The sequence below is a fragment of the Marinobacter salinexigens genome, assembly GCF_008370345.1.
Lineage (GTDB): Bacteria > Pseudomonadota > Gammaproteobacteria > Pseudomonadales > Oleiphilaceae > Marinobacter > Marinobacter salinexigens.
This window is the reverse complement of the sequence record NZ_VTUU01000001.1, coordinates 229,572-344,914: the sequence shown is the minus strand read 5'-3', so window position 1 is coordinate 344,914 and position 115,343 is coordinate 229,572. Positions and strand designations below refer to the sequence as shown.

The window sequence follows — 115,343 nt, the reverse complement described above, 5'->3', positions numbered from 1 at the left end:
CGATCCAGGTACCTTCTCCGGTTGTGCCACGTCCGATCAGCGCAGACAGGATAGAGGTCGCCGCATACATGCCGGTAAACAGATCCACCACAGCCACACCGACCTTCATCGGACCGCCACCCGGCGCTTGATCCGGATGGCCGGTAATGGACATCAGCCCGCCCATACCTTGCAGCAGAAAGTCATAACCGGCCCGCTTGGAATAAGGCCCGTTCTGGCCAAAACCGGTAATGGAGCAGTAAACCAGATCAGGCTTGATCTCTTTCAGGCTGTTGTAATCGAGCCCGTAGCGTTTGAGACCGCCTACTTTGAAGTTCTCAAGCACCACGTCGCAGGTGGCAACCAGTTCGCGAATCAGGGCTTGTCCTTCAGACTGCGCAATATCAACAGCTATCGACCTCTTTCCCCGGTTCGCACACAGGTAATAGGCCGCATCCTGGGTGTCGTTCAGGTAGGGAGGCCCCCAACCGCGGGTGTCGTCACCACGCTCCGGGTGCTCCACCTTGATGACGTCTGCGCCAAGATCCGCCAGGTGCTGACTGCACCAGGGACCTGCCAGGATGCGGGACAGATCAAGAACCCTGATACCACTTAGGGGTTTATCCATCTCATATCTCCAACGCGGGGCAATCATGCCCCGCTATCGTGGCAGGTTTCAGAAGAACGACTGAATGTCAGTCTGGGCACGGCCAAGGATCAACGCGTGAACGTCGTGGGTACCTTCATAGGTGTTAACGGTTTCAAGGTTAACCATGTGACGCATCACACCGAACTCGTCAGCAATACCGTTTCCGCCGTGCATGTCACGGGCTACACGGGCGATGTCCAGAGACTTGCCGCAGTTATTGCGCTTGATCAGGGAAACCATTTCAGGAGCCCAGTTACCGCTGTCCATCAGACGACCTACCTGCAGTGCAGCCTGGAGGCCCAGCGTGATTTCGGTCTGCATGTTGGCAAGCTTGAGCTGTACCAGCTGGTTAGCCGCGAGAGGACGACCGAATTGTTTACGGTCCAGGGTGTACTGACGCGCAGCGTGCCAGCAGAATTCCGCAGCACCCAGGCTACCCCAGGCAATACCGAAGCGAGCCTTGTTCAGGCAGCCAAACGGACCGGACAGGCCGCTGGCGTTAGGCAGCAGGTTTTCTTCCGGCACAAAGGCCTCGTCGAGCACGATTTCACCCGTGATGGAAGCGCGCAGGCTCAGCTTGCCTTCAATCTTCGGAGTGGAGAATCCTTTGGTGCCACGCTCTACGATGAAACCACGAATCTTGTTGTCATGGGCTTCGGATTTGGCCCAGACCACGGCCAGATCAGCGATCGGGCTGTTGGTGATCCACATTTTCTGGCCACTCAGCTGGTAACCACCATCCACTTTTTTGGCGCGGGTAATCATGGAGCCCGGGTCAGAACCGTGGTCCGGCTCGGTCAGGCCGAAGCAGCCAACCATCTCACCGCTTGCCAGCTTGGGCAGATACTTCTGCTTCTGCTCTTCAGAGCCATAGGCCTCAATCGGGTACATCACCAGGGAGGACTGAACGCTCATAGCGGAGCGATAGCCGGAATCCACACGCTCTACCTCACGGGCAATCAGGCCGTACGCAACGTGACCAAGACCAGCTCCGCCGTACTCTTCCGCTACGGTGGCACCCAGCAGACCCAGCTCGCCCATCTCGGTCATGATTTCGCGATCGAAACGCTCTTCACGGTAGGCGCTCAGTACACGGGGCTGAAGCTCCTGCTGGCAGTATGCCCGGGCCGCTTCGGCAATCTGGCGCTCTTCAGAGGTCAGCTGTTGTGACAGAAGAAGTGGATCTTCCCAGTTAAAGCTTGAATGTGCCATGTCTAGTCTCCTTCGAGTGTATTCACGTTGTCGGCAACAACGGCATTCGCCACTGTGCAAATTCTGTCTATACTATTTATACTAATAAATAGAATAATTCAACCAAGTCGTAAAAAAAGCCCCTCTGTGGCAGAATGCGACATCGACCCAGAACGGCAAAAAAACATGAATGACAGGAACCTACGTATTCCCAAGCGAGTGAAGCGCTCAGACCAGATTGTGGAATCGGTCAAACGCTGGATTGCCGTCAATCAGATGCAACCGGGCGACAAGCTGCCCAACGAACGAGAATTGATGGAGCAGTTCGAATGCTCAAAAGGTACGGTGAGGGAAGCCCTCAAATCCCTGGAAGTTCAGGGGCTGGTCTCAATCCGCACTGGCCCGAACGGTGGAGCCATTCTTGAGCGCGTGCCCTTCGAAAAGGCCAGCGAGTTGCTGCGCAACTACCTGCACTTCGAGCAACCGTCCGGCCCTGAGGTCTACGCACTGAGAACATTGATCGAGCCCGAGATCGCCGCCCTCGCCACGCCAAGGCTCACCGATGAGGACATCGAAACCCTGGCTGCGCTGGTCGAGCGCTGCGAAAACGATCCGGAGACGTTTGATGAACGGATTGCCCAGCGCATTGCTGAACTGGAGTTCCACGTGGTGCTGGCACAACGATGCGACAACGCCCTTCTGGCGTTTTTTGGCCGTTTCCTGAACGACATGATCCGGGATCTGGTCATTTTCAAGAAATCTGCGCTTCCGGAGCAGCGGGAGTTTTCCTGCTCCAACCACACCTATCACAAGAAATTGCTGGAAGCCTTTCGGGCAGGCAAGGCCGAAGAGGCACGCCAACTCATGCATGACCACATGAAAGAGGCGGAACACTTCAATAAAGAACTGGAAGGCCAGCTCAACCAACACTTCCTTGGCGCCAACCTCCTCAATGGCTGACTGATCAGCCCCGGACTCTCTGTCCGGGGCTTCCACCTGATCCGATCAAACCGGACTTAATTCAGGTAGGGCAACCAGGTCACGATGCTTGGGAACATGATCATCAGAACCACCAATACGAGCGAACAGATGATATAAGGAATCGACGCCAGGTAGATTTCCTTCATGGTCGTTCCCGGAGGCGCTACCCCCTTCATCACAAACAGGTTCAGGCCCAGCGGCGGCGTCGAGAAGCCAACTTCAAGCGCAATCAGAGTAATGATGGCAAACCAGACCATGTCAAAGCCGAGCGACTGAGCCAACGGGAAGAAGAACGGCACCGTGATCATCATGATCGAGATGGCTTCCATAAAGGTACCCAGCAACAGCAGAACGCCAAACATGGCAGCCAGCATCAGCAGAGGCGGAAGATCAAAACCGATGGCCCACTGAATGAGGCCATTGGAGGCCCCGGAAAATGCCAGCAACTGACTGAAGGTCGCCGAGCCAAAAACAATCAGGTAGGCCATCAGGGTAACTTTCAGTGCGCCAACCACCGATTGCTTGAAGGCTTCAAAACTCAAACCACGGAACAGCGCCGCGAGAATCAGTACCCCCAGAGCGCCAAACGCGGCGGACTCGGACGGTGTCGCAAACCCGGTGAGCATCATGATCACAATCAGGACGATCACGCTGAGCATCGGCACGATATCCCGGGCGAAAATCTTCAGCTTGGCCGCAAGTGGTACCGTCTCCACGTCATAGGCCGGTGCAGCGTTCGGATCCAGCCGGGTCTTCAGCCAGATGGTGAACATATAGAGCGTCGCCAGCACGATACCAGGCACAATACCGCCAATCAGTACATCACCGATATCAATCTTCGCCAGCGTAGCCAGCAGAACCGCAATGGCCGACGGCGGAATGATGATTGCCAGACCACCGGTGCCCAGGATAGGGCCAATCGACATGTATTTCTTGTAGCCCCGGCGTTCCATTTCCGGCACCAGCAGGGAGCCCAACAGTGCAGTGGAGCCCATGGATGAGCCACTCAGCGTGGAAAACGCCGTACCACCGACAACCGTCACATAAGACAACCGGCCGGGCACCCGGCCCATCAACTGGTCGATAGCGTTGAACATTCGCATGCCGAGACCGGTCCGGAAGAACAGCTCCCCCATCAGCAGAAACAGCGGGATGGGTACAAGACCAAAACTGGAGAGAGAGCCAAACCCGTTATTGAGCACCTGAGTCAGGCCGGCGTTGCCTCCCATGAAATACCAGGCACCGACGAGGTTGGCACCGATAAAGGCAAAAGCGACTGGTGCACCGATCAGCATCAGCACCAGAACGATAGATAACAGAAACAGTAAGGATTCGTGCCAGGCCATATTACAGTTGTCCGGTTTCGCTGTTGTGGAAGGAGTCCTTGGAGAACATGAAACGGGTGAACTCTAGCCCCATGAGCAAAAAGCTGACCGGGTAGGCAACCGTAAAGATCCACATCGGAATAAAGTAGGTCCTGACGTCGTAGTCATTGTTCTGGATATTGGACATAACCAGTTCCAGACCTTTCCAGGCAAGCACGAAGCTGATACCAGCGCACAGGAACATGACCAGTCGCGTTACTACATTCAGAACTTTCGGAGGCAGGTGGGTGATAGCTACTTCGATATACACATGCCCCTTTTCCCGGACCAGCCAGGGGGCACCCAGCAGGGTCAGGTAGAACATGGAATACTCAGTCGAGGAAAATAGCCATGCAGGAGGCTGCAGGCCCAGGTTCCGGATCACAACGGACGAGACAACCGCTACCATAAGCCAAAGCAACATGACCCCGGATAGGGCAGCCAGCGCATCCACCAGTCGGTTGTAGGCGCGAAATAACCAAGACATAGGACTACTCATTAAAAGTTGAGAGAAGGCCCGGCTCAGGCCGGGCCGACAAAGAACTATTCAGCGCTGGGCTTGTTGAATTTCTCAACCAGCTCGTCGTAGTTCTCCAGTCCGTGGGGTGAAGCTTCCATACGATCACGCATACGCTTGAGAGAGGCGTCTTTGGCCGCCTTCAGGTAACGGGCTGCCGCCTCGTCCTCAAGTACAACCGGAGTCATACCACCATCAACAAGCTCGGCTTGCTGGGTTTCTGACAACTCTGCAAATGCTTCGGCACTCTTGCGCTCATGCTCGATCGCAACACGCTGCAGAATGTCCTTGGCCTCATCACTCAGGCTGTTCCACTTCTTCAGGTTCACAATGACACCCATATCTGTGGAGTAGAAGGACGGCTCAATGCGGTAGTTCAGGAACTTGTCCCAGTTGAGGTCTTTCATACCGATCTGAGTCCAGCCGGTTGCGTCTACGATGCCACGCTCCAGCGCGGAATAAACATCGGTGGTCGGCAGGCTGATCGGCTGCGCTTTCAGATAATCGGTGAAGAACGCATCATAAACCGGGTTGCTGCGCAGACGGATTCCGGACATATCCAGGTTACCTTCGGCATCCAGCTTGGGCTCATTGATGGTGTATAGGTTGTAGTTTACACCGCTGTCGAACCAGCCCAGGTAATAAACCCCCATTTTCTCCTGGTGAACCTTGTTCAGCAGGTCCAGACCACCAGATTCACGGGCATAGATGGCATTGGTGTTGGAGGAGATCAGCACATCCCGCTCCGGAACCGTACCCGAATAGAAACTGGCAGCAGTATAGGCCATGTCCGCCACGCCGTTGCGAACTGCGTCCGGCTGCTGGGGCAGACCGATGACTTCAGGGCCACCAAGAACGCGGATGTGGACCACTCCCTCACCCTGTTTGTTCACTTCATCGACAAACTCGAGGAAGCTCTGGGTGTAAATCAGGGACTGCGGGAATGCGTGAACTGCCTTGATTTCCTGCTCTTCAGCAGACGCGCCCATCGTAAACAGCAACGACGCGCAGGCAGCAACAATAGAATTACGCTTGTTCATGGTGACCTCTCAGGTTCCTAGCTATGTGTTGGATTGCAATCCAATCAGTCTTGGTTGTTGGTGTTGGCTTTGTTATGCCAGCCACGAGAACTGGCTGATGTAACGATTTCTGAATTGTTCTATTTTTTCGGATTCTGCCAGGGTCAGGTCGATGTCGTCCCAGCCATTCAGAAGCTTGCGCTTCCAGGTCGGGTTGATATCGAACCGGATCTGACTGTCGCCAAAACCGATCACCTGCTCTTCCAGATTCAGGTGTATCTGTTCAGGTTTCTCGGCGAGATACGCCGAGAGGCGTTCGTAGTCTTCCACCGAAACAACAGCCGGCAGGAGCCCGTTGTTCACAGCGTTAGACGAAAAGATGTCGCCAAAACTTGGCGCGACCACGCAGCGAAAGCCGTAGTCAACCATGGCGTATACCGCAGCCTCACGGGAGGAGCCGGCACCGAAGTTACGGTTGGCCACCATGATTTGGGTGCCCTCCGCTTCCGGATGATTCAGGATGACATCTGTCGGCGCACCTTCTTCGGTAAAGCGCATGTCATGCAACAGGAATCCGCCATACCCGAGATCCCGGGACTCTTTCATAAAGCGCGCAGGAATGAGCTGGTCGGTATCAATGTTTTCCAGCGGAAGCGAACAGGCGATGGATGTAAGTTTGTTCAGCGGTTTCATAAAGCCTTACTCCTGCAGTTCGCGAATATCGGTGAGACGCCCGTTCAGGGCGGCAGCAGCGACCATGGCGGGCGACATCAGGTGAGTCCTCGCCCCCGGTCCCTGACGCCCCTTGAAGTTCCGGTTCGTGGTGGATGCACAGCGTTCGCCGCTGGCAACAAGATCGCCATTCATGCCCACGCACATGGAGCAGCCGGATTCCCGCCACTCGAGACCCGCGTCCAGGAAAATCCTGTCGAGGCCTTCTTCTTCCGCCTGGTGCTTCACGATCGTAGAACCTGGCGACACAATTCCGGGCACCTTGCATTTCTTGCCGTCAAGTACAGCGGCTGCTGCCCGCAAATCCTCGATTCGTGAGTTGGTGCAGGAACCGATAAACACGCGATCCACTTCCACATCGGTCAGCTTCTGCCCCGGCTTCAGCCCCATGTATTCAAGGCTGTCGGCAATCTGGCGTGCTTTGGAGGTGGTTTCCGCTTCTGCCGGATCGGGTACCGACGCATCGATCGGCAAGGCTTCTTCCGGCGAAACGCCCCAGGTCACCGTCGGAGCGATATCGCCGCCATCGAAGACAATCTCCTGGTCAAAGGTGGCATCAGCATCGCTGTATAGCGTTTGCCAGTATTCCGCTGCCTTATCGAAGTCCTCTCCCTGTGGCGCGTAGGGGCGGCCCTTGATGTAGTCAATCGTTTTGGCGTCAGGGGCGATCATTCCACAACGCCCACCACCTTCGATGGACAGGTTGCAGAGTGTAAGGCGGGCTTCAACACTCAGCTTCTGGATGACATCACCGGAATATTCAATGGCGTAACCTCGAGCACCATCAGCACCCAGACGGGAAATCCAGGCAAGGGCGATGTCTTTGGCCGTCACGCCAGGCGCGAGCTCACCATTAATGGTGATGCGCATTGTCTTCGGCTTGGTTTGCCAGAGCGTCTGGGTCGCCAGTACATGCGCCACTTCAGACGCGCCGATGCCGAACGCCAGTGCGCCCAGTGCGCCGTGGGTTGAGGTATGGCTATCACCACACACCATCAGCAGGCCCGGCTGGGTTACGCCCTGCTCCGGTCCGACCACATGCACAATACCCTGGCGCGGATCATCCAGACCGATCAGCGTAATGCCGTTGCGGCTGCAGTTGTCCACAAGCTGCTCGATAACATTACGGACCTTGGGCTGAACCGCGATCAGATTGCGGCTCACTGTCGGCACGTAATGGTCCGCTATACCGATGGTCTGCTCGGGATGGCGTACGGGGAGATTTCGTTCGCGCAACTTGTTGAAGGCATGAAAAGAGCCCTCGTGCGCCAGATGACGGTCAACCCACAGAAGGCTCTGACCTTCCTCGTTTTGGCAGATTTCATGAGCCTGCCAGATTTTGTCAAACAGTGTTTTCCCCGCCATGTTCCCCTGCTCTCAACGGTGGTATGTGGCTCAATATGAGGCGCCAGCAGGGCACCATCATATGTATTTTTCTTTATTTCTTAAATGTATTATTTACGATACATATGAAGGTATACCACCCGTTTTAGCGATGTCAACACTTGTAATGCTGACATCACCCTCGCTGAGGAGGCTGAGTCACCGGCTGCCAGTAGCGCTCCTTCTCAGTACCAGCGCGGTTGAGATCGATTTCTATGCGGTAACGATCCGGCCGATAAAGCGCATGCAAATATTCCACGCCTTGCCCGTCCTGATCGAAAACCACACGGGTCAGCGAGATGAGCGGCGACCCCACCGCCACGTCCAGAGCGTCAGCAACCTCCTTGGTTGCCAGAATGGCCGAAATACTCTGGGTTGCATGATCCACGTGCACACCACTGCGCTCCAGGAGCTCAAACAAGGGCGTAGTCGCCAGATCCGCTTCGCCATAATTCGACGCGATACGCTCGGGAACGTGGGTTGTGAGATAGGAAAATGGCTTGTCTTCTGCAAGACGTACCCGGACAGAGCGCTGAGTCCGCTCATCTTCCGCCATCTTGAGTCGTTCACGAATGGTGTCGGACGGGTAGCTATAACCGAACTCCATCAGCCGCACCCGGGAACGCTCACTCATCTTGAGCATGTTCGGCAAAAGACTGGAGACACTTGCTGTCATGACAGTGGCACCCACTGGCCTCTCGCAGACCAGAGTTCCCACCCCCGGCTGCCGGGAAATAAGACCTTCCTCGGTAAGTGCTTCAAGCGCTCGCCGTACCGTCACCCGGGACACCCGGTGCTCCTCCGCCAGCTTGAGCTCGCCCGGAATTTTGGTTCCCGGAGCCATCCGGCCGCTGACAATCGCATCTTTCAACAAAAGGAAGAGTTGTTGCGACTTGGTACCACCAGGTCCATTGGCGGAAACAGATGTAGCCATTAGGTTGCCTCTCAGTTAACGGAGCCACCACTACTTGACAGCCCACGGATATAGAACATATAAATGTATTATGAATAGTACAGATCAATAATCAAGCGGCAGCCAACAATCGCGCCCACAAGGAGAAGGATCCGTCATGCCGATGTTACAGGTCAATCTGTTGAAAGGTTATACCCCAGAGACCAAAAAGCGGCTGATGAGTTCGCTGACCGCTGTCATTCGTGGCATTACCCGGGCCAAACCCGACGCCATCTCCGTTTGGATCCGGGAAGCCGGAAATGACGAGTACAGCCGGGGCGGAGTTTCCCGCCAACCCGGTATCGCGGCCCAGGACCCCGAAATTCTGGTCAAAACCTATCTCGATGCCATGGAGCAACGGGATCTGGCAAGTGCCAAAAGCCATCTGGCCGATGGCTTTGTGATGACCTTTCCCGGTAGTGGCGAGCTGACATCACTTGAACAACTTGTAGCGTGGGCCAGTGGCCGCTACCGATTTGTAAACAAAACCATCTCTTCGACTGACGTCGCGTACGGAATGGACCGCATCGTTGTTGTTGTCAACGGCACCCTGTCCGGCGAGTGGCCGGATGGTCGTCCCTTTGAAGGTGTCCGGTTTATTGATCGGTTCGAGGTGGAGAATGACCGGCTCATCAGACAGGACGTCTGGAATGACCTGGCAAACGCCGGATTGGAATAGTCAGCCTGACAGTACTCACATACAGACACTAAACCCAAATAAAAGCAGTGCGACCCCGCCCTGCCAATTTCCGAAAATCGTAATGGATATCGCTATGACCGCAGCACCAAAAGCCAGCCTGAAAGACAGACTCCACAGTTCCAACATTGTGGTTGCCCCCGGAGTTTACGATGCGCTCAGCGCCTCCCTGGCCGAACAGGCCGGCTTCGATACCGTGTACCTGTCAGGAGCCAGTCTCGCCTACACCAAGCTCGGTCGTCCGGACATCGGGTTGATGAGTCTGACTGAAGTAACCGATTCATTGGCCCATATTCGTGAGCGCAGTGATATTTCGATCGTGGTGGATTGCGATACCGGTTTTGGTAATGCCATCAATGTGATGCGCAGTGTTCGACTGATGGAGCGTTCCGGCGCCAACGCGATTCAACTGGAAGACCAGACCTACCCGAAGCGTTGCGGCCACTTGCGCGGCAAAACACTGGTCAGCCAGGGTGAAATGGTCGGTAAACTGAAAGCAGCCCTGGATGCCCGGGACAGTGACGAAACACTGATAATCGGACGCACTGACGCCATCGCCAGCGAGGGTATCGACGGCGCCATGGAACGGGCAAACGCGTATTACGAGGCCGGCGCCGACATGCTATTTGTTGAGGGCATTCGCTCCGCTGATCAGGTAGAGCGGGTAATGAGCCAGTTCAAGGGCCGTATCCCTGTCATGGCCAACATGGTAGAAGGCGGCGATACCCCACTTCAGGACGCGGAAACCCTCAAGTCACTGGGTTTCTCCCTGGTCATTTTCCCCGGCGCACTGGTGCGGGCATTTACCTTCATGGCTTCCCAGTTCTTCGAGACACTGAAGGCAGACGGCACCACTGACAACTTCCGGGACCGGATGCTCGACTTCAAGCAGCTGAATGACTACCTGGGCACCCAGACAATGCTGGAACAGGGTCTACAGTACGAAGACAGCACCCGCTAAAACAACCGACACCGACTTTGAGAGGCACACGATGATTACCAGCGACAAAACTGCACGAGAAATCTTCCAGGACGTAATGGCCAACCCGCAACGCGTCCCTTTCGGCTTCGGTAAAAAGGCCGTATTGGTAAACGTTGATCCGCAGAAAGCCTATACCCGAACGGATCTGTACAAAACCGCCTACGAAACCGACCCGCGTCAGCTCGAATACACCAATGAGCTGGCCAAGCGTTTCCGCAAGCTGGGCTGGCCGGTTGTTTGGACCCACGTAGCGTTTCTGGACTCCGCAGAAGACGCCGGCGTCTGGGGCACCCGCACCGATACTCCGGACTCCCTGCAGAACATCAAATACGGCTCGGATCGGGCTGCTTTCGATGAGCGAGTGGAAATCGACGAAAGCCGCGACGTGATCTACACCAAGCGTATGCCTTCAGCATTCTTCGAAACCCCGCTGCAGTCCCTGCTGGTATGGCACCAGGTCGACACCGTCATCATTACCGGCGGTTCCACCTCCGGCTGCATCCGTGCAACAGCGGTAGAAAGCCTGTCACGCGGCTACCGGACCATTGTTCCGGAAGAATGTGTTTCCGACAAACACGAAAGCTACCACTACGCCAACCTGACCGACCTGCATCTGAAATACGCCGACGTACTAAAGGTCCAGAACGTTCTGGACTGGCTCGACGAGCAGGCCAAAGAACAGGCCTGAAGGCCAGATCAGCCCAATGGGAGGTGAGGGGCCCGGCCCCTCGCCAACACTCCCCGGACTCACCGAAAGGCGGAAGGTTATGAAAGAAAGTCTCGGCGTTTACGACTACTGGCCCTATAAGGACCGCCCCAAAATCGAATGGCCTAACGGCGCCAAAGTCGCCTTCTGGGTCGCCCCGAATATTGAGTACTACGAGCTGGATCCACCAGCGAACCCCCATCGCGCCGCCTGGCCGCAACCAAGCCCGGCTCTGCCCGGATATGGCATTCGCGACTATGGCAACCGGGTCGGTCATCGCCGTCAGATGGCTCTGCTCGACAAATATGGCATTCGCGGCTCTGTTTCGCTGTCTGTTGCCATGTGCGAACACCATCCCGAGATCATCGAGATGTGCCAGGAGCGGAACTGGGAACTGTTCAGCCACGGCATCTATAACACCCGTTACACCTATGGTCTGAGTGAAGAGCAGGAACGGGCGATGATCCGGGATTCCATCGAAACCATCTATCGCCATACCGGACAAAAGTGTGCCGGCTACCTGGCTCCGGCTCTTTCCCACTCTGAGCGCACTCTGGATCTGTTTGCAGAAGTCGGAACCGAGCTGTTTGGCGACGAAGCAGGCATCTATACGTGCGACCTGTTCCATGACGACCAGCCCACCCCGGTTTCCGTTCGTAGCGGCAAGCGGTTTATTTCTATTCCTTACTCACTGGAAATGAACGACACCATTGTCTACGCGGTGAACAAGGTAGAGCCCCGCCATTACGGCGAGATTCTCAAGCGCCACTTCGACCGCCTCTACGAAGAGGGTTCAGAATCCGGAACCGTGATGTGCATCCCGACCCACAACTACCAGGTCAGTTGCCCTCACCGTATCAAGGCCTATGAGGAAGTTCTGGAATATATCACCGGACACAGCGATGTCTGGGTGACAACCGGCCGGGAAATTGCCGACTACTACCTTGAGAACTACTACGACGCGGCCCTGGCTGACATCGAGAGCAAGAAGAGGAGCGCGAAATGAGCCTCGACAAAGAATTTCTGGAATACCCCTGGCGCTCCTACGGTTATGACCACGAACGCTACGACTGGTCGATGCTGGAAGACCGCGCGCCGGTAACCTGGCCTGACGGCAAGAAGCTTGCGGTATGGATCAACACCTCACTTGAGTTCTACCCACTGAACCAGAGGGGCGTTCCGTTCAAGGTACCCAACGGCATGAAGATGCCCTACCCAGACCTGCGTCACTTTACGCTGCGGGACTACGGAAACCGTGTCGGCATCTATCGCTGCCTCAAGGCGTTTGAGCGTTTCGGCGTTCGTCCCACGTTCGCCATCAACACGCAGTTGGCACAGGAAACACCTTACCTTCTTGAACAGCTGAAGGCCTTTGATGGCGAAATCCTTTGCCACGGCTGGAACATGGATCACCTCCACTACGGTGGTCAGGATGAGCAGGAAGAAGCCGAGTTGGTCAAACGCTCTGTGGATACCCTGCGTGAACTGAGCGGACAGCCGGTGCGCGGCTGGCTCAGCCCTGCCAAGAATCAGAGCTGGAATACGCCTGACCTGCTGGCAGCCAACGGCATCGAATACTGCTGTGACTGGGTCAACGACGATATGCCCTATGAGTTCAAAACCAGCAATGGCCCGTTGACCATCATGCCGCTGTCTACCGAACTGGAAGATCAGTTCATTATTGGCCAGAACCTGCATTCGGAAGACTCCTGGGTTGAGCAGGTGAAGGATGCCTTCGATTACCTGCTGGAAGAAGCCCGGGCTCAGGGCGGCCGCATGCTGGCTCTGAATATCCACCCCTGGCTGATTGGACAGCCACATCGTATCAGCAGCCTCGAAGCGGTACTGGATTACGTGACAGGCCACGACGATGTCTGGCAGGCCACAGCCTCCGAGATCCTCGACGTATTCGCCAAGCAGGCCGGGAAAGAGGTCTGAGACATGGCAACGGTCAGGAAAGACGGCAGCGCGATCACCTTTGACTACACCATTCCTCTGGTCATCATCGGTGGTGGTGCCTGCGGCCTGGTGGCGGGTCTTGCTGCCCGATCACTAGGCATTGATGCTGCGGTACTGGAACGGGATGCGACGCCTCGCGGCAGCACCTTCATGTCGTCCGGATTTGTCCCGGCCTCTGGCACCCGTTTTCAGAGGGCGGCCGGAGTCGAGGACTCTCCGGCCATCATGGCCCACGACATTCAGGGCAAGAACCATCAGGAGGCTGACCCCGCCATTGTTAAACGTCTGGCCGAGGCCTCCGGTGAGGTCATTGAATGGCTGGCCGATGAACACGCCATCCCGTTCGAACTGGTCGAGGGCTTCCTTTACCCCGGACACAGCCGGATGCGTATGCACTGCACTCCCCGGCGTACCGGCGAGGAGCTGATGTCCTGTTTACTCAATGCCGCCGAGCAGGCTGAACTGCCGGTGCTGACGGAGGCCGCGGTCACCACTCTCCATGTGGACGATGACGACCGCATTTGCGGGCTGTCCTATAAACGTCCGGATGGTGCCGAAGAACAGCTCGGCTGCGAGGCACTGATCCTTGCCTGCAACGGCTTCGGTGGCAACCCTGAGCTGCTTGAGCGCTTCATTCCCCACATGAAGGATGCGCTCTACTTCGGCCACGAAGGCAATCTGGGAGAGGCTGTACTCTGGGGTGAAGCTCTGGGCGCCAACCTCAGAGACATGGGTTCCTATCAGGGACACGGTTCTCTGGCCTGGCCACACCAGACCCTCATCTCCTGGGCGGTGATGATGCAGGGCGGAGTCCAGCTGAACCGCGACGGCCAGCGCTTTTCCAATGAGCATGGCGGCTACTCAGAGCAGGCGGCCAAGGTTCTGGAACAGCCCGAAGGTATCGCATTCAACATCTTCGACAAGCGCATCCATGACGACGCGCTGAAGTTTGAGGATTACCGGAATGCGTTCAACGCGGGCGCGGTGAAAACGTTCGACTCGCTGGAAGAACTTGCAGAGGGTCTGGGTATGCCACTGCAGAACCTTCAGGACACCTTCAGGGAAATCAACACCCTTCAGGAAAGTGGAGACAGCGACCGCTTTGGCCGCAGCTTTGCGCCGGAACTTCAACTGCAGGCGCCGCCGTACCACGTTATCCGAGTAACCGGTGCACTGTTTCATACTCAGGGAGGCCTGGAGATTTCTCCCGAGGGACAGGTACTGAACCTGGAAGGTAAACCACTCCCGAATCTCTACGCCGCGGGAGGCGCCGCCCGAGGCGTTTCTGGCGCAGGAGACAGTGGTTACATGTCAGGAAACGGGCTGCTCAGTGCGGTTGTAATGGGAGCCATCGCCGGCCGCACAGCTTCCGCCGCGGTTAGCAAAGCCAGCCAGTGACCCGAGGTCAGGAACGGGCGATCCCCAGATCCTGACCGACTTCTTTCCACATCTGACGGTACATTGCCGCTGCCGGGCTCCGCGGAGCCAGGACTTCCAGCGGCATCCCTTCTTCCCCCATCCGTTCAACAACACTGGCATAGGGTATCGCTGCCTCGATGGCGTTTTTCAGCAGCTCATCACGGCGATCCATAATTTCCTTGTGCAGATTCTTCCGGCGATCGACCATGGAAAAGAAAGGTCTCAGCTTTTTCGTGCCCAGCTTTTTATCCTTCATGAAATCCCAGAGTTGGTTCCAGCTGTTCAGTGAAAGCCAGGTAGGTACAACAGGAACGTAAACCCGGTCTGCAACCTCCAACACCTGTTCCGTCAAACGGGACAACGTCGGCGGACAATCAAGAACCACAAGCCCGGTATCCTCAGACAGGGGCGCCAGCATCTGCCGCAGAGTATTGGAACCTTCTTCCTGCTCCAGTTTGATATCAAAGTTCCGGAAGCTCGAATGGGCGGGGATAAAGTCCAGTCCGGGATAAACCTCCTCATGGATGAACTTCGCAATCGGTGCCTTGCCTTCCATCAGTTTCGACAGTTTTTTGCCCTTGACCACTTCGGCCCCGGACAGATAGAAGCTGGCCGCCCCTTGTGGGTCCAGATCCCACAACAGGGTTTTACACCGGCTCTGACTCGCCAGATACGCCGTGTTTACAGAAGCGGCGGTTTTTCCCACGCCACCTTTGGGACTGTAAAACGCGATGGTTCTCATACGATATAGGACTCCGGAGCAACAAGAGGACACGCACACAACATTGCCGGCAATCCTACCAGACCAATGTTACAGCTTGATGAACTGCCTTGAAAATCAACAGCTTTCACATATTCGTCACAGTCGGTCTGTAGGCTCTGCTTTCCATTCACCAGGAGAGCTGTACCCCATGTCTGGAGATTCCTCCCTACTCGTTGAGAAACTGTGGCGACTCAAACGCCGCATCGACAAAGGCGCATGCCCTGGCGTCGAATTTGTTCACCTTAATACACTGTTGCGCGAACCGGGATATCGGGCGGATGTTTTGCGACGCGTAGAGCAAAGTGGCACGGAAGAACTTAAAGCCCTGGCCAGGGAGATTCAGGCAAACGACACCGGCCAACCTCTGATGGCTGACAGTTCAACCACCCGGATAACCACACCCGCCGAAGATACCCGCAAAAAGTCAGGCTGGCTGCGCAGACGCGGCCTCATACTTGTGCCAGCACTCGCCATCGGCGCGGTCGCGGCAGGCTTTACGGCATTCGAAAACCGGGCCGTCCGGATCGATACGGATATCAGTCACGATACCATTTGGGAAACCGGCAGGCGCTATATCCTGGAAAAAACCGTCTACGTGGAGAATGCCAACCTGACCATCGAGCCCGGCGTCACGATTGAGGGAAAAAATGGTTCAGCGCTGGTCGTAACCTCTACCGCGAAACTCTTCGCCCGCGGCAAAGCGGACAGCCCCATTGTATTTACCAGCGCACTCAGCGAAGGCAAACGCGCCCGCGGTGACTGGGGAGGTGTTGTGTTGCTGGGCCGGGCCCCGGTCAACGAAGCGGAAGCCGCTATCGAAGGCCTGCCTCCCGGGGAAACCCGAGGAGTATTTGGCGGAAGCGACACTGACTATTCCTGCGGCGTGATCGAATACACACGTATCGAGTTCGCTGGTTTCGAAGTCTACAAAGACAACGAACTGAATGGACTGACCCTCGGTGGGTGCGGCAAAAACACCATTGTACGGAATGTGCAGGTACACCGTTCACTGGATGATGGTATCGAAATGTTCGGCGGCAATGTGGACCTCCAGAACATCGTTATCTCCGGCGCAGGCGATGACAGCATCGACTGGGACTGGGGCTGGACCGGGCGGGTTCAGTTTGCAGTTATCCAGCAACACCCGGATGCCGGCGACAACGCTTTTGAGGGCGACAACAACGGCGGCAATCACGAAGCGACACCTCGCTCAGAGCCTACGTTCTATAACATTACACTGGTAGGCGCCGGCAACTCCCAGAAGAAACATCGAGGTATGATCGTTCGCGAAGGCTCCGGTGGCCATTTCCACAACATGCTGATCGACAGTTATGGTATCGAGGCATTGGATACCCGGGACGATGCGTTGTCACTAGTCAACCGGAACCTGCTGACCTTCAGCAACAACCTCATGGCCAACCTTGGCCACCTGGGTCAGGTTGCATCTGAAACCAGCGAAAATGATGACGATTTCGGATTTGATGAACAGGCCTGGATGGCCGCCCCCGGAAACAACAACGTGTTCCGGGTCGATACCGCCTTGTTCCCGAACGCCAAGGATCTGGTCAACCCCAACTTCATGCCTCGCATCCAGCTTCGACAGATGAATGCTACCCGTCCGCCACAGAGCGAATTCTTTGATGAATCCGCGAACTTTGTTGGCGCTGTCAGCCCGGTTTCCGGCAGCAGTTGGCTGGATGGCTGGACCGACTTCCCGGAATCCTGATCCAGAGGCGTTCAATCCACCGTCACCGCCAGGGAAGGCGTGTGCAGTCAGTCCCGGGCATGGTAAATTACAGTTCTTCCCCGAACACATTCCATCGATAGAGCTGAGTCCATGTCCCTGACCCTCTGGCTGACTTTCCTCGTTGCTTCCGTACTTATCAGCGTGTCGCCCGGTGCCGGCGCCATTAACACCATGAGCAATGGTATGCGCTTCGGTGTGCGACGATCGCTGCCTGCCATCCTCGGCCTGCAACTGGGGTACGGTGCCCAGATTCTATTGGTTGGTGCAGGGCTCGGAGCCCTTGTCGCGTCGTCCTCAACCGCACTGACTCTGATCAAGTGGCTGGGCGTTGCCTACCTGATCTGGCTGGGCATTTCAAAATGGCGTGAGCCGGTGATGGAAACCATGGCAGAAGATCACTCGGCGGTGAGCAGCCACAAGCAGTTCTGGAACGCAGCCTTCGTGAACCTGACCAACCCGAAGGCTACGGTCTTTCTGGTCGCCCTGTTTCCGCAGTTCCTCGTGGCAGGCGCCCCACACACGCCTCAACTCGTCACCATGGGGTCAACGCTGATTGTGGTCGATTGCCTGGTAATGCTGGGGTATGCGTTGCTGGCCAGCCAGCTGTTCAGGTTCATGACCACTCCCGCCCGGCAAAGACAAATGAACCGGGTGTTCGGCAGCCTCTTTGTTGTTGCTGCCATGGTTCTGGCCAGCTTCAAACGGGCTTGATGAAACTCCGGGTTAGCCCAGAATACACTCCCTGCTCATTTTCTGGCTGACGACCCGGCGTCGCTGCCTCAGGGAATTTCCCCGATCATTACTGTATCCGCCACGTAACTGAGACTGAATGGTCTCCAGCTGCTGCCGGTAGCGATCGCAGGTTTTCTCATGTTTTGCCCTTTCCCTCGCCCGGGCCTTGGCAGATGTTTTGACCGGGCGATCAGAATTTGACAGAACATTCTGCACATCGTTTCTGATCTCAGACACTCGCCGCCCCTGCTTCAGGTTTTCTGACATAGGAACGGTGGCTACAGGCTGGATATCAACTTCGCGGTGAGGGGCTTTCGCAGGGGGATGATCAGAGAAGTGCGCTACCCCCTGATCATCAATCCAGGTATACACGCCGGCAAATACCGGAGAGGCACTCAACAGAATACAAAAAAACACTGCCAGACTCCTTGGCATAGACATCCACTCCCTGTGGTTTCAATAAGTTAGCCGGAAGTATACCTGAGTTCTTACCCCAATATTATTGATCCTGTCCCCAAAAGCCGCTCCCGCGACCCATTCCGCAAACAACGCTGAACACCGTCGCTGATAGCCTGAAGCTTACCAATCAGAGCAATCAGGGAACTTTTATGCAGAACACTCTCCGGGTGCCCAGCGGCGATACAACGCTCAACGTGATCACCTATGGCGATAATCGAAAAGTTCCCATCGTGTTGGTCCATGGCTATCCGGACAATCACACTGTTTGGCAACCCGTGGCCGAGCGCCTGGCCGAAAAGCACTTTGTCATTACCTACGACGTTCGTGGTGCAGGGGAATCCAGCGCGCCAAAAAAGCAGGCTGACTATCGCATACAACAGCTCTCTGATGACCTCCGCGCAGTGGTCGATGTGATAATTCCAGGCAAACCCTTTCACCTGGCTGGACACGACTGGGGCTCCATACAGAGCTGGGAGTCAGTGACAGCGGGCCCTTTGCAACAGCGTATTCTGTCCTACACCACCATTTCCGGCCCCTGCCTGGATCACATGGGTTACTGGTTACGAAACAAAACACTGAACCTGTCCGCCAGCGCCAAGGCCGAGGTGCTCAAACAACTCTTCAGCTCCTGGTACATCGGATTTTTCCATTTACCGGTTCTCGCACCAGTCGCCTGGCAGGGGGGACTGGACAAACTGTGGCCCCGTTATCTGAAGCTCCGCGAAAAGGTGGCGGAATCCACACCCAATCCAACCCAGGAGAAAGACGGCCGCAACGGTGTTCAGCTATACCGTGCAAACTTCCGCCACAAACTGCTGAACCCTGAGCCGCGCCCGGCGCATTGCCCTGTCCAGCTGATCGTGCCAACCCGGGACAACTATGTCGGCGCCCACCTGTTCGATGGATTGCATGAATGGGTTCCACAGTTGTATCGCCGTGACATCAATGCCAATCACTGGGTTCCACTGAGCCATCCGGATCGCATAGCCCATTGGATAGGAGAATTCGTCACCGGAGTCGACAGTGGCAATATGCCGTCAGCACTGCAGCATGCACGGGTCCGACCCGAGCGTTTCGGGCTGCCTCTGACCGGTAAAACCGCTGTAATCACCGGAGCCGGTTCTGGCATTGGTCGCGCCACCGCCCTCAGGCTCGCCGGCCTGGGTGCCGACCTGGTGTGCGTCGACATCAATGAAGATGCAGCCAAAGATACGGCACGGGATGTTCGCGCCCTTGGAGCGGTTGCCTGGAGCAAACAGGTGGACGTTGGGTCTGCGGCAGCCATGCAAAAACTGGCCAGGTGGGTGGAGAAAGAACTTGGCTGCGCAGAGATCGTAGTGAACAACGCCGGGATAGGAATGGCTGGCGGCGTGCTGGACACGTCGAACCAGGACTGGGAACGCATCCTCAAGGTAAATCTCTGGGGCGTTATCCACGGCAGCCGTTTATTTGGCCAGCAAATGGTCGACGCCCACTGCGCCGGCCACATCATCAACGTCGCCTCTGCAGCCGCTTTTGCCCCCAACCGAAAACTCGCAGCCTATGCCACCAGCAAAGCCGCCGTACATATGCTCAGCGAATGCCTGCGGGCGGAGTTGGCCGAGTACGACATCGGGGTGACCTCGGTATGCCCGGGCTTTGTCGCTACCGGTATAGCACAAAATACCGTCTATGCTGGCCTCAGCGACGAGGAACAGGCGGAAAAACGGGCCAAAGCCGACAGCCTGTACAAGCGTCACGCGACATTCACTCCCGAGGATGTCGCCGAACGAATCTGCCAATCGATACTCCATAACCCCGCGATCAGCCTGGTCGGCCCCGAAGCCCTCGCTACCCGTATCGTCAGCCGATTCGCGCCCACTGTATCGCGTATGGTCGCGCGTCTTGATATCACACCTTAAAGCTAAGGAGCTGTCCGATATGAACGGTACTAAACGCCCCCCGTTACGGGCTCGCCGGGTTCAGTTTGATCTCCAGAAGACTCCACTGCACTGGCTCAGGGACGATCCGTTTTCCACTCATGTTATCAATGGCATCCATTTGCTGTTGCCGGAGGGAGAACTCTGGTTCTGCAGGGTGTACAACAAGGCCCTTCCATTGGTTACGGATGAGGTGCTACGTGCGGACGTGGAAGGATTTATCCGTCAGGAGGCGACCCACTCCCGAGTACACAGCAAGGCCCAGATCTACCTGCAGGAGCACGGACTGGAACTGGATGACTTTCTCAGGCAAGTAGACTGGCTTTTCAAATCCCTGCTGGGAGAACAGCCATTCGGTATTCCGGCTCTGCACCGAAAATCGCTGGAAAAGCCCTGGTTAGTGCTTCGAGTCGGCGTGATCGCGGCGATCGAGCATTTCACCGGGGTACTTGGCCAGTGGGCGATGGACAATACCTCATGGGAGGAAGATGGAGATCCTGCCATGGTAGACCTGTTCAAGTGGCACCTGGCGGAAGAAGTCGAGCACCGCACCGTGGCCTACGACCTTTTTGAACACCTTTGCCAGACCCAACTGGGCTTCTATATCAGTCGGCAGGCTCTGATGGCCCTGGTCTTCCCTCTGATCGTCTATTACATCTCGGAAGGCGGCAGAACCCTGATGCGCCAAGACCCAACCCCGGAAGTACGGAAGATGGGGCGACAATGGCTACCGGCTATCTTGAACCAGTTGCAAGTGACCGGAAAGAGAACCCGAAATGTCCCCACGTTTACATTCCTGGTCGAAGCCACCTTGCGCTGGGCCTCTCCGGATTTCCACCCCATAAACGAGGGCAATACGGAACAGGCACTCGCCTACCTGGCTCAATCCCCCGCCGCGCGAGCTGCCAGCCAACTGCCAAGTTGACCGCAAAGAGGTTCAGTCACTGTCATAAAAAAGGGCCAGGGGGTAATACCCACCTGGCCCTTCTTTTTTCAGGATGCGCCGTTACTGGTCAAGCAATTCGATCCAGTGCTGGACCGGAACCGGAGACTTGGTTTCCAGGTGCATCTGGCAACCGATGTTTGCCGTTACGATGCGATCTGGTTTGTCCATGGTCAGCGCTTCAAGTTTGTTACTCAGAAGTTTCTGACTCAGCTCTGGCTGAAGCACGGAGTAGGTACCGGCGGAACCGCAGCACAGATGCTTGTCTTTGGTCTGGGCCAGATTGACGCCCGCCTTGGTCAGTACCTGCTCAACCACACCACTTTGTTTCATCGCGTGCTGCAGTGTGCACGGGCAGTGGAAAGCCACTTTGCCCTGCGTCTTGTTCAGGTTGAGCTTTTCCAGATCCTGCTTCAGCAGGAACGCACCAATGTCGGTACACAGCTCACTCACCTTCCGGGCCTTCTCTGCATAGACAGGATCGTCTTTAAGCAGGTGCCCATAATCCTGAACCATCGCGCCACAGCCTGACGCAGTCATGATGAGGGCCTCGGCACCGGCTTCAATGGCAGGCCACCAGGCATCAATATTCTGGCGCATCCGCTCCAGGCCTTTTTCATGCTCGGACAGATGATAGTTCACTGCACCACAACATCCGGCTTCCGGAGCTTCGACCATAGTGATGCCAAGTTTGTCCAGTACCCGGGCCGCTGCCGCATTGGTATTCGGCGTCGCAGATGGCTGAACGCAGCCAGCCAGTGCCAGCACAATGCGGTTGTGGCTGGCCGCAGGCCATGGACTGGCCTGTTTCCTGGGCGGTACTTTGGTACGGAGCTTGCCAGGCAGAACCGGACGGAAAAACTGCCCGAGGCGAAGCAGAAGTCCAAACAGCTGGCGGTTCGGCAGTACCCGGGCCAGAGCCCAGCGCATCCATTTGTCTTTCGGCTCGCGGGGCACTTCACGTTCAATCAGCTCACGGCTGATATCCACGAGACGCCCGTATTTCACACCGGAAGGGCAAGTGGTTTCGCAGCTGCGACACGTTAGGCAGCGATCCAGGTGTTCCCTGGTTTTCTCGGTGACTTCCTCACCTTCAAGGAACATTTTCATCAGGTAGATACGACCACGGGGACCGTCCCGCTCGTCGTTCAGCTCCTGATAGGTGGGACAGGTCGCGGTACAGAACCCACAGTGGACGCATGCCCGGAGGATGGACTCTGCCTCCTGCCCCTCAGGGGTATTGGCAAATTGTTGAACCAGATTCGTTTGCATAATTACAACCAACTATAAAGACGGCCAGGATTGAAAATGCCGTCGGGGTCGAACGAGTTTTTCACGCGACGCTGGATGGCCTTGAGTGCCTCCGGCTGACGATGCAGAACCTCTCCTGTGCGATCGCCACCACGGAACTGGCTGACCTGGCCTCCGGCATTACGGGCAAGAGGTTCAAGGTCTGACAGAGTCGCTTCGCCACGGAACCAGCGCTGGGAACCAACCCAGTCGATAAACCACTGACCATCAGCCCTGGGGGTCGGGGCGGTGGAATCGACCGAGAAGCGCCAGAGAGGTGCCTCATCGCCGGCAAAGAAGTCATGCTGCATATCGCGCACGCTCTTCCAGAAATCATCCCCACCTTCCATGACATCACCGGACCACTTCTCAGCAGTGGCCTCCACGGCTGAGCGGGCGCCAGACAAGCGCAGATACACCTTACCGTCAACCCAGCAAGCACCCGTGATCGGCTTTGATTCACCGGCACGGCGGTTCATGTATTCAATGACCTCGTCCATGCCCATCTCCTCCACCAGGGTTGCGGAGGCAGCAGGTTTCGGCATGACCTTCATGCTGATTTCAGTAATCACGCCCAGGGTACCCATGGCACCGGCCTGCAAGCGGGAAACGTCATAACCGGCCACGTTTTTCATAACCTGACCGCCAAAGCGAAGGTGTTCGCCCTTGCCATTGAGAAGACGGACACCCAGAACCTGGTCCCGAACCGAGCCCGCCCAGGGGCGCGCCGGCCCGGACAGGTTGCACGCCAGGGTACCGCCAATGGTAGACCCATCGCCAAAGCGGGGTGGTTCGAAGTGCAGGCACTGGCCCTCTTCAGCCAGGGTTGCTTCGATCTCACCGATGGGAGTTCCCGCTCTAACCGTCAGCACCAGCTCTACCGGATGGTATTCAACGACACCGGTGTGCTCAGCCAGGCTGAGGGTTCCGGCATCAGCGTCGGCGGCACGTCCCATAAAGGATTTTGTGCCACCGCCAATAATGTTGAGTTTCTGCCCGTTGCTACGGGCCTGGAGCACCTGCTCCTGTAACTGTTGGGTCAAATCAGCCATGAGCGCCATCCGTATGTTCGTGCTTGTGTTGCTTGTGTTCGATAGAACGGTATTCCTGGCAGAACTTCAGGGTAGGCACACCCTTGCCCGGGTTCAGCATACCGGTCGGATCGAAGGCAGCTTTGACGTCATGGAACTGCTGGAGTTCTTCGTCATTGAATTGCACGGCCATCTGGCGGATCTTCTCGACACCTACGCCGTGCTCACCGGTGATACAGCCACCGACTTCGACACACAGCTCAAGAATCTTGCTGCCGAACGCTTCGGTGGTCTCAAACTCACCCGGTACGTTCGCATCAAACAGGATCAACGGATGCAGGTTACCATCGCCGGCGTGAAACACGTTCGCCACACGCAGACCAAATTCCTCAGACATCTTGTCCATTTCCAGAAGGACACGAGCCAGATGGCGACGAGGAATTGTACCGTCCATGCAATAGTAGTCCGGAGATATCCGGCCCACTGCCGGGAAGGCAGATTTCCGGCCTTTCCACAACAACGCGCGCTCTTCTTCGCTCTGTGAGGTACGGATAGACGTTGCACCCAGCTTGCGGAAAACTTCCTCCGCCTCTGCAATGTGCTCATGGACTTCTTCTTCGGTGCCATCGACTTCGCACAGCAGCAAAGCCTTGGCATCCCGGGGGTAGCCAGCCTGGGCGAAATCGTCAGCAGCAACGATGGCATGACCATCCATCATTTCCAGTCCGCCCGGGATAATGCCGTGGGAGATAATGCCTCCCACCGCATCACCGCCTTTTTCTACACTATCAAATCCAGCCATGATGACCTGAGCCACTTCCGGTGTTGGCAACAACTTGACCTTCACTTCAGTGACTACACCAAGAAGTCCTTCGGAGCCGGTAATCAACGCCAGCAGATCCATGCCGCAGCTGTCGAGACCGTCACTGCCGATGTTGATCAGATCACCCTCAGCGGTCACCATTTCCACACTCAGGATGTTGTGCACAGTCAGGCCGTATTTGAGGCAGTGCACACCACCGGAGTTTTCCGCCACGTTACCGCCGATGGTACAGGCTATCTGTGACGAGGGGTCCGGGCCGTAATAGAGGCCGTACTGGGAAGCCGCTTCACTGATGGCCAGGTTACGTACACCCGGTTGCAGCCGTGCGGTTCGACCAATCGGATCAATCTTGATGATCTGATCAAACTTGGCCAGCGAGAGCACCACCCCTTCCTTGTGAGGCATGGCACCGGCACACAGGCCAGTGCCCGCGCCTCGGGCGACGACCGGAACATTGTTCTCATGACAGATACGCATTACACGCTGTACCTGATCCACGGTTTCCGGCAGAACCACCAGCATGGGCATTTCGCGATACATCGCGAGGCCATCACACTCGTAGGGCCTTAGGGTTTCGTCATCAGTGATGACGTATTCCGGATCAATAAAGCTCCGGAATTGCTCCGCCAGCTGTGCTTTGCTGGCTTTAGGCTTGGTAGTCATAGCTTTCTCTGATAATTACTGGCGTTGGGCTTCGAAATGGTCGAGGCCGGCCTGGGCACAATCCATGTCTTGCTGCGGAGTGCCGGAGCTCAGGCCGATACCACCCACAACTTCACCGTTGACGATCACCGGCAGGCCACCACCAACAGAGCTGATCCGGCCACCGACTTCAGTATGGATACCGAAAGCCAGGCTGCCCGGAGTGTTTACTTTGTTGTAGTCGTGAGTGGCTTTCTTGGCTGCCGCTGCAGTGAAGGCTTTGTCCTGAGCGATGGTTACGCTGGAAGTCTTGCCACCGTCCATACGTTCGAAGGCAATCAGGTTGCCGGACTCGTCAACAATGGCGATGCACATGGGAACACCAATCTCGCGGGCTTTTTCAGCAGCCCCTGCAATCAGAATTCGCGCTTCAGCAATATCCAGCCGGTTGATCGTCAACATATCGTTTTACTCCTTTTGGTTTAGCTATAAACAAGGCTCGGCAGCCAGGTTGTAATCGCCGGGAACAGAACACAGAGGAACAGCCCGAACGCCTGGACAGCCAGGAACACCAGGGAAGACTTGAAGATAGTTCCCATGGTGATTTCCGGCGGGCACACACCGCGGATGTAGAACAGCGCGTAGCCGAACGGAGGACTGAGGAAAGACATCTGCATGTTCACCAGGTACAGAACACCGAACCACAGGACGACGTCATCGCCCTGAACGCCCGGCAGCCCGAACAGTCCCGGGAACTCCAGCGCCTGTACAATCGGGATAAAGATGGGCACCGCCAGCAAGAGGATGCCGACCCAATCCAGGAACATGCCCAACAGCACCAGCAGTACCATCAACAGGAACAGGATGCCGTATGCCGACAGACCGGTACCGAGGATGGATTCGGTAATAAAGTCCTGCCCGCCCTGAAGGATGTAGAAACCAACAAACACCGACGCGCCAAACATAATCCACAACACCATGGCTGACGCCTTGGCAGTGGTAACGGATGCATCACGCAGGGTCGCGATGGAGAATACCTTGTGCTTCATGGCAACCAGAATGGCGCCGAAGGAACCAATACCGGCAGCCTCGACCGGTGTGGCGATACCGCCGAAAAGCAGGCCCAATACCAGGAACACAAGAATCAGCGGTGCGATCAGGTCTTTGAGGAGCAACAGCTTGTCCACAAACCCGATACGCTCTTCCTCAGGAATCGGAGGTCCCAGCTTCGGGTTGAGCTTGGCGCGGATCCACACGTAGAACACATACAGACTGGACAGCAAAATACCCGGAATAACAGAACCCAGGTACAGCTCGCCCACAGATTGCTGAGCAACAACGGCGTAGAGAATAGCGAGGATGGACGGTGGAATCAGGATACCCAGTGTACCCCCCGCCATAATGGAACCCAGGGCGATCTTGTGATCGTATCCCCGTTTGAGCATAGCCGGCAGGGCAATGATACCCATGGTCACAACCGCAGCACCGATAACACCCACCATCGCTGCCAGAATGGTAGAGGCCAGGATGGTCGCAATCGCCAGGCCACCACCGACACCGCCCATCCATTTGTAGACGACGTTGAACATCTCTTCGATCAGACCTGCCCGCTCAAGCATCGAGGCCATGAAGATGAACAGCGGAATCGCAGCGAGATCCGAGTTGGTCATCATCGGGAAAATCCGGCTCGGGATGATGTTCAACATCAGCGAATCCCCGACCAGATAGATAAAGGCCACACCGAGCCCACCCGTCACGAAGGCCAGGGGCAGGCCCATCATCAGCGCCACAAGAAGTGAGCCGAACATCAGGTACGTCAGCGGCCCGATTTCAACACCAGCCAGACTACCGGCCAGTTTGAACAGGAATTTTTCATCACTGAACGGATCGTAGAAAAGAATGTTGACGATCTCGACGAACATCACGAAGGCCAGCGCCACCGTGGCCAGAATCATCAACCAGGTGCCAAGCTTCCCCGTGAGGCCGCCGGACTTGGGGTTATTCATGGTACTGGAACTCATGCTTTCTGCTCCCGGCCAAACTTGATGAACAAGGCAATGTCCTTAATCAGCTTGGACAGTCCCGCCAACAAAATCAGAACTGCTCCCAACAGCATCATGGCCTTGACCGGCCAGTACTGGATGCCCCAGGTCTCTACGGTACGTTCGTCCATCGAGTAGGAGTTCTGGAAGAAAGTCCAGGAAGTAATGATTAACGCCAGGGCGAACATGAAAAAGAACATGGACGTGAAGATATCCATGCCAATCCGGCCACGCTCAGGCAGAAGGTTGTAGATTACGTCCACGCGAACATGGGCGCCGTGCAACAGGGCGAATCCGCCCGCCAGGAGGTATTGCATACCAAACAGCAGGAAGCTGGCCTCATGCACCCAGATAGTGGGCATATTGAAGATGTAACGCATAACCACTTCGAAGAAGTAGAAAACAACCGCATTCACCGTCCAGAACGCGATAAACACACCGGACTTATCACTGATCCAGTCGACGATCCGGGTAAACCAGTTCTCGTAGTCACCCTCGATGGTCTTCGACATTTCGGCTTCAATTTCTTGAAGCTTTTCATTGGCCAGTGCGTTCTTGTCCATTGCCTGGACACCGCGAGCGCTGGACCAACGATCCCACGCCATCATGATCAGCGGCATAATGGCCAGCCATCCCCAGTAGAACCAATGGGGTAGCACAAAGCCGAAATTACTCAGATCAGACATACTGCCATCACCTCAATCACAGCGCGGGGAAGGGCAGGAGGTGCCTGGCGCTTACGTCCTGGCACTCCCTGCCCTTCCCCGCATTTTCGTTATTGTTGAACCTGTCCGATTACATCTGCTTCTTGGCAGCCTCGAGGTCTTCCTCGGTGATGTAACCGACAGTGTCATTCATCATGTACTTGAGCTGCATATCGAAGATTTCTTTGGCATCTTCGTTCTTGTTAGCCCAGTTGTACCAGATGGGGATGGCAGCGCGACGGAACTCGCGGAGATCGTCCTGGCTCAGACGGGTAACCGTGTCACCGTCAGCCTTGAACTTCTCCATCGCTTCGATGTTGCGCTTCTGGATGGTCAGATAGTGCTTCTGAGAGTAGATACGTACTTCGTCTTCAACCAGTTGCTGCAGTTTCGGATCTAGAGCATTCCAGGCACGCAGGTTTACAGTCAGGTCCATCAGATCCACCGGCTGGTAGATGGACATAACGCCCGGAGGTCCGAACATGATGTAGTCGGTCACCTGGGAGAAGCCCAGTTCGTAGTTCACAGCAGGACCCACGTAGTCCGCTGCATCGATGGTGCCTTTTTCCAGGGCCGGGAAGATATCGGAACCCGGCAGACTAACGGTGGATACACCGAACTGCTGGAATACCTCGGCAACCATGCCACCCGGAACCCGCATCTTCATACCCTTGAGGTCTGCAAGGCTGTTAACCGGCTTCTTGGAGTGGATGATGTTGGCATCGTGCTGGATCGGGCCGACATAGAACAGGCCGTACTTCTTGTAGATTTCCCGGGTCTTTTCCAGCATGCCCAGAGAATAGAACATGGTATCCCACTGGTGCGGCTGGTCAGGACCGGCCGGGTAGGAAGACAGGAATACAGACGCTGGGATCTTGCCGGACCAGTACAAGGTGAACGGGTTCATACCCTGCAGTACGCCGTTACGAACCGCATCGAACAACGCATTGTTGTCCGCGGCAACCGCTTTGGCCGGATAGGGTTTGAAAATCAGCTCGCCGCCGGACTTCTCTTTAATGCTGTTGCACCAGTCTTCAAACAGGTCATAGCCTACGGTGCCGGCATCCCATACGGACTGGAGTTTCCAGGTAGTCGCAGCCTGAGCCTGGCCTGCACCAAACATCATGGTACCCGCCAGTGCAGCTCCCACTGCGGCGGTTTTCAGGAAACTGCGGCGAGGTCTTGCCTCACTGTTGTCATCATGTTTACGGATGTTCTTGTTGGAGTTCATCAACTCTTTCTCCGTTCGCGTTATTTTATTTGTCAGCCTCTAAAACTTGCCAAGAAAGCGGAAGGCGCAACTCGGCATCTGAAAGATATTCGTCATGAATCCCGGAATAGTCCAGAACACTGGACACTGGTCAGACCAGTTTTTAATTCAAGAAAAATGGACGAACCTGACGGAATCAGCCATATTTACGGGGCTCAGGAGCACTTCAGTTGACGGATCAACCACTCAGAATTAAAACAGCAACTGGTCAGACCAGAGGGCAGCAACAGGCAACTGAATGGCAATCTCCCAGGAAATCTCATACCGGCTGGAACGTCTCATCCTTGATGGTGGTCTGGCACCGGGACAGAAAATCCCCTCAGAACGGCAACTTGCGGCTCGCCTCAGTGTATCCCGGGCAGTCATCAGGGAAGCTTTGCACGAGCTTCAGGGACGTGGCGTTATTGAAACCCGTCATGGCAAAGGTTCATTCGTGGCCAGCATAGTTCCCAACACAGATGCGATGGGCGAGCCCGGACCACTCATGCATCTTTTCGAAGGCCACCCACGAACACTTTACGATCTGCTGGAAGTCCGGGAGCAGCTGGAAGGACAGGCTGCTTTCCTGGCGGCACAACGTGCCACCAGTATCGACAAGCACCGTATAACGAAGGCGTTCAAGGCACTGGAAGACACCGATCCCCTGAGTAACGCCCGACCAGATCATGGTTTTCATCTGGCGATCGTGGAGGCATCTCACAATCCGGTATTGGTCCACGTACTCAACAGCCTGAAAAACATGATGCTGATGACCGTCCAGGCATCGGTTGCCAACCTCAATCCCCGTGAGGAGATGCGCAAGAAGATCGTACGCCAGCACCGCCAGCTCTACGAAGCGGTCATGGAGGGCAAACCGGCAGTCGCCCAGAAAGTCGCAACGGCCCACGTCCGCTTTGTGAGCGAGGCCATGCGTAATATGGAAAAAGAAGGTAGTAAAGTGATCAGGATGCCAGTACCAGGAGATATTCCGGCACGGGATTCGCTTCAAAACCCTCACTAGTAGGTATTGATTTCCTGTTCCACAGTACGTAAAACATGCGCCTTTGAATGACAGCCCAGGAGCCACCCATGGCGGACCAAGCACCCTTGATCTGCAGGGATATTCACAAAACCTTTAATAAACTGGAAGTGCTCAAGGGCATTTCGCTGGAAACCCGAAAAGGGGATGTCGTCTCTCTGATCGGCAGCTCCGGCTCCGGAAAAAGTACTTTTCTACGCTGTATCAACCTGTTGGAAACGCCGACTTCTGGCGACATTATCGTGCACGGCGACCCAATACGGTTCAAAGACAACGGCAAAGGCGAGCGAATTCCCGCCGATAATCGACAGGTTGAACTTATCCGGGCCAAGCTGTCGATGGTGTTTCAGGGATTCAATCTGTGGTCACACATGACGGTGCTGGAAAACATCATTGAAGCACCCGTCCACGTGCTCAAGGTCCCCAAAAAGGAAGCTATTGAGCGCGCCGAAGCCTACCTCCAGAAAGTTGGCATCTACGAACGCAAGGATTATTACCCGGCCCAGATGTCTGGCGGTCAGCAACAACGGGCGGCCATTGCCCGGGCGCTCGCCATGGAGCCGGAAGTCATGCTGTTCGATGAGCCAACCTCCGCACTCGATCCTGAGCTGGTAGGCGAAGTTCTCAAGGTTATGCAGAGTCTGGCTGAGGAAGGCCGAACCATGATCGTGGTCACCCACGAAATGGCGTTTGCAAGGGATGTGTCAACTCAGGTCCTGTTTTTGCATCAGGGCGTGATCGAGGAACAGGGTACACCGGACAAAGTATTCGATCATCCGGAGTCGGAGCGTATGAAACAGTTCCTGGCTCCAAAGTTCTGATACCCGGTGCTATCTTGAATCGAAGTTGACATTAAAACGTCAGAAAAATAAGCCCAAAAGGCAATAACTGGAGAAGTGACACATGAAAAAACTGATCGTTGCAGCAAGCTGCGCCCTGGCAATGGCTGCCGGCACCGTCCAGGCTAAAGACTGGAAAGAAATCCGCATTGCATTCGACGTGCCCTACGAGCCGTTCGAATACAAAGATGAAAACGGCGAACTTACCGGCTTCGAAGTGGAACTGGCTGAAGCCATGTGTGCCGAAATGAAAGCCGACTGCGAATTCGTCATCCAGGCCTGGGACGGCATGATCCCCGGACTCGTAGCACGCAAGTTCGACGCTATCATGTCCTCCATGTCCATTACCCCGGAACGGGCCGAGCGCGTCCTGTTTTCCGAGCCGTACTACAACACCCCGGGTGGCTGGTTCGGACCGGACGATTTCAACACCGACGTCACCGACATGGAAGCCATGAAAGGCAAAACTGTGGGTGTTCAGCGCGGTACCACCATGGACACCTTCGTAACCGAGGAAATGGGCGGCGTAGTAACCATCAAGCGTTACACCACTGCGGATGACATGGTACTGGACCTTGAAGGCCAGCGACTGGATGTAGTCTTCGTCGATTACCCGGTAGGCGAGCAAACCGTTCTCTCCAAAGAAGGCTTCAAGGAAGTCGGTGAGCCGGTCAAGCTGGGCGACGGTGTTGGTGTTGCCATGCGCAAGCGTGACAAGGACCTGGCTGGCAAGGTTAACGCCACTCTGAAGAAGCTGAAGAATGACGGCACTTACGATGCCATCATGCAGAAATACTTCGCTTACGACGTCAAGATGTAAACGCTGTCAGGGGTGGCCGAGAGGCCACCCCTGCTGACCGGAACTATTCATGTTCGATCTCAAAGGCTACGGCCCGAGCCTGCTTGACGGTGCGGTAATCACCATCGAACTGGCCTTTCTTTCCCTCGCTCTGGCACTCGCTCTGGGGCTGATCGGTGCTTCCTCGAAACTGTCGGGAAACCGACTGGCCAAGGGTATCGCGACTGGCTACACCACCGTGATTCGAGGCATTCCTGACCTGGTGATGATGCTGCTGTTCTACTACGGCGGCCAGGTAGCCGTGAACAACCTGTCGGACTACCTCTATGAAGCCTACGAGATTGATTTTTTCTTTCAGTTCGATCCGTTTATCTCTGGCGTAGTGACCATCGGCCTGATTTTTGGTGCCTACATGACTGAAACCTTCCGGGGTGCGTTCCTGGCCGTTGAAACCGGTCAGGTCGAGGCGGCCAAGGCCTATGGTTTTACCCGCTGGCACACTTTCCGCCGTATCATTTTCCCGCAAATGCTGCGACACGCACTGCCAGGCATTGGCAACAACTGGCAGGTGCTGCTGAAAACAACGGCCCTGGTTTCTATCATCGGACTGACAGATATGGTCCGGGTGGCAGAGGAAGCGGCCAAGGCCGAGCGTATGCCGTTCCACTTTTTCATCCCTGTTGCAGCGGTCTACCTGGCCCTGACAGCAGGCTCTGAGCTGTTTATCAAATGGCTCGATAAGCGCGCCAACGTCGGCGTTGTCCACGGGGGATAAACGATGCCTGATTTTATCGCCCAATGGCTGGACCAGAACGACATCTTCACCGCCATGACCATCATGGAATACTGGGACGGTTTGGTGACGACCGTACAGCTGGTCTTCCTGTCCCTGATTGTAGGGCTTGTCTGTGCCGTTCCTCTGGCGTTGCTGCGAACCGTAAAAAATCCCTTCGTATCCGGGCCGGTCTGGGTCTATACCTACCTGTTCCGTGGTACCCCACTGTTGATTCAGTTGTACATCATCTACTACGGCATTGCCCAGATTCCGGGTATTCAGGAAACCTTCTGGTGGGAGATTTTCCGGGAGCCGTTTTACCCTGCCCTTCTGGCGTTTGCGCTGAATACCTGCGCCTATACCACTGAGATCATTCGCGGGGCGATTGTGTCTACACCCAACGGGGAGATTGAGGCCGCCAAGGCGTATGGTATGAGCTGGTGGTTGCGTACCCGTCGCATTGTCCTGCCGAGCGCGGCGCGGCGGGCGGTTCAGGCGTACTCCAATGAGGTTATTTTCATGCTGCATTCGAGTGCGATTGCCAGTGTGGTGACGATTGTGGATCTTACCGGGGCGGCGAGGAATATTTACTCACGGTTCTATGCGCCGTTTGATGCGTTTATCTTTGTGGCGTGTTGTTATCTGGTGCTGACGTTTATTCTCGTTTTTGCGTTTCGTAAGCTTGAAAGTCATCTTTTACGGCATCAGCGGCCGGTTCAGAACTAGGCTCTTTCCCCCTTTGGCTTTGGTGCCGGGCCAGCGGGTTTATGGCCGTCCGGGAACCGCTACGAGCACATCCATGTGCGCTTGTTTTCGGCCATCCGTGGCCTTCAACATTCCCGGACGGCCATAAACCCGCTGACCTTCTAATCTGTTCGGGGACGATGATATGCATACTTCTTCTGAACTTTTTGGATTGGCCACCAACTGGCTGACTCATACCCTCAGCCACAGTGATTCACAAATCCCAAACGCCGCCTCCACACTGACAGACGGCACTGGGGTGATCCGCCGCGATGTCGGCATTCTTGAACTGACACCACCTTCAACTACCCCCAATCCAAACCACGAAGCCCTCATCATTTCTGCCGGTGTCCACGGTAATGAAACGGCACCTATCGAAGTTCTGAATGAGCTGGTTTCAGATATCCTTCGCGGCGACCTGCCAATTACCTGCCCTCTGCTTCTGATTCTGGGCAATCCACCGGCCATGGTGGCCGGGGAGCGGTTTCTGGATGTGAATATGAATCGGCTGTTTGCCGGTGCGCATGCCAAAGCGGAATATCAGAACTTCCCAGAAGCACATCGGGCTGCGGAGCTTGAGAGGCTCTGCCGGGAATTTTCGGACCGGCATTCCGGGCTGGCTTTGAGTCATTACGATCTGCATACAGCCATTCGGCCCTCCTGCCGTGAGAAGTTCGCGCTTTATCCGTTTGTTGAAGGCCGTGAAGTGCCCGCCAGCCAGTGCCGTTTTTTGCTGGAGGCCGATGTGGAGACGCTGCTACTGCAGCACAAGGCGGGTACGACGTTTTCTTCGTTTACGTCGTCAAAACTCGGGGCGGAGAGTTTTACTATTGAACTGGGGAAGGTTCGGCCGTTCGGTGAGAACGACCACGGCCGTTTCTCCGGCATAAGGGAGGCCCTTCGGCGGCGGTTTTCAGGCGAGCCTTCCCCCGCCTCAGCAGAGAACCTTGGCCGGCTGACCGTGTATGAGGTGGTTCACGAGGTTTTGAATACGGGCCAGGGGTTCCGGTTTCATGTCGCGGATGATGCATCGAATTTTACTGAATACGCCCCCGGTACCGTCATCTGGGAAGACGAACGAACGTGTTACCGGGTGGGTGATCGGCCGGAGGCGATTGTGTTCCCGAATCGCCAGGTGCCGGTTGGACAGCGTGCGGGGCTGATGATCAGGCCCCAAAATTCATCGGGAGCCTGATCATAAGTTGTTTATGCCGGGGCGTTTTCCGGCTCCGGAACGGGCGTCCGGATCAACTGGGTGCATACGGCCGGGATAACCAGGAGGGTCAACACCGTGGATGCCAACAGGCCTGAGATGATTGCCCATGCCATAGGCGGCCACAGGGTGGAACTGGAAAACGCCAGCGGCAGCAGGCCCGCGACGGTGGTTGCGGTAGTCAGCAGGATCGGCCGGGTACGCTGTTCAACGGCTCTGCGTACGGCATTCCGGATATCTTCCCCAGCGGCCAGCTCCCTGTCCATGACGTCCAGCAAGACAATGGCGTTATTGACCACAATGCCTACCAGCGCAATGACGCCCAGCAGCGATTGAAAGCCGAAGGGCGAATCCGACAACACCAGGCCCGGGAAGATCCCAACGGTGGCCAGAGGCACCGTGAGCAGAATGATACCCACCCGTCGGAATGAGTTGAACTGAAGCAACAGGAAGAACAGCAACAGCAAAATGCCGATCGGAGCTGCTGTCAGCAAGGCCCCGTTAGCATCTCCGGAGCCCTCGGCATCGCCCCCGAGCTCCATACGGGTTCCGGGAGGTAACGGCGCTCCCTCCAGGCCCGCATACAGGCCATCCAGCGCCTGACTGAAACTGTAACCGGTCAGCAGGTTGGCCGTGATGGTATTCACCCGCACACCATCTCTCAGATATCGCGCTGCGGGTTCCCAATCGGTATCAACACTCGCAACGGCAGACAATGGAATGGCATCCCCTCGATCGTTGTAGATATTGACCGACAACAACCTCGACAGTGATAGTGACGTACCTTCCCGTGAACGTAAAACCAGCGGTATGGGGTCGTCTTCCTGCCTGTATTTCTCAGCGACCACACCAAAACTCTGGCCATAAAGACTTTGGGCAACATCTGCCCTGGTCAGCCCATAGCGCGCCGCAGTGGCATCGTCCACGTTGATCGAAATGCTCGGCACACCGATATCCAGGTCATGACGGACATCCACGGTACCCGCCGTTCCTCGCAGTATGGCGAAAATCTGTTCGACCGCGTCGGCACGGGTTTCGTCGTTAGCATGGTACACCCGAACTTCCACCGGGGCCGCTCTCGGCGGCCCTTGCCCAAGGATTCCAACGGTCACATCGAGCTCCGGCATCTCGTCTTTCACATGAGCCCGTACCCAACGGATCATGTCTGTCGTGTCCTCCAGGGTCGGCGTTCGGATAACAAGCCGGGCCCGATTGGGCGACTGGGGAGCACGCTGCAGGTTGTAGTAAAAGCTCGGGCCGGTGTACCCCACGAACCTGTGCACTTCCAGAGCATTCGACTGGGTGCGGATCATGGCTTCCAGATCCGCCGCAGCTTCGGAGGTCCGGCTCTGATCTGTGCCCTCGGGCATATACAGCTCCACCACCACCCGCGGACGGTCTGCATTGGGGAAAAACTGCTGAGCCATAAACGGGGTCATGCCCACGCTGATGACGACGAGCAAGGTACCGGCTGCAATCAGGCGCCCCGGGTATCGGGATACCAGGTGCCCCAGGTACTGGGCCAGACCGAGCAACCGGTCGCTGCCAGCATCGTGCCGGGGCTTGAGGAATTTCGCGGCGAGCAATGGAACCGCAGAAATGGCCAGAAGATAGCTCACGGAAAGCGTCAGCATGATCATGACCGGCACACCCCGGGTAAAATCTGCCGCTCCGCCCTTGGACAACAGCAGTGGCGCAAAGGCGGCCAAGGTTGTTCCTGTCGATGCTCCCAGGGGCCCGGCAAGCTCACCGACAGCCTGGCGCAGGGCATCCAGGCGTCGCATCCCTGCATCCAGATGCCCCTGGATGTTCTCGACAATGACGATCGCGTTATCAATCAGGATGCCGAGGGAAATCACCATGCCGATGACGGCGATCTGGTGCAATACTCCACCGCCAAGATCATAGAGGCCGATGCTGATCAGCGCCACCATTGGCAGGATAGAGGCAACCAGAAGCCCCATACGGATCCCCATACCAGTAAACACCACCGCCACGATGATCAGCACAGAAAGCACGAGGCTCCAGGCAAGGTTATCGAGGCGATCCTGGACTTTGTCCGGCTGAAAAAACATTTCCCGAATCTCGTACGGCTGGAAGTCATCGCGAATCATCTCGATCCGTTCGCGAATTCGCTGGCCAAAGCGAATGGCATCCGTACTGCCTTCTTCCATGATGATGGACACCAGCACCACCCGCTCGCCGTCATACCAGGTTTCAGGCTGCCTTGGCTCTGCTGGTCCACGCCAGACATCGGCAGCCGCAGCGAGCGGAACCTGGGAACCGTCCGGCAGCTCGATCGGCGTTGCGCGAATGGCATCAATGCTGGTGAACTCACTGTTCGGTAACACCGATAGCCGACGACCATCACTGACCACGAACCCTCCGGGGATGGTCTGGTTCCGGCGTGCCAAAGTGTCCATAACCCGGGCCGGCGAAATACCCAGCCGGAAAAGGGCCGCGTCGTCCAGCGCCAGGGTGACCTGTTCATCGGCATCCCCGTCCAGCTCGATACGGGAGACGCCGGGGATATCCGACAGGTTGTCTTTCAACCTCTCAGCGACCTGACTCAGTTCGGTCACTGATGGGGAGCCCGACACCGCCATTACGATGGCAGGGATATCGATCAACCGGTCATCCAGCGCCATCTGACTGACACCGTCCGGGAAATCCAACCTGGCACGATCCATCGCCTGCCGGACCCGGTCCCAGGCCGGATCGGTATCGTAGATGTCGTCGTCCAGACGCAATCGCATCAAAGCCACCCCGGTCCGGGCCGTACCCTGACTGAAATCCAGCTCCTCCACCTGGCGCAGCTCATCTGCGAGGGGCTGCAGCACCAGCCGCTCCACATCGTCGGCGCTGGCTCCAGGGTACTGAACGGTAATCATGCCGGCCCGGTAGGGGAACGAAGGGTCCTCCTGTCTCGGCATGGTACTGTATGCTGCCACCCCCAGCAGACAAAGCATGGTTACCACCATTCCCAACAGGCGTTGACAGTGAAGCAGGCGAGCAACCATCAGCGCACCTCCACGGCATCACCATCGGTCAGGCGAGTCATGCCCGCATAGACGACCTGATCGCCCGGGGACAAAGCCTCCGATCGCACAACAACCCGCTCTCCGATCACCCGATCAACATTCACCGGCACACGGCGTGCGACTCCGCCTTCGACCCGATAGACCCTGGTGCCTTCTGCACTGCGAATTACGGAAAGCAGCGGCACGGTCGTTGACTCGATCTGTACGGGCGTAATGCCAACTTCAACCGGCTCACCCGCTTCAAGCGTGCCCGCCGGCAAGCTGACCAGAACCGGGTGCAGTTCGCCCCTGATCGCACCAGCCTGGGCAATTTCAACAACTGCACCGGCCTGTACCGGCTGAGTCCGATCCTGAACGGACCAGACTGGAAGCTCCTGGTTGAGTGACACATGATCAAGCAAATAAGCAGGCACACGCACTTCGACCTCCCGCCCTTCCGGTGATGACAAACGGATCACTGGCTGTCCGGCTGCCACAAACTCATCGGCTTCCATAAGCAGCGCCTCAACCCGCCCCGAGAATGGAGCCCTGAGCTCGCTTTCCTGCAGCATACGAGAGGCTTCCGCCAGCGCCGCCTCTGCCGTTGCTACGCTGGCCTTGAGGCCATCACGGCGAGCTGCAATCTGCTCCAGCCCCTGTTCGGAAACCACACCCCGCTCATGCAGGCGACTGGAACGCTCCCATTCTCTCCTGGCCTGATCATATTGAGTGATCAGTTCATCAAGCCGTGCCCTGGCAGAATCTCGCGCAGGTGCCAGTGCGGGATTGTAAACCCGGGCCAGAACTTCACCCGCCTGTACTTCCTGCCCAAGCTCAACAGACCGTTCTTTCAGTGTGCCGCTCACCTGGAATGTCAGTGTTGCCCGCCGGGTCGCACGGACAATTCCCGAAAAGTGCAAAGGAATGTCGTGAGTCTCACCGCCAGTGACTTCGGCCACCCGGACCGAGACTCGCTCCGGCTGGGTTTCAGAGGCAACATCGCCAGCCCGACATCCAGCCAGCACGGTGACAGCAAGCGCCACAAAGATCGTTAGGGGGGATCTGAGGAGAGGTTTCATGATTCATCCTTTCATCCGTGTTGTGTTGGTGACCGGTTACCACTTCCTCAGGAATACCGGATGCCATTTCCGACATAATGTCATTCTTTGACATTTTGTCAATGATCAGGTTTTATGCAGATTCAGGTATGATGCGACAGCAGTAACAGATAACCGGAACCATCTATGAGTGAACCGCTGAAAACGCGCCGGGAAAGGGAAAAGCAGGCGCGCTACGATGCCATACTGGATGCAGCCGAGCTGGTATTCGCGGAAAAGGGCTATGAAAGGACGTCAATGGATGACATTGCCCGAACCGCAAGCCTTAGCCGGGCACTGCTCTATGTCTATTTCAAGGACAAAGCAGCCATCAAGCGGAGCATTATGCTCAGGGCGGGAAAAAGCCTGGCCGCCAGATTCGAAGCTGCAAAACTAACAGCCCAGACAGGACTGGCCCAGATCATCGCCATGGGCCGGGCTTACTATCGTTTCTATCAGGAAGAACCGGAATACTTCTCGGCCCTGACTCACGCCCCGACCGCCATGGTCGAAGCCGATGAAGGCCAGGCTGAAGAAATGCTGTGTTCGAAATCAGAGTTGATGGGCCTGATGCTCAGCGCTATCCGCCTTGGACTGGAAGATGGCACCATGAGCCGGGAACGGATCAGCAATCCGGAACAGACAGCTCTTTATCTGCGGGGCGCTCTGCATGGCGTGATACTGCTCTGCCAGTCCGAAACCGGACCGGCAGCGGGGTCAGAAAGCGGTGACTTTCCGGCGGATGCCCTGATTCGGCATACCATGGATATGCTCACTGCCTCTATTGCTTCCTAAAGCTGGAAATCGTAAATCGAGCCTAAACCCAGAATACCTGTGAGTTCGTCCAGCGCTTTGCGAACTTCGTCGAGCAACATGGGATCAGCAAGATCTGCCTGCGATAGCTGGTCCCGGTAGTGAGCCTCCACCCAGATGGTCAAACGCTCATACAGCTCATCCGTTAACAGCACACCCCGGTGCATCGCGGCCAGTTCGTCGTCATTCAGCACCACTCGAAGGCGCAGACATGCAGGACCACCACCATTGCGCATGGACTGTTTGACATCAAACACTTCCACCGAAGTAATCGGCCCGCCTGAACGCACCAACTCATCCAGATAGCGACGGACCGACGCCACTTCCCGGCATTCCCCCGGCACCGCCAGCAACATGCCATCCGGCGTATTCAGGAGCTGGCTATTGAACAGGTAAGACGCCACAGCGTCTTCAATCGGAACCTCTTCGCTGGACACACGCACGGCCTCCAGTTCAGCCCCCGTCAGACGAGAGCGGATATCCGACAACACCCGCGCCTCATCCAGAAACGCCATATCGTGGTAAAACAGAGTGTTACCGTTACCCACGGCAATAACATCGTTATGAAAAACACCGGCATCAATGGCCGGAGGATTCTGCTGGGCAAATACCCGGTGACGGTCGCTCAATCCATGCAGACGAGCAATGGCCTGAGAAGCTTCAAGAGTCTGACGTGCGGGGTATTTCCCAGGTGCTGGCGCCTGTTCATTGAAGGCCTCCTGCCCGTACACGAACAACTCCACCCCGGGATCGCCATAGCCGTTACACAAGCGCGTGTGATTGGCTGCTCCCTCATCACCGAACTGCGCGACCGATGGCAACGCCGGGTGATGGGCAAAGTAACCCTCGTCACTGAAAATCGCTTTCAGCGATCGGCCCGTTACCCGGTGCTCGATAGAACGGTGAAACTTGGCACTCAGGTTAGCCGGCGTGAAATGCACTCGGTGGTCTGCGGTATCCGCGCTGGGGGAAACCGTCGCCGCGTTGGCCGTCCACATGGCCGAAGCGGACGATACCGTTGCCAGCAGTGACGGGCTGGTTTTCAGCACATTTTCCAGTACCGCGGCATCCGTTCCTTCAAACCCCAGAGCCCGAAGGGTCTGCACGTGGGGGCGTTCATGGGGCGGCAGAACGCCCTGCACATACCCCCGGTCCGCCAGCCGTTTCATTTTCGCCAACCCTTGCAGCGCGGCTTCTCTCGGATTGGATACAGCATCCACATTGGACCTTGATGCTACGTTACCCCAGGATAAACCCGCGTAGTTGTGGGTAGGCCCGACCAGACCATCAAAATTAGCCTCTACCGCATGCTTCATTGCTATTGGTCCTGTCATTACTCACTGAAATCCAGCCCCGAAGCCAAAGACTCCGGCAGTACGCTTTTCCCGGCTTCCAGCGAAGCCATGGGCCAGGCACAGTAGTCCGCAGCGTAGTAGGCGCTCGGACGGTGGTTCCCGCTGGCACCCACCCCACCAAACGGAGCTGCACTGCTGGCACCGGTCAGGGGGCGGTTCCAGTTCACGATACCGGCCCGCACGTCTTCAACCAGTCGATCGTAGAGTTTACGGTCATCGCTCAGAATACCGGCGGACAGGCCATAGCGGGTATCGTTGGCCAATTCCAGGGCCTCGTCGAAACTCTTGTATCTGTACACCGTCAGTAGCGGGCCGAAGAATTCTTCATCCGTCAGATCGATACCCGTCGCATCGATAATACCCGGCGAAAGCAGCCCACTCCCCTCTCTGAGCCGTTTCATCTCGAGCAATGACGCCGCCCCCTTGTCCAGCATGCTTGCCTGAGCTTCCAGCAATTTGTCGGCCGCCTCAGCAGAGATCACAGACCCCATAAAGGGCTGCGGATCGGCATCATATTCGCCAACCCTGATCCGGGCGGCAACGCTCACCAACCGCTCAAGGAACTCATCGCCCTTCCTTCCTTTCGGAACCAGCAACCGGCGCGCGCAGGTGCATCGCTGGCCGGCCGATAGAAACGCAGACTGCAACGCGTGATGAACCGCGCCATCGACATCAGCCACATCCTGCACAATCAGAGGATTGTTCCCCCCCATTTCCAGAGCGAGGATTTTTTCAGGCTGACCGCCGAATTGCTTGTGCAGCAGATGACCTACCGTTGAACTGCCGGTAAAGAACAGACCGTCCACCATGGAGTGGCCAGCCAGAGAGATTCCGGCGTCTGATCCGCCCTGCACCAGATTGATCACCCCGTCAGGAATACCGGCCTTTTCCCAGAATTTGACCGTCAGTTCCGCAACGCCGGGGGTCAATTCACTGGGTTTGAACACAACGGTATTCCCCGCCAGTAATGCGGGTACGATATGGCCATTGGGCAAATGCCCCGGGAAGTTGTACGGCCCGAACACCGCAACCACACCATGAGGTCGATGACGCAGTACCGCGTGACCACCGGCAACATCTGATTCAGTGTGACCGGTGCGCTCATGGTAGGCGCTCACCGAGATGGCAATTTTGCCGATCATGGCCGCCACTTCAGTGCGGGATTCCCACAAAGGCTTGCCCGTTTCCACCCCGATCTGACGGGCCAGTTCCTCCTTGTTGCTTTCGAGTTGCTCGCGAAAAGCTTCCACGACTGCGAGGCGCTCTGCGAAACTCCTCCGACGCCAGGCAATAAAAGCCTTGCGGGCCTCCCGGACAGCCGCATCCACGTCCTCCAGGCTGGCACTCACCCCATCCCAGACCGTTTCACCTGTAACCGGTTGTACCGACTCAAAGGGCTGGCCATGGCCTTCGATCCACAATCCGTCGATAAACAGTTCGCCTGTCAGGTTTGTCATGTCAACGCACCTCCCGGTACTGAATATTCCGTTCTCTGTAGTGATGGCCGGCCCACGGTCCCGAATCTTTCAAGGGAGCCAACCGAACCGGGTCCCCGGACTCGATTCTGAGAGCTTCAGCCACCTCTGGTGGGAGTTTGACCGTATCCGGGTCAACACAGTTCATGGGAATGGTCGCCACCCGGAAATCCTGAAATGATCGGTTCGATACCATGGCCCGCTCCGACACCGGGACCTCAAGATCAATGGGTTTCCGGGTAACCATCGCGTGCCGATTCACCGATTCACGCACGGTTCGGATATTGTGGATAAAAGCCTCTACCACCGGGCCTCCGTCAAAGATATCTACCAGCCCGTTAAAGTTGAACCCTTCTGCCTGAAGCATTTTCAGCGCCGGCGCCGTGTTATTGTGAACCTTCCCCACGACAGCCCTGGCGGACTCGGGCAACATGGGAAGGTAAATGGGATACTTCGGCATCAGCTCGGCAATAAACGCCTTGTTTCCCAGACCAGAGAGCACATCCGCCTGACTGAACTCCATATCAAAGAATTTGCTGCCTAACGCGTCCCACAGCGGACTCTGACCGTTGCTGTCCGAGACGCCTCTCATCTCGGCAAACACCTTGTCTGAAAAGTGTTTTCGAAACTCATCCAGATACATAAAGCGACACCGGGACAGCAGTAACCCATTACCGCCGCCCTTGTAGTCATCGGACAACAGCAGCGAACAGATTTCGCTGGTATCAGTCATGTCATTGGACAGATGCAGTGTCGGTGTACGCACATGCACCCCAAGCTCCTTCGAGGCATTGACGGTGACACTCAACCGGTAATTGTAGAACACCTCATCCAGCCCGACCCGGGCCTGGATACCGCTGATTCCCACAGCTTTTCGGGTAGTAATATCTTCCAGCGCAAACAAATACAGACCTGCTTCCGGAGCACAGCGCTGGTTGAACGTATCCCGAGCCAGATGGATCTTGCGTTCCAGCAGGTCACGATCCGCAGGCAGGGTGGTAAGCCCTTTACCGGCGTTCTGCGCCATGGCGTACAGGTCATCGAGATCCCGGCTTTCCAACGGGCGGATTACCAGCATTCAGCTTCCTCCCTGTTGCTTCCTGTGTTACTCCCAACGATATTCTTGCAGCTCATAAGGGGGCAATCCTAACCGGATCACCGGCGGTTTTGCCCAGGATCTGCCAGGTTTTTACCGGCACTTTGAGCTGATCGTCCAGGGATTCGGCAACCGGGGTCAGTGTGCACCGGAACCCTTCCCCGTCTCCGGCAGAAATCAGACAGACATCGCCACTGTCTTCATGAGACGCGTGCAGGGTTTTCCGGCGACTGGTGACCACCGTGTGCAACGTATCGGTACGGGCCTCCAGAACCGGACCCGCATCGAAGATATCCAGATAGCTCCCGGCCTGAAATCCCTCACGTTTGAGCAATTCCAGGTTCGGCAGAGTCAGTTGGTGCGCCTGTCCCAACGCCTTCTGGGCCGCCAGGGACAACAAGGTCACGTAAACCGGGTTTGGCGGCATCAGTTCGGCGATGAAGGTCTTGCTGAGCATGCCGGAATACTGGTCCGCCGTTTCAAAATCCATGTTGAAAAAGTGGCGGCCAAGGCTGTCCCAGAATGGAACATTCCCTGTTTCCGTCTGAACCCCCTGAATCTCCACCACTACCCGGCTGCTGAACCACTCCCGGTGCTCCGCTATGAACAGCAGCCGCGAGCGGGAAAGCAGCTCGAATGCGTTTGTGTCACGGAGTTCATTACGGATGGAAAACGAACACAGCAGGGTGTGATCGGTCAGACCGTGGGACGGATACAGGACCTCAACCCGTCGCGATACACCCAGTTCATGGGAAGCATGGATGAGGGCGTCACGGCGATAGTTATAGAAGGGTTGGCCATTGCCAGCGCGGGCATCAATGGCTGCAGTGCCGTCGACACCACCGGTATCTGTGTTTTCCAGAACGAAAAGAAACCGGGGCGGTTCACCATCCAAGGTATCGCCGCGGAAGGACGCCAGCGAGTGCTCGATTTTCCGGGCCAACGCCTCGGACTGTCGGGGCAAGGTAGAAGACAGGCGGGCACACTGGGCACCCGCTATGTCAAGAATCTGGTCCAGATCATCCGGTCTGGCCGGACGTACCAGCCACATAGAGTCTCCTTACGCTGTCAGCTTTTTCACCGCCGCTTCAAACCGCGAAAGTGCATCATCGATGTCGGCTTCCGGGATGATGAGGGACGGCGCCAGACGAACCACGTCGGCTCCGGCAACCAGAACCATAACACCTTCTTCGAGACCAGCACTCAGAAAATCCTTGGCCCTGCCTTTCCATTGATCGCTCAGCACACAGCCAAGCAGCAGGCCTTCTCCACGAATCTCGCTGAACACATCGTGGCGCTCGCCGATATCCATCATACCTTTGCGCAACCGTTCGGAACGGGCGCGAACGCCTTTAAGAATGTCAGGCTGGCTGACCGTATCAATAACTTTCTGCGCCACCGCGCAGGCCAGAGCGTTACCGCCATAGGTACTGCCATGCGTACCTACGCCCAGGCTCGCAGCCACCTTCTCTCTCGTCAGCATGGCGGCAACCGGGAACCCGCCACCGAGCCCCTTGGCGCTGGAGAGAATATCCGGCACCACACCGTACATCTGATACGCATAAAGGTGGCCGGTCCTTCCAACCCCAGTCTGTACCTCATCGAAAACCAGTAACGCATCGTTTTCGTCACACAGATCCCGCAGACCTTGAAGGAATTCAGGATCTGCCGGCATCACGCCACCTTCACCCTGAATAGGCTCGACTACGATGGCACAGGTTTTGTCCCTGGACACCAGTTTTTTCACGGACTCAAGATCATTGAAGTCAGCATGGTGAATACCTCCCGGAGCCGGCTCAAACCCTTCCAGATACTTGGGCTGACCACCTACGCTGACAGTGAAGAGGGTTCGGCCATGGAAGGAGTTCCGGAACGAGATAATCTCATTTTTTTCCGGACCAAAATGTTCCCAGCAATACCGGCGCGCCAGCTTGAAGGCTGCTTCATTGGCTTCACCGCCGGAGTTGGCAAAAAACACGCGCTCGGCAAAAGTGAGATCACAAAGGGTCTTTGCCAGGCGCAGAGCCGGCTCATTGGTCATGACATTCGATATGTGCCAGATCTTCTCAGACTGTTCCTGTAATGCTCCGATCAGGCCAGGATGTGAATGACCCAGGCAGTTAACAGCAATCCCGCCCTGCAGATCCACAAACTCTCGCCCCTCCTGATCCCAGATTCGTGAACCTTCGCCGCGTACCGGAATAATCGCACCGGGGGCGTAGTTGGGGACCATGACTTCATCGAAGAGTTCGCGACTGACGGGTTCTCTGTTCATAAATATCTCTCGGGAAAGCGGCTAAACCAATAAAAATACCTGATCACCTCATCATAATACGCCACTCACGGGATAAGAAAACACAAGCCTACTTATCGTCCGAATTTCAGACTACCTCCGATAAAAAAGCCCGCAGATACCCATGGAAACATCAGGTTGTACTTTAGGAGGGCCCGGTTCACGTTCAACAGAGAAAGACAACCGCAGATGCCTGTATAAAAAAGAAAACCGGCTATAGACATTCGTCTAATTAACGAACGAATTTATTTGAATTGTCACACTTTCGTAACTACTTTGTTTGTGGGTCCAACAACAATAAACGTGTGGAGACAACAACGATGCAAAGCAACAATAAATTGAGAATGGCAATTCGAGCGACGGCAGCGGCGGCTATGCTTGGTGCAGCCAGCCAGGCTGGCGCTGTGAACTTCACGGCTGGCGATTACGACATGGCGGTATACGGCTATGCCCGCTTTAACGCCAGCTACGACATCGACGAAAACGTTTCTTCCTCAACTCGTTCCTTCAATTACAACGCCATCAATGTGGGCGCTGCTGAAGACAACGAAGCAACCGGTTACTTCGGTGCCGATGCGTTCCAGAGCCGGATCGGCGTAAAAGCCACCAGCCCTGAAGGTGTGATGGTTAACATCGAAGGTGACTTCCGTGGAGGCGGTGGCGGCACCTTACGTTTGCGTCATGCTTACGGTTCCTACAAGAGTGTTCTGGCAGGCCAGACATGGTCCAACTTCACAAGCTTTGTAGGCAACACCTCTACCCTGGACTTCGACTCCCTGCCCGGCCTTGCCGGATACCAGAGCCGTACCGCCCAGATTCGGTATACAGCCGGACCTCTGTCCATCTCAGCTGAAGATCCTCAGAACTCCATTACCAACGCTGGCGCCGCCGCTAAAGACGGCATGCCCGCGCTGACTGCCCGTATTGAAGATTCTGCAGGCGGTTTCTCTTACTCGGCTGCGGTTTTGGCTCAGATGCTGGGCTACGACACAGGCACCGATGACGAAAGCGAGTTCGGCTTTGCAACCTTCGTTGCAGGTAAAATGGCCATCACCGACATGATCACTGTTCAGGGCACCCTGAGCTACTCTGACGGCGCCAACAGCTACCTGTATCGCTCCAGCACAGCCAGTGCTTACGTTGACGGAACCGGCAGCATTGAAACCATCTCTGGCTACGGCGGAAGCATCGGTACCGGCATCAACCTCGGTGGCGGACGCAGCATCAACATCGGCTACGGTACCGTTATGGTCGATATCGACGACGCAGTAACTGATGGAGCCCTGACCGGTGGGGACACAGAATCCATCTCCGCTCTGATGGCCAACTACAAGTGGACCCCCGTCAAGAACGTGATGATGGGCGTGGAAGCACAGTACGGCCAGCGTGAAACCCAGAACGGTGACGACGGCGATGCAAGCCGCCTCCTGTTCGCGGCGCAGTACAACTTCTAATCTTCCTTAGAAGTAAAAGCGTTAACTCAGGGAAAACCCCGGCATCCGCCGGGGTTTTTCGTCTTCCCTGAGCAATCCCGGTGCACCAGGCACCACGCTGAATCACCCCGTAGACAGGCCTCAGCGGGGCATCCCCCCAACTCCCTGCACTTTCAACAAGATAGAATCCTGACGATTTTTGGCACGTCTGATGCAGAACCTTAAAGGCATAGTGCGTGGAACCTGACGGACCTCTCCGCCGGTTCGAACTTGTGACTAAACGAGGTGAATCATGAAAAAAGCCAAAAGCCAGAACCTGCTTTTTGAACTGACCCAGCCATCTGAAACCGCCATGATGGAAGATCTGCACAACTACTTCGACTGGATGTTCTTCGCCAACTGACCACTGGATCCCGCTGCGTGCCGGTGTTGCAACTTACTCCCCGGCACGCAGGCGAGTCCTGACACTTCGGCTCGTCATCACCCCCAATACCTCCATCAGCGACAACAGCCCGCGATCATGTTTCCGGGGAACTTTACCCCGCCCTATCCGGCCTAGCTGTCGGGTATACCAACTCACTTCCATCAAGGCCATATTATCGATCAACCGGATGCCGGTACGAATCGGACGAACCGCACTGGTAAACAACTCTCCAGCCATAATCCGATTCGGAAAATCCGGTTCCACCGCCAGCGGGCGAGCCAGGCCGACCAGATCCGTAGCGCCGGATTCAATGGCCTCAGCCATCCCCTGCCCACTCCGAAAGCCACCGGTCACCATCAACGGTACCGACACCCGGGCCCGGACTTTTTCCGCGAACTCCAGAAAATACGCTTCCCGTGTCCGCGTGCTTTCCTTCACACGGCCATCGCCTTTAGCCATCGCTGGGCTTTCATAGTTGCCCCCGGAAATCTCAACCAGATCAACTCCCTCATCCGCCAGAGCTTCAATAACCGCCAGCGACTCTTCCTCAGTAAAGCCACCACGCTGAAAATCCGCGGAGTTGAGCTTGATACCCACATTAAAGCCCCCACTGGTGGCACCACGAATGGCCCGGTAAACCTCCAACACAAACCGCATCCGCTTTTCCGGTGTACCGCCCCAGTCATCGGCGCGCTGGTTATGATGTGGCGATAAAAACTGACTCACCAGATACCCATGCGCCCCATGAATCTGAACCCCATCAAACCCGGCCTGCTCCGCCAGTGCAGCACTGCGCGCAAACCGGGCAACAATACCTTCAATCTCCGGCCCTGAGAGCGCACGGGGCGTCGCAAACATCCCCCGCAACTCCTTCCGGAACGGCACTGCACTGGGAGAAACCGGATCCCTGTTCAACATCTTCGGGCTTTGCTTTCCCGGATGATTCAACTGCATCCAGATCTGACCACCAGCCACCTTCCCCGAGGTCGCCCAGGCCCTGAGCAATTCCATATCACGCTCATCTTCCAAGACCACATTCTGGGGCTCACCAATGTGGCGGCGATCAATCATCACATTGCCCGTTATCGAGAGACCCGTGCCGCCGTTGGCCCAGGTACGGTAGAGCGTCACCAGCTCCTCTGTGACACGATTATCAATGGTGCCAAGCGTCTCGCTCATCGCGGACTTGGCAAAGCGATTGGGGAGTTCAGAGCCGTTAGGAAGTTTCAGTGGCTGGGAGAGCGTCTGAGCGGGGGTCATAGGTAGCCTCATTGATTGTTCTGTCGTTTCTCAGCAACCATATTGGATAGCCGACAGAACATGATCATTGGCTTTGGAGACGCGCTTCGAGGTATGAAAGGTGGCAGGAACAGCTAACTGGATACTGGAAAAGAGAGGCGGGGKTCAGCTTTCAGAACTGTTGAGGGCCAGGGACGGCCCGAAACAAGCGCACAGGGATGTGCTCGTAGCGTGTTCTGAAAGCTGAMCCCCGCCTCTCGTTACTCCCAGACCCTCGGGCCGGGAGTAACGATACTGCAGATCAAAGCAACAGGGTACGAATGTCCCCGAGACTCTGGGCAAGCGCCGACGTAAACCGGGCCGCATCTGCTCCGTTCACCGCACGGTGATCGTAGGACAGAGACAGTGGCAACATCAGACGAGGCTGGAACTCCTTGCCATCCCAAACCGGCTTCATCGCCGCTTTGGACACACCAAGAATCGCAACCTCCGGCGTGTTGACGATCGGAGTAAACGCCGTACCGCCAATACCACCGAGGCTGGTAATGGTGAAACACGCGCCCTGCATCTCAGCCGGCTTCAGTTGCTTGTCCCGGGCCTTCTGAGCGAGCTCTGCACTTTCCGCCGCCAGTTCCCAAAGCCCCTTCTTGTCCACATCCCGGATCACAGGAACCATCAGCCCGTGCGGTGTATCCACAGCGATACCGATATGGATGTACTTCTTGCGAATCACCTCTTTCTTCTCCATATCAATGGAGACATTGAACTGAGGCAGTTCCGCAAGCGCAGTCGCACAAGCCTTGAGCAGGAATGGCAGTGGCGTCATCTTCACGCCTCGCTTCTCGCCTGCCACCTTCTGGGCCTTGCGGAACGCTTCCATATCCGTGATGTCCGCATCCTCAAACTGAGTAACGTGAGGCACGTTCAGCCAACTGCGCTGCATGTTGGTGGCCGTAACCGCCATCATGCGAGACATGGACTCCTTCTCGATGTCACCAAACTGGCTGAAGTCCGGCAGTTTGACGCCTGGAATACCGGAACCGGTACCCACGCTGCCACCCTGCTGAACCTGCTGCAGCTGACTCTTCACATAGGCATGAACATCATCTTTGATGATACGGCCCTTGGGCCCGCTGCCCTTGACCCGTGCCAGATCAGCACCCAGCTCCCGTGCCAGCTTTCGCACAGCCGGACCAGCGTGCACCTTGGCGCCCGGAGCAGGCACTTCATAAGTACCGCCCTGAGGCTGCGGTGCAGCAGCTGGCTTCGGCGCCTCTTCAGACTTGGCCGATGGAGCTGCCGGGGTTGATTCCGGAGCCGGTGATTCCTCACCGCCTTCTTCCTCAATGGTCATTTCAACCAGGTCGTCGCCTTCAGAAAGCTTGTCGCCTTCCTTCACCAGGATCTTTTCGATCTTTCCGGCAAAGGGAGTAGGTACTTCCATCGTTGCTTTGTCAGACTCAACGGTTACAAGAGCCGACTCCGCATCGATGGTGTCGCCCTCTGAGACGTTGATTTCGATGACCGGCACATTGTCGAAACCGTCCAGTGACGGAACCTTGATGATTTCCCTGCGAGTACCACCGGCCTTTTTGGGGGCCGGCTCAGGTGCTTCATCAACGGCTTCGGCAGGCGCTTCCGCCTTTTCCTCAGCGGCGGGAGCCTCGGCAGCACCAGAGTCCCCGTCGGTTTCAATCATGCCGACCACGTCGCCTTCACGTACCTTGTCACCGACTTTCACGGTAATTCTGGTGATCTTGCCAGCACTGGGAGCGGGCAGTTCAACAGACGCCTTGTCGGATTCGACTGTCAGGATCGGATCTTCTTCCGCGACCGACTCGCCCTCACCCACGATGATTTCGATGACCTCGACCTCATCTGCGCCGCCGAGATCGGGAACCTTTATTTCCTGTTCACTCATGGCGATCTCCTTAGCTCTGCACCGGGTTCGTTTTGTTGCGATCGATTCCATACTTGCGCATGGCCTCAAGAACCTGGTCCTGCTTGATCTCGCCGTCCTTCGCCAGGGCAGCCAGAGCCGTTACGGCAACGTAGTAACGATCTACTTCGAAGAAGCTACGCAGCCTCTCGCGGGTGTCACTACGCCCGAAACCATCAGTACCCAATGTCATGAATGTCTTGGGAATGAACGCTCTGAGCTGCTCGGAGTGCAGCTTGATGTAATCCGTAGACGACACCACCGGGCCCTGCTGGTTTTCCAGCACCTGGGTCACATAGGCCTTCTTCGGATTGTCATCCGGATGCAGGTGGTTCCAGCGCTCTACGTGCTGACCATCGCGGGCCAATTCGTTGAAGCTGGTGACACTCCAGACATCCGATGCAACACCCCAGTCCTCTTTCAGCAGATCAGCCGCTGCCAGGACTTCATTCATGATGGCGCCGGAGCCCAGCAACTGAACCCGCGGGGACTTCTTACGCCCTTTGGTTTCAACAGAAGAGAACTTGTACATACCTTTGATGATGCCGTCTTCGCAGTCTTTCGGCATCGCAGGCTGTGCGTAGTTTTCGTTCTCAATGGTCAGGTAATAGAAAACGCTCTTGTTCTCTTCGAACATTTCCTTCATACCATGACGAATCACCACCGCCATTTCGTAGCCAAACGCAGGGTCATACGCCTTACAGTTCGGGATGGTGTTGGCCAGAATATGGCTATGACCATCCTGGTGCTGCAGACCTTCCCCATTCAGCGTTGTACGGCCAGCAGTACCACCTACCAGGAAACCACGCGCCTGCATATCGCCGGAGGCCCAGGCCAGGTCGCCCACACGCTGGAAACCGAACATGGAGTAGAACACGTAGAACGGGATCAGCGGGAACTTGTTCGTGCTGTACGAAGTAGCAGCCGCCATCCAGGTCGCCATGGCGCCATCTTCGTTAATACCTTCCTGCAGGATCTGGCCCTTCTTGTCCTCACGGTAGTACATGATCTGCTCACGATCCTGAGGCACATACTTCTGACCTTCGGATGTGTAGATACCGAGCTGACGGAACATGCCTTCCATACCAAAGGTACGGGCTTCGTCCGGAACAATCGGAACAACTCGCTTGCCAATACGCTTGTCTTTCACCAGCGCACTGAGGATACGCACGAACGCCATAGTCGTGGAGATTTCACGACCATCCGAGCCATCCAGAACCTGCTTGAAGATGTCCAGTTCCGGAATCTGCAGAGGCTGGCAATCCTTGTTACGTTTCGGATAGAAACCACCCAGATCCTGGCGGCGCTTCTTCATATACACCAGTTCAGGGCTGTCCGGAGCTGGCCGGTAGTAAGGAACCTCTTCCAGCTCTTCGTCTTTCAACGGCACCCCGAAACGGTCCCGGAACGACTTCAGGGTATCGATGTCGAGTTTCTTCAGTGAGTGCGCCGTGTTCTGGGCTTCACCGGCTGCACCGAAACCATAGCCTTTGATGGTATGGGCCAGGATGACCGTCGGCTTGCCGTTGGCCTGATTCACAGCCTTATGGTACGCCGCGTAAACCTTGTACGGATCGTGACCACCGCGGTTCAGTTTACTGACGTCATCATCGGACAGATTTTCCGCCAGCTTGGCCAGCTCCGGATACTTGCCAAAGAATTCCTTGCGGGTGTATGCCGGCCCTTTGAAAGTCAGGTTCTGCAATTCGCCGTCACAGATCTCGTCCATGGTGCGCTGCATGATGCCGTCTTCGTCTTTCTCGAACAGCGGATCCCACATGCGTCCCCAGACAACCTTGATCACGTTCCATCCGGCGCCACGGAAGACACCTTCCAGTTCCTGAACAATTTTACCGTTACCACGAACAGGGCCATCCAGGCGCTGAAGGTTACAGTTGACCACGAAAATCAGGTTATCCAGGTTCTCGCGGCCTGCCTTGGAAATGGAACCGAGGGTTTCAGGTTCGTCACACTCACCATCACCGACGAAACACCACACTTTGCGGTTGTCCATTTCGATCAGCTCACGGCTGTGCAGATACTTCATCACGTGAGCTTGGTAAATGGCCTGAATCGGACCAAGACCCATAGACACTGTCGGGAACTGCCAGTAATCCGGCATCAGCCAGGGGTGCGGGTAGGAAGACAGACCTTCGCCATCAACCTCTTCCCGGTACTTGTCCAGCTGCTTTTCGTTAAATCGGCCTTCCAGGAAGGAACGGGCGTAAATACCCGGCGCTGCGTGCCCCTGGAAATACACCAGATCGGATTCACGCTGGTCATCGCCACCATGGAAGAAGTAGTTGAAGCCCACATCGTACAGAGTGGCCGCAGAGGAGAAAGTGGAAATATGGCCACCCAGATCACCCGGACGCTTGTTAGCACGAACAACCATTGCCATCGCGTTCCAACGGATCAGCGAGCGAATGCGGCGTTCCATGAACAGGTCGCCCGGCATGCGCGCTTCGTTGGTAACAGGAATGGTATTCCGGAATGGAGTAGTAATGGAATATGGCAACTCGGTGCCATCACGGCTGGCTCGTTCGGAAAGCCGCTCCAGAATGTATTTGGCTCGCTCAACGCCTTCGTTCTCGATCAGAGATTCCAGCGCGTCAAGCCATTCACTGGTTTCAATGGGATCATCGTCCTGGTACATCAAACCCTCCCCTTGGCATCAAAAATTGCATCGCGGGCCACGATCAGCAGCCAGTCACGTTGCGGTGTCGATAAGCTGCGAGATTGCAGCGTGTTGTTATCGGTATGTCAGCCTGGCTGATCGCACGGTCACACAGTGCACAGAACCTCCACCAAGCATAGATCAGCATTCGCACATTGCCTGCTTACCATCAGAAACAGCAGCTTTTGGCTGCCCTTATAAAGGAAGCGGGAAACAGGCTGGCAATTGCTACTGAATCATCCAGCACATTTTCCGTAGTATTTTTACTACAGAACCTACAAAAAATTCAATCAAAGCCCCGAAAAACTACCTGAAGCACAGAGTCTTTTCGATTAGTTACGCAAGAATGACGTTTTTCGATGCTTTCAACAAGCTTTTTCAGACCAAGGTCGTAGTTTTCCTACCTACCGCACTTTCCTTTACACGCTAAACGCTTTCCGGCCTCGATTTAGAGCTCTTATCAGCGAAATTCGACCAAATTTGGCGCCATTAAAGGCACGATGCGCGAAAACGCCTTCCTGAAATCCCGCATTTTTAATTAGACCTGAAAATAAACGCCAATTTATGTATACTCGCCTGCCCGTTTTTTAACCAGCGGAGCAGCGGCGATCCCGCTCTCCCGACTTTTGGCTTCTGATAACCGAGGGCGATCTATGAACTCCATCGTCAGCTTCCCGAACCGGATTCCGACCACCGAATTCGAGGAACGCCGCTTCAAGGTCTATACCGACCGCCAGCTCGACAAGATCGAGATCATTCAGAACCTCCCGGAAGAGACCCTGTTTGAAATGAAGGTCGTCGCCAGCGTTCTTCCGTTTCGGGTCAATGAGTACGTCATCAACGAGCTCATCAACTGGGACAATGTACCGAACGATCCGATCTACCAACTTGTCTTCCCTCAAAAAGGGATGCTGAAGGATGAACATTTCGAGCGTATGGCAGCGCTGCACAGGGAAGGTGCCGACAAGAAAGAAATCCAGGAGGTTGCCAAAACCATCCGGGATGAACTGAACCCCCACCCCGCGGGCCAGATGGAAATGAACATGCCGGAACTGGACGGCGAAGTGCTGGACGGCATTCAGCACAAGTATCGCGAAACCGTGCTGTTCTTCCCGTCCCAGGGTCAGACCTGCCACTCCTACTGCACGTTCTGCTTCCGCTGGGCGCAGTTTGTCGGCGATAAAGACCTGAAAATGGCCAGCACCGACGCCGAGAAGCTTCACGGCTACCTGCGCAACCACACCGAAGTCACGGACCTGCTGGTAACTGGCGGCGATCCGATGGTGATGAAAACCAAGAACCTGGTTCAGTACCTGGAACCTTTACTGGAGCCGGAGTTCGATCACATTCAGACCATTCGCATCGGCACTAAAGCCCTCACCTTCTGGCCATACCGCTTTGTGACCGACAAGGATGCCGATGAGCTGATCGAACTGTTTGCCAAATTGGTCGACGCAGGCAAGCACGTGGCGATCATGGCGCACTACAACCACTGGCAGGAAATCACCACCGACATCGCCGAAGAAGCCATTCGCCGTATCCGCGCCACCGGCGCCGAAATCCGCGCGCAGGGCCCGCTGATCAAACACGTCAACGACGATGCAGACGCCTGGGCGAAGCTGTGGAAGAAGGAAGTGAAGCTGGGCATCATCCCCTACTACATGTTTGTAGAACGGGACACCGGCGCGAAGAACTACTTTGAAGTGCCGCTGGCTGAAGCCTACCAGATCTACCGCGAAGCCATGAAGCAGGTCTCCGGCCTGGCACGAACCGCCCGCGGCCCGTCAATGAGCGCAGGACCCGGCAAGGTCGAAATTCAGGGCATCACAGAGATCCACGGCGAGAAGGTCTTTGTTCTGCGTTTCCTGCAAGGCCGCAACCCGGACTGGGTACAGCGCCCGTTCTTCGCCAAGTACAGCAAAACAGCCACCTGGCTGCATGATCTGGAGCCCGCTTTCGGAGAGGAAAAATTCTTCTTTGAGGACGAGTACGCGGAGATGCAGAAAGGGAACGGTTAACCTCCCTTTCACTCATAAAAAAAACCGGGCATTTGCCCGGTTTTTTTTATGATCAAACGCATCTGCCGATCAGTGCATCAACGTATACAGCTTGCGCCGATAGGGCCGGACATCGGGATTATTGTTCCCGAGCTTGTCAAACAGTTCCAGCAACGTGGTTTTTGCCACTTCATCCTTATACTTGCTGTCAGCCCGCATCAGGCGAATCAATAGTTCCATGGCATCCGCATTATTTTCCTGAAGCACAAAGTGAAGGGCCAGCTGATGCAGAGCATCCGGGTTATTCGGATCCTGCGCCAGGGTTTCCTCCAGCTCAGCCTGCGGTGTCAGCTCGGCGGACTGCTTGAGAAATTTCACCCGGGCAGCGAGCTGCTTTGCCTGGTGCTGTAACTTCTCTTCCGGCGGCAGGCTGTTCAGCACCTGCTCAGCGGTTTCCAGGTCGCCCATTTCAGCCTTGAGCTGAGCAAGATCGATCAGCACTTTCAGGTTTTCCGGGTCTTTCTGGTTCATTTCTGACAGAACGGCCAACGCGCCCTCGGTATCGCCGGCTTCCCAGAGCCGATGCGCTTTTTCGTACGGGTCTTCCTCCGGCGCTTCAACATGCTTGTCGAGCACCTTACGGATTTCACTTTCCGGCAGGGCGCCATTAAAGCCATCCACAGCCTGGCCATCCTTCACCAGGATAACCGTCGGCAGGCTACGTACACCCAAACTCGCTGTCAGTTGCTGCTGCTCATCCGCGTTAACCTTCGCCAGCAAAAAGCCGCCCTGGTATTCATCGGCCAGCTTCTCAAGCAATGGCATCAACTGCTTGCAGGGGGCACACCAGTCCGCCCACACATCCACCAGAATCGGAGTGCTGGCAGACGCATCCATCACCTGCTGCTGGAAGTTTTCCATGGTGGCTTCAAAAATGTACGGGGAGCTGCTCATCTGTTACACCTGCGAATTTGGGCATGGATCGGAAACGATCAATGATTACGAATCTGAGCCAATGAATGGGGGCAGATCAAACAAAATCAACCATCTGCCGAATCCCACCACTGCCTTGAAAAAACCGGATGTGACGTTACATAGCCTATATCACACGACTCCGGAACGGTTTCCGGACCTTATCACAACTCTCGGTATGGGACGCTCCCGGCATGAATGACGAAAGCCAGAAGGATACGTTTGAGGAATTCGAAGAAGACGTAACCGAATACATCGGCAAGGACGAACATTCCAAAAGCCTCGCCCTGCCCCAGCAGATGATGCCCCGGCGCATGTACGTTCTTCCCGTGACCAACCGCCCGTTCTTCCCGGCCCAGGTCCAGCCTATCATGGTCAATCAGGACCCGTGGCAGGAAACTCTCAAGCGGGTTAGTGAAACGGACCACAAGGTGCTGGGTGTCTGCTATGTCGGAGAGCATGACGGTGAGCAAGGTATCCCGGACAGCGAAAGCCTCGAATCCGTGGGCTGTGCGGTTCGAGTGCACCATGCCCAGAATGAGGAAGGAAAGGTCCAGTTTATCGCTCAGGGCCTGCAACGCTTCCGGATCGTGCAATGGCTGCGCCGAAAGCCACCCTATCTGGTGGAAGTGGAATACCCGACAGAACCGGAAGAAGATGCCGACGAACTCAAGGCGTATACCCTGGCCATCATCAGCTCAATCAAAGAACTTCTAAGAACGAACCCGCTGTATGGGGAGGAAGTCAAACAGTACCTGTCGAGGTTTGGTCCCGATGACAGCTCGCCGCTGGCCGATTTCGGCGCATCCATGACCAGCGCCCCCGGAGCGGAACTTCAGGACGTACTCAACACCGTGCCACTGCTCCGCCGAATGGAGAAAGTACTTCTTCTGATGAGAAAGGAGCAGGAAGTCGCCCGCCTGCAATCGGAAATCAGTGAAGAAGTGAATGCCAAGGTTCAGAAGCACCAGCGTGAATTTTTCCTGAAGGAGCAACTGAAGGTCATTCAGCGAGAGCTGGGCATGGCGAAGGATGACAAGACCGCTGATATCGAGCGCTTTGAGGCCCGGATGGCTGAACTGAACCCACCGGAGCAGGTGACCGAGCGCTTTGCGGACGAAGTCCAGAAACTTCAGGTGCTCGAGCAGGGGTCGCCCGAGTACGGGGTTACCAGAAACTACCTGGACTGGCTGACTCAGGTGCCTTGGGGCATCCACTCAGAGGATCACTTCGACCTGCCTGAGGCTCGCCGCATCCTGGACCGGGACCACGACGGCCTGGACGACGTTAAGTCCCGGATTATTGAATTCCTGGCTGAAGGAAGCTACAAGGGCGAGGTTAGCGGTTCGATCCTGCTGCTGGTCGGCCCGCCCGGCGTGGGTAAAACGTCCATCGGACGCTCCGTCGCGGACGCTCTTGGTCGCGAGTTCTATCGGTTCAGCGTAGGCGGTATGAGGGATGAAGCCGAGATTAAAGGTCATCGGCGCACCTACATTGGCGCCATGCCGGGCAAGTTTGTTCAGGCACTGAAAGACAGCAAGGTATCCAACCCGGTCATTATGCTTGATGAGATCGACAAAATTGGCGCGTCCTACCAGGGGGACCCGGCATCCGCTCTGCTGGAGACGCTGGACCCCGAACAGAACCGCGAATTCCTCGACCACTATCTGGATGTACGTATGGATTTGTCCAAGGTTCTGTTTGTCTGCACCGCCAATCAGCTGGACACCATCCCCAGACCACTGCTTGACCGCATGGATGTGATCCGTTTATCTGGCTACATAGCGGAAGAAAAGCTGGCAATCGCCAAACACCACCTGCTTCCTCGCCTACTAAAGCGCGCTGGGTTATTGAAGAAGCAACTGAACATCACCGATGCAGCGCTGAAACAGGTGATCGACGGCTATGCCCGGGAAGCCGGCGTGCGGAACCTGGAAAAACTGCTGCACAAAGTGATCCGCAAAGGCATCGTGAAGTTATTGGACAATCCGGATACTCCGATCAAGGTTGGCGTCGCAGACCTGCCTGCGTATCTTGGTCAACCCGTGTTCCGTAAGGAAAAATCCCTGAAAGGTACCGGCGTGGTTACCGGCCTGGCGTGGACAGCCATGGGAGGCGCAACCCTGAGTATCGAAGCCTCAAGGATTCACAGCAGCCAGCGCGGCTTCAAGCTCACCGGTCAGCTTGGCGACGTCATGCGGGAATCTGCTGAAATCGCCTACAGCTACGTGTCCTCGAACCTCAAGCGCTTCAAGGCTGATCCGGCCTTCTTCGATAAATCCTTCGTACACCTCCATGTGCCCGAAGGAGCGACACCGAAAGACGGCCCCAGTGCGGGCGTCACGATGGCTACAGCACTGCTCTCCATCGCCCGCAAGGAAGCGCCACAGCAGAATATCGCCATGACCGGCGAACTGACCCTGACCGGCCAGGTACTGCCTGTGGGAGGCATCCGAGAAAAGGTGATCGCCGCACGACGACAAAAGATCAACAACCTGATTCTTCCGGAGGCGAACCGGGGAGACTATGAGGAACTCCCGGACTATCTGAAGGAAGGATTAACCGTCAACTTTGCAAAGCACTACAGCGATGTTTTCCAAGTGTGCTTCGGCAACAAACCCCGCAAGGGTTCGTCGGTACACTGAACGAAAAAGGGCACCCAACGGTGCCCTTCTTTCATCGATACGCCAGCGCCTATTGCGCCGTTTCTTTCCACCCGTCTTCGCGCAGAACCGGGCCAACATCCAGTACCGGGGAGGCGTCGATATCATCCGCATCCATCATGTTCGCCACACGCTGCAGGGACGCCAGAATCATGGTCTGCTCCCATTCCTGCAGGCTCTGGAATTTCTTGATGAAATCTTCCTGCAGCGGATTGGGCGCGCGTGCAAGGATCTCGGCGCCTTCATCAGTCAGATGCGCGTGAACCTTACGCTTATCCCGGGTGCTGCGCACTCTGTAGACCAGCTTGCGATGCTCCAGGCGATCGAGAATGGTCGTCACTGTTGCCTGGCTGAGGCTGACCTTTTCAGCGATGGTTCCTATGGTCACCTCGCCGAGATCCCGAATGCTGCGCATGATCAACAGCTGTGGCGCAGTCAGCCCGGCATTTTTGCTGAGGCGCTTCGAGTGGAGATCCGTCGCCCGGATGACGCGCCGGAGCGCCACAAGTACCTTTTCGTAATTATCGACTGAACTACTGCGATCCGGGGTCATAGATGTCTGAATTCCACGCGTCCAACTTTATTTATACCACTAAACTATTAGAGGTTTCCGTCTCTCAAAATGCAAGTGGTGAATATTACCTAGCCGATCCCTGAAAGGTGCATTTTTTTTCTGCAAGGCGCTATGCAAAGCACTATGGTAAGGTCACAGGTTTTGTTCAATCCCGACAACGGAAACCGTTCAATGATCGACAGACTACTCCCCTTATCAGGAGCACGCCGCCACCGCTCAACGAACAAAAGCCATCGTCTTTTTGCCCGACTATCGGCAAGCATGGTCGCAGCCCTGCTCCTGTTATCAGCATCGCATGCCAATGCTCAGGCCGAGGATGATACAGCTATAGAACGAAAGGATGTGACGGCCGACGATGTGGCCGCCGCGCTGTCCGACCTTGAAGAGCCGATGTACACACCGTTTATCGAACTCTACCTGCTCGAAGAGAGCAAAGCGCTGCGCAAGGAAATGCAAAACACCCGGGCCGAACTCATCGAGAAGGTGGTCGACAAGGAACTGTCCGTGGCCGATAAAACCATGGCATACGCCACCGACACCGTTACCTACTTCTTTTACCTGATTGCCGGCGCCACTTCGGTCCTCGTGGTGTTTGGCTGGAACTCCATTCGCGACATGCGCAACCAACTGACCAGCCTGGCCGAAAAGCGGGTTAACGAGCTGGTCGTCGAATACGAATCGCGCCTCAAGTCCATTGAGGAACAACTGCAGCAGAAATCCGACATCATCCATCAGAACCAGGCGGAGATCGAACGCACCAACGAAGTGCACTCGCTCTGGCTTAAAGCAAGCCAGGAGACTTCACAGCAAAACAAAATCGCCGCTTACGACCAGATCCTCGACCTTCGGCCGGACGATGTGGAAGCTCTCAGTTACAAAGCCGATGCAGTGCTTGAAATGCGCGAACCTCTCTGGGCGATCAGCCTTTGCCAACGGGCACTGAAGCTGGCCCCCGATAATGGCCACGCCCACTACCAGCTGGCCTGCGCCTACGCTGAGATCGGGCGCTGGGAGGACGCCATCACCACGTTACAAAAAGCCATCGACATATCAGAAGCTTACCGGGATGATGCATCCGTTGACGTCAGTTTTGAGCACCTGAGGGAGCATGAGAGCTTCCGTGCCCTGGTCTTTGTCGACCAGGATGAACAAGACGCAGACGCATAATGATTCCAGACCCGGCACAGGCCTTGCTAGCAGGCTACCTGACAAGAGCCGGAAGCCCCATTTGGCTTCTTTAAAGTGCGGCACTGTGTTCCGGAGCAAACTCTGGCCCGATCTGCTTGACAACCAGTAAGGTGTGGTGTTTGTTTAACTCTCTGAGAACACAAGAATAACCCTGAACCAGACAGGACAGAACCCAATGAGAACTCCAGTAAAAAAACTCGTAACCGCTGTCAGCACCTCCATCGCTCTGCTTGGCGCCGGCCACGCAGCTGCAGAAATCCAGATTGGTATTGCCGGACCAATGACCGGGCCTGTGGCTCAATACGGTGACATGCAGTTCTCTGGTGCCCGCATGGCGATCGAACAGATCAATGCCAACGGCGGCGTCAATGGTGAGAAACTGGTAGGCGTAGAATACGATGACGTCTGCGATCCCAAGCAGGCAGTCACCGTGGCTAACAGCCTGGTTAACGATGGTGTTCGCTTCGTGATTGGCCACCTCTGCTCCAGCTCCACACAGCCTGCATCCGATATTTATGAAGACGAAGGCATCCTGATGGTGACTCCGGCTTCCACCAGCCCGGAAATCACCGAGCGTGGATACGAGCTGGTCTTCCGCACCATCGGCCTGGACAGCATGCAGGGACCGGTTGCCGGCAATTACATTGCCAGCCTGAACCCCAAGCGTGTGGCCATTGTTCACGACAAGCAGCAATATGGCGAAGGTATCGCCACTGCCGTGCGTGACACTCTCAAGGGCCAGGGCGTTGAGATCGCCATGTTTGAAGGTATCACCGCAGGCGACAAGGACTTTTCTTCCCTGGTCACCAAGCTGAAGCAAGCCGATGTGGACTACGTCTACTACGGCGGTTATCACCCGGAACTGGGCCTGATTCTGCGCCAGGCGCGCCAGGCTGACCTCAACGCCACCTTTATGGGCCCCGAAGGCGTTGGTAACAAAGACATCAACACCATTGCCGGCGAAGCCGCCGAAGGCCTGCTGGTTACCCTGCCACCAAGCTTCGACCAGAAAGCCGAGAACCAGAAGCTGGTCAGTGCCTTCGAAGCGAAAGGCGAAGATCCCTCAGGCCCATTCGTGCTGACTTCCTACGCTGCCGTTCAGCTGATCGCAGAGGGTATCGAAAAGGCGGATTCCACCGACCCGTTCGACGTAGCCCAGGCTCTGCGTAGCAATTCCTTCCAGACTCCCATCGGCACCGTTGAATACGACAAGGCCGGTGACATGAAGGCCTTCGAGTTTGTTGTGTACGAATGGCATTCAGATGGAAGCAAAACTCCGGTAAAATGAGCCAAAATCGTTAAAAAACGGTAATACTGAGAACACCTTCTCACCGCGATCCGGGAGAAGGTGTTTTTCTAAGCTCCTGTTGAAGCTTTTCATTTTCGGTGCGGACATCCCGCACAGGTGGTGGATCTGCGGAGGGGGCAGGCTTTCGGAGTTCCAAAACAATGCAAGACCTCCTGTATTTTTTTCAGCAGCTCATTAACGGGCTGACGATCGGGAGCGCCTACGCCCTGATCGCCATCGGCTACACGATGGTTTACGGCATCATTGGCATGATCAACTTTGCCCATGGTGAAATCTACATGATCGGCGCCTACACCGCGCTGATAGCCATAACGGGCCTCGCAACCCTCGGTATTGCTTGGTTACCGGTGATTCTCATCGTTGCTCTGATCTGCGCGATGATCGTGTCCAGCACCATGGGCTGGGCTGTCGAACGAGTGGCTTATCGCCCGGTTCGTGGCCGGCATCGACTGATTCCCCTGATCTCGGCCATTGGTATGTCGATCTTTCTGCAGAACTATGTGCACCTTGCCCAGGGTTCCCGCAACATCGGCTTTCCGGCTCTGATCGACGGCGGTTTCCAGTTCGGCTCTGCTGATTCTTTCCAGATGTCTCTCTCTTACATGCAGATCACCATCTTCATCACCACGCTGATCTGCATGACATTACTCTCGCTGTTTATCTCCCGCTCCCGCACAGGACGGGCCTGCCGCGCCGTTTCCCAGGATATTGGCATGGCGAACCTGCTGGGCATCGATACCAACCGGATCATTTCCGCGACCTTCGTCATCGGTGCAGCCCTGGCGGCCGTGGCGGGCTTGTTGCTTGGCATGTACTACGGCTCCATTGATCCCCTGTTCGGTTTTATTGCCGGGCTCAAGGCGTTTACGGCCGCAGTGCTCGGCGGCATTGGAAGCATCCCCGGAGCCATGCTCGGCGGCCTGATTCTCGGCGTTTCCGAGAGCATGACGTCCGGCTACCTCAGCGGAGAATACAAGGACGTAGTGTCCTTTGGCCTGCTGATCCTCATTCTGCTGTTTAAACCCACCGGCCTGCTTGGCAAACCGGAGGTTGAGAAGATCTGATGGCTGCAAATACCCTTAAGCACGCACTCTTCTGTGCGGTTGTCACGCTGGTAATCGCCTACCCGATTCTGGGTCTGAATCTGGAAGCGGAAGGCATCAACGTCACCCTCGCCGGTGCTGATACATCGACCGTCATCTCGGTCATCGCTGCTGCAATCGTTGTTTTCCTTTTCCAGCTGTTCCGGGAAAACATCCTGTCGGCCCTAAAGAGCATCCCGTCACCACTGCCAAAGACCCAAAAGGAGCCGATGGCAGAAAACAAACGGGCCAGGATCGAATCCTGGGTACTGACCGGCATTGTCATTCTGGCTCTGTTCTGGCCCTTCTTTGTCTCCCGTGGTTCGGTAGACCTCGCCACCCTGGTGCTGATCTACATCATGCTGGCACTCGGCCTGAACGTCGTCGTAGGCCTCGCCGGCCTGCTCGACCTGGGCTATGTGGCCTTCTACGCCGTGGGCGCCTACACCTTCGCCCTGCTGTCCCAATACGCAGGTGTCTCTTTCTGGGTAGCCCTACCTATTGGCGCCTGCCTGGCAGCCCTGTTCGGGTTCACTTTGGGCTTCCCGGTACTGCGATTGCGAGGTGATTACCTGGCTATCGTGACCCTGGGTTTCGGCGAGATCATCCGAATTCTGCTCAACAACTGGACAGCCCTGACCGGTGGTCCGAACGGAGTCGGCGGCATTCCGGACCCGACCCTGTTCGGTATGGAGTTCGGTCGCCGTGTGAAGGAAGAAGGAAATGTATCATTCCATGAAACCTTTGGCATCGCGTACAGCGGCGAACACAAGGTTATTTTCCTGTACCTCATCGCTCTGGTACTGGCGGTATTCACCGCTCTGGTTATCCGGCGGTTCATGCGCATGCCCGTTGGCCGCTCCTGGGAAGCTCTGAGAGAAGATGAAATCGCTGCCCGCTCGCTCGGCCTGAGTCGCACAGCCGTCAAACTCTCCGCCTTTACCATAGGCGCGTTTTTCGCAGGCTTTGCCGGAACTGTATTCGCCTCCAAACAGGGCTTCATCAGTCCCGAATCGTTTGTTTTCCTGGAATCCGCCATCATTCTGGCCATTGTGGTTCTGGGTGGCATGGGTTCCCAGATTGGCGTGGTCCTGGCGGCCATTGCCGTTACCATCCTGCCCGAACTCGCCCGCGAGTTCTCCGAGTACCGAATGCTGATCTTTGGCGCCGCCATGGTGCTGATGATGATCTGGCGCCCGCAGGGCCTGATGCCCGTACGCCGCATTCACATTCCACTCAGAAAGCAGGAGTGACAGACGATGCTTGAAGTACAGAATCTGTCCATGCGCTTCGGCGGCCTGTTGGCTGTAGATGGGGTGTCACTGGACGTAAAAGAACGGGAAATCGTTTCTATTATCGGCCCCAACGGCGCCGGAAAGACCACCGTATTCAACTGTATGAGCGGCTTCTACAAGCCCTCTGGCGGTAAAATCCTGTTTGAAGGCCAGGAAGTCCAGGGTAAGCCAGACTACAAGATCTCCCGGCTTGGAATGGTGCGAACCTTCCAGCATGTGCGCCTGTTCAATAACATGACGGTTGTGGAAAACCTGCTGGTAGCGCAGCACCGGCACCTGAACACCAACCTTATTGCCGGACTGCTGAAGACACCAGACTACCGTGAGCGGGAGCGTAAATCTCTCGACCGCGCTGCCTACTGGCTTGAGCGTGTTGGCCTGATGGATCTTGCCAACCGGGAAGCCGGCAACCTGGCCTACGGCCAACAGCGTCGGCTTGAGATTGCCCGCTGCATGGTCACCGAACCAAAGCTGCTGATGCTCGATGAACCGGCAGCAGGCCTCAACCCCGCCGAAACCAAAGACCTCAATCAGTTGATTGTCAGCCTGAAAGAGGACTACTGCGTTTCCGTGGTGCTGATTGAGCACGACATGAGCCTTGTGATGGATATCTCCGACCGGATCAACGTCATCAACCAGGGTCGCCCTCTGGCCAGTGGTACGCCGGAAGAAATCCGCCAGAACAAGGACGTGATCAAAGCCTACCTGGGCGAGGCCTGAGGAAGAACCATGCTAGTACTAGAAGATGTCCATACCCACTATGGCAAGATCGAGGCCCTGCACGGGGTCTCGGTTGAAGTGAACAAGGGTGAAATTGTCTCGCTGATCGGTGCCAACGGCGCCGGTAAAACCACACTGTTGATGACCGTGTGCGGCAACCCCCAGGCCTCCTCGGGACGGGTCATTCTCGAAGGCCGCGATATCACTCGCGAGCCCACCGCAAAGATCATGCGCTCCGGAATCGCCATCGTACCGGAGGGACGCAGGATCTTCTCGGGCCTGACGGTTGAGGAAAACCTTTATATGGGAGGATTCTTCAATGACAAGGCTGATAACCGGAAAACCCTCGATTATGTGTACGAACTGTTTCCGCGACTGAAGGAGCGGGAACTGCAGCGTGCAGGCACGATGTCCGGGGGTGAACAGCAGATGCTCGCCATCGGGCGGGCACTGATGAGCAAACCTCGCATGATCATTCTGGATGAGCCGTCTCTCGGGCTCGCACCGATTATTATCCAGCAGATCTTCGAGATTATCGGCCAACTGCGGGACCAGGGCATTACCGTGTTCCTGGTGGAGCAGAATGCCCATCAGGCGTTGAACCTGGCAGATCGCGGCTACGTTCTCGAAACCGGACGCATCCGCCTTCAGGATACCGGCAAAAACCTGCTGGCCAATCCGGACGTACAAAACGCCTATCTGGGCGGCTGACCGTCAGCTTCCTGCCGAAAGCCGGGCATGTTACCCGCAACATGCGCCGGCTATTCCTACAGATCACATCCAGCTTTTCCCCGAATTCTTGGGGCAAATCAATAACTCACTTAACTTTATGCTTTCCTACGAAAAGTTTTGAACTATACTCAAGCCAACGGTCGTTCTGTCTCCACAAAACAGTCAGGGCCGTTTCAGCATTCCCCACCCTAACGTGCGGTGGCGTGATGTGCGACGACAGCTAAAACCACATAAAGGAGTGGATAATGAAAAAACTGATCGCAGGTGCAATTCTTCTCGGTGCTTCCTCCATGGCTTTCGCTCAGCCAGGCTGTGGTGTTGGCGCCATGATCTGGAAAGGACAGTCCGGTATTGCCCCACACGTACTGGCTGCAACCACCAACGGCACTTTCGGTAACCAGACTTTCGGTATGACCACCGGAACCCTGGGCTGTTCCACCAATGAGTCGATCCAATCCATGGCCATGTACATGGACAGCAACATCGACAAAGTGGCGCGTGACATGTCCCGTGGCTCCGGCGAAAACCTCGACACCCTGGCTGTACTGATGGGCGTTGAAGAAGCCGATCGTGACACCTTCCGCAAGACCCTGCAGGACAACTTTGCCTCCATCTTCCCGAGCTCTGAAACCACCTCTGGCGAAGCTGTAGATGCCATCGTTGCCCTGATGGAGCAGAACGACGCTCTGAGCAAATACGTCGCAGCCTGATCCCGGCCGCGTTCTGAAGGAATAGCTCGTGCGCCAGGGACGGCGCACCATTCCCCATACATTTCCACCACCCGGAAAGCAGTTATCACCCATGGGCAACTTGCTTCGCCTCGGGCCGGCCCTGTTTACGCTCGCCCTGACCCTATCCGCCCAGGCGGAAACCAGAACAGACGACGAAGCCATTTACCAGGATCCCGCCTGGCTCCTTCTTGGGCACTACCAGCCAGATACCTGGAGTGACGGATACACCAGCCAGGCCGACGACCCGAATTTTTTTCTCAGCGAGCATGGCAAACATTCCCCCCAGGCAGAGTTTGAAGCGACGCTGGAGGCCATGCGCCAACCCGGCGGAGGCGACCAGCATGCCCGCTGCCGCTTCCCGGCCCGCACCGCCTGGTTAGAAGAACGCATCGGCCTGAGCCTGCCAGAGATAGAGTGCCCGGCCTATGACACGTGGGTCGACACCCTGAATACAGAGACGGTGACCCTGGTCTTTGCGGCCTCCTACCTCAACAGCCCGTCGTCCATGTTCGGTCACACATTCCTGCGCCTGGACCCGCCCAGCGATGATCAGGAAACCAACCTGCTGCTGGCCAGCACCATTTCCTATGCGGCCGATGCAGCAGCTCATGACAGCGAACTGCTGTTCGCCTACAAAGGTATCTTTGGCGGCTACCCGGGAATCACCACCGTTCAGCCCTATTATGAGAAAATCCGCCTGTACTCAGACATTGAGCACCGCGACCTCTGGGAGTACACGCTCAACCTGACACAGGACGAAGTTGATGTACTGCTGGCCCATGCCTGGGAAATCCAGGACCATAACTTCGACTACTACTTCTTTGACGAGAACTGCGCCTACCGGTTACTGGCATTAATCGACGTCGCCCGCCCGGGTACGAATCTCCTGGGCGAAGTGAGCACTCACGCCATCCCATCTGATACCGTGAGATGGGTCGTCGATAAGGGCCTCGTCAGTAAGGTGTTCTACCGGCCATCTGCCGCGACATCCGTGACTTACAGCCTGTCGACTCTGCCAGATGAGCAGCAAACCTTGTCAGCAGCCATTGCCAACGGCTACGTTGACGTTGACTCCGAAGAAGTATCCGCCCTAGCCCCCGCCGAGCGAGCCCGGGTCCTGGACGCGACCTATGATTACGTGCGCTACCAAAGTGAAGCCGAGGCCTGGCCCAGGGAATTCGCAGCCCCCCTGTCCCACGACCTGCTTCGGGCGCGCAGCACCATCGACGATGCACCTTCGCCAGAACAACCGCCAGAGCCCCCAATCCGTGATGATCAGGGCCATGACACCTTCCGCTTCAGCCTTGGTGCCGGCCAACTGGATCACCGCGAGTTCACCCAGATAACTCTGCGCCCCGCCTACCACGACGTACTTGACCCACCGGCCGGCTATCGCAGTGGTGCCCAGCTCCAGTTCCTCCGGATGGATGCCCGTTACTACACCGATAACGACGAGCTGCAAATGGAGAAACTCGTTGGCGTCGAAATCCGCTCCCTGAGTCCACGTAACCAGTTCTTCTCGCCCTTATCATGGCAGGTGGGCTTTGGTGGCCGGCGGACCGATACCGGAAGCGAGAGAGTGTTTGCTCCTTATCTTGAGGGCGGCGCCGGAGGAAGCTGGAAGCTCGCCACCGGAACCCAGGCATTCGCCATCGCCACTGCCGACCTGGAAATCGACGACGACCTCCGCCGGGGCTACGACGCCGCTCCCGGCGCAGATCTGGGGCTGCTATTCCAGAGCGACCAACTGAGCCTGATGGCCGGCGCAAAAACCAAGGCCTGGATCGTCAGCAGCCAACACCGCCAGGATCAGGCGTACGCCAGAGCTAACTGGCACCTGGGCCGGGAATTCAGCCTGTTCGCCGAATTCACCCGGGAAGATCACTACGACAGGTACCAAAGCACATGGCAAGCAGGACTACACGCCTACTTCTGAATATAACCGGCTCCACGCAGTCGTTCCTCAGGAATGCCTGCGCAGGCGCTCTTATTGCTGCAGCAACCCTGCTGACCAGTGGCTGCAGCAGCGTCTTTTTCTACCCGGACAACGTCACCTACATCACCCCGGACCGGTTGAACCTCGAGTACCAGGACATCTACCTCGATACCGCAGACGGCGAACGCCTTCACGGCTGGTGGTTACCCGCAGAAAACGACGACAAACCGGCAAAAGGCACGGTTTACTACCTCCACGGCAATGCCCAGAACATCAGCAGCCACCTGCTGAACGTCGCCTGGCTGCCCGCTGAAGGCTACAACGTCTTCACCATCGACTACCGGGGCTATGGCGAGTCCACCGGCGCCCCGGATATCGAGGGAGCATTACACGATGTGGAAACCGGCTTGCGCTGGCTCGGTGCCCATAACAGCGATAGTAACCACCCACTGTACCTGCTCGGCCAGAGCCTTGGGGGCGGACTGGGCCTGGCCCTGGCCAGTGAATGGGTGAAACGCGGTGAACAACCCGCTCTGAACGGCGTCATCCTCGACAGCACCTTCTCCGGCTTCCGACTCATCGCCCGGGAAAAACTGGGTTCACTGTGGCTAACCTGGCCGTTCCAGATTCCCCTGAGCTGGACCATCCCCGATGACTACGAAGGCGTAGACCACATCGCCGACATCAGCCCCACGCCGGTTATGATCATCCACAGCGCCCGGGACGGGATCATTCCTTACCACCACGGTGTCACTCTATATGCGGCCGCGAAAGAGCCCAAGGAATTCCTGAAAACGGATACACCCCATGCCGCTACTTTCGTTATTCCGGCCTATAAGCAGGCGGTCCTGGATTTCCTCGCAGAGAGCCTGACGGAATGAGGAGCTAGAACAATCAGGTAGGCACGTTCACTGCTGATGTGAGGTTCGGGGAGGCACGTCCAAAACTGTTGAGGGCCAAGGACGGCCCGAAACAAGCCCACATGGATGTGCTCGTAGCGTGTTTTGGACGTGCCTTCCCGAACCTCACCACCCTTAAACCAACAGGCAAAAAACAAAAAACCCGCCAGAAGGCGGGTTTTTCGAGACTGTAAAACTAACCAGTCTTAGTCAGAGAAGTCAGTCGGCTGCTCGCCTTCCTTAACTTCCTTCATGGACAGCTTAACGCGACCACGGTTATCCACATCCAGAACCTTGACCAGAACTTCCTGACCTTCGCTCAGCTCGTCAGTAACGTTCTCGATGCGACGCTCGGAGATCTGGGAGATGTGAACCAGACCGTCTTTGCCAGGCAGAATGTTGACGAAAGCACCGAAGTCCACAATGCGCTCAACGCGGCCCTTGTAGATAGCACCAACCTCAATCTCAGCGGTAATTTCCTTAACCCGGTTAACCGCAGCCTGAGCCGCTTCCTGGTTGTCCGCGTAGATTTTAACGTTACCGTCGTCATCCAGATCGATAGACGCACCGGTTTCTTCACAGATGGAGCGAATGGTCGCTCCGCCCTTACCGATAACGTCGCGGATCTTGTCCGGATTGATCTTGATCGCAGTGATGCTCGGCGCACGAGCAGACAGCTCGGAACGTGACTCGGCGATCACCTTGTTCATTTCACCCAGGATGTGCAGACGCGCTGCGTGAGCCTGTTCCAGGGCGATTTCCATGATCTCATCAGTGATACCGTTGATCTTGATATCCATCTGCAGAGCAGTAATACCGTCTTTGGTACCGGCAACCTTGAAGTCCATGTCACCCAGGTGATCTTCGTCACCCAGAATGTCCGTCAGGACCGCAAACTTGTCGCCTTCCTTGACCAGACCCATGGCGATACCGGCAACCGGCGCCTTCAGAGGAACACCAGCATCCATCAGTGCCAGGCTGGAACCACAGACAGAGGCCATGGAGCTGGAACCGTTGGATTCAGTAATTTCAGATACCGCACGAATGGTGTACGGGAACTCTTCGAGAGTCGGCATAACCGCAGCAACGCCGCGCTTGGCCAAACGACCGTGACCAATTTCACGACGCCCCGGGCTGCCCATACGACCAGCTTCACCAACGGAGTACGGAGGGAAGTTGTAGTGGAACAGGAACGGGTCCTTACGCTCACCTTCCAGCGCATCAATGATCTGCATGTCACGGGCGGTACCCAGAGTTGCCGTCACGATGGCCTGAGTCTCACCACGGGTAAACAAAGCAGAACCGTGGGTGCTCGGCAGAACACCAACTTCAACTTCGATCGGACGAACGGTCTTGTTGTCACGCCCATCGATACGCGGCTTGCCATCGATAACCTGCTGACGCACAACCGTCTTCTCGATTTTGCCGAAGTACTTCTTGACCTCTTCCTCGGAAGGCTGGCCTTCTTCTTCGCCGGCAAACTTCTCAACGGCGGCAGTTTTGATCTCGCCCAGACGAGCGTAGCGATCCATTTTGTCACGGATGCTGTAGGCTTCTTCAACAGCGCCGGCGAACTCGCCTTTCAGCGCGTTCAGCAGCTCAGTGTTTTCAGCTTCCGGAGTCCACTCCCAACGAGTTTTTCCGTGCTCCGCTGCAAATTCCTTGATAGCAGTGATGGCTGTCTGCATTTCCTGATGAGCAAACAAAACGCCGCCCAGCATCTGATCTTCACTCAGGCCTTTGGCCTCGGATTCAACCATCAGAACTGCGTCTTCGGTACCGGCCACAACCATGTCCAGCAGGGAAGTTCCCAGTTCTTCATAGGTCGGGTTCAGGAAATAACCACGCTCATTGGTGAAAGCCACGCGGGACGCACCAATCGGGCCATCAAACGGAATGCCGGAAATCGCCAGTGCGGCAGAAGCAGCCAGCATCGCGGCAATGTCAGGATCCTGGGTCTTGTTGGCAGACATAACGGTCAGGACAACCTGAACTTCGTTCATGTAGCCGTTCGGGAACAGAGGACGAATCGGACGGTCGATCAGTCGGGAAGTCAGAGTTTCCTTCTCGGAAGGGCGACCTTCACGTTTGAAGAAACCACCCGGGATTTTACCGACCGCATAGGTCTTCTCGGTGTAGTTAACGGTCAGCGGGAAAAAGCCCTGCCCCGGCTTCGGCTCTTTGGCGCCAACAACGGTACCCAGCACAGACACGTCGTCGATGGAGACCATAACGGCACCGGTAGCCTGACGGGCAATACGACCGGTTTCCAGAGTGACCGTCTTGCCACCCAGCTCAAATGTTTTCTTTACGGGATTCAGATCCACAAAAAACTCCTGATATCTCTTATACAGATTGATTCGATCAGCACACCCCTGTGCACTCATCGTTTTTTCCGCAGCTGACTACCAGTGACCCGAATCAAACCCGTCTGAAAGCTAACAGGCTGTTGCAAAACCCCGGAAAACTTGTGCCCGGGCCTTCCAACAACCTGCTATCAATTTCGGCTTTCCATAACGACAGGGAATTCTCCGAATCCGCTGACAGCTTCACTGCATCACTTCTGGAAAAAGCACAACCGGCGAAGCCGCTCAGGGCTCCGCCGGTTGTTGGCTGGTACCGGCCAGTGCCGAACCAGCCTTCAGGTCGATAAGACCGGATTAGCGACGCAGACCCAGACGCTGGATGAGATCCAGGTAACGGTCAGCGTTCTTGCGCTTCAGGTAGTCCAGCAGCTTACGACGCTGGTTTACCATCCGGATCAGGCCGCGGCGGGAATGGTGATCCTGCTTGTTGGCCTTGAAATGACCCTGCAGCTTGTTGATGTTGGCGCTCAGCAGTGCTACCTGAACTTCAGGAGAACCGGTATCGCCTTCACCTTGCTGAAAATCCTTAACGATCTGTGCCTTTTCGTTGGCTGAAAGAGCCATAACTCACCTCATTGTTTGCGATGCTTTCAAATACGGCCGGACCGCGCATCTCTACAGCCCGGCTAGACAGCGACAGAACTAATGTTTGCCGCTGTTCTTCACCAGACGCCGGGGAACCAGTTTGGTTGCCTCGCCGTCCGGGAATGCTTCTGCCAACCCCACAAAACCGCCTTTTTCACCACTATCGGCATAAAGACGAACAAAACCTTCCTGAGGCTGGCCCGATATTCTAACCGGTTGTCCATTCAATATCGACACCAGGGAAACACCGGACAAAGCGACTTCCGGGAACATGGACAAGGCGGCATCAGGCGCCACCAAAAGCCCGTCAAGACTTTCGCCTTTTTCCCGTTTTTCCTCGAGTTCCGGAACCTTATGAGCATCTTCCAGGGTAAAGCCGGAAGCCATGGTCCGTCGCAAAGCTGTAACGTGAGCACCACACCCAAGCGCCTCACCGATATCTTCAACCAGTGAGCGGATGTACGTACCTTTGGTACAGCTCACTGCAATATCCATCTCGCTTTCGCGGATATCCAGAAGTGTAAGCTCAAAAATAGTAACCGGACGTGCAGGACGCTCGATCTCGATACCCTCGCGGGCATACTCGTAGAGGGGGCGCCCCTGATGCTTGAGGGCAGAATACATGGAAGGTACTTGCTGGATGTTGCCCCGGAACTGATCCAATACAGGCTCCAGCACTTCCGCTGTTAACCCGGAAGGAACGGGCTTTTCGGAGACCACAGCGCCTTCGCTGTCCCCGGTTTCGGTCCTCACCCCCAGCTTCGCCGTAGCGACATAGGCCTTATCGCTATCCAGCATCATCTGGGAGAATTTGGTAGCCTCGCCGAAGCACAACGGAAGTACGCCGGTAGCCAGAGGGTCCAACGCGCCGGTGTGACCAGCCTTGGCAGCGCCATAGAGCCGCTTGACCTGCTGAAGGATTCCGTTCGAAGTGACACCCTGGGGCTTATCAATCACCAGGATGCCATTCACATCACGACCTTTGCGTCTACGGCTCAAGCGTCACGCTCCGGGTTGCCAGATACCGGATCTTCATTGTCATCTCTGGGTACTGCCGGCTTATCGCCAACCGCCTGCTTGATCAGACTGTCCATGTGACGACTGTAGCCCTGGAGGGTGTCGAAGTGGAAACGAAGGTGCGGAACAACCCGCAACTTCATCGCTCGACCGACTTGCCCCCGGAGGAACCCCGACGCCTTGTTCAGGACTGCCAGGGAGTCTTTGACCTCCGGAGACGCCTCGGTGAGCTCTTCCGTGGACAGCAGCGAGACATAGACGTCCGCGTAGCCCAGGTCACGGCTTACCTTGACGGCATTAACCGTGACCATGCCAACGCGCGGGTCTTTAACCTCACGCTGAATCAGCTGGGCCAGTTCCCGCTGCATCTGATCGCCAATGCGATCGATACGACTGAACTCTCTCGACATCAGGCCCCCGTGGACTCGAGCTTACGCTCGACCTTGACGCGATCAAACACCTCGATCTGGTCACCGACCTTAACGTCATAGCCCTTAACACCGATACCACATTCCATGCCGTTACGAACTTCAGGAACGTCATCCTTGAAGCGACGGAGAGACTCCAGTTCGCCTTCAAAGATCACCACGTTATCCCGCAGAACGCGAATCGGCTTGTTACGGAACACCGTACCTTCGATCACCATACAGCCAGCAACCTGACCGAACTTCGGCGAACGGAAGGTATCCCTCACCTCGGCAATACCCACGATGTCTTCGCGGAATTCCGGTGCCAGCATGCCCGTCAGCGCCGCTTTCACATCATCAATCAGGTTGTAGATGATGCTGTAGTAGCGCAGATCCAGACCTTCCTGCTCTACCAAGCGCTTGGCAGAGGTATCTGCACGGACGTTGAAGCCGAAAATAACCGCATTGGTCGCAGCTGCCAGGCTGACATCTGTCTCGGCAATCCCACCAACGCCAGAAGATACGATCTTCACCTGAACTTCATCGTTACCCAGGTCAAGCAGGGCTTTGGTGATCGCTTCCAGCGAGCCACGAACATCGGTTTTGAGGATAACATTGAGGGTTTTAACCTCATCCTTACCCATGTTTTCAAACATGTTCTCAAGCTTGGCAGCCTGCTGACGCTGGAGACGCTGTTCACGTTCACGGGTCTGACGGAATTCAGCCAGCTCTTTGGCCTTCTTCTCATCAGCCACCGCAAAGAACTCATCACCGGCATCCGGGGTACCATTCAGACCAAGAATCTCAACCGGGATGGAAGGCCCGGCGGTCTTGACCTGTTTACCCGCTTCATCGGTCATCGCACGAACCTTACCGAAGAAGGAACCGGCAACGACCATGTCGCCCTGGCGCAAGGTACCGTTCTGAACCAGAACCGTCGCGACGGAACCACGGCCACGCTCCAGACTGGACTCAACAACAACACCTTTGGCGGGCGCATCCGGGGAAGCTTCCAGCTCAAGCATTTCAGCCTGCAGCAGAACCGCTTCAAGCAAGTCGTCGATACCCATACCGGTATGAGCAGACACCGGGATGAACTGAGTATCACCACCCCAGTCTTCCGGAATCACTTCCAGTGCCGCCAGTTCATTCTTGATGCGGTCAGGATCAGCTTCTTCCTTATCCATCTTGTTGATGGCCACCACAACAGGAACACCGGCAGAACGGGCGTGATCGACCGCTTCCTTGGTCTGAGGCATAACACCGTCATCGGCTGCCACGACCAGGATTACGATATCGGTACACTGTGCACCGCGGGCACGCATCGCCGTAAAGGCTGCGTGACCCGGAGTATCCAGGAAGGACACCATGCCGTGATCGGTTTCTACGTGATACGCACCGATGTGCTGGGTAATACCACCGGACTCACCGGCAGCAACCTTGGTACGACGAATGTAGTCGAGCAGCGACGTTTTACCGTGGTCAACGTGACCCATCACACTGACAACCGGCGCCCGCTTGCTCTTCTCTTTACCTTCTGCGCCTTCACTGATTTCACTCAGCACTTCTTCTTCGAAGGCATCGTCGCTGACCAGCTTGACTGTATGACCCAGCTCTTCAGTCACCAGAACAGCGGTTTCCTGATCCAGTGCCTGATTGATGGTTGCCATAACACCCATACCCATAAGGGTCTTGATGACATCAGCAGCCTTGACGGCCATGCGTTGGGCAAGGTCGCCAACAGTAATTGTTTCGGGAATCTCTACTTCTCTGACCATTGGTTTGGTCGGCCTCTCGAAGCCGTGACGCTTCTCTTTCGGTTTCTTTTTCATACGCAGCGATTTACGCGGCGCTGACTCTTCATCGTCCTCAGACAGGACGACAGGCTCTTCAACCGGACGGCTGCGAGGACCACGATGGCCAGCCTGCTTTTTCTTGGGCTTGCCTTCTTCCTCATCGCCGCGTTCACGACCCTTCTCTTTTTTCTTCTTGGTGGCCTTGCGGTCCTTACCATCCATTTCAGGCGGAGGAACAGGCACGTCTTCCGGCTGCGGCTCAGGCTCTGTAACCGTTTCGGGCTCTGCGACTTCTTCAGCCGCTGCAGCGACCTCAGACTCTTCCGGCTTCGCTTCTTCAGCTTTAGGAGCTTCCTCAGCAACTTCCGGTTCAGCCGGCGCCTGCGCTTCGACTTCCGCAGCAGTCGCTTCTACAACCGGAGTTTCCTCAACCGGTGTTTCCGCCACTACCGACTCTTCTACCACTTCCTCAGGCTTTGCTTCTTCCGGCTCAGGCTGCAACTCAGCGCGCTTGACGTAAGTGCGACGCTTGCGAACCTCAACATTGACCGTCTTGGCTTTACCGGCCTTCAGGGTGGTGGTGGTTTTACGCTTCAGGGTGATCTTGCGGGGTTCTGATTCCGCCTCACCATGAGTTTTTCTCAAATAGGCCAGCAACTGCTGCTTCTCATCGCTGGACACAGAGTCATCCGCAGAGCGAGCCGACAGGCCCGCTTCCACGATCTGCTTCAGCAAACGATCCACGGGAGCGCCTACATCCTCGGCCAGTTGTTTTACCGTTACTTCCGCCATACTGGTCCTCCTCCCGAATTACGCCTGGTCTTCAAACCAGGGGGCACGTGCAGTCATAATCAGCTGACCAGCACGCTCTTCATCCATACCTTCAATTTCAAGCAAGTCATCTACTGACTGCTCTGCCAGATCTTCCATTGTACGAACACCCATACCGGCCAGTTTGAATGCCAGGCCGCGGTCCATACCATCCATACCCAGGAGATCTTCTGCCGGTTCTGCACCTTCAAGCGCTTCCTCACTGGCCAGAGCCTGATTCAGAAGCACATCTTTGGCACGACGACGAAGCTCGCTGACGGTTTCTTCATCGAAGCCTTCAATAGCGAGCATTTCTTCCATCGGTACATAGGCAACCTCTTCCAGTGAGGTAAAACCTTCTTCGATGAGCACACCGGCAAACTCCTCATCCACATCGAGATTCGCTGTGAAGTGGTCTACCAGGCGGCTGAATTCCTGTTCCTGACGCTCACCGGCTTCTTCTTCGGTCATCACGTTCAGGGTCCAGCCAGTCAATTCTGTGGCCAAACGGACGTTCTGACCGTTACGGCCAATCGCCTGCGCCAGATTATCTTCCGCCACCGCTACATCCATGGTGTTGCGATCTTCATCCATCACAATGGATGCAACTTCCGCCGGCGCCATGGCATTGATGACCAGTTGAGCAGGGTTATCGTCCCACAGCACGATATCAACGCGTTCGCCGCCAAGCTCGTTAGACACTGCCTGAACCCGCGAACCTCGCATACCGACACAGGCACCAACCGGATCGATACGACGGTCATTGGTCTTGACCGCAATTTTGGCGCGTGAACCCGGATCCCGTGCAGCACCACGGATTTCGATCAGCTCCTCCGCAATTTCCGGCACTTCGATACGGAACAGTTCGATCAGCATCTGAGGTGCTGTACGGCTCAGAATCAGCTGAGGACCGCGATGGTCGGTGCGAATTTCCAGTAGCAGAGACCGAACCCGGTCTCCCATGCGGAAGGTTTCCCGCGGGATCAGGTTTTCGCGTGGCAGCAGTGCTTCCGCGTTAGCCCCAAGATCCACAATCACATTGTCGCGGGTGACTTTTTTGACGGTACCGGAAACCAGCTCACCAACGCGATCACGGTAGCTGTCCACGATCTTGGTACGTTCAGCTTCGCGGACTTTCTGGAAGATAATCTGCTTGGCAGCCTGAGCACCAATACGGCCGAATGCCACAGATTCAATCTGCTCTTCATGCATGTCGCCTGGCTTGAGATCCGGACTGATTTCTTCAGCTTCCTGAAGCGTCAGCTCAGTACCGAGGGCCGGAACGGCATCGTTATCAACAACCAACCAGCGGCGGAACGTATCGTATTCACCGGTCCGACGGTTGATGGCAACCCGGATGTCTGCCTCTTCATCCTCATAGCGTTTCTTGGCGGCAGTGGCGAGCGCAAGCTCGATCGCCTCAAAAATGACATCCTTCTCGACACCTTTCTCGTTCGAGACGGATTCAACCACCAGCAAGATCTCTTTACTCATTGGATTGCCCTGCCCTTAAAAATAAACGGTACGTCCACTGATTTGTTCAATACGGCTTTACTCAAACACCGGTACGATGCGAGCTTTTTCAATACTGTCGAAAGGCAAGAGGTATTCGTGATCGTCCACAACAACCACTACTTCATCACCTTCTACGCCTTTGATAAGACCCGAATACTTCCGACGACCTTCAAACGCCATTCGCAAACGGATTTCGACCTTGTGCCCCACGTACGCCTGGTATTGCTCCGGACGGAATAGCGGACGATCCATCCCCGGAGATGAAACCTCAAGGGTATATTCTGTCTGGATTGGATCTTCCACATCCATCACGCCGCTTATCTGACGGCTGACCTTCTCGCAGTCTTCAATAGAAATGCCCTTTTCAGCATCGTCAATAAAGACACGCAGCATGGAATTACGAGAATGAGAGCGGAACTCCAGCCCCCAAAACTCGTACCCCAGGCCTTCAACCACCGGCCGAAGGAGATCTTCCAGTTGTGTTAGCTTGGCTGACAAGTTATGCCATCTCCGTATTCAGATTTACCGACCACAAAAACAAAAAAAGGGCTGTAGACCAGCCCTTTTTATGCACCAGGGCCTTCTATGCCAGGCCCCTTAATCAAAAAGCCCCTTGAAATGGGGCTCTTTGTTGCAAGAACTCGCAGGAAGCAAAACGATGAACCGCATTCCTGCTGACAGACACCTGGCCTGCCAGAGCCCCGGGGACAAACACCCACCGGCTCCAATCTCCGCCGGAGTATAGAGACGCCGACAGAACTGGTCAAGGACTGACCAAAAAAAACGGCCTGGAAATTCCAAGCCGTTTCTTCTTATATGGTGCCCGGGGCCGGACTCGAACCGGCACGGCTTTCGCCACTACCCCCTCAAGATAGCGTGTCTACCAGTTTCACCACCCGGGCATCATTCTTACTCGAGTTCAGGGAGACCAGACTCCCCGCCCTCGGCTTCAGCTGGCTGAGCCGCCTGGTCTGCAGCAGACTCGGCCGGGGCAGACACTTCACTGGACTCCTGGACTACAGGAATCCCAGCTTCACCTGCCACTTCGGCGCGCTGCTTGGCAAACACCGCCAGCGAAAAACTTGTTACAAAAAATACGATCGCAAGAATAGTCGTAAAACGGGTCATAAAGCTGCCGCTACCCTGACTACCAAAAACCGTCTGGGATGCTCCGCCACCAAACGCAGCACCAGCATCAGCGCCCTTGCCCTGCTGAATCAGGACCAGACCCACCAGTGCCACCGCGATAACCACGTGCACTACGACTACCAGTGTTTCCATCCAATCCATATCGACTCTCGCGAACCTTAACTTTAGCGACTTGCCGGAACTGCCCGACAAATGCTTACAAAATCTTCTGCCACCAGCGACGCTCCGCCGATCAAACCACCGTCAATATCCGGCTCGGCAAAAAGAGCGGCTGCATTATCCGCTTTTACACTGCCGCCGTAAAGTACTGAAACGTCTTCAGACGGCGCCCCTATCCCGGCAAGCACCTTTCGTATTGATGCATGCATGGACTGGGCATCTTCGGCAGTCGCGGTTTTACCAGTACCAATGGCCCAGACAGGCTCATAAGCAACAACAACACGCCCCCACTGATCACCGGCAACCCTCGCAAGGCCATCCTCGACCTGCCGGGCAACTACGGCCTCAGCATTACCGGCCTCGCGCTCATCCAGCGTCTCACCAACACAGACAATCGCATTCAAATCATCTGCCAGCAGGCGCGCCACTTTCTCCGCAACATCCGCGTCGCTTTCACCAAACAACTGGCGGCGCTCGGAGTGGCCAACAAGGGCATACTTGCACCCGAAATCCGCGACCATACCGGAAGAAATCTCTCCGGTATAAGCACCAGACTGCAAGCGACTTACATTCTGGACACCCACGGCCAAAGCACCAGCGGCTTGCACCACCACATCGCCGACATAAATTGCGGGAGGAATAATAACAACCTCCACACCATTATCAAGCGATTCAACCTCAGCCCGGATATAGCCAACCAGCTTTTCTACCAGGTCTTTCGACCCGTTCATCTTCCAGTTTCCGGCTACAATCTTACGGCGCATAACAGTTCCCGAATGTAAGGGAGGGCGAACTATACAGGACTACCCTCCGTCAGACAACCGCCCCAAAACATAAAATCAGGAAAGCGAATTTTCCACCACAGCGGCAAGTTCTTTCGCGATCCGCGAGATATCCCCGGCATTCCGACCTTCCGTCATTACCCGGATCAACGGCTCAGTGCCCGACGCCCTCAACAGCACGCGGCCTGCTTCCCCCAACTCTGCTTCCGCTTTGCGGACGGCGGCCACAATATCGTCCCGGCCCAGTGGATCAAAGCGCTCGGCGACCCTCACATTGATCATTGTCTGGGGCAGCTTGCTCATACCCGCACGCAGCTCTGCCAAAGTTCGACCAGACTTACAAACAGCCAGCAAAACCTGAAGAGCCGAAACAATGCCATCCCCCGTAGTCGTGCAGTCTCTGATCACCATATGACCAGACCCCTCGCCACCAAGTACCCAATTGTGAGCCAGCAGGCGCTCCATAACATAGCGGTCCCCGACCTTTGCTCGCTCAAACTCAATACCCAACCCCTTCAGGGCCAACTCCACACCGAGGTTCGTCATCAGAGTCCCGACGACACCACCTTTAAGCCGCCCCTCCTCAAAGCGCTGGGAAGCAATCACGTAGAGCAACTCATCCCCATCGACTTCCGTGCCATCGCGATCGACCATCAGAACCCGGTCACCATCACCGTCAAAAGCGATCCCCAGGTCAGCCCCCTTGGCCACCACGGCTTGCCGAAGCGCATCGAGATGGGTAGACCCAACATTCAGGTTGATGTTCAACCCGTCAGGCTCGTTACCAATAACCGTCACCCTGGCGCCCAACTCCCGGAACACTTTCGGCGCCACGTGATAGGTTGCGCCATGAGCACAATCCAACACGATATTCATGCCCTCCATGGAGAACTCGTTGGGCACAGTACTTTTACAGAATTCCACATAACGCCCCGGCGCATCGTCAATTCGCGACGCCTTGCCGAGTTCAGACGAGTCGCAGACCTGAATTGGCTGCTCCAGCCAATACTCAATCTCCGCCTCCAGTTCATCGTCGAGTTTGGTACCGTTGGCCGAGAAAAATTTTATGCCATTGTCGTGATGTGGGTTGTGGGAGGCACTGATCACGATACCGGCAGACGCACGAAACGTTCGGGTCAGGTAGGCTATGGCTGGCGTTGGCATAGGCCCGAGCAGCTTCACATCCACCCCCGCCGCTGAAAGCCCCGCCTCGAGAGCAGACTCAAACATATAGCCTGACAGGCGGGTATCCTTACCGATCAGCACACTGTTTCGCTGCCCCTCTCGCTTGAATGCCTGTCCGGCAGCCCATCCGAGGTGGAGCATAAACTCCGGCGTAATAGGAAACTCACCAACGCGGCCACGAATACCATCCGTGCCAAAGTACTTTCTATCGGCCATCAACCTGCCTCCTTCATCGCCGTCACTACCTTGACAGCATCCACTGTTTCGCGGACATCATGCACCCGAATGATGCTCGTCCCTTTCATTGCCGATATTGTCGCGACCGCAAGGCTGGCAGGCAACCGTTCCTCAACATCCCGGCCGGTTATCGCACCCAGCATGGACTTCCTGGAAACACCCACGAGCAGTGGATGGCCGAGGATATGGAACTGCTCCAATGCTGCCAGTAACTGCAGATTATGGTCGACCGTTTTACCAAAGCCAAAACCGGGATCCAACACGATGTTTTCGGGCTTGACGCCCGCCAACTCCGCCACACGCATCCTCTCGGTGAGAAAACCACTGACTTCCCGACGAACATTCCGATACTCGGGGCGATCCTGCATGGTGTCGGGTTCACCCTGGATATGCATTATGCAAACCGGAATACCTGCTGCGGCTGCCGCCTCTGGCGCACCAGTTCTCTGAAGCGCGCGCACGTCATTAATCAGCCCCGCACCAAGACGAGCTGTTTCAGCCATCACTTCAGGTGCACTGGTATCCACTGACACCACCACATCCAGTTCTCGAGTGATAGCCTCCACCACCGGACACACCCGATCAAGCTCTTCCTGCGCAGATACAGTTGCCGCACCGGGCCGCGTCGACTCACCACCCACATCAATAAAAACCGCACCTTCGGAAACCATTTCTGCCGCTCGCTTCAGCGCGAGGTCAGGGCGATTAAAACGCCCACCATCGGAAAAGGAATCCGGTGTGACATTCAGGATCCCCATAACATGACAGCGGGACATATCAAGGACCCGCCCGGCAAAATTCATTTCCATAGCAAACCTTCCAGCAACAAAAACAAACGCCGCCCGGTACACGGGCGGCGTCATATTCAAACAGCCTTAATAGCGGGAGCGCTTAGTGCTCCCCGGCAGGACGACCAACGCCCGGCTGACGCCCATCGTCCGAACTCTTGGGCTCTGGTGCGGCTTCAGCATCATCGGCCTTCACGCCACCAGAAGGACCACTGTCACCCCAACCTTTCGGCGGACGAGGCACCCGGCCCTCCATAATGTCATCAATCTGGAAGCGGTCGATGGTTTCATACTTCATCAACGCATCCGCCATCAGATCCAGCTTGTCGCGGTTATCGATCAGAATCTGCCTGGCCTTTTCATAGCAGGTATCGATGATATTCCGCACTTCCTCGTCAATGCGCTGAGCTGTCTCAGGCGAATAAACCGTCTGGGCCTGCCCTGCAGAACGTCCAAGGAATGGCTCGTCGCTATCCGTATCATACTGCAGCGGCCCCAGCTTTTCGGACAGCCCCCAGCGAGTCACCATATTCCGGGCCAGGCTGGTTGCCCGCTCGATATCATTGGAGGCTCCCGTCGTCACACCTTCGAAACCAAGCGTAAGCTCTTCAGCAATACGCCCTCCAAACAGGCTACAGATGGAGCTGTCGAGGTAGCGCTTGCTGTGGCTGTATTTGTCCTCTTCCGGCAGGAACATGGTGACACCCAGTGCCCGCCCGCGAGGAATAATACTGACCTTATAGACCGGATCGTGTTCCGGGACCAGACGCCCGACGATAGCATGACCGGATTCATGATAAGCAGTATTCAGCTTTTCTTTCTCACTCATCACCATGGACTTACGCTCAGCGCCCATCATGATCTTGTCCTTGGCGAGCTCAAACTCTTCCATGGAGACCAGCCGCTGGTTGCGACGAGCAGCAAACAATGCGGCCTCGTTCACCAGGTTAGCGAGATCAGCACCGGAGAAACCTGGGGTACCACGCGCGATCAGAGCTGGTTCGACACCATCCGCCAGCGGTACCTTTTTCATGTGAACCTTGAGGATCTGCTCTCGGCCAATAATGTCCGGAAGACCGACCACAACCTGGCGGTCAAACCGTCCTGGACGCAACAGGGCCGGGTCAAGAACATCCGGTCGGTTAGTTGCGGCAATGACGATAACCCCCTCGTTACCTTCGAAGCCGTCCATTTCTACCAACAGCTGGTTCAGTGTCTGCTCACGCTCGTCGTGACCGCCACCCATACCAGCTCCACGATGACGACCGACCGCATCGATCTCATCAATAAAGATAATGCAGGGGCTCTGCTTTTTGGCCTGCTCGAACATGTCGCGAACGCGGGACGCACCCACACCCACAAACATTTCGACAAAGTCAGAACCGGAAATAGAGAAGAATGGCACCTTCGCTTCACCGGCAATAGCTTTTGCCAGCAGGGTCTTACCAGTACCTGGCTGCCCCACCATCAGCACACCCTTGGGAATGCTTCCGCCCAGCCGCTGGAATTTGCTCGGATCACGCAGAAAATCCACCAGCTCTTTGACATCTTCCTTCGCTTCATCGACACCGGCGACATCGGCAAAGGTTGTCTTGATCTGGTCTTCACTCATCAGACGGGCTTTGCTTTTACCGAACGACATGGGGCCTTTGCCGCCACCGCCGCCCTGCATCTGGCGCATAAAGAAGACGAACAGTGCGATAATGATCAGAATCGGGAAGGCGGCAACCAATAGCTGGGTCCACAGACTCTGACGCTCCGGTTCCTTACCGATTACTTCCACTTTATTAGCCAGCAGATCATCCATCAGCTTGTTATCCGCCACCTGGGGACGGATCGTCTGGAACTGGGATCCATCACCACGGGTGCCCTGAATTTCGAGACCGTCGATGGTTACCCGGCTGACCTGGCCCTGCTGGACCATCTCAACGAATTGGGAATAATTGACTTGTTGCCCGCTGGTGGTGGGAGAGAAATTCTGAAACACCATCAGAAGCACGGCGGCTATGATTAGCCAGAGAACCAGATTTTTTGCCATATCGTTCAAGGATCATCACCTGTGAATTGAAGGACCGCAACCTGAGGTTAAGCCCCTTTCTGACACCTTACACTAATTGTACGCCTGTCCACCAGAAACGGCCCATCCGTATCGGCCACAGGACAGCTGATCAAATCAGCCCTTAAAACCCTTACAAACCTGATAGATTTCCCGGGAACGCGCCCTGGATGAATCCGGTTTGCGACTCACAACTGTATTGAAGCTTCCGCGCATGTCAGCCAGCAGCGCATCAAAGCCTTCACCCTGAAACACCTTGGCAACAAACACGCCGCCCGGGCGCAACACCCTTTGAGCCATATCCAGCGCCAACTCAACCAGACCCATGGCTTTCGGAATATCTACAGATGCCATACCACTCATATTGGGTGCCATATCTGAAATTACAACGTCTGCCCGCCGATCTCCGAGCAACGCCAGCAATTCCTCAAACACCTCATCCTCGGTGAAGTCACCCTGAACGAAATCCACACCCGCAATCGGATTCATCGGCAGGATATCACTGGCAATGACAACACCAGAATCTCCAACCCGCTCCGCAGCAATCTGAGACCACCCTCCTGGAGCCGCCCCAAGATCAACAACCAGCTGCCCCGGACGGAACAGTTTGTCTTTCTGATCCAACTCGATCAGCTTGTAACTCGCCCGGGAGCGATAGCCATCTTCCTGGGACTTTTTGACCCAGACGTCATCAAAATGTTCCTTAAGCCAGCGATCACTGGACTTCGAGCGGGCCAAATCAAACCTCCAAAATTTATTGAACAGAACTGCACTGACCACACCGATAGGTGTTAACGGCGATTATTACCGGCCGCCGATCTGTTACACTTCGCCAATTATACGACTATGCCAGCGAAACCTCCGCTGACCTTTTGTTAATTGCACCTATTAAGAGATTACATCATGAGCGTTTCACCGGAACAGCGCCGGGAATACCGGGGCATCGCCCACAACCTGAAACCCGTCATCATTGTCGGAGACAAAGGGCTGACTGAAGGCCTCCAGGACGAACTCGAACGCGCGCTGAACGATCATGAACTTATCAAGGTCAAGATTGCCAGCACTGACCGGGAAGTTCGCCAGGAAGCCATCGCCGCCCTTTGCGACAGCTCTGGTGCTGAACTTATTCAGACCATCGGTAAAATTGCGGTCATTCTACGCAGGGCAAAGAACCCGAACCCGAAGCTGTCCAATCTGCTTCGCCACAAGAACTGAGCGATAGCTGTTCCACTCGATCACTGGCGACAGCTCGAATAAAGACAGCTCAAACAAAAAAGCCGGCTGCGAAACCCCAGCCGGCTTTTTCGTTCAGGCGCATCGAGATCAGATGTACTCGACTTCCCCTATTTCGTACTCAACGGTGCCCGACGGCACACGAATAGCAACCACATCACCTTCACTCTTGCCAACCAGTGCACGGGCAATTGGCGACGAGACTGAAATTTTACCAGCCTTGATATCCGCCTCGTCTTCACCAACGATCTGATATTTCACTTCTTCGTCGGTTTCAACATTGATCAACTGCACTGTAGTGCCAAAGATGACCTTACCGGTATTTTCCATGGTCGTGACATCAATTACCTGAGCGACCGAAAGCTTTCCTTCAATCTCCTGAATACGGCCTTCGATGAAGCCCTGCTGTTCACGAGCTGCATGATACTCGGCATTTTCCTTGAGATCTCCGTGCTCACGGGCCTCGGCAATCGCTGCAATCACCTGAGGACGATCTTCAGATTTGAGTTTCTGAAGTTCGGCGCGCAGACGGGCTTCGCCCGTCTTGGTCATCGGTACTCTTTCAGACATGATCTTACTTTCCTGCGTGAAGATCCTGGAGACGACGTACTGTGCGTTCCGGGCCGAATTTGATTGCCCGGCAGAACGCTTCGCCACCTGCCAGAGTCGTTGTGTATGTTACCTTGGTCTGCAGCGCGGACTGGCGAATCTGGGCCGAATCCGAAATCGCCTTGCGACCTTCAGTGGTGTTGATGATCAGCTGAACTTTTCCGTTCTTGATAGCGTCAACGATATGCGGACGACCTTCGCGGACCTTGTTCACCCGTTCCACTTCGATGCCAGCCTCAACCAGCGCCTTGGCAGTACCGGTAGTCGCAATGATCTTGAAACCTGCATCAACCAGGTCACGGGCGACACTGGCCGCGCCCGGCTTGTCCACATCACGGACAGACATAAAGGCCGTACCCTGCGCAGGCAGACGTTCGCCAGATGCCAGAGCAGCCTTGGCGAAAGCTTCATCAAAGCTGTCACCCAGCCCCATGACCTCGCCGGTGGACTTCATTTCAGGCCCGAGAATCGGGTCAACCGCCGGGAATTTATTGAACGGGAACACCGACTCTTTAACCGCATAGTATTCCGGCACAATTTCCTGAGTAAAACCAAGTTCCTTCAGCGTTTTGCCAGACATGACACGAGCAGCCACAGCCGCCAGAGATTCGCCAATCGCTTTGGACACGAAGGGAACGGTACGGGAAGCGCGTGGATTGACTTCAATCACGTAGATTTCATCGTCCTGCCAGGCTAGCTGGACGTTCATCAGTCCGATAACATCCAGCTCGATAGCCATTTTCCGGACCGCTTCGCGCATCTCATCCTGAACAGCCTTTGGCAGGCTGTACGGTGGCAGAGAACACGCGGAATCACCGGAGTGAACACCCGCCTGCTCGATGTGCTGCATGATACCGCCGATAACCACGTCCTGGCCGTCGCAGATGGCGTCGATATCCACCTCAACGGCAGCATTCAGGAAGTGATCAAGCAATACCGGGCTGTCATTGGATACCAGAACCGCATTGCGCATGTAGCGCACCAGCTCGGTCTCGTCATAGACGATTTCCATGGCACGACCACCCAGAACGTAGGACGGACGAACCACCAGCGGATAGCCGATTTCACGAGCCGCGAGGACACCTTCCTCGTGGCTGCGTACGGTCGCGTTTTCAGGCTGCTTGAGACCAAGACGCTGAATCATCTGCTGGAAACGCTCACGGTCTTCCGCACGGTCGATAGCATCCGGGCTGGTACCAATGATCGGTACTCCAGCAGCTTCCAGGCCCCGAGCCAGCTTCAGAGGTGTCTGGCCACCGTAGTGCACGATGACACCTTTAGGCTTCTCGAGCTGAATGATCTCCAGAACATCTTCCAGAGTGATCGGCTCGAAGTACAACCGGTCGGAAGTGTCGTAGTCCGTGGACACGGTTTCCGGGTTGCAGTTGATCATGATGGTTTCATAGCCATCTTCGCGCATGGCCAGTGCTGCGTGGACACAGCAATAATCGAATTCGATGCCCTGACCGATACGGTTGGGACCGCCTCCGATGACAACGATTTTTTCACGATCACTGACATCCGCCTCGCACTCTTCCTCATAGGTTGAGTACATGTAGGCTGTATCGGACGCAAATTCCGCCGCACAGGTATCTACCCGTTTGTAGACAGGACGGATTTCCAGATCATGACGAAGCTTGCGCAGACTACCTTCAGAGATACCCAGCAACTTGGCCAGACGGGCATCTGAAAAGCCCTTACGCTTGAGGCGGAACAAGGTGGCACGATCAATATCCGCCTTGCCGGCGCTCTTGAGGGCCTGCTCTTCACGAATAAGGTCTTCAATCTGTACCAGGTACCACGGATCGATTTTGGTGTGCTGGAACACATCCTCAACGGTCAGGCCGGAACGGAATGCATCACCAAGGTACCAGATGCGCTCTGCACCCGGGACGTTCATTTCCTGGACCAGGGTTTCCTGGGAATTCTCGGACTCCAGCTCTTCCAGCTTCTCATCGAAGCCTTCAGACCCTACCTCCAGCCCACGCAGCGCTTTCTGCAGGGACTCCTGGAAAGTACGGCCGATCGCCATAACCTCGCCCACGGATTTCATCTGGGTGGTCAGGCGGGCATCAGCCTGCGGGAACTTTTCAAAGGTGAACCGGGGAATCTTGGTAACAACGTAATCGATACTCGGCTCAAAAGAAGCCGGCGTTACGCCACCGGTAATGTCGTTGCTCAACTCGTCCAGGGTGTAACCGACAGCCAGTTTTGCGGCAACTTTTGCGATCGGGAAACCAGTCGCTTTGGAGGCCAGGGCTGAGGAACGGGAAACCCGCGGGTTCATTTCGATGACCACCATACGACCGGTGTCCGGGTTGATACCGAACTGGACATTGGAGCCACCGGTTTCAACACCAATCTCACGCAGGACCGCCAGGGAGGCGTTCCGCATAATCTGGTATTCCTTGTCGGTGAGGGTCTGGGCCGGAGCGACGGTAATGGAGTCACCGGTGTGCACCCCCATGGGATCGAAGTTCTCGATCGAACAGACGATGATGCAGTTGTCCGCTTTATCGCGAACCACTTCCATCTCGTACTCTTTCCAGCCGATCAGCGACTCGTCGATGAGCAGCTCATTGGTCGGGGAGAGGTCCAGACCGCGCTGACAGATTTCCTCGAACTCGTCTTTGTTGTAGGCAATACCGCCGCCGGAGCCACCCATGGTAAAGGACGGGCGGATAATGCACGGGAAGCCGATGTCTTCGGAAATAGTCCAGGCTTCTTCCATGGAGTGGGCGATGGATGCGCGCGGGCATTCAAGGCCAATTTTCTTCATGGCCTTATCAAAGCGATTCCGGTCTTCCGCCTTGTCGATGGTATCGGCGTTGGCACCGATCATCTCGACGCCGTGCTTTTCAAGAACACCGTGCTTTTCCAGATCCAGTGCGCAGTTCAGCGCGGTCTGACCACCCATGGTGGGCAACAGAGCGTCTGGCTGTTCTTTCTCGATGATTTTTTCGACGGTTTTCCAGGTGATCGGCTCGATGTAGGTGGCATCGGCCATCGCCGGATCGGTCATGATGGTAGCCGGGTTGGAATTAACCAGAATCACCCGATACCCTTCCTCGCGCAGCGCCTTGCAGGCCTGTGCTCCGGAGTAGTCGAATTCGCACGCCTGCCCGATCACGATGGGGCCGGCGCCCAGGATCAGGATGCTTTGAATGTCTGTACGTTTTGGCATGTCTTGATAAACCTGTCAGCAACTTTTGAATTCTTGCAGCGCAAAGCTCAGCGCCCGTGAGTTATCCATGGCAATCTGCGCTCAGGCAGATCGCTCATTCATCAGGCGGATGAACTCGTCAAACAGGGGCGCTACGTCATGAGGACCCGGGCTTGCTTCCGGATGCCCCTGGAAGCTGTAGGCCGGCTTGTCGGTCCGACGAATACCCTGCAGCGTGCCATCGAACAGGGATTTATGGGTAGCTTCGATGTTGTCAGGCAGCGTCGCCTCATCCACCGCAAAGCCATGGTTCTGGCTGGTGATCATAACGGTGCCGTCGGCCAGATCCTGTACCGGGTGGTTGGCACCATGATGACCGTGACCCATCTTCATGGTTCCCGCACCACTGGCCAGCGCCAGCAACTGGTGCCCCAGGCAGATACCGAATACCGGGATGTTGGTTTCCAGCACTTCGCGAATCGCAGTAATTGCGTAATCACAGGGCTCAGGGTCACCCGGGCCGTTTGACAGGAAGACACCGTCCGGATTCATCGCGAGCACTTCAGAGGCCGGAGTCTGGGCAGGTACAACCGTAATGTCGCAACCGCGAGCCGCCAGCATCCGCAGGATGTTGTACTTCACGCCGTAATCCCAGGCCACAACCTTGAAGCTGCTTTCATTGCGCTCACCATAGCCACCTTCCAGACTCCACTCAGACTGGCTCCACTGGTAGGCAGTGTCGCAGGTAACTTCTTTTGCCAGATCCATACCTTTGAGGCCGGGGAAGGCATTAGCCAATTCGAGAGCACGCTCTGCTGTGGCGCCTTCGCCTGCGACGATGGCACCGTTCTGGGAGCCCTTGTCGCGCAGGATGCGGGTAAGCCGACGGGTATCAATATCCGCGATGCCAACAATGTTGTTGCTTCGCAGGTAGTCTTCCAGGGTTTGTTCATTGCGCCAGCTGCTGGCCAGCAGTGGCAGATCCCGGATAATCAGGCCAGCGGCCTGGACGCGATCGGATTCCACATCCTCTTTGTTAACACCGGTGTTGCCGATGTGAGGATAGGTCAGGGTTACGATCTGGCGAGAGTAGGACGGGTCGGTCAGGATTTCCTGGTAACCGGTCATGGCGGTGTTGAAGACCACCTCACCACTGGTTTCTCCGTCAGCGCCAATGGCGGTGCCGTAGAACAGGCTTCCGTCTGCGAGTGCAAGGATTGCAGGTGTGCTCAAGGCTTGTATCCTCATCGAGTGGCGTATCGGTTCGTCACGAACAGGAACGCAAGCGCAAATTCAGGTCGCAAAAAAGCGAGAGGGAGTCAAAACTCCGTCCCGCTTTTTCGTTGTCCGGGAACGGTTTGCGTTCCCTGGGCGTTATCAAAGCTACGCTTGGTGCAGTTAAACCGCCTCATTGTAGGAAATATGGCAGTTTTTGTCCACGCCTAATGGGCCTGTAGGGACTATCCGCAACCCCCCGCAACACCGGCTGGAGCCCGAAATCCGCTTCCGGGAACCGCTACCAGCACATCCATGTGCGCTTGGCTCCGGCCATCCATGGCCTCCGACATTCCCGGAAGCGGATTTCAGACTCCAGCCTCCAGGCATGCCACTCTGAACCCTCAGTCTTTGAGGCTCAAAACATCCTGCATATCGTACAAACCAGCCGGCTTGTCACTCAGCCAGAGCGCTGCGCGCATAGCCCCTTTGGCAAAGGTCATTCTGCTGCTGGCTTTGTGGGTCACTTCAATGCGCTCACCTTCGGTGGCGAACAGCACAGTGTGGTCACCGACGACATCACCGGCGCGAATAGTTTCAAACCCTATTTCCTTCCTGGTACGCTCGCCAGTAAAACCTTCGCGACCATAGACTGCACATTCCTTCAGGTCCCGGCCGAGGGCATCAGCTACAACCTCACCCATGCGCAGAGCCGTTCCGGAAGGCGCGTCTTTCTTGTGGCGATGGTGCGCCTCGATGATTTCAACATCGTAGTCATCACCGAGTGTCGCCGCCGCGGTGCGCAGCAAGTTAAGGACAACATTAACGCCAACACTCATGTTCGGCGCGAAGACCACGGGAATGGCGTCAGCATTGAGCGCCAACTGCTCCTTTTCGGCTTCGGTCATGCCGGTGGTGCCGATAATGAGCTTCTTTCCGTTGGCATTACAAAACGTGGCGTTTTGCAGGGTCAGATCCGGGAAGGTGAAATCGATCAGTACGTCGAAGTCATCCTTCACGTCCTCCAGGCTGCCCGCCATTTTCACGCCAGTTTTTCCGATGCCCGTCATTTCGCCAGCATCGGCGCCGATCAGACTGCTATCCGGCTCGACAATTGCCGCTCCCAGCTCCAGACCCTCGGTGCCGTCGACCGCTTCGATCAAGACTTTACCCATACGGCCGGCGGCGCCAATGATTGCTACCCTCATGGTCGGATTCCTTTTAAAACCGATCAGAATTTCATTTCATCGAAGAAGCTTTTCACTCCTTCGAACCAGGATGTTTTCTTCGGTGCATGATGGGTGCCGTTGCTGCCACCCAGAGTCTGCTGAAATTCATCGAGCAGTTCTTTCTGGCGCTTGGTCAGGTTGACCGGCGTTTCAACGATAACCCGACACAGCAAATCTCCGGCCGCACCGCCACGAACCGGAGCAACCCCTTTGTTACGCAGCCGGAACAGTTTTCCTGTCTGAGTCTCGGCAGGGATCTTCAGCTTGACGCGGCCATCAAGGGTCGGCACTTCCAGCTCACCGCCCAGCGAGGCATCTACGATACTGATGGGCACTTCGCAGTACAGGTTGCGCCCGTCCCGGGTAAAGATTGAGTGCTCGCGAACCGCGATCTGTACATACAGGTCTCCAGGAGGCCCACCATCTACACCCATTTCGCCTTCGCCAGACAAACGGATGCGATCGCCGGTATCCACTCCAGGAGGCACTTTCACGGACAGCGTTTTCTCTTCTTTCACGCGGCCCTGACCATGACACACCTTACAAGGATTCTTGATAACCTGACCGGAACCCCGGCATGTCGGGCACGCCTGCTGCACAGTGAAGAAGCCCTGCTGCATACGAACCTGCCCCATACCCTTACAGGTACCGCAGGTTTCTGCACTGGAGCCTTTCTCAGCGCCACTACCATCACAGGACTCACACTCTTTGTGACCCGGAACCTTGATCTGTACGGTCTTGCCTTTAACGGCTTCTTCCAGATCCAGCTCCAGAGTGTAGCGAAGGTCAGCGCCCCGGGCATTGCGGCCACGACCGCCGCCACCGCCGAAGATGTCACCAAACACATCACCAAAAATATCGGAGAAGCTGGCGCCACCGCCTCCAAAGCCACCACCCGCCTGGCCGTCAACGCCAGCATGACCGAACTGGTCGTAAGCGGATCGCTTGGACTGGTCGGCAAGTATCTCGTAGGCTTCGCTGGCCTCTTTGAACTTGTTCTCAGCTTCAGTGTCATCCGGGTTACGGTCGGGGTGATACTTCATCGCGAGCTTTCGATACGCCCGCTTGATTTCCTTCTCGTCCGCGTCCCGGGATACTCCGAGAACTTCGTAATAATCGCGCTTGGCCATGCTTTAAAAACCCTGTTTTTATACACGGAAAACGCGGGGAGAGCCCCCGCGTTTTCCAACTACCTGATGTACTTCGTTATTAACGCTTGTCGTCGTCTTTAACTTCTTCAAACTCTGCGTCGACGGCATCATCAGCCGGCTGAGCCTCTTCCTGGCCACCCGCTTGCTGTGCCTGTTCACCCTGCTCGGCGTACATCTTCTGAGCCAGCTCGGAGGAGACTTCAGTCAGCTTCTGAGTCTTGGCTTCGATATCTTCTTTATCGGAACCTTCCAGAGCTTGCTCCAGATCCTTGATCGCAGCTTCAATAGACTCTTTCTCGCTGTCTGTGACCTTATCAGCCGCATCCGTCAGTGTCTTGCGTACAGCGTGAACCATGGCATCGCCCTGGTTACGGGCCTGCACCAGTTCCTCGAACTTGCGATCTTCCTCAGCGTTAGCCTCGGCGTCCTGCACCATCTTCTCGATTTCGTCATCGTTCAGACCAGAGGAGGCCTTGATCACGATGGACTGCTCTTTGCCGGTCGCCTTGTCCTTCGCAGAAACGTTCAGGATACCGTTGGCATCGATATCGAAGGTAACTTCGATCTGAGGCACACCGCGGGGCGCCGGCGGAATGTCAGCCAGGTCGAAACGACCCAGAGACTTGTTCTGAGCAGCCTGCTTACGCTCACCCTGAACCACATGGATGGTTACCGCAGTCTGGCTGTCATCAGCAGTAGAGAATGTCTGCGACTTCTTGGTCGGAATAGTCGTGTTCTTCTCGATCAGAGGAGTCGCCACGCCACCCATGGTCTCGATGCCGAGGGTCAGCGGAGTCACATCCAGCAGTAGAACGTCTTTTACGTCGCCAGAGAGAACCGCGGCCTGAATAGCTGCACCCATGGCAACCGCTTCATCCGGGTTAACATCCTTGCGCGCTTCTTTGCCAAAGAACGCTTTTACCTTTTCCTGAACCAGCGGCATACGAGTCTGACCACCCACCAGGATGACTTCGTCGATTTCGCTTGCACTCATACCCGCGTCCTGCAGAGCCACTTTACACGGCTCCAGGCTGCGCTGGACCAGATCTTCAACCAGAGATTCCAGCTTCGCACGAGTCAGCTTGACGTTCATGTGCTTCGGACCGGACGCGTCAGCCGTGATGTACGGCAGGTTCACGTCAGTCTGCTGGCTGCTGGACAGTTCGATTTTGGCCTTCTCGCCCGCTTCTTTCAGACGCTGCATCGCCAGGGAATCACCACGCAGGTCGATGCCACTGTCTTTCTTGAACTGGTCTGCGAGGTATTCGATAACCTTCAGGTCGAAGTCTTCACCGCCCAGGAACGTATCACCGTTGGTGGCCAGCACTTCGAACTGGTGCTCACCGTCCACATCAGCGATTTCGATGATGGACAGGTCGAAGGTACCGCCACCCAGGTCATAGACCGCAACCGTACGATCACCACTCTGCTTGTCCAGGCCGTAGGCCAGCGCAGCTGCTGTCGGCTCGTTGATGATCCGCTTGACTTCCAGACCGGCAATCCGGCCAGCATCTTTGGTTGCCTGACGCTGGCTATCGTTGAAGTAAGCCGGAACGGTAATAACCGCCTCGGTGACCTTCTCGCCCAGGTAGTCTTCTGCAGTCTTCTTCATTTTCTTCAGAACTTCTGCAGAGATCTGCGGCGGAGCCATCTTCTGGCCTTTCACCTCAACCCAGGCATCACCGTTGTCGGCCTTGGCGATGGTGTAAGGCACCATCTTGATGTCTTTCTGAACCACGTCATCTTCAAACCGACGACCAATCAGACGCTTGATGGCGTACAAAGTGTTGGACGGGTTAGTAACCGCCTGACGCTTTGCAGACTGGCCGACCAGGGTTTCACCGTCTTCGGTGTAAGCGATGATGGACGGGGTGGTACGGTCACCCTCTGCGTTTTCGATAACCTTAACCTTGTCGCCATCCATCAGGGCAACACAAGAGTTCGTGGTTCCCAGGTCAATACCGATAATTTTGCTCATTGAATCACTCCAAATCTTCTGAATGCTTTCCCGGAGAGTTTGCCCCGGCTCTCGCCATTTAATGGCTATATTGGCGCGTTAATCGGCTTTTCAAGCCTGCTCATCAATTTTTGGTGCATCTTCTGCCTTGGCCACAACGACCATCGCCGGGCGTACCACGCGACCGTTCAGCAGATAGCCTTTCTGCACCACAGCAACCACGCTGTTGGGCTCAGCCCCCGGAGCGGGAACCATAGACATCGCCTCATGGTGCTGAGGATCAAACGGTTCACCCACGGGGTTTAGTTGCTCAACATTGAATTTCTTCAAACTGGCCGTAAACAGATTCAGCGTCATTTCGACGCCTTCACGGATGGACGCAACCAGCTCACCGGTTTCTTCGCTGGCTTCGGTACTTTCGACCGCCTTTTCCAGGCTGTCAGCGACCGGCAGAAGCTCCTTCACAAACTTTTCGAGGGCGAACTTATGCGCCTTCTCAACATCCATTTCGGCACGGCGACGAACGTTCTGCATTTCAGCCTGTGAACGAAGCACCTGATCCTGGGCTTCCTTTACCTGGGCCTGCATCGCTTCCAGTTCAGAACCTGTGCCCTGAGCTGTTGCACCCTCTTCGGATTGCGCTTCCTCGGCAGCTGCCTCGACGGCGTCCTTCAGCTCTTCTTCAAACTGCTCGTTGCGGTTTTCGTCAGTGCTCATGACTACTCCTGCTGGATATATCCGACGGCCGACAACCTGACGACCGGTTAAACGTAGCTTCCGACCGAAGCAAGCCGGAAAAATGTATTTGCGAACGGATATGGGGCCCGCACGTCAGGTTTCAACCTCTGGCCACCGCAAACCTGAAGAATTTCACATCTGGTGATTTGCAAACTCAAAAAACCCTGTATATATTCACAGTCACTGTATGAACGAACAGTATTTAAAAGACGCGGAGGTTCATCTGCATGCTCACCCAACTTACAGTCTCCAACTACGCCATCGCCGAGCGCGTTGAACTTCAGTTCAACAAGGGTATGACCGCACTGACCGGGGAAACCGGCGCCGGCAAATCCATTGTCCTTGATGCTCTGGGGCTGGCCATGGGCGGGCGAGCTGATGCCGGAGCCGTCCGCCACGGCGCAAAGCGTGCAGATATTACCGCGTCTTTCGACGTATCCGGCATCCCCGAAGCTCTCCAATGGCTGGAGCAGCACGAGCTGGATGACGACAAGGACTGCATCCTTCGCAGAGTCATCAGCAAAGACGGCCGATCCCGCGCTTACATCAATGGCCAGCCCTGCCCGCTAGCCCACCTGAAAGATCTGGGCGGCTTACTGATGGACATTCATAGCCAACACCAACATCAGTCCCTGCTCCGCAAGGAAACTCATCGCAAACTTCTGGATGAGTTTGCCGGTGCGAAAGACCTCGCCAACCAAACCCGCGAAGCCTGGAAAGCCTGGCACAGCACTCGCCAGCGGCTGCATGAACGCCAGCAAAATGCCGATGAAACAGAGGCTCGCCTGCAGCTTCTGCGCTATCAGGTTGAGGAAATGGACCGCCTGTCGCTGACCGAAGGTGAGCAGGCAGAGCTGGAACAGGAACAGGAGCAGCTCAGCCAGGCCGATGCAGTGCTTCACAGCAGCCACCAGGCCGCCCTTCTGTGCACCGAAGAAGAAACCAGCGCTTCTGACCTTGTTCGTCAGGCCCTGCACCAACTGGAACAACTTCCGGTAGAGGTGCCCGCACTGGCAGATACTATTCAGATGCTGAACGAAGCTCAGATTCAGATCAGCGAAGCGGGGGACAACCTTCGCCGCTTCGTCGATGACTACGAAGCCGATCCGGCCCGACTGGCCGAGGTGGAAGAACGGTTAAGCGCTATTTTCCAGTTGGCCAGGAAACACCGGGTTAATCCGGAGGAACTGCCAGAACTGCATCAGCGGCTAAGCGCTGAACTGGCGGAACTGGATGGCGGCGAAGGCAGCCTGGAACAGCTGGAAGCGGAACTGGAAAGGCAGCGCCAGGAATTCGACCGATTGGCCAGCGAATTATCAGGCGCCCGGGAGCAGGCGGCTATCGAGCTGGATCACCGGATCGCCGGGGAGCTATCCCAGCTGGGTATGCCCTCTGTTCAGTTTGTCAGCCACCTTAACCGGAACGACAACGAAGAGCCGGCATCCCACGGAATGGAAGATATCGAGTTCCTGGTAAGCGCCAACCCGGGACAACCGGCTCGCTCGCTCGCCAAGGTAGCCTCAGGCGGCGAACTGTCGCGGATCAGCCTGGCCATTCAGGTCGTAGTCGCCCAGACCTCAACCACGCCTACGCTGGTCTTTGACGAAGTGGATGTCGGCATTGGCGGTGGCACTGCCGAAGTGGTCGGACGGCTACTGCGCTCCCTGGGCAATAACGGTCAGGTGCTGTGCGTTACCCACCTGCCTCAGGTCGCGGCACAATCCCACCAGCATCTATTCGTCAGCAAGTTTACCGAACAGGATGCGACGTTCTCTAAAATTGAAACCCTGGATGATCAGGGAAGAATCAGCGAAGTGGCCCGGATGCTGGGCGGTGTGGACATGACCGATCATACAATCGCTCATGCCAGAGAAATGTTTTCCAGAGGACAGGCTACTCATCACTGAGCGCCTGATAGATCCCTACCCCTCTCGATCCTGAGAGCTGTTGGGCGGGTTACTTAACCCGCCCTTTTTTTCTTCAGAGACGTTACGATCAGGACTTGGCAGGCTTCACGTAAAGAATCAGGCTGTGATCGACAATCTCAAAGCCCCGCTCCTCGGCAATTTTCTTCTGCCGCTCTTCGATCACTTCGTCAACAAACTCAATGACTTCGCCAGTCTGAGTACAAACCATGTGGTCGTGGTGATCATCACCAGCCATTTCAAATACGGCATGGCCGCCTTCAAAATTATGGCGAAGTACCAGGCCTGCCGCTTCGAACTGCGTCAGGACCCGGTAAACAGTTGCCAGACCAACATCATCGCCCTGTTCCAGCAACTTTTTGTACACATCTTCGGCGCTGAGGTGATGCTCTGAAGAATTCTCCAAAATATTGAAGATCTTGACGCGCGGCAGTGTGACTTTGAGACCGACTTTTCGTAATTCGGCGTTTTCAGATGACATGTTACTATTCACTCTTTGGTGTGCCTTACGGCTTCCGGTATGATGAAGCCGCCATTAAACGGATACCCCGTGTCACACCTGCCACAGGCAGGCGAATTCAAGATAGAGGATTTCCCCCGGCGATGCAAAAGCTCACAGCTCTGATTCTCACTCTCGTCATGTCCGGCTGCGTATTCCCGGGCGTTTACAAGATAAACGTCCAACAAGGCAGCATAGTAACTGACGAAGAGCTTACGGCATTGACCGAAGGCATGCCCCGAAGCCAGGTTCACGCAGTGATGGGAACACCCCTGATGCTGAACCCGGTCGATCCTTCACGGGAATACTACGTGTATACTTTCCAACGCGAGGGTAAAGACATCAAGGAACAACGCATTGTTGTTTACTATGATGGCGATCAGTTCTCCCACTACGAAGCGCAGCTTCTGGAAGAAACCCCCGCTTACTAGCGAGCGGGCGACCGCTAGTCCTTCTTCTTCGCCCGGTTAAGACGCGCCTGCTTGGGATCGATCTTGAGCGGGCGATAAAGTTCAATTCGATCGCCATCTCTAAGCTCGTGATCGGCGGGCGACTTGATGACCTTGCCAAAAATACCCATATCGATAGTGTCCGGGTCCACTTCCGGAAAGATGCCGGTGATACCAGACAACTTCACGCCATCCAGCGCCTTGGTCCCACGCGGCACCTGCACAGAGACAATTTCCTGTTTATCTGGCCGGGCATACGCCACTTCAATCGAAATCATTACACGCCTCCCCGATACAGCTCATCCGCCCGCCGACAGAATGCATCAACCATGGTATTTGCTGCCTGGCTGAACACGGTACCGAAGGCCATGCGAGAGAGGGTGCCGGAGAACTCGAACTCCAGCGTCAGGATCACCTTGCAGGCATTATCGTCCAGCGACTTGAAGTGCCAGCGTCCCTTCAGGTTCTGGAACGGGCCATCCACCAGGTTCATCTCGATGGCCTCAGGCATCACCAACTGATTGCGGGTAGTCAGAGTATGCCGAATACCGCCTTTGGCGATTTCCATCGACGCGGTGATCTGATCCCCGCCCCGCTCATGGATTTCCGTACTGGCGCACCAGGGCAGAAACTCCGGATAACGGGCAACATCGTTAACCAGATGGAACATGCGCTCGGCGGAGTGCATAACGAGAGCGGATTTGTCGATCTGATGGGCCATCTAAAGAAACTAACCTGCTGGATACTTACTGGAACATACGCCTTACAAACAAAGGCGGCTTACAATCAGACGCTATGATAAAGGATATCCTCCTGTTTTGGGGCATTTTCCCCATCCTTAAGCTCGTCAACAGCCTCTTCATCCCGTGCCCCCTGGTTAGCCGAAGGGGCCAGAGGCGTGGCCGCATCAGAGTTACTACCTGGCTGTTCTGCCAACGCATCGCTCTGATTCTCAACCGCCATACCCTCGTCCCCGGGATCCATTGCCGCAGGCTCTGAATTTTCCACGACCGGCAAATCCTGCTGACACCACATCGCACTGTTGCCATCAATACACAGACTGTTCAGCGAAAACGAGGTATACAGAATCCCGATATAAGCCACCACAGCGGGCAGAACCAACCGCATCACCCAGTACCAGATACCGGCAAAAAGCCCTGGCGTTTTACCCAGAATCCGGTGAGACAGGCTACGTGTGAGACACCAACCGGTAAAGACGCAAATCAGCACCGCAACAACCGGGATCAGCAGCCCCCCAGTGATCAGCTCTAACCACCGGAAAACCGTCGCACCCGCCAAACGCTCCTGCGACCACACGTTGAACGACAACAACGACGCCAGACCAACAAACCAAGCCGCAAGCCCCACCACAAAGGCAGACCAGCCCCGGGGAGAACCAGTCCATTCCCGAAACCAGCCAACCACGGGTTCGAGCAGGCAGATAGACGTTGTCCACACGATCAGCACAACCAGCAGAAAAACCGCCGTGAGAATAAACTGACTTCCCGGCAGTTGTGCCAGCGCAACGGGCATCGAGATAAACAACAAACCAAAGCCATGCTCGCCATCCAGACGATTGGCTCCCGTTGCCACTGAAAAGATCATCATGCCAGCCATGATTCCCACCAGGGTATCCATCAATACCGCTGCGAGGATTGACCGTTTAAGCTGGGTGCGGGGTGCCGTGTAAGCACCAAAGACCGACCAGACACCCATGCCGAGTCCCAACGTGAAAAAGGCATGAAACAGGGCCGCCTTTACACTGTCTATGGTGACATCATCAGGATGCATTTCGAGCATCTGGTGAATCGAACCGGCCAGACCACCTTTCCAGATGGCGAGGCTGAACAGCGCAATCATCAGCAATAACGCTGCGGGCACCACGACCCTGAGCGTCCGCTCGACGCCATTCACCACACCCCGGACAGATACCCAAACCACCAGGCCCAGGAAAACCGCGTGCCACCCCATAAAAATGCGATATTGTTTCGGATCAGCAACCAGCCCGGTGAGAATTTCTGCGGCACCCACCGTGCCCGCATCGGTGAATCGGCCGAACGCCCCAAAAAACATGTACGCGAGGGCAACAGCGCCGAAAACAGCGGTAAACGACAAAACCAGGAATGCAGCGAGGATACTAAGCCTGCCCGCCAGCATCCAAAGCCGGGAAACCTGGGCACTGCGCACAAAACCATCCATAGCCAGCACAATGCCATGGCGAGAGTAACGTCCAAACGACGCTTCGGTAACCATCAAGGGCAACGTGACCAGAAGCAGGCAGGCGAGATAGATCAGAACAAACAGCCCGCCACCGTGCCGGCTGGCAAGGTACGGAAATTGCCACAGGTTAGCGAGGCCGACGGTGGCACCAACGGCAGCCCAGAAAAACGTGGATTTGCGAGTAAAGGACCCGATCGGAGTCTGATACGGCGTTGGCATTCATGCCCCCAGGATCATGTGGCCAGACATTGTAGCCGAACGGCACGTAATGGCACGACCTACAAACAGGTAACCCGGCGATTTCGTGACCGATCCGGCAATCCTGAGCTACAATGGCCGTTTTTGCCGGACATCGACCAGCCGGCGCTATCACTTGACACTATTACCTGGCACAAGCCACCTAATTTGGTCCGACCCGGATTTAGAGATACATGAGCAAGAAAAAGCCCGGAACTCCGAGCAACACGATCGCCCTCAACAAAAAGGCGAAGCACGAATACCACATTGAGGAACGCTTTGAAGCGGGCCTCGCCCTGCTTGGCTGGGAAGTAAAATCCCTGCGCGCAGGCAAAGCCCAGCTTGTTGATGCCTACGTTCTGCTGAAGGACGGCGAGGCCTGGCTTCTTGGCGCCCATATTACGCCACTGAACACGGCCTCCACCCACGTTATTGCCGACCCGACCCGCACGCGGAAGCTGCTTCTGCACGCCAAGGAAATTGCGAAGATCGTCGGCAAGGTGAACCAGACCGGCCACACCTGCATTCCGCTGGCCCTGTACTGGAAGAAAAACAAGGTGAAGTGCGAGATTGCGCTGGTGAAGGGCAAGAAACAGTTCGACAAGCGGGCCACCGAGAAAGAGCGGGACTGGAACCGTCAGAAGCAGCGAATCATGCGCGAGAATACCGTCTGATCGGTTGAACTGTCGGTTTAGAACGCCTGTTTTCTGATCCCCGTCAAAGGCGGCACAGAGCAATGTGTCGCATACTCACTCTCTTTGCCCATACTTGCATCATGCCTATACTCGGGAATCCCGGTGCACGGCAGGGAGAGAGCTTATGACAGCCCACCAAACGCCCATGACCTCAGTCGACCGGGCGTGGCTCAAAATGGACACCCCGGAAAACCCGATGATGATTTCGGGGGTTCTCGCTCTGGACAAACAGGTGTCCATCAGCCGTCTGAAACGTTTGCTGGAAGAGCGCTTCCTGCGTTTCCGACGCTTTCGCCAGAGGATTGTAGAGCGGGGCGAAAAGGCCTACTGGCAGGACGATCCCCTGTTCGATCTGGACAACCACCTGCATCAGATTGCCCTGCCCGGCAAGGCCGACAAAGCGGCACTCCAGGCCCTGGTTGGCGATCTCAACAGCACCGCCTTGGATTTCCGTCGTCCCCTCTGGCAGATGCACTACATTGATAACTACGAAGGTGGTGCAGCCCTGCTGGTAAGAATTCACCACTGCATTGCCGACGGCATCTCGCTGGTTCGGGTAATGCTGGCACTCACAGACAAAACTCCGGAAACGCGCCTGAGCAAAATCAGCACCCGGGATTCAACACCAGCACGAGAGCGAACATTTGTTCAGAAAATCCTGCACCGGACGGTAGACAATATCCATACCGCCATCGAGCAGACCGGCCTGTTTATCCGCTCAGTGCGCGAAGAGCCCAACTACCCTCTCAAACTTGCTTCTACCGCAAGCGACATCACAATGGACCTGCTCAAACTCGGCCTGGCGCGATTTGAGCCGGAAACCGGCTTGAGACACCGGTTAAGCGGGCGTAAACAGGTAGCCTGGGCCGAACCGTTGGACCTTGCCGAGGTGAAGGCCTGCGCCAGAGCCCTTGGCGGCACCGTAAACGATGCCTTGTTGTGCGCCGCCACGGGAGCATTACACCGGCTTTTCAAGGCAAATGGCGAGGCCATACCAGACTGCGGCATACGCGTCGCCGTGCCGTTTAACCTGCGCCCTCTTGACCAGCCCATCGACACTCTGGGCAACGAGTTTGGCCTGGTGCTGGTCAGCCTTCCCGTAGAAGTTGCCGACCCGGTCATGTGCTTCCGTCAGGTTCAGGAGAACATGAACCGGATAAAACGCTCCTATCAGGCTCAAGTCACTTATAGCTTGCTTGATTTGTTCGGCCGCGGCCCCGACATACTGGAAAGGAGAGCCCTAGGCTTACTCAGTCACAAGGCCTCAGCGGTACTGACCAATGTTCCCGGACCGAAAGAAGCACTTTATCTGGCAGGCAGCAAAGTAACGCAACCCATGTTCTGGGTTCCCCAAAGCGGCACCATCGGAATCGGCATGAGCATATTCAGCTACGCAGGCACCGTGCAGTTTGGCATTACCGTCGATAAAGCCATCCAGGCTGATCCCGACGCCATGATGGCTTACTTCCGGGAAAGCTTCCAGGCGCTGAGTCACACCGCATTGGCCGGAAGGCAGGGACCCAGGGAGGAAAAGCCCAACCAAAAGGCGCTGTAGGTACAACTGCTGAAAAACTTCCCAAAAGAACCCTTGAAGTCCGACAATCCGGACACATATACTGACTATACAAGGGGACGACTTGGCTTCGACGCTGGTGGCGAACCCTTGGGTGCATGTCGAGATGGCAGCCAATCTCGTAAATCCAAAGCTGCAATTTAATAGTCGCAAACGACGAAAACTACGCACTGGCGGCCTAAGGGCCTGCCAGTCGTCCCGGCTAGGATGCCTGTAACCTAGTAGCAACATCCCGGGACGTCATCGCTAACAGGATGCTCCGTTAATCAGATCTCACTGTTTAACGGCTAAGATTTAAAGAGATCGCCTCTTACACCCTGACCTTCGGGTCGTCTGAGGTTAAATCAATAGAAGGATGCTAAACATGTAGAGCTCAAGGCAGAGTGCTGGCGGACGCGGGTTCAATTCCCGCCGTCTCCACCAAACACTTAGAGAAAAGCCCCTGATTTCAGGGGCTTTTTTTATGGTCTTTTCAGGCCCAGGTTACCCCGGCTCAACCAAACTCAAAAAATGCCAATTTGTTGCCGTCCGGATCTCGCACATAAGCACCATAGAACTGATCAGGAATACGTTGCCCCGGCTCCCCGTCACACGCCGCACCGAGCTCTATAGCTTTCTTGTAGAGGACATCAACTGATTCCTTGGATCCCGCTGGAATAGCGACCATGTTACCGTTGCCCGGATGGTTGGCTTCGCCGTCGAAGGGAGTGCACACTGCCAGCATGGGTTCTTTCATACTCTTGCCGATGAACGCAATGCGCCCCATGTCGAGCAGTACTTTGGCTCCAGTGTCCGTCAGCAGATTGGAATAAAATTCTTTGGCTCTCGCCATATCGCTGACGCCGATTGTCACGTATCCGATCATGCTATTGCTCCTTTGTTTTGGATTTTCCAGTATAGGTGGCGTTTTTGAGACAGGTTAACCTGTCACCAAATGATACAAACCCACCCACTGCGCGGTTCAGCAAAGCTGCTAATATTGCAGAAACCGAGGCACATAACTAGCTACCCTTTCATGTGTTCCATCGTGCCCCAAATTTCGGATTCATCCCTATGTCCACTAAAACCAAACAGTCCCAGAAGCTTCTGTTATTCCAACTGGCCGGCACCCGCCTGTTCGGCTTAGGCACCCTGAAGATCCGAGAGATTCTTCCGATGATGCCCTTGACCAAACTGCCTCACAGCCATCACGCGGTGATTGGCACGGCAACATTCCGGGGCTCAGCGGTGCCGGTTATTGATATGGCTGCCGCCGTCGGCTATCCGCCGCTGACATCAGAGGAGCGGGAAACAGCCTCGATCATTATTACGGACATCCAACGCCAGGAGATGGGTTTTCTGGTACGGGGGGTACAGCAGATTATTGAAGCAGACTGGAAACATGTGATGCCGCCGCCCAAGGCTCTCGGCAACAAGGCTTTCATTACCGGATTACTGGATGTTGAGGGCGATATCATTCAGTTGCTCGATGTTGAACTGCTGCTGGCCAAGGTCTATCCCGAGTCGCTCGATGCCCAGGAAGTCATGCTGACCGATGTCCAGAGTGAGACCCTGAAATCACTCAACATTCTGCTTGTGGATGACTCTCAGGTGGCTCGCAAGCAGCTCAGTGATGTACTGGACAGCAAGGATATTTCCTATCAGGTAACATCCAATGGCGACGAGGCGTTGCAGATTCTTCTGACCGAAGATGAGCTGGGTCGCCCTATCGACATTCTGGTGAGCGATATCGAAATGCCCGGACTGGACGGTTACGAACTCACCTTTAATGTACGAGACAACAACGCCGTTAAGCAGCCTTACATCATCCTGCACACCTCACTGAACAGTGAAATGAGCCTGAGTTACGCCAATCAGGTCGGCGCCAACGAAGCGCTGACGAAGTTTGATGCGGAAGAGCTGTTGCAGGCCATGCTGAGGGGAGCCGAGCAGGCTCGATAGTTGAACGGGGCCAGCTATCAACGCTGGCCCAAGTCCTCGAAGAACGCTTTCATATCGTCCCGGATTTCGTCCAACCGTTCTTCCCACTCAGCCTGGTATTCTGACCAGGTTTCGCTGCTGAGTTGGCTCAGGCGTTCGCCCGCCTGCGCGATGGAACGGCTGGCGTCCGCCAGGTGCTCTGCGGTGGGTTCTTCCAGCGCATCAGCCTTCTCGCCCAGATCCCGGGATGCCTGTTCCAGAACGAAGCGATCTTGCTGAGGAGCCTGATCATTATCTTCCAGAGCTTCGTCCAGCGCATCTTCCAGATCCTTCATGGCATCACGAAGTTGCTCGCTGAAATCGCGCATGGCCTCATTAGTCTGACGCCTGAGCTCATCGGAATAGGCCTCAAGATCCTGAGCCAGCTCATCCATGCGCTCACTCAGTTCATCAGACGACTGGTCAAAGCTCGCGGAGAGCTTCTCACCCAGCCGGTTCAACTGGCCCATGAGACCACTGAACGGAGACGGATTGAGGATGGGATCACCGGTTCGCTGATAATCGACGACCCAACCGTCCTCCCCCCTTACCAGGTAAGTGACCAGCTCCAGGCGCTTGCCTCCGGAGCCTTCATCAACATCCTCGGAAGGCAGGCGCGTGACGATGGATGCTTCCCGATCTTCAATCACCACACGGCCGAACGACGGCACGGCATTGGTCCAGCTGCGCTTGTAGCCATCAAACTGGTCCGATTCGGTGAGCGTTGAAAGCTCAACCACTTCGCTCGCATCGTTGTCAGCCATGGACTGCCAGAAAGCCGCGGCAACTTCCTGCGGCGTTTCCCGGTGGCTGCAGCCCACCAGCATCCATGAGCCTGCAGCTAAAGCCAACCAGCGGAGTCGGGCTTTCATCATCACACAGCTCCCATTACCCGATCAGACGAGCTTGAGGGTTGAAAGCGTACGCTTGCGCACTTCGTTCAACAGTTCTTCGTCGTCAACAAGCGACTGGCCATAGGACGGAACCAGAATCTTCATCCGCTCCTGCCATTCGGCCGTTTTCAGTTTCTCCGGGAAGCACCGTTCCAGGACGTTGATCATGGCATTGGCTGCGGTAGAGGCACCTGGAGAGGCACCCAACAGCGCTGCCAGAGTACCATCTTGGGCGGCCACGATTTCAGTACCGAACTCGAGCTTTCCGCCACCGCCTTCAACCTGCTTGATGATCTGCACGCGCTGGCCAGCCATCTGCAGTTTCCAGTCTTCTTCGGAGGCATCCGGGAAGAAATTCTTCAGAGATGCCACCCGATCGCTATGGGACTGGAACACTTCCCCGATCAGATACTTGGTCAGATCCATGTTGCTCTTGCTGACAGACAGCATCGGCTTCAGGTTGGTGGGCTTCACGGAACCAAACAGATCAAACACCGAACCCTGCTTCAGGAAACGGGTGGTGAACCCGGCAAACGGTCCAAACAGCAACGCTGGTTCACCGTTAATGATCCGGGTATCAAGGTGCGGAACGGACATCGGGGGCGCGCCAATGGGCGCCTTGCCGTACACCTTGGAATGGTGCTTCTCGACAATATCGGGCTTGCCACAGACCAGCCATTGACCGCTGACCGGGAAACCACCGTAACCGCGGGCTTCCTCAATGCCGGACTTCTGAAGCAGCGGTAAGGCTCCGCCACCAGCGCCCAGGAACACAAAACCGGCTTCCAACTTGGTCAGCTCACCGGTCTTCTGGTTTTTAACCCGGACTTTCCAGCGGCCGTTATCACGCTGGTCGATGTAATGCACCGGACAACTCAGCATCAGCTCAAAGTTAGGCTGGCTTTCCAGGTACTTGACCATGCTCCGGGTCAGCGACCCGAAATCCACGTCAGAGCCGTGGGTAATGCGGGTAGCGGCTACCCGCTGCATGGGGTCACGATGCTTGACCACCAGCGGCATCCACTTTTCCAGCTCTTCCGGAGACTCGGTGTATTCCATTTCCCGGAACAGATGGTGGGCACTGAGTTTCTCGAAGCGACGCTTCAGGAAAGCCACATCGTCCTCACCCCAGACGAAGCTCTGGTGAGGTGTGCGGTTAATAAAGCTCTTCGGTTCCGGCAATATGCCCTGCTCGACCAGGTGCGACCAGAATTGCAGGGAAACTTCGAACTGGGCATTGATCTGAAGCGCCCGGTCAATGGTGACATCACCATCGTCAGTTTGAGGGGTGTAGTTAAGTTCACAGTACCCGGCATGGCCGGTACCTGCGTTGTTCCATCCGTCGGTGCTCTCATGGGCAACGTGGTCTAGACGTTCCACCATTACGATGTCCAGGGACGGATCCAGTTGCCTGAGCATCATGCCGAGGGTGGCGCTCATGACGCCACCGCCGACCAGCACTACATCTGCCTGTCTAACGGCCATTGGTTTTTTACCCTAGCTAGTATTGAGCCTGTCTGCCCCTTCACGATCAGCAAAGGAGCCTATCGGAAGCCGGTCTAACGCGTGGTAATAGGCGTTGCCGTATGCTTCCTGTCTGAATTTGGACGCAATTATCCCGATTTTCGCCGAAATAATAAATTGCGATTGTCAATCGTCGCGTCTCAACCCGGCTATTACGAGTTGATCCAGATAATGTGTGTGCCACCTAAGAACAGTGGTTTGCTAAAGGTCAAAGGTCTAAAATCCGGGCCCAGAATTTTCTCTGGCCAACGCTGGCCCACCTTTTGAAAACCTGGACGGGATTTCCCCAATGTCTGCCCTTGAAGCTGTATTAATTATTTTTGCTGTGCTCGCCTTACTCGGCGTCATTTTTGAAGAAGTCACCCACGTAAACAAGGCCAAGGTTACACTGTTCTTTGGCACACTGAGCTGGATTCTTCTTTTTCTATCCAGTAGCAGCGAGAGTGAAACATCTACTATTTCGACTGGTCTGACGGAGAGTATCGCTGAAATCGCAGGCCTGTGGCTATTTCTCGTGGCCGCGATGACGTTTGTTGCTTACCTGAACAAGAAAGGAATGATCGAAAACCTGATTTATCTGATCATGCCGAAGCAGGTGAGCGAACGAAAACTGCTGTTCCTGACCGGTCTTTTCTGCTTCATTTTCTCCTCTTTAGCAGACAATATCACCGCCACTTTAGTCTCATGCTCTCTGATTCTGTCCCTGGATCTGGACCTGAAAAAGCGCCTCCAGTTCGTCACATTGGTAGTCTTTGCCGTGAACTCCGGCGGCGTTTCGCTGATCACCGGTGACGTCACCACACTGATGATCTTCCTGGCAAAAAAGGTGGAAATTCTGACACTTCTGACGCTTGCAATCCCAGCGTCCATCACTGTTTTCATTCTCGCGGTCTTCCTGTCCAAAGGGCTGACAGGTACCGTTACAATGAAATCCACCAAGTCAGACGTACGCCCGGTGGACATCACCATTGCCGGCCTGTTTTTGTTAACAATCCTGAGCACCATTGCGGGCAACGCGTTGTTCAGCGTTCCCCCGGTTCTGACCTTCCTGTTCGGCATGTCCGTCATGTTCCTCGTATCCCGGTTCATGAGTGACGATTCAGACCTGGATCCGATTCTCGAATACATCCGGATTATCGAATTCGAAACACTTCTGTTCTTCCTGGGCATCCTGTTGCTTGTAGGCATGCTCAAGGAAATCCATGCCCTTGATTCCTTCGTCGCGATCTATGATCTGCTGCCGCCGCTGTACGCCAACTACCTGATGGGCATTTTCTCGGCGGTAATCGACAACGTGCCGTTGACAGCCGCCCTGCTCAAGGCCGGTATCACCATGACTTCGGGTGAATGGATGGGCCTTACCTACGCCGTTGGGGTGGGCGGTTCCCTGCTGGTCATTGGATCAGCAGCCGGTATTGTGGCAATGAGTAAGATTCCGGGGCTGACCTTTGGTGCCTATTTGAAGTATGTTGTGCACCTCCTGGCGGCCTATACCCTTGGCTATGCCGGGGTTTATATGCTCGGAACATTCATTCACTGAGGCTTTTCTATGTTAATGGCGATTGGCGCAATCCTCGCGGGACTGGTCCTGCTGGTCTGGAGTGCCGATAAATTCGTTGAAGGCGCTGCCGCGACGGCCAAACACCTGGGCATGCCAACACTCCTGATCGGCATGGTTATCATCGGCTTTGGCACCTCGGCACCGGAACTGGCGGTCTCAGCAATGGCCGCTGCCGACGGCAATCCCGGTTTAGCTCTGGGTAACGGCTACGGTTCCAACATTACCAACATTGCGCTTATCGTCGGCCTGACCGCTGTCATCGCTCCCATTGCTGTCCATTCTCAGGTGGTCCGGAAGGAACTGCCACTGCTGGTTGTGCTCACGCTGATAGCCGGAGCTCAATTAATTGATGGTGAATTGTCGCGTATGGACGGGTGGGTTCTGCTTGCAGTCTTCGCTGCTGTGATGGGATGGTCCATCTACCAGGGGCTCAGGGGAAAAGCAGACCCTCTGGAAAATGAAGCCAACGCTGAAATGACAGAAATGATGGAACACCCGATGCCCATGAAATCAGCGCTCATGTGGCTGGTGGTTGGCCTCGTGCTGTTGATCGTGAGTTCCCGGCTGCTGGTCTGGGGCGCGGTAACCATTGCCCAGAGTCTGGGGGTGAGCGACCTTATCATCGGTTTGACCATTGTTGCTATCGGCACCTCCCTGCCAGAGCTGGCATCAGCGCTGGCAGCCGTCAGAAAGAACGAGCATGACCTGATTCTGGGCAACATTCTGGGATCGGGCATCTTCAATACCCTGGCCGTCGTAGGCCTGGCTGCCGCGATTCATCCGCTAACGGTTGACCCGGAGGTTCTTTACCGGGACTGGACCCTGATGCTGGCGCTGACCGTTGGCCTCCTGGCCATGGGTTTTGGCATCACCGGCTGGCGTAAACTGATCAGCCGGTTTGATGGCGCGTTCCTGTTGGTGGTCTACGTCGCTTATACCGGCTACCTGCTGTCCACGGTTGTTGCCGTCGGCACTGCCTGAACGCCCACTACGCCCGGGATGGTGAGGCTGCTTATTCAGCCTCACCATCACCCAGCAGCGTTTCCATTCGGCTGCGCACTTCCTGCATGATGTCTTTCAGGTCTTCCCGGCTTTTCCCCACCATATCCAGAGGCTCTCCGACCCGGACATCTACCGGCTGACCCAGGTTGATCTGCCAGGTACGAGCAGGCAGTAGCCTGTGAATACCGCGAATCGCCACCGGCACGATCACCGCTTCCGTATCCAGAGCCAGGTGAAAGCACCCTTTCTTGAATGGCAGCAACTTGCCATCCGGCGATCGTGTGCCCTCCGGAGCTGCCCAAAGCACAATCCCGCTTTCCATCATTTCCTTCGCCCGCGCCAGATCTTTTACCGCCCGCTGGCGATTGGAGCGGTCAACCGAAGGGAAATCTCCGGCACGCATGGCCTGGCCCAGCAGCGGGATACTGAATAGTTCTTTCTTTGCCAGCATCCGGATCGAGCCGGGCAGAGACACAAAGGACACCGGGATGTCATAGTGGCTGGCATGGGTACACATCACAATGTATCGCCGCCCGTTACTGAAATCCGGTACCTCCCCACGAACGGTCAGGCTTGAGCGCACCAGTCTCAGCAGGCCCGCTGACCACTCCCGGCAGTACTTATCCATAATCGGTCGGTCGAGACGGCCAAACATGGCACGCAGCAGAACCATAAGCGAATAGATTGCCGTCAGCCCGACCGATCCCAGCACAACAACGACTCGCCATAGCAAGGTTGCGGACTCCGTCAGTGGGTTCAGTTTCAGTCTAATCATGGCAACACCATCCATCTCTCAGGCACGTTCCACCCATACAGGGCTAATGACAATAACCGCGCAGTATAACGGCTACCGACGCGGGTGAATAACGAACATATTCAATTGATCATTTATCGATCAAATACTATAAGTAATAAGGTTATTCCGCCGGAAATCCGGCGATCCCAAAGCCGTCCGACAACAATCATTCAAGGAGGCGGAACATGGCACAACAACCAACCTTCCAGCGTGGGGGGAACGACCCTGGCCTGGACAATCCCAGCCGACGCAACCTGCTCGTCGGCACCGCAGGAACCATGGCAGCGGTCAGCCTGCTCGGTATAACACCTCTAGCCAGAGGTGAAGAACCCAAAACCCTGCCCGACTATGCCGCATGGAAAGAACGAACCGCTCTTATCGTCCACAGTGCTAATACGATGGAGACCCGGCGAGACGCTATCGGTCAGGGTGTCGTTACCCCCAGTGACCGACTGTTTGTCCGCAACAATCTGCCAACACCCCCCGCATCCATCGTCGCAAACCGGGATGCCTGGGAAGTCCGGATTGAGGGTGTGAAGAACCCGAAAACACTTACCATTGGAGATCTCAAAGAGATTGGCGTCAGTACCGTTGCGTCCGTCCTGCAATGTTCCGGTAACGGACGCGCTTTCTTCCCCCACGGAGCGGGAGGCACCCAGTGGTCCGTAGGTGCAGCGGGCTGCATCCTGTGGACCGGCGTGCCGCTGAAAGATGTCGTTGAGGCACTGGGCGGGCCTGTCGACGGTGCCATGTATATCACCAGCACCGGTGGCGAAACCCTCCCTGAGGGGCTGGACCCCAAAACGGTCAAAGTGGAACGTTCGGTTCCGACCAGGGCCATGGAGAGCGCACTGCTGGCCTGGGGCATGAACGATGAGCCACTACCCCTGACCCACGGCGGCCCGTTGAGGATGGTGGTGCCGGGATACTACGGCGTCAACAACGTGAAATACGTCAAGAATGTTGCCTTCACAAAAGAGCAAACGGACGTGAAGATTCAGGCCTCAAGCTACCGGGTCCGGGACGTCGGGAAAAAGGGCTCGCCCGATCAGCCCTCGATGTGGGAGATGAACGTCAAATCCTGGGTCACCTCCCCGCTCACAAGCGGTCGCAAGGGCCGAAATATGATTTATGGCGTGGCCTTCGGGGGTACCGTCAGCCTCGACAAGATTGAGGTTTCTCTGGACGGCGGAAAAAACTGGCAACAGGCCCGGTTCCTGGGTCCGGACCTTGGTCCCTACGCCTGGAGACCCTTTGTTCTGGCAGCAGATCTGGCTCCCGGGGAATACCGAATCGTCAGCCGCGCTACTGATACCAAAGGCAACAGCCAGCCCGAGGGACGAATAGATAACGAACGAGGCTACGGCCACAATGGATGGAGTGACCACGGGGTTACGGTCACCGTAAGCTGAACCGGGATCGGGGCAGGAGATGGACACACTGCCCCGGCTTTATCTCTGTGAGACACACCATGAAACTGTTTGCCGTTGCCACGATAACCCTGGCCCTGACGCCTGCCTCTGCCTTTTCGGACGAACTGGCCGAAAAGGGCAAGCTGGTTTTCACTCAGCAAGCACAGCCATCCTGCACCATTTGCCATACCCTGGCCGATGCCGGCGCCGCCGGGGCTATCGGCCCCAACCTTGATGAGCTGCGCCCCACTGAGGAACAGGTACGCAATGCGGTCACGACGGGTGTTGGCGTTATGCCATCATTCAGTGAAACGCTGTCTGAGGAACAGATCCGGGCAGTCGCCCGTTACGTTTCCTCGGTGACGGCCAGCCAATGAAAAACGGGGCTTTATGCCCCGCTTTCTATGTTGCCTGACGTCACGCCTCCCTGAACACCATGGCAATGGAGTTCAGGCAGTAGCGCTGACCGGTGGGAGGCGGACCATCCGGAAATACATGGCCAAGGTGACTGTCGCACCGGGGGCAACGGATCTCGGTGCGGGTCATTCCCAGGCTGCTGTCTTCCAGATACCGGATGTGCTCCGGATCATAGGGCTGGAAGAAGCTGGGCCAACCGGTGCCTGAGTCGAATTTGGCGTCGGAACTGAACAGTGGCAAATCGCATAGCCGGCAGTGATAGGCGCCCGTTTTTTTATTATCCAGAAGGGTACCGCAGAACGGGTGTTCGGTACCGTGTTCCAGAAGAACGCGACGCTCTTCATCCGTCAGGCCCTCGGCCTTCTTATCGATCTCCGCCTTAGTCAGGGGAGTCAGGTCGTAACCCGCCGCCGAGACACTCATACTGTACCTCCTTCAGAATCCGGTGCATCGTTGCCGGTGTATTCCGGCTTCAGCCTGTCGCTGTAGTAGTCAGTCAGTTTTTCCATTTTCGGAGCCGCGACTGCCATGATATATGGCTGGTACGGGTTGCGGGCGGCAAAGTTCTGGTGATAGGCCTCAGCAGGATAAAACGCGTGCAAAGGCTCCAGCGCGGTGACAATTCGCTCAGGGTATACGCCGGCGGCATCCAGTTGCTCGATGTACGCAGCCACCACCGCTTTCTGTTCCTGGGTTTCGTAGAACACGGCCGAGCGGTACTGGGTTCCCCGATCATTGCCCTGACGATTGAGCTGGGTAGGATCATGCGCCACAGAGAAGAACACTTTCAGCAATTCGCCGAAGCTGACTTTCGACGGATCGTAGTGCACGTCCACCACCTCCGCATGCCCCGTGGCACCGGTACAGACCGCATCGTAGTTAGCGGTTTCAGCCTGACCACCAGCATAGCCGGACTCCACCGCGGTTACCCCCTTCATCGCCAGGAACACGGCCTCAACACACCAGAAACACCCGCCAGCCAGAACCAGCCGCGCTTCGGTTCCGGCCTGGGTCAGATCTTTTTCAGGGTCCGGAAACCGGCTCCGGGGCACGGTCAGCCCCGGGATATCACAGGAAGTCGCCATTGTGTCCTCGCTCCAGAAATTCAGATGAGTGTAACCATGAATTGTCGCTGTTACGGCCCCACTTTGCCAATGGATCATTCAGCCACCGGGAACATGAACAATCTGCCATTCCGGTTGCATACCCGCCGAAGCGGACCATAATGACAGACAGGGTTTGCCGCGTTCTCGCACGACGGTAAAAGCCCGCTCGGCATATCAAGGACAGAACAATGACGGCAAGGGCTCGCGTACCTGAAAATCAGGATGAGCTGCTCGAGTATCGCCTCAGTCTTCGGCTCGGGCCCGTTCACGCCCGGCAGAGACTGGGGATCGAACGGGAAGCCGAAGCTCTGGTTTTCGGACAAGATCACAGATCCTTCCACCTGGAGAACCTCGCCTCAGCTCCCGGCTTTATCCGCTTTTGCCTGAAAATGGCCGGACTGTTCCGCAGGGGGCAGGACAATAGCAGGCGCCTGGATGTAGCTCAAAACCGTTTTCACCTGCCTGACCTCCCTGAAGCCTTCGACGGCTTTCGCATCCTGCACCTGACCGACCTGCATGTGGATATGGACGAGGCCAACTTGCAGGCCGTCATGCATCGGATCGAGCCGCTGGAATACGATCTGTGCGTGCTCACAGGGGACTACCGAAAACAAACCTGGGGGCCTGTAGATGCTGCCTTGAATGGCATGGAGCGACTCAGAAAGCGCATTCGCGGCCCGGCCTTCGCCATCCTCGGCAACCACGACAGCATTCGCATGCTACCGGCGTTGGAAGACATGGGGTACAACCTGTTGATGAACGAGATGCTCCCCGTCGAACGAAACGGAGAGCAAATCTATCTCGCCGGGGTCGACGACGCCCATTTCTACAAGGCCCACAACCTGCACCAGGCCGGCAATGACATCCCACTCGGCGGTGTCAGTATACTGTTGAGCCACACCCCTGAAATCTGGCGCGAGGCGGCCCATGCCGGCTACGACGTTTTCCTGTGCGGCCACACCCACGGCGGCCAGATCTGCCTGCCCGGCGGGATTCCGGTGACACTGGATTCGGACTGCCCCCGGCGCCTGGGCCGGGGCTACTGGACAGTGAATGGCATGCAGGGTTACACCTCACCCGGCGCCGGTACATCGGTGGTGAATGTCCGACTGAACTGCCCTCCGGAAGTGACCATCCACACTCTGACCCGGGGGCCGCAATAGGGCTGGCGATATCGAAGCACTAGTGCGGATGGCGGCGGATGCCGAGCCGGTAAAGAATCGGTGAGAAGTAAATGTTGGAGAGAGTAAATAACGCCACAATGAGCAGGCCGTCCAGAACACTGAGCGGCAACCAGAACATAGCCAATATCATCGGCAATAACGCCTCAGGTATCTGATCCAGCCCGACCGCCCGACCACTGGATAACAACCCCAGCCGGCGCTTCACGAAGCTGCTGACAATATCCCCCAGCAACGCCAGCAAACCAAACAGTGCCCCGAAGATCAGGCCGAGCCCGGTGACAAGGGAAAACAGGGCGCAAGTGATGATGCCCGCTATCAGGCCCCGCCATGTTTTGCTGCGCCCCAGTACCGGCCGGCCATCTGCCCAGAGCCGACCACCATCAACGGGAGCGGCCCAGCGGTTTTTGAGAACCTTGGCCACCACAACCGGCGCGCCATTGGCAAGCACCAGCATGACGAATAACTCAAAGGGTATCAGCAAGCGCCTGTACTCCCTCTACGT

Annotated in this window: 101 protein-coding genes, 1 tRNA gene and 1 other RNA gene (1 of these 103 only partly in view); 42 read left to right on the top strand and 61 right to left on the bottom strand. The window is 56.0% G+C overall.

Annotated features, from left to right (window positions below):
* Both FWJ25_RS01620 and FWJ25_RS01615 read right to left on the bottom strand, forming a co-directional pair.
* Nucleotides 1–607, bottom strand: the 5' portion of a protein-coding gene (locus tag FWJ25_RS01620) for a CaiB/BaiF CoA transferase family protein (protein ID WP_149598498.1). The gene continues 605 nt to the left of window position 1, outside the view; the window shows 607 of its 1,212 coding nt (coding positions 1–607); its start codon is at nt 605–607; the stop codon falls past the left edge of the window.
* A 48-nt stretch (nt 608–655) separates the two neighbouring features.
* Nucleotides 656–1,840, bottom strand: a complete 1,185-nt coding sequence (locus FWJ25_RS01615) for an acyl-CoA dehydrogenase (RefSeq protein WP_149598497.1) — start codon at nt 1,838–1,840, stop codon at nt 656–658.
* Nucleotides 1,841–2,005: 165 nt separating this feature from the next.
* On the opposite strand from FWJ25_RS01615, the gene FWJ25_RS01610 reads away from it, so the two are divergent.
* The gene (locus tag FWJ25_RS01610) at nt 2,006–2,779 is read left to right on the top strand and encodes a FadR/GntR family transcriptional regulator (protein WP_149598496.1); all 774 of its coding nucleotides are present in this window, start codon (nt 2,006–2,008) and stop codon (nt 2,777–2,779) included.
* Between the two features lie 56 nt (nt 2,780–2,835).
* Here FWJ25_RS01610 and FWJ25_RS01605 read toward each other — a convergent pair whose 3' ends face one another.
* The 6 genes from FWJ25_RS01605 to FWJ25_RS01580 all read right to left on the bottom strand — a co-directional run bounded on the left by FWJ25_RS01605 (nt 2,836) and on the right by FWJ25_RS01580 (nt 8,749).
* Nucleotides 2,836–4,146, bottom strand: coding sequence for a TRAP transporter large permease (locus FWJ25_RS01605; protein ID WP_149598495.1), 1,311 nt, complete (start codon nt 4,144–4,146; stop codon nt 2,836–2,838).
* 1 nt (nt 4,147) lies between these two features.
* Nucleotides 4,148–4,651, bottom strand: a complete 504-nt coding sequence (locus FWJ25_RS01600; RefSeq protein ID WP_149598494.1) for a TRAP transporter small permease — start codon at nt 4,649–4,651, stop codon at nt 4,148–4,150.
* A 56-nt stretch (nt 4,652–4,707) separates the two neighbouring features.
* The gene (gene dctP / locus FWJ25_RS01595) at nt 4,708–5,721 is read right to left on the bottom strand and encodes a TRAP transporter substrate-binding protein DctP (protein WP_188093542.1); all 1,014 of its coding nucleotides are present in this window, start codon (nt 5,719–5,721) and stop codon (nt 4,708–4,710) included.
* 72 nt (nt 5,722–5,793) lie between these two features.
* Complete coding sequence (gene leuD, locus FWJ25_RS01590; protein WP_149598493.1) at nt 5,794–6,393, bottom strand: 3-isopropylmalate dehydratase small subunit; 600 nt, start codon at nt 6,391–6,393, stop codon at nt 5,794–5,796.
* Nucleotides 6,394–6,399: 6 nt separating this feature from the next.
* A complete protein-coding gene (gene leuC / locus FWJ25_RS01585) occupies nt 6,400–7,797 on the bottom strand; it encodes a 3-isopropylmalate dehydratase large subunit (RefSeq protein ID WP_149598492.1) in 1,398 nt (465 codons plus the stop codon).
* Nucleotides 7,798–7,951: 154 nt separating this feature from the next.
* The gene (locus tag FWJ25_RS01580; RefSeq protein WP_149598491.1) at nt 7,952–8,749 is read right to left on the bottom strand and encodes a GntR family transcriptional regulator; all 798 of its coding nucleotides are present in this window, start codon (nt 8,747–8,749) and stop codon (nt 7,952–7,954) included.
* A gap of 136 nt (nt 8,750–8,885) precedes the next feature.
* Here FWJ25_RS01580 and FWJ25_RS01575 point away from each other — a divergent pair, with 136 nt between their 5' ends.
* The 6 genes from FWJ25_RS01575 (at nt 8,886) to FWJ25_RS01550 (ending at nt 14,509) form a co-directional block, all read left to right on the top strand.
* Nucleotides 8,886–9,446, top strand: coding sequence for a nuclear transport factor 2 family protein (locus FWJ25_RS01575; RefSeq protein ID WP_149598490.1), 561 nt, complete (start codon nt 8,886–8,888; stop codon nt 9,444–9,446).
* 94 nt (nt 9,447–9,540) lie between these two features.
* Nucleotides 9,541–10,425 (top strand): isocitrate lyase/PEP mutase family protein, encoded by an 885-nt coding sequence (locus tag FWJ25_RS01570; protein ID WP_246166627.1) that lies wholly within the window; start codon nt 9,541–9,543, stop codon nt 10,423–10,425.
* 31 nt (nt 10,426–10,456) lie between these two features.
* Nucleotides 10,457–11,134 (top strand): isochorismatase family protein, encoded by a 678-nt coding sequence (locus FWJ25_RS01565; protein ID WP_149598488.1) that lies wholly within the window; start codon nt 10,457–10,459, stop codon nt 11,132–11,134.
* A gap of 79 nt (nt 11,135–11,213) precedes the next feature.
* On the top strand, nt 11,214–12,158 hold the full coding sequence (locus tag FWJ25_RS01560) for a polysaccharide deacetylase family protein (RefSeq protein ID WP_149598487.1): 945 nt from the start codon (nt 11,214–11,216) through the stop codon (nt 12,156–12,158).
* Nucleotides 12,155–13,090 carry a polysaccharide deacetylase family protein gene (locus FWJ25_RS01555; RefSeq protein WP_149598486.1) on the top strand — a complete coding sequence of 312 codons (936 nt, stop codon included), beginning with the start codon at nt 12,155–12,157 and terminating at the stop codon, nt 13,088–13,090. The genes FWJ25_RS01560 and FWJ25_RS01555 overlap by 4 nt, the downstream gene beginning before the upstream one ends.
* 3 nt (nt 13,091–13,093) lie before the next feature.
* On the top strand, nt 13,094–14,509 hold the full coding sequence (locus FWJ25_RS01550) for an FAD-dependent oxidoreductase (RefSeq protein ID WP_149598485.1): 1,416 nt from the start codon (nt 13,094–13,096) through the stop codon (nt 14,507–14,509).
* 7 nt (nt 14,510–14,516) lie between these two features.
* On the opposite strand, the gene FWJ25_RS01545 is transcribed toward FWJ25_RS01550, so the two are convergent.
* Nucleotides 14,517–15,272, bottom strand: a complete 756-nt coding sequence (locus FWJ25_RS01545) for a ParA family protein (protein WP_149598484.1) — start codon at nt 15,270–15,272, stop codon at nt 14,517–14,519.
* A 169-nt stretch (nt 15,273–15,441) separates the two neighbouring features.
* Between FWJ25_RS01545 and FWJ25_RS01540 the strand changes: the two genes are divergently transcribed.
* A complete protein-coding gene (locus FWJ25_RS01540; protein WP_149598483.1) occupies nt 15,442–17,019 on the top strand; it encodes a beta-helix domain-containing protein in 1,578 nt (525 codons plus the stop codon).
* 111 nt (nt 17,020–17,130) lie between these two features.
* Nucleotides 17,131–17,751 (top strand): homoserine/homoserine lactone efflux protein, encoded by a 621-nt coding sequence (rhtB, locus tag FWJ25_RS01535; protein WP_149598482.1) that lies wholly within the window; start codon nt 17,131–17,133, stop codon nt 17,749–17,751.
* 12 nt (nt 17,752–17,763) lie between these two features.
* Here rhtB and FWJ25_RS01530 read toward each other — a convergent pair whose 3' ends face one another.
* Entirely contained in the window at nt 17,764–18,189 is a 426-nt protein-coding gene (locus FWJ25_RS01530) for a DUF4124 domain-containing protein (protein WP_246166626.1), read from the bottom strand.
* A 191-nt stretch (nt 18,190–18,380) separates the two neighbouring features.
* On the opposite strand from FWJ25_RS01530, the gene FWJ25_RS01525 reads away from it, so the two are divergent.
* The gene (locus FWJ25_RS01525) at nt 18,381–20,132 is read left to right on the top strand and encodes an SDR family oxidoreductase (protein ID WP_149598480.1); all 1,752 of its coding nucleotides are present in this window, start codon (nt 18,381–18,383) and stop codon (nt 20,130–20,132) included.
* A 19-nt stretch (nt 20,133–20,151) separates the two neighbouring features.
* Complete coding sequence (locus FWJ25_RS01520) at nt 20,152–21,075, top strand: metal-dependent hydrolase (RefSeq protein ID WP_149598479.1); 924 nt, start codon at nt 20,152–20,154, stop codon at nt 21,073–21,075.
* 81 nt (nt 21,076–21,156) lie between these two features.
* Here FWJ25_RS01520 and glcF read toward each other — a convergent pair whose 3' ends face one another.
* The 7 genes from glcF to dctP (FWJ25_RS01485) form a co-directional block, all read right to left on the bottom strand.
* Nucleotides 21,157–22,365 (bottom strand): glycolate oxidase subunit GlcF, encoded by a 1,209-nt coding sequence (gene glcF, locus FWJ25_RS01515; RefSeq protein WP_149598478.1) that lies wholly within the window; start codon nt 22,363–22,365, stop codon nt 21,157–21,159.
* A gap of 2 nt (nt 22,366–22,367) precedes the next feature.
* Nucleotides 22,368–23,435 carry a glycolate oxidase subunit GlcE gene (glcE, locus tag FWJ25_RS01510; protein ID WP_149598477.1) on the bottom strand — a complete coding sequence of 356 codons (1,068 nt, stop codon included), beginning with the start codon at nt 23,433–23,435 and terminating at the stop codon, nt 22,368–22,370.
* Nucleotides 23,428–24,900: an FAD-linked oxidase C-terminal domain-containing protein gene (locus FWJ25_RS01505; protein WP_149598476.1), complete on the bottom strand. Its 1,473-nt coding sequence runs from the start codon at nt 24,898–24,900 to the stop codon at nt 23,428–23,430. The genes glcE and FWJ25_RS01505 overlap by 8 nt, the downstream gene beginning before the upstream one ends.
* A 15-nt stretch (nt 24,901–24,915) precedes the next feature.
* Complete coding sequence (locus FWJ25_RS01500; protein WP_149598475.1) at nt 24,916–25,341, bottom strand: GlcG/HbpS family heme-binding protein; 426 nt, start codon at nt 25,339–25,341, stop codon at nt 24,916–24,918.
* Nucleotides 25,342–25,361: 20 nt separating this feature from the next.
* Complete coding sequence (locus FWJ25_RS01495) at nt 25,362–26,900, bottom strand: TRAP transporter large permease (protein WP_149598474.1); 1,539 nt, start codon at nt 26,898–26,900, stop codon at nt 25,362–25,364.
* Nucleotides 26,897–27,607, bottom strand: a complete 711-nt coding sequence (locus FWJ25_RS01490) for a TRAP transporter small permease subunit (protein ID WP_149598473.1) — start codon at nt 27,605–27,607, stop codon at nt 26,897–26,899. Before FWJ25_RS01490 ends, FWJ25_RS01495 begins: the two co-directional genes overlap by 4 nt.
* 109 nt (nt 27,608–27,716) lie before the next feature.
* Entirely contained in the window at nt 27,717–28,856 is a 1,140-nt protein-coding gene (gene dctP, locus FWJ25_RS01485) for a TRAP transporter substrate-binding protein DctP (protein ID WP_149598472.1), read from the bottom strand.
* A gap of 277 nt (nt 28,857–29,133) precedes the next feature.
* Here dctP (FWJ25_RS01485) and FWJ25_RS01480 point away from each other — a divergent pair, with 277 nt between their 5' ends.
* From FWJ25_RS01480 to astE, 6 genes are all read left to right on the top strand, one after another.
* A complete protein-coding gene (locus FWJ25_RS01480; RefSeq protein ID WP_149598471.1) occupies nt 29,134–29,895 on the top strand; it encodes an FCD domain-containing protein in 762 nt (253 codons plus the stop codon).
* Between the two features lie 68 nt (nt 29,896–29,963).
* Nucleotides 29,964–30,734: an ABC transporter ATP-binding protein gene (locus tag FWJ25_RS01475; protein WP_149598470.1), complete on the top strand. Its 771-nt coding sequence runs from the start codon at nt 29,964–29,966 to the stop codon at nt 30,732–30,734.
* 82 nt (nt 30,735–30,816) lie between these two features.
* A complete protein-coding gene (locus tag FWJ25_RS01470) occupies nt 30,817–31,572 on the top strand; it encodes a transporter substrate-binding domain-containing protein (RefSeq protein WP_149598469.1) in 756 nt (251 codons plus the stop codon).
* 49 nt (nt 31,573–31,621) lie between these two features.
* Nucleotides 31,622–32,326, top strand: coding sequence for an ABC transporter permease (locus FWJ25_RS01465; protein ID WP_149598468.1), 705 nt, complete (start codon nt 31,622–31,624; stop codon nt 32,324–32,326).
* A gap of 3 nt (nt 32,327–32,329) precedes the next feature.
* Entirely contained in the window at nt 32,330–33,052 is a 723-nt protein-coding gene (locus FWJ25_RS01460) for an ABC transporter permease (protein ID WP_149598467.1), read from the top strand.
* Between the two features lie 163 nt (nt 33,053–33,215).
* Nucleotides 33,216–34,265, top strand: coding sequence for a succinylglutamate desuccinylase (gene astE / locus FWJ25_RS01455; protein ID WP_149598466.1), 1,050 nt, complete (start codon nt 33,216–33,218; stop codon nt 34,263–34,265).
* Nucleotides 34,266–34,276: 11 nt separating this feature from the next.
* Here the strand turns inward: astE and FWJ25_RS01450 are convergent, their stop codons facing one another.
* A complete protein-coding gene (locus tag FWJ25_RS01450; RefSeq protein ID WP_149598465.1) occupies nt 34,277–37,303 on the bottom strand; it encodes an efflux RND transporter permease subunit in 3,027 nt (1,008 codons plus the stop codon).
* Complete coding sequence (locus tag FWJ25_RS01445; protein WP_149598464.1) at nt 37,303–38,382, bottom strand: efflux RND transporter periplasmic adaptor subunit; 1,080 nt, start codon at nt 38,380–38,382, stop codon at nt 37,303–37,305. Before FWJ25_RS01445 ends, FWJ25_RS01450 begins: the two co-directional genes overlap by 1 nt.
* Nucleotides 38,383–38,547: 165 nt before the next feature.
* On the opposite strand from FWJ25_RS01445, the gene FWJ25_RS01440 reads away from it, so the two are divergent.
* Nucleotides 38,548–39,195, top strand: a complete 648-nt coding sequence (locus tag FWJ25_RS01440) for a TetR/AcrR family transcriptional regulator (RefSeq protein ID WP_149598463.1) — start codon at nt 38,548–38,550, stop codon at nt 39,193–39,195.
* Here FWJ25_RS01440 and astB read toward each other — a convergent pair.
* From astB to FWJ25_RS01415, 5 genes are read right to left on the bottom strand one after another with little or no spacing between them, the layout of a single operon-like run.
* Nucleotides 39,192–40,529: an N-succinylarginine dihydrolase gene (astB, locus tag FWJ25_RS01435; protein WP_149598462.1), complete on the bottom strand. Its 1,338-nt coding sequence runs from the start codon at nt 40,527–40,529 to the stop codon at nt 39,192–39,194. The genes FWJ25_RS01440 and astB overlap by 4 nt on opposite strands.
* A gap of 17 nt (nt 40,530–40,546) precedes the next feature.
* Nucleotides 40,547–42,025 (bottom strand): succinylglutamate-semialdehyde dehydrogenase, encoded by a 1,479-nt coding sequence (astD, locus tag FWJ25_RS01430; RefSeq protein WP_149598461.1) that lies wholly within the window; start codon nt 42,023–42,025, stop codon nt 40,547–40,549.
* A 1-nt stretch (nt 42,026) separates the two neighbouring features.
* Nucleotides 42,027–43,121 carry an arginine N-succinyltransferase gene (gene astA, locus FWJ25_RS01425; protein WP_149598460.1) on the bottom strand — a complete coding sequence of 365 codons (1,095 nt, stop codon included), beginning with the start codon at nt 43,119–43,121 and terminating at the stop codon, nt 42,027–42,029.
* Nucleotides 43,122–43,173: 52 nt separating this feature from the next.
* Nucleotides 43,174–44,190: an arginine N-succinyltransferase gene (locus FWJ25_RS01420; RefSeq protein ID WP_149598459.1), complete on the bottom strand. Its 1,017-nt coding sequence runs from the start codon at nt 44,188–44,190 to the stop codon at nt 43,174–43,176.
* Nucleotides 44,191–44,199: 9 nt separating this feature from the next.
* Entirely contained in the window at nt 44,200–45,414 is a 1,215-nt protein-coding gene (locus FWJ25_RS01415) for an aspartate aminotransferase family protein (RefSeq protein WP_149598458.1), read from the bottom strand.
* Between the two features lie 338 nt (nt 45,415–45,752).
* Here FWJ25_RS01415 and FWJ25_RS01410 point away from each other — a divergent pair, with 338 nt between their 5' ends.
* A complete protein-coding gene (locus FWJ25_RS01410) occupies nt 45,753–46,886 on the top strand; it encodes a DcaP family trimeric outer membrane transporter (RefSeq protein WP_149598457.1) in 1,134 nt (377 codons plus the stop codon).
* Nucleotides 46,887–47,301: 415 nt separating this feature from the next.
* Here the strand turns inward: FWJ25_RS01410 and FWJ25_RS01405 are convergent, their stop codons facing one another.
* The 3 genes from FWJ25_RS01405 to aceE all read right to left on the bottom strand — a co-directional run bounded on the left by FWJ25_RS01405 (nt 47,302) and on the right by aceE (nt 53,123).
* Nucleotides 47,302–48,549, bottom strand: coding sequence for an NADH:flavin oxidoreductase/NADH oxidase family protein (locus FWJ25_RS01405; protein ID WP_149598456.1), 1,248 nt, complete (start codon nt 48,547–48,549; stop codon nt 47,302–47,304).
* A 280-nt stretch (nt 48,550–48,829) separates the two neighbouring features.
* The gene (gene aceF / locus FWJ25_RS01400; protein ID WP_149598455.1) at nt 48,830–50,449 is read right to left on the bottom strand and encodes a dihydrolipoyllysine-residue acetyltransferase; all 1,620 of its coding nucleotides are present in this window, start codon (nt 50,447–50,449) and stop codon (nt 48,830–48,832) included.
* 10 nt (nt 50,450–50,459) lie between these two features.
* Entirely contained in the window at nt 50,460–53,123 is a 2,664-nt protein-coding gene (gene aceE, locus FWJ25_RS01395; RefSeq protein WP_149598454.1) for a pyruvate dehydrogenase (acetyl-transferring), homodimeric type, read from the bottom strand.
* Nucleotides 53,124–53,797: 674 nt separating this feature from the next.
* On the opposite strand from aceE, the gene FWJ25_RS01390 reads away from it, so the two are divergent.
* Nucleotides 53,798–55,162, top strand: a complete 1,365-nt coding sequence (locus tag FWJ25_RS01390) for a KamA family radical SAM protein (protein WP_149598453.1) — start codon at nt 53,798–53,800, stop codon at nt 55,160–55,162.
* 69 nt (nt 55,163–55,231) lie between these two features.
* On the opposite strand, the gene trxA is transcribed toward FWJ25_RS01390, so the two are convergent.
* On the bottom strand, nt 55,232–56,095 hold the full coding sequence (trxA, locus tag FWJ25_RS01385) for a thioredoxin (RefSeq protein ID WP_149598452.1): 864 nt from the start codon (nt 56,093–56,095) through the stop codon (nt 55,232–55,234).
* Between the two features lie 212 nt (nt 56,096–56,307).
* Here trxA and lon point away from each other — a divergent pair, with 212 nt between their 5' ends.
* Nucleotides 56,308–58,758, top strand: coding sequence for an endopeptidase La (lon, locus tag FWJ25_RS01380; RefSeq protein ID WP_149598451.1), 2,451 nt, complete (start codon nt 56,308–56,310; stop codon nt 58,756–58,758).
* Between the two features lie 49 nt (nt 58,759–58,807).
* Here lon and FWJ25_RS01375 read toward each other — a convergent pair whose 3' ends face one another.
* Nucleotides 58,808–59,329 (bottom strand): MarR family winged helix-turn-helix transcriptional regulator, encoded by a 522-nt coding sequence (locus FWJ25_RS01375; RefSeq protein WP_149598450.1) that lies wholly within the window; start codon nt 59,327–59,329, stop codon nt 58,808–58,810.
* Between the two features lie 192 nt (nt 59,330–59,521).
* On the opposite strand from FWJ25_RS01375, the gene FWJ25_RS01370 reads away from it, so the two are divergent.
* The 9 genes from FWJ25_RS01370 (at nt 59,522) to FWJ25_RS01330 (ending at nt 69,224) form a co-directional block, all read left to right on the top strand.
* Nucleotides 59,522–60,517, top strand: a complete 996-nt coding sequence (locus FWJ25_RS01370) for a TPR end-of-group domain-containing protein (RefSeq protein ID WP_438616548.1) — start codon at nt 59,522–59,524, stop codon at nt 60,515–60,517.
* 196 nt (nt 60,518–60,713) lie between these two features.
* On the top strand, nt 60,714–61,826 hold the full coding sequence (locus tag FWJ25_RS01365) for a branched-chain amino acid ABC transporter substrate-binding protein (RefSeq protein WP_149598449.1): 1,113 nt from the start codon (nt 60,714–60,716) through the stop codon (nt 61,824–61,826).
* 161 nt (nt 61,827–61,987) lie between these two features.
* Nucleotides 61,988–62,911, top strand: a complete 924-nt coding sequence (livH, locus tag FWJ25_RS01360; RefSeq protein ID WP_149598448.1) for a high-affinity branched-chain amino acid ABC transporter permease LivH — start codon at nt 61,988–61,990, stop codon at nt 62,909–62,911.
* The gene (locus tag FWJ25_RS01355) at nt 62,911–64,182 is read left to right on the top strand and encodes a high-affinity branched-chain amino acid ABC transporter permease LivM (RefSeq protein ID WP_149598447.1); all 1,272 of its coding nucleotides are present in this window, start codon (nt 62,911–62,913) and stop codon (nt 64,180–64,182) included. Before livH ends, FWJ25_RS01355 begins: the two co-directional genes overlap by 1 nt.
* Before the next feature lie 6 nt (nt 64,183–64,188).
* Complete coding sequence (gene livG, locus FWJ25_RS01350) at nt 64,189–64,944, top strand: high-affinity branched-chain amino acid ABC transporter ATP-binding protein LivG (RefSeq protein ID WP_149598446.1); 756 nt, start codon at nt 64,189–64,191, stop codon at nt 64,942–64,944.
* A gap of 9 nt (nt 64,945–64,953) precedes the next feature.
* A complete protein-coding gene (locus tag FWJ25_RS01345) occupies nt 64,954–65,655 on the top strand; it encodes an ABC transporter ATP-binding protein (protein WP_149598445.1) in 702 nt (233 codons plus the stop codon).
* Nucleotides 65,656–65,921: 266 nt separating this feature from the next.
* Nucleotides 65,922–66,386: a DUF3015 domain-containing protein gene (locus FWJ25_RS01340; RefSeq protein ID WP_149598444.1), complete on the top strand. Its 465-nt coding sequence runs from the start codon at nt 65,922–65,924 to the stop codon at nt 66,384–66,386.
* Nucleotides 66,387–66,477: 91 nt separating this feature from the next.
* On the top strand, nt 66,478–68,343 hold the full coding sequence (locus FWJ25_RS01335) for an Lnb N-terminal periplasmic domain-containing protein (RefSeq protein ID WP_149599037.1): 1,866 nt from the start codon (nt 66,478–66,480) through the stop codon (nt 68,341–68,343).
* Nucleotides 68,313–69,224, top strand: coding sequence for an alpha/beta hydrolase (locus FWJ25_RS01330; RefSeq protein ID WP_149598443.1), 912 nt, complete (start codon nt 68,313–68,315; stop codon nt 69,222–69,224). The genes FWJ25_RS01335 and FWJ25_RS01330 overlap by 31 nt, the downstream gene beginning before the upstream one ends.
* A gap of 224 nt (nt 69,225–69,448) precedes the next feature.
* Here FWJ25_RS01330 and pnp read toward each other — a convergent pair whose 3' ends face one another.
* From pnp to rlmE, 14 genes are all read right to left on the bottom strand, one after another.
* The gene (pnp, locus tag FWJ25_RS01325; protein ID WP_246166647.1) at nt 69,449–71,563 is read right to left on the bottom strand and encodes a polyribonucleotide nucleotidyltransferase; all 2,115 of its coding nucleotides are present in this window, start codon (nt 71,561–71,563) and stop codon (nt 69,449–69,451) included.
* Nucleotides 71,564–71,902: 339 nt separating this feature from the next.
* Complete coding sequence (gene rpsO / locus FWJ25_RS01320; protein ID WP_149598441.1) at nt 71,903–72,172, bottom strand: 30S ribosomal protein S15; 270 nt, start codon at nt 72,170–72,172, stop codon at nt 71,903–71,905.
* A gap of 78 nt (nt 72,173–72,250) precedes the next feature.
* On the bottom strand, nt 72,251–73,192 hold the full coding sequence (gene truB / locus FWJ25_RS01315; RefSeq protein ID WP_149598440.1) for a tRNA pseudouridine(55) synthase TruB: 942 nt from the start codon (nt 73,190–73,192) through the stop codon (nt 72,251–72,253).
* A complete protein-coding gene (gene rbfA, locus FWJ25_RS01310) occupies nt 73,189–73,620 on the bottom strand; it encodes a 30S ribosome-binding factor RbfA (RefSeq protein ID WP_149598439.1) in 432 nt (143 codons plus the stop codon). The genes truB and rbfA overlap by 4 nt, the downstream gene beginning before the upstream one ends.
* A complete protein-coding gene (gene infB / locus FWJ25_RS01305; RefSeq protein ID WP_149598438.1) occupies nt 73,620–76,205 on the bottom strand; it encodes a translation initiation factor IF-2 in 2,586 nt (861 codons plus the stop codon). Before infB ends, rbfA begins: the two co-directional genes overlap by 1 nt.
* 18 nt (nt 76,206–76,223) lie before the next feature.
* Complete coding sequence (nusA, locus tag FWJ25_RS01300) at nt 76,224–77,717, bottom strand: transcription termination factor NusA (RefSeq protein ID WP_149598437.1); 1,494 nt, start codon at nt 77,715–77,717, stop codon at nt 76,224–76,226.
* A gap of 57 nt (nt 77,718–77,774) precedes the next feature.
* The gene (gene rimP, locus FWJ25_RS01295) at nt 77,775–78,236 is read right to left on the bottom strand and encodes a ribosome maturation factor RimP (RefSeq protein WP_149598436.1); all 462 of its coding nucleotides are present in this window, start codon (nt 78,234–78,236) and stop codon (nt 77,775–77,777) included.
* Between the two features lie 319 nt (nt 78,237–78,555).
* Nucleotides 78,556–78,640 (bottom strand) — tRNA-Leu (locus FWJ25_RS01290).
* A gap of 7 nt (nt 78,641–78,647) precedes the next feature.
* Nucleotides 78,648–79,028, bottom strand: a complete 381-nt coding sequence (secG, locus tag FWJ25_RS01285) for a preprotein translocase subunit SecG (RefSeq protein ID WP_149598435.1) — start codon at nt 79,026–79,028, stop codon at nt 78,648–78,650.
* Between the two features lie 23 nt (nt 79,029–79,051).
* Nucleotides 79,052–79,810 (bottom strand): triose-phosphate isomerase, encoded by a 759-nt coding sequence (gene tpiA / locus FWJ25_RS01280; RefSeq protein ID WP_149598434.1) that lies wholly within the window; start codon nt 79,808–79,810, stop codon nt 79,052–79,054.
* Between the two features lie 75 nt (nt 79,811–79,885).
* Nucleotides 79,886–81,229: a phosphoglucosamine mutase gene (gene glmM, locus FWJ25_RS01275; protein ID WP_149598433.1), complete on the bottom strand. Its 1,344-nt coding sequence runs from the start codon at nt 81,227–81,229 to the stop codon at nt 79,886–79,888.
* Entirely contained in the window at nt 81,229–82,059 is an 831-nt protein-coding gene (gene folP, locus FWJ25_RS01270) for a dihydropteroate synthase (RefSeq protein ID WP_149598432.1), read from the bottom strand. Before folP ends, glmM begins: the two co-directional genes overlap by 1 nt.
* Before the next feature lie 82 nt (nt 82,060–82,141).
* Nucleotides 82,142–84,085 carry an ATP-dependent zinc metalloprotease FtsH gene (gene ftsH / locus FWJ25_RS01265; RefSeq protein WP_223163208.1) on the bottom strand — a complete coding sequence of 648 codons (1,944 nt, stop codon included), beginning with the start codon at nt 84,083–84,085 and terminating at the stop codon, nt 82,142–82,144.
* 126 nt (nt 84,086–84,211) lie between these two features.
* Nucleotides 84,212–84,832: a 23S rRNA (uridine(2552)-2'-O)-methyltransferase RlmE gene (rlmE, locus tag FWJ25_RS01260; protein WP_149598431.1), complete on the bottom strand. Its 621-nt coding sequence runs from the start codon at nt 84,830–84,832 to the stop codon at nt 84,212–84,214.
* A gap of 165 nt (nt 84,833–84,997) precedes the next feature.
* On the opposite strand from rlmE, the gene FWJ25_RS01255 reads away from it, so the two are divergent.
* Nucleotides 84,998–85,309, top strand: coding sequence for a YhbY family RNA-binding protein (locus FWJ25_RS01255; protein ID WP_149598430.1), 312 nt, complete (start codon nt 84,998–85,000; stop codon nt 85,307–85,309).
* 108 nt (nt 85,310–85,417) lie between these two features.
* Here FWJ25_RS01255 and greA read toward each other — a convergent pair whose 3' ends face one another.
* The 7 genes from greA to grpE form a co-directional block, all read right to left on the bottom strand.
* Entirely contained in the window at nt 85,418–85,897 is a 480-nt protein-coding gene (gene greA / locus FWJ25_RS01250) for a transcription elongation factor GreA (protein ID WP_149598429.1), read from the bottom strand.
* Nucleotides 85,898–85,901: 4 nt separating this feature from the next.
* The gene (carB, locus tag FWJ25_RS01245) at nt 85,902–89,120 is read right to left on the bottom strand and encodes a carbamoyl-phosphate synthase large subunit (protein WP_149598428.1); all 3,219 of its coding nucleotides are present in this window, start codon (nt 89,118–89,120) and stop codon (nt 85,902–85,904) included.
* An 81-nt stretch (nt 89,121–89,201) separates the two neighbouring features.
* Nucleotides 89,202–90,332 (bottom strand): glutamine-hydrolyzing carbamoyl-phosphate synthase small subunit, encoded by a 1,131-nt coding sequence (carA, locus tag FWJ25_RS01240; RefSeq protein WP_188093541.1) that lies wholly within the window; start codon nt 90,330–90,332, stop codon nt 89,202–89,204.
* Nucleotides 90,333–90,718: 386 nt separating this feature from the next.
* Nucleotides 90,719–91,522 carry a 4-hydroxy-tetrahydrodipicolinate reductase gene (gene dapB / locus FWJ25_RS01235; RefSeq protein WP_149598426.1) on the bottom strand — a complete coding sequence of 268 codons (804 nt, stop codon included), beginning with the start codon at nt 91,520–91,522 and terminating at the stop codon, nt 90,719–90,721.
* 23 nt (nt 91,523–91,545) lie between these two features.
* On the bottom strand, nt 91,546–92,673 hold the full coding sequence (gene dnaJ / locus FWJ25_RS01230) for a molecular chaperone DnaJ (RefSeq protein ID WP_149598425.1): 1,128 nt from the start codon (nt 92,671–92,673) through the stop codon (nt 91,546–91,548).
* 79 nt (nt 92,674–92,752) lie between these two features.
* On the bottom strand, nt 92,753–94,672 hold the full coding sequence (dnaK, locus tag FWJ25_RS01225; protein WP_149598424.1) for a molecular chaperone DnaK: 1,920 nt from the start codon (nt 94,670–94,672) through the stop codon (nt 92,753–92,755).
* Between the two features lie 90 nt (nt 94,673–94,762).
* Nucleotides 94,763–95,368: a nucleotide exchange factor GrpE gene (grpE, locus tag FWJ25_RS01220; protein WP_149598423.1), complete on the bottom strand. Its 606-nt coding sequence runs from the start codon at nt 95,366–95,368 to the stop codon at nt 94,763–94,765.
* 248 nt (nt 95,369–95,616) lie between these two features.
* Between grpE and recN the strand changes: the two genes are divergently transcribed.
* The gene (gene recN / locus FWJ25_RS01215) at nt 95,617–97,296 is read left to right on the top strand and encodes a DNA repair protein RecN (RefSeq protein ID WP_149598422.1); all 1,680 of its coding nucleotides are present in this window, start codon (nt 95,617–95,619) and stop codon (nt 97,294–97,296) included.
* Nucleotides 97,297–97,384: 88 nt separating this feature from the next.
* Here the strand turns inward: recN and fur are convergent, their stop codons facing one another.
* Nucleotides 97,385–97,795, bottom strand: coding sequence for a ferric iron uptake transcriptional regulator (gene fur / locus FWJ25_RS01210; RefSeq protein ID WP_149598421.1), 411 nt, complete (start codon nt 97,793–97,795; stop codon nt 97,385–97,387).
* A gap of 122 nt (nt 97,796–97,917) precedes the next feature.
* On the opposite strand from fur, the gene FWJ25_RS01205 reads away from it, so the two are divergent.
* A complete protein-coding gene (locus tag FWJ25_RS01205; protein WP_149598420.1) occupies nt 97,918–98,244 on the top strand; it encodes an outer membrane protein assembly factor BamE in 327 nt (108 codons plus the stop codon).
* Nucleotides 98,245–98,258: 14 nt separating this feature from the next.
* On the opposite strand, the gene FWJ25_RS01200 is transcribed toward FWJ25_RS01205, so the two are convergent.
* From FWJ25_RS01200 to FWJ25_RS01190, 3 genes are all read right to left on the bottom strand, one after another.
* The gene (locus tag FWJ25_RS01200; RefSeq protein WP_188093540.1) at nt 98,259–98,540 is read right to left on the bottom strand and encodes an RnfH family protein; all 282 of its coding nucleotides are present in this window, start codon (nt 98,538–98,540) and stop codon (nt 98,259–98,261) included.
* A complete protein-coding gene (locus FWJ25_RS01195) occupies nt 98,540–98,983 on the bottom strand; it encodes a type II toxin-antitoxin system RatA family toxin (RefSeq protein ID WP_149598419.1) in 444 nt (147 codons plus the stop codon). Before FWJ25_RS01195 ends, FWJ25_RS01200 begins: the two co-directional genes overlap by 1 nt.
* A gap of 65 nt (nt 98,984–99,048) precedes the next feature.
* Entirely contained in the window at nt 99,049–100,701 is a 1,653-nt protein-coding gene (locus FWJ25_RS01190) for a sodium-dependent transporter (protein WP_149598418.1), read from the bottom strand.
* A 212-nt stretch (nt 100,702–100,913) separates the two neighbouring features.
* On the opposite strand from FWJ25_RS01190, the gene smpB reads away from it, so the two are divergent.
* From smpB to ssrA, 3 genes are all read left to right on the top strand, one after another.
* A complete protein-coding gene (gene smpB / locus FWJ25_RS01185; protein ID WP_149598417.1) occupies nt 100,914–101,393 on the top strand; it encodes an SsrA-binding protein SmpB in 480 nt (159 codons plus the stop codon).
* Nucleotides 101,394–101,538: 145 nt separating this feature from the next.
* Nucleotides 101,539–102,969, top strand: coding sequence for a wax ester/triacylglycerol synthase family O-acyltransferase (locus FWJ25_RS01180; protein ID WP_149598416.1), 1,431 nt, complete (start codon nt 101,539–101,541; stop codon nt 102,967–102,969).
* A gap of 73 nt (nt 102,970–103,042) precedes the next feature.
* Nucleotides 103,043–103,410: a transfer-messenger RNA gene (gene ssrA, locus FWJ25_RS01175) on the top strand.
* 70 nt (nt 103,411–103,480) lie between these two features.
* Here ssrA and FWJ25_RS01170 read toward each other — a convergent pair.
* Nucleotides 103,481–103,852: a VOC family protein gene (locus FWJ25_RS01170; protein WP_149598415.1), complete on the bottom strand. Its 372-nt coding sequence runs from the start codon at nt 103,850–103,852 to the stop codon at nt 103,481–103,483.
* Between the two features lie 188 nt (nt 103,853–104,040).
* Here FWJ25_RS01170 and FWJ25_RS01165 point away from each other — a divergent pair, with 188 nt between their 5' ends.
* Complete coding sequence (locus FWJ25_RS01165; RefSeq protein ID WP_149598414.1) at nt 104,041–104,928, top strand: chemotaxis protein; 888 nt, start codon at nt 104,041–104,043, stop codon at nt 104,926–104,928.
* A gap of 17 nt (nt 104,929–104,945) precedes the next feature.
* Here the strand turns inward: FWJ25_RS01165 and FWJ25_RS01160 are convergent, their stop codons facing one another.
* The gene (locus FWJ25_RS01160; protein ID WP_149598413.1) at nt 104,946–105,821 is read right to left on the bottom strand and encodes a hypothetical protein; all 876 of its coding nucleotides are present in this window, start codon (nt 105,819–105,821) and stop codon (nt 104,946–104,948) included.
* 21 nt (nt 105,822–105,842) lie between these two features.
* Nucleotides 105,843–107,324: a malate dehydrogenase (quinone) gene (gene mqo, locus FWJ25_RS01155; RefSeq protein WP_149598412.1), complete on the bottom strand. Its 1,482-nt coding sequence runs from the start codon at nt 107,322–107,324 to the stop codon at nt 105,843–105,845.
* Nucleotides 107,325–107,652: 328 nt separating this feature from the next.
* On the opposite strand from mqo, the gene nhaD reads away from it, so the two are divergent.
* Entirely contained in the window at nt 107,653–108,903 is a 1,251-nt protein-coding gene (gene nhaD, locus FWJ25_RS01150; protein WP_149598411.1) for a sodium:proton antiporter NhaD, read from the top strand.
* Nucleotides 108,904–108,912: 9 nt separating this feature from the next.
* Nucleotides 108,913–109,905: a calcium/sodium antiporter gene (locus tag FWJ25_RS01145; RefSeq protein ID WP_188093539.1), complete on the top strand. Its 993-nt coding sequence runs from the start codon at nt 108,913–108,915 to the stop codon at nt 109,903–109,905.
* Between the two features lie 31 nt (nt 109,906–109,936).
* Here the strand turns inward: FWJ25_RS01145 and FWJ25_RS01140 are convergent, their stop codons facing one another.
* Nucleotides 109,937–110,701 carry a lysophospholipid acyltransferase family protein gene (locus FWJ25_RS01140; RefSeq protein WP_149598410.1) on the bottom strand — a complete coding sequence of 255 codons (765 nt, stop codon included), beginning with the start codon at nt 110,699–110,701 and terminating at the stop codon, nt 109,937–109,939.
* Nucleotides 110,702–110,907: 206 nt separating this feature from the next.
* Here FWJ25_RS01140 and sorT point away from each other — a divergent pair, with 206 nt between their 5' ends.
* The gene (sorT, locus tag FWJ25_RS01135) at nt 110,908–112,134 is read left to right on the top strand and encodes a SorT family sulfite dehydrogenase catalytic subunit (RefSeq protein WP_149598409.1); all 1,227 of its coding nucleotides are present in this window, start codon (nt 110,908–110,910) and stop codon (nt 112,132–112,134) included.
* A 59-nt stretch (nt 112,135–112,193) separates the two neighbouring features.
* Nucleotides 112,194–112,511, top strand: coding sequence for a SorU family sulfite dehydrogenase c-type cytochrome subunit (gene sorU, locus FWJ25_RS01130; RefSeq protein ID WP_246166625.1), 318 nt, complete (start codon nt 112,194–112,196; stop codon nt 112,509–112,511).
* 40 nt (nt 112,512–112,551) lie between these two features.
* On the opposite strand, the gene msrB is transcribed toward sorU, so the two are convergent.
* Both msrB and msrA read right to left on the bottom strand, forming a co-directional pair.
* Nucleotides 112,552–112,974, bottom strand: coding sequence for a peptide-methionine (R)-S-oxide reductase MsrB (gene msrB / locus FWJ25_RS01125; protein ID WP_149598407.1), 423 nt, complete (start codon nt 112,972–112,974; stop codon nt 112,552–112,554).
* Nucleotides 112,971–113,636, bottom strand: a complete 666-nt coding sequence (gene msrA / locus FWJ25_RS01120; protein ID WP_149598406.1) for a peptide-methionine (S)-S-oxide reductase MsrA — start codon at nt 113,634–113,636, stop codon at nt 112,971–112,973. Before msrA ends, msrB begins: the two co-directional genes overlap by 4 nt.
* Nucleotides 113,637–113,845: 209 nt before the next feature.
* Between msrA and FWJ25_RS01115 the strand changes: the two genes are divergently transcribed.
* Nucleotides 113,846–114,820, top strand: coding sequence for a metallophosphoesterase (locus FWJ25_RS01115; RefSeq protein WP_149598405.1), 975 nt, complete (start codon nt 113,846–113,848; stop codon nt 114,818–114,820).
* A gap of 19 nt (nt 114,821–114,839) precedes the next feature.
* Here FWJ25_RS01115 and FWJ25_RS01110 read toward each other — a convergent pair whose 3' ends face one another.
* On the bottom strand, nt 114,840–115,322 hold the full coding sequence (locus FWJ25_RS01110; RefSeq protein WP_149598404.1) for a CDP-archaeol synthase: 483 nt from the start codon (nt 115,320–115,322) through the stop codon (nt 114,840–114,842).
* Nucleotides 115,323–115,343 lie beyond the last annotated feature (21 nt).

Excerpts from the sequence above, each read along its gene's own strand:
- FWJ25_RS01340 (WP_149598444.1), top strand. The coding sequence starts at position 65,922 with ATGAAAAAACTGATCGCAGGTGCAATTCTTCTCGGTGCTTCCTCCATG.
- FWJ25_RS01160 (WP_149598413.1), bottom strand. The coding sequence starts at position 105,821 with ATGATGAAAGCCCGACTCCGCTGGTTGGCTTTAGCTGCAGGCTCATGG.
- FWJ25_RS01205 (WP_149598420.1), top strand. The coding sequence starts at position 97,918 with ATGCAAAAGCTCACAGCTCTGATTCTCACTCTCGTCATGTCCGGCTGC.
- FWJ25_RS01410 (WP_149598457.1), top strand. The coding sequence starts at position 45,753 with ATGCAAAGCAACAATAAATTGAGAATGGCAATTCGAGCGACGGCAGCG.
- FWJ25_RS01560 (WP_149598487.1), top strand. The coding sequence starts at position 11,214 with ATGAAAGAAAGTCTCGGCGTTTACGACTACTGGCCCTATAAGGACCGC.
- dapB (WP_149598426.1), bottom strand. The coding sequence starts at position 91,522 with ATGAGGGTAGCAATCATTGGCGCCGCCGGCCGTATGGGTAAAGTCTTG.
- FWJ25_RS01480 (WP_149598471.1), top strand. The coding sequence starts at position 29,134 with ATGGCAATCTCCCAGGAAATCTCATACCGGCTGGAACGTCTCATCCTT.
- grpE (WP_149598423.1), bottom strand. The coding sequence starts at position 95,368 with ATGAGCACTGACGAAAACCGCAACGAGCAGTTTGAAGAAGAGCTGAAG.
- FWJ25_RS01475 (WP_149598470.1), top strand. The coding sequence starts at position 29,964 with ATGGCGGACCAAGCACCCTTGATCTGCAGGGATATTCACAAAACCTTT.
- FWJ25_RS01365 (WP_149598449.1), top strand. The coding sequence starts at position 60,714 with ATGAGAACTCCAGTAAAAAAACTCGTAACCGCTGTCAGCACCTCCATC.
- FWJ25_RS01200 (WP_188093540.1), bottom strand. The coding sequence starts at position 98,540 with ATGATTTCGATTGAAGTGGCGTATGCCCGGCCAGATAAACAGGAAATT.
- nusA (WP_149598437.1), bottom strand. The coding sequence starts at position 77,717 with ATGAGTAAAGAGATCTTGCTGGTGGTTGAATCCGTCTCGAACGAGAAA.
- rpsO (WP_149598441.1), bottom strand. The coding sequence starts at position 72,172 with ATGGCTCTTTCAGCCAACGAAAAGGCACAGATCGTTAAGGATTTTCAG.
- smpB (WP_149598417.1), top strand. The coding sequence starts at position 100,914 with ATGAGCAAGAAAAAGCCCGGAACTCCGAGCAACACGATCGCCCTCAAC.
- FWJ25_RS01370 (WP_438616548.1), top strand. The coding sequence starts at position 59,522 with ATGATCGACAGACTACTCCCCTTATCAGGAGCACGCCGCCACCGCTCA.
- FWJ25_RS01465 (WP_149598468.1), top strand. The coding sequence starts at position 31,622 with ATGTTCGATCTCAAAGGCTACGGCCCGAGCCTGCTTGACGGTGCGGTA.
- dnaK (WP_149598424.1), bottom strand. The coding sequence starts at position 94,672 with ATGAGCAAAATTATCGGTATTGACCTGGGAACCACGAACTCTTGTGTT.
- FWJ25_RS01460 (WP_149598467.1), top strand. The coding sequence starts at position 32,330 with ATGCCTGATTTTATCGCCCAATGGCTGGACCAGAACGACATCTTCACC.
- FWJ25_RS01375 (WP_149598450.1), bottom strand. The coding sequence starts at position 59,329 with ATGACCCCGGATCGCAGTAGTTCAGTCGATAATTACGAAAAGGTACTT.
- livH (WP_149598448.1), top strand. The coding sequence starts at position 61,988 with ATGCAAGACCTCCTGTATTTTTTTCAGCAGCTCATTAACGGGCTGACG.
- astE (WP_149598466.1), top strand. The coding sequence starts at position 33,216 with ATGCATACTTCTTCTGAACTTTTTGGATTGGCCACCAACTGGCTGACT.
- FWJ25_RS01190 (WP_149598418.1), bottom strand. The coding sequence starts at position 100,701 with ATGCCAACGCCGTATCAGACTCCGATCGGGTCCTTTACTCGCAAATCC.
- carB (WP_149598428.1), bottom strand. The coding sequence starts at position 89,120 with ATGCCAAAACGTACAGACATTCAAAGCATCCTGATCCTGGGCGCCGGC.
- astD (WP_149598461.1), bottom strand. The coding sequence starts at position 42,025 with ATGACAAACCTGACAGGCGAACTGTTTATCGACGGATTGTGGATCGAA.
- dctP (WP_149598472.1), bottom strand. The coding sequence starts at position 28,856 with ATGAACTCCAACAAGAACATCCGTAAACATGATGACAACAGTGAGGCA.
- FWJ25_RS01575 (WP_149598490.1), top strand. The coding sequence starts at position 8,886 with ATGCCGATGTTACAGGTCAATCTGTTGAAAGGTTATACCCCAGAGACC.
- glmM (WP_149598433.1), bottom strand. The coding sequence starts at position 81,229 with ATGGCCGATAGAAAGTACTTTGGCACGGATGGTATTCGTGGCCGCGTT.
- dnaJ (WP_149598425.1), bottom strand. The coding sequence starts at position 92,673 with ATGGCCAAGCGCGATTATTACGAAGTTCTCGGAGTATCCCGGGACGCG.
- FWJ25_RS01145 (WP_188093539.1), top strand. The coding sequence starts at position 108,913 with ATGTTAATGGCGATTGGCGCAATCCTCGCGGGACTGGTCCTGCTGGTC.
- FWJ25_RS01165 (WP_149598414.1), top strand. The coding sequence starts at position 104,041 with ATGTCCACTAAAACCAAACAGTCCCAGAAGCTTCTGTTATTCCAACTG.
- mqo (WP_149598412.1), bottom strand. The coding sequence starts at position 107,324 with ATGGCCGTTAGACAGGCAGATGTAGTGCTGGTCGGCGGTGGCGTCATG.
- msrA (WP_149598406.1), bottom strand. The coding sequence starts at position 113,636 with ATGGCGACTTCCTGTGATATCCCGGGGCTGACCGTGCCCCGGAGCCGG.
- secG (WP_149598435.1), bottom strand. The coding sequence starts at position 79,028 with ATGGATTGGATGGAAACACTGGTAGTCGTAGTGCACGTGGTTATCGCG.
- FWJ25_RS01140 (WP_149598410.1), bottom strand. The coding sequence starts at position 110,701 with ATGATTAGACTGAAACTGAACCCACTGACGGAGTCCGCAACCTTGCTA.
- FWJ25_RS01605 (WP_149598495.1), bottom strand. The coding sequence starts at position 4,146 with ATGGCCTGGCACGAATCCTTACTGTTTCTGTTATCTATCGTTCTGGTG.
- rhtB (WP_149598482.1), top strand. The coding sequence starts at position 17,131 with ATGTCCCTGACCCTCTGGCTGACTTTCCTCGTTGCTTCCGTACTTATC.
- FWJ25_RS01525 (WP_149598480.1), top strand. The coding sequence starts at position 18,381 with ATGCAGAACACTCTCCGGGTGCCCAGCGGCGATACAACGCTCAACGTG.
- aceF (WP_149598455.1), bottom strand. The coding sequence starts at position 50,449 with ATGAGTGAACAGGAAATAAAGGTTCCCGATCTCGGCGGCGCAGATGAG.
- astB (WP_149598462.1), bottom strand. The coding sequence starts at position 40,529 with ATGAAGCATGCGGTAGAGGCTAATTTTGATGGTCTGGTCGGGCCTACC.
- infB (WP_149598438.1), bottom strand. The coding sequence starts at position 76,205 with ATGGCGGAAGTAACGGTAAAACAACTGGCCGAGGATGTAGGCGCTCCC.
- livG (WP_149598446.1), top strand. The coding sequence starts at position 64,189 with ATGCTTGAAGTACAGAATCTGTCCATGCGCTTCGGCGGCCTGTTGGCT.
- FWJ25_RS01255 (WP_149598430.1), top strand. The coding sequence starts at position 84,998 with ATGAGCGTTTCACCGGAACAGCGCCGGGAATACCGGGGCATCGCCCAC.
- FWJ25_RS01450 (WP_149598465.1), bottom strand. The coding sequence starts at position 37,303 with ATGGTTGCTCGCCTGCTTCACTGTCAACGCCTGTTGGGAATGGTGGTA.
- FWJ25_RS01405 (WP_149598456.1), bottom strand. The coding sequence starts at position 48,549 with ATGACCCCCGCTCAGACGCTCTCCCAGCCACTGAAACTTCCTAACGGC.
- greA (WP_149598429.1), bottom strand. The coding sequence starts at position 85,897 with ATGTCTGAAAGAGTACCGATGACCAAGACGGGCGAAGCCCGTCTGCGC.
- tpiA (WP_149598434.1), bottom strand. The coding sequence starts at position 79,810 with ATGCGCCGTAAGATTGTAGCCGGAAACTGGAAGATGAACGGGTCGAAA.
- lon (WP_149598451.1), top strand. The coding sequence starts at position 56,308 with ATGAATGACGAAAGCCAGAAGGATACGTTTGAGGAATTCGAAGAAGAC.
- FWJ25_RS01195 (WP_149598419.1), bottom strand. The coding sequence starts at position 98,983 with ATGGCCCATCAGATCGACAAATCCGCTCTCGTTATGCACTCCGCCGAG.
- FWJ25_RS01545 (WP_149598484.1), bottom strand. The coding sequence starts at position 15,272 with ATGAGAACCATCGCGTTTTACAGTCCCAAAGGTGGCGTGGGAAAAACC.
- recN (WP_149598422.1), top strand. The coding sequence starts at position 95,617 with ATGCTCACCCAACTTACAGTCTCCAACTACGCCATCGCCGAGCGCGTT.
- FWJ25_RS01615 (WP_149598497.1), bottom strand. The coding sequence starts at position 1,840 with ATGGCACATTCAAGCTTTAACTGGGAAGATCCACTTCTTCTGTCACAA.
- folP (WP_149598432.1), bottom strand. The coding sequence starts at position 82,059 with ATGGAAATGAATTTTGCCGGGCGGGTCCTTGATATGTCCCGCTGTCAT.
- sorU (WP_246166625.1), top strand. The coding sequence starts at position 112,194 with ATGAAACTGTTTGCCGTTGCCACGATAACCCTGGCCCTGACGCCTGCC.
- FWJ25_RS01170 (WP_149598415.1), bottom strand. The coding sequence starts at position 103,852 with ATGATCGGATACGTGACAATCGGCGTCAGCGATATGGCGAGAGCCAAA.
- FWJ25_RS01565 (WP_149598488.1), top strand. The coding sequence starts at position 10,457 with ATGATTACCAGCGACAAAACTGCACGAGAAATCTTCCAGGACGTAATG.
- glcE (WP_149598477.1), bottom strand. The coding sequence starts at position 23,435 with ATGGCTGATTTGACCCAACAGTTACAGGAGCAGGTGCTCCAGGCCCGT.
- FWJ25_RS01440 (WP_149598463.1), top strand. The coding sequence starts at position 38,548 with ATGAGTGAACCGCTGAAAACGCGCCGGGAAAGGGAAAAGCAGGCGCGC.
- glcF (WP_149598478.1), bottom strand. The coding sequence starts at position 22,365 with ATGCAAACGAATCTGGTTCAACAATTTGCCAATACCCCTGAGGGGCAG.
- dctP (WP_188093542.1), bottom strand. The coding sequence starts at position 5,721 with ATGAACAAGCGTAATTCTATTGTTGCTGCCTGCGCGTCGTTGCTGTTT.
- FWJ25_RS01580 (WP_149598491.1), bottom strand. The coding sequence starts at position 8,749 with ATGGCTACATCTGTTTCCGCCAATGGACCTGGTGGTACCAAGTCGCAA.
- FWJ25_RS01390 (WP_149598453.1), top strand. The coding sequence starts at position 53,798 with ATGAACTCCATCGTCAGCTTCCCGAACCGGATTCCGACCACCGAATTC.
- rbfA (WP_149598439.1), bottom strand. The coding sequence starts at position 73,620 with ATGTCGAGAGAGTTCAGTCGTATCGATCGCATTGGCGATCAGATGCAG.
- sorT (WP_149598409.1), top strand. The coding sequence starts at position 110,908 with ATGGCACAACAACCAACCTTCCAGCGTGGGGGGAACGACCCTGGCCTG.
- FWJ25_RS01520 (WP_149598479.1), top strand. The coding sequence starts at position 20,152 with ATGAACGGTACTAAACGCCCCCCGTTACGGGCTCGCCGGGTTCAGTTT.
- FWJ25_RS01500 (WP_149598475.1), bottom strand. The coding sequence starts at position 25,341 with ATGTTGACGATCAACCGGCTGGATATTGCTGAAGCGCGAATTCTGATT.
- FWJ25_RS01600 (WP_149598494.1), bottom strand. The coding sequence starts at position 4,651 with ATGTCTTGGTTATTTCGCGCCTACAACCGACTGGTGGATGCGCTGGCT.
- FWJ25_RS01495 (WP_149598474.1), bottom strand. The coding sequence starts at position 26,900 with ATGAGTTCCAGTACCATGAATAACCCCAAGTCCGGCGGCCTCACGGGG.
- FWJ25_RS01115 (WP_149598405.1), top strand. The coding sequence starts at position 113,846 with ATGACGGCAAGGGCTCGCGTACCTGAAAATCAGGATGAGCTGCTCGAG.
- msrB (WP_149598407.1), bottom strand. The coding sequence starts at position 112,974 with ATGAGTGTCTCGGCGGCGGGTTACGACCTGACTCCCCTGACTAAGGCG.
- nhaD (WP_149598411.1), top strand. The coding sequence starts at position 107,653 with ATGTCTGCCCTTGAAGCTGTATTAATTATTTTTGCTGTGCTCGCCTTA.
- FWJ25_RS01570 (WP_246166627.1), top strand. The coding sequence starts at position 9,541 with ATGACCGCAGCACCAAAAGCCAGCCTGAAAGACAGACTCCACAGTTCC.
- FWJ25_RS01470 (WP_149598469.1), top strand. The coding sequence starts at position 30,817 with ATGAAAAAACTGATCGTTGCAGCAAGCTGCGCCCTGGCAATGGCTGCC.
- FWJ25_RS01540 (WP_149598483.1), top strand. The coding sequence starts at position 15,442 with ATGTCTGGAGATTCCTCCCTACTCGTTGAGAAACTGTGGCGACTCAAA.
- FWJ25_RS01415 (WP_149598458.1), bottom strand. The coding sequence starts at position 45,414 with ATGAACAGAGAACCCGTCAGTCGCGAACTCTTCGATGAAGTCATGGTC.
- FWJ25_RS01345 (WP_149598445.1), top strand. The coding sequence starts at position 64,954 with ATGCTAGTACTAGAAGATGTCCATACCCACTATGGCAAGATCGAGGCC.
- FWJ25_RS01555 (WP_149598486.1), top strand. The coding sequence starts at position 12,155 with ATGAGCCTCGACAAAGAATTTCTGGAATACCCCTGGCGCTCCTACGGT.
- FWJ25_RS01550 (WP_149598485.1), top strand. The coding sequence starts at position 13,094 with ATGGCAACGGTCAGGAAAGACGGCAGCGCGATCACCTTTGACTACACC.
- leuD (WP_149598493.1), bottom strand. The coding sequence starts at position 6,393 with ATGAAACCGCTGAACAAACTTACATCCATCGCCTGTTCGCTTCCGCTG.
- FWJ25_RS01610 (WP_149598496.1), top strand. The coding sequence starts at position 2,006 with ATGAATGACAGGAACCTACGTATTCCCAAGCGAGTGAAGCGCTCAGAC.
- FWJ25_RS01505 (WP_149598476.1), bottom strand. The coding sequence starts at position 24,900 with ATGACTACCAAGCCTAAAGCCAGCAAAGCACAGCTGGCGGAGCAATTC.
- FWJ25_RS01420 (WP_149598459.1), bottom strand. The coding sequence starts at position 44,190 with ATGTGGCTGGTACGTCCGGCCAGACCGGATGATCTGGACCAGATTCTT.
- FWJ25_RS01335 (WP_149599037.1), top strand. The coding sequence starts at position 66,478 with ATGGGCAACTTGCTTCGCCTCGGGCCGGCCCTGTTTACGCTCGCCCTG.
- leuC (WP_149598492.1), bottom strand. The coding sequence starts at position 7,797 with ATGGCGGGGAAAACACTGTTTGACAAAATCTGGCAGGCTCATGAAATC.
- aceE (WP_149598454.1), bottom strand. The coding sequence starts at position 53,123 with ATGTACCAGGACGATGATCCCATTGAAACCAGTGAATGGCTTGACGCG.
- fur (WP_149598421.1), bottom strand. The coding sequence starts at position 97,795 with ATGTCATCTGAAAACGCCGAATTACGAAAAGTCGGTCTCAAAGTCACA.
- FWJ25_RS01180 (WP_149598416.1), top strand. The coding sequence starts at position 101,539 with ATGACAGCCCACCAAACGCCCATGACCTCAGTCGACCGGGCGTGGCTC.
- FWJ25_RS01490 (WP_149598473.1), bottom strand. The coding sequence starts at position 27,607 with ATGTCTGATCTGAGTAATTTCGGCTTTGTGCTACCCCATTGGTTCTAC.
- astA (WP_149598460.1), bottom strand. The coding sequence starts at position 43,121 with ATGCTGGTAATCCGCCCGTTGGAAAGCCGGGATCTCGATGACCTGTAC.
- trxA (WP_149598452.1), bottom strand. The coding sequence starts at position 56,095 with ATGAGCAGCTCCCCGTACATTTTTGAAGCCACCATGGAAAACTTCCAG.
- FWJ25_RS01445 (WP_149598464.1), bottom strand. The coding sequence starts at position 38,382 with ATGAAACCTCTCCTCAGATCCCCCCTAACGATCTTTGTGGCGCTTGCT.
- FWJ25_RS01330 (WP_149598443.1), top strand. The coding sequence starts at position 68,313 with ATGGCAAGCAGGACTACACGCCTACTTCTGAATATAACCGGCTCCACG.
- FWJ25_RS01355 (WP_149598447.1), top strand. The coding sequence starts at position 62,911 with ATGGCTGCAAATACCCTTAAGCACGCACTCTTCTGTGCGGTTGTCACG.